Source organism: Bacillus sp. FSL K6-1560 (assembly GCF_038592935.1).
GTDB classification, from domain to species: domain Bacteria; phylum Bacillota; class Bacilli; order Bacillales; family Bacillaceae; genus Bacillus; species Bacillus subtilis.
This window is the reverse complement of the sequence record NZ_CP151946.1, coordinates 3,890,342-4,005,684: the sequence shown is the minus strand read 5'-3', so window position 1 is coordinate 4,005,684 and position 115,343 is coordinate 3,890,342. Positions and strand designations below refer to the sequence as shown.

116 protein-coding genes, 5 tRNA genes, 1 pseudogene and 1 other annotated feature (2 of these 123 running past the window's edge) are annotated in these 115,343 nt (G+C 44.3%); of the genes and pseudogenes, 86 read left to right on the top strand and 36 right to left on the bottom strand.

The window, feature by feature from the left end; genetic code table 11:
* The 5 genes from NYE22_RS21195 to NYE22_RS21175 all read right to left on the bottom strand — a co-directional run.
* A protein-coding gene (locus NYE22_RS21195; protein ID WP_342412125.1) for a PTS transporter subunit EIIC crosses the window boundary here: on the bottom strand, positions 1 to 933 show its 5' portion. It extends 435 nt beyond the left edge of the window; 933 of the gene's 1,368 nt are visible here — the first part of the coding sequence; it begins with the start codon at positions 931 to 933; its stop codon lies off the left edge, out of view.
* A gap of 25 nt (positions 934 to 958) precedes the next feature.
* Complete coding sequence (locus tag NYE22_RS21190; RefSeq protein WP_021481935.1) at positions 959 to 1,810, bottom strand: MurR/RpiR family transcriptional regulator; 852 nt, start codon at positions 1,808 to 1,810, stop codon at positions 959 to 961.
* A gap of 16 nt (positions 1,811 to 1,826) precedes the next feature.
* Entirely contained in the window at positions 1,827 to 2,741 is a 915-nt protein-coding gene (gene murQ, locus NYE22_RS21185; protein WP_017694928.1) for an N-acetylmuramic acid 6-phosphate etherase, read from the bottom strand.
* Between the two features lie 109 nt (positions 2,742 to 2,850).
* Positions 2,851 to 3,333: a GNAT family protein gene (locus NYE22_RS21180; RefSeq protein WP_014475628.1), complete on the bottom strand. Its 483-nt coding sequence runs from the start codon at positions 3,331 to 3,333 to the stop codon at positions 2,851 to 2,853.
* Between the two features lie 12 nt (positions 3,334 to 3,345).
* Positions 3,346 to 3,801, bottom strand: a complete 456-nt coding sequence (locus tag NYE22_RS21175) for a DUF523 domain-containing protein (protein WP_003234960.1) — start codon at positions 3,799 to 3,801, stop codon at positions 3,346 to 3,348.
* A 179-nt stretch (positions 3,802 to 3,980) separates the two neighbouring features.
* Here NYE22_RS21175 and NYE22_RS21170 point away from each other — a divergent pair.
* From NYE22_RS21170 to NYE22_RS21115, 12 genes are all read left to right on the top strand, one after another.
* Positions 3,981 to 4,055, top strand: a tRNA-Glu gene (locus tag NYE22_RS21170).
* Positions 4,056 to 4,058: 3 nt separating this feature from the next.
* Positions 4,059 to 4,134: transfer RNA gene (locus NYE22_RS21165), tRNA-Val, on the top strand.
* 4 nt (positions 4,135 to 4,138) lie between these two features.
* Positions 4,139 to 4,211, top strand: a tRNA-Thr gene (locus NYE22_RS21160).
* A gap of 22 nt (positions 4,212 to 4,233) precedes the next feature.
* A tRNA-Tyr gene (locus tag NYE22_RS21155) sits at positions 4,234 to 4,318 on the top strand.
* A 4-nt stretch (positions 4,319 to 4,322) separates the two neighbouring features.
* Positions 4,323 to 4,394, top strand: a tRNA-Gln gene (locus tag NYE22_RS21150).
* A 230-nt stretch (positions 4,395 to 4,624) separates the two neighbouring features.
* The gene (sigW, locus tag NYE22_RS21145; protein WP_014478649.1) at positions 4,625 to 5,188 is read left to right on the top strand and encodes an RNA polymerase sigma factor SigW; all 564 of its coding nucleotides are present in this window, start codon (positions 4,625 to 4,627) and stop codon (positions 5,186 to 5,188) included.
* 13 nt (positions 5,189 to 5,201) lie between these two features.
* Positions 5,202 to 5,828, top strand: coding sequence for an anti-sigma-W factor RsiW (gene rsiW, locus NYE22_RS21140; protein WP_038428286.1), 627 nt, complete (start codon positions 5,202 to 5,204; stop codon positions 5,826 to 5,828).
* 160 nt (positions 5,829 to 5,988) lie between these two features.
* Positions 5,989 to 6,810, top strand: coding sequence for a diadenylate cyclase CdaA (gene cdaA / locus NYE22_RS21135; protein ID WP_003223651.1), 822 nt, complete (start codon positions 5,989 to 5,991; stop codon positions 6,808 to 6,810).
* The gene (cdaR, locus tag NYE22_RS21130; RefSeq protein ID WP_015715137.1) at positions 6,803 to 8,254 is read left to right on the top strand and encodes a CdaA regulatory protein CdaR; all 1,452 of its coding nucleotides are present in this window, start codon (positions 6,803 to 6,805) and stop codon (positions 8,252 to 8,254) included. Before cdaA ends, cdaR begins: the two co-directional genes overlap by 8 nt.
* Before the next feature lie 18 nt (positions 8,255 to 8,272).
* On the top strand, positions 8,273 to 9,619 hold the full coding sequence (gene glmM / locus NYE22_RS21125; RefSeq protein WP_342412124.1) for a phosphoglucosamine mutase: 1,347 nt from the start codon (positions 8,273 to 8,275) through the stop codon (positions 9,617 to 9,619).
* A gap of 433 nt (positions 9,620 to 10,052) precedes the next feature.
* Positions 10,053 to 11,855: a glutamine--fructose-6-phosphate transaminase (isomerizing) gene (glmS, locus tag NYE22_RS21120; RefSeq protein WP_015252962.1), complete on the top strand. Its 1,803-nt coding sequence runs from the start codon at positions 10,053 to 10,055 to the stop codon at positions 11,853 to 11,855.
* Between the two features lie 46 nt (positions 11,856 to 11,901).
* Positions 11,902 to 12,042: a hypothetical protein gene (locus NYE22_RS21115; RefSeq protein WP_020861257.1), complete on the top strand. Its 141-nt coding sequence runs from the start codon at positions 11,902 to 11,904 to the stop codon at positions 12,040 to 12,042.
* Positions 12,043 to 12,322: 280 nt separating this feature from the next.
* Here the strand turns inward: NYE22_RS21115 and alkA are convergent, their stop codons facing one another.
* A complete protein-coding gene (alkA, locus tag NYE22_RS21110) occupies positions 12,323 to 13,234 on the bottom strand; it encodes a DNA-3-methyladenine glycosidase II (protein WP_003234926.1) in 912 nt (303 codons plus the stop codon).
* Between the two features lie 272 nt (positions 13,235 to 13,506).
* Between alkA and adaA the strand changes: the two genes are divergently transcribed.
* The 10 genes from adaA to NYE22_RS21060 all read left to right on the top strand — a co-directional run bounded on the left by adaA (position 13,507) and on the right by NYE22_RS21060 (position 23,345).
* The gene (adaA, locus tag NYE22_RS21105) at positions 13,507 to 14,145 is read left to right on the top strand and encodes a bifunctional transcriptional activator/DNA repair enzyme AdaA (RefSeq protein WP_342412123.1); all 639 of its coding nucleotides are present in this window, start codon (positions 13,507 to 13,509) and stop codon (positions 14,143 to 14,145) included.
* Entirely contained in the window at positions 14,129 to 14,671 is a 543-nt protein-coding gene (adaB, locus tag NYE22_RS21100) for a methylated-DNA--[protein]-cysteine S-methyltransferase (protein ID WP_032724778.1), read from the top strand. The genes adaA and adaB overlap by 17 nt, the downstream gene beginning before the upstream one ends.
* A gap of 518 nt (positions 14,672 to 15,189) precedes the next feature.
* Complete coding sequence (locus NYE22_RS21095; protein ID WP_342412122.1) at positions 15,190 to 16,707, top strand: NADH dehydrogenase subunit 5; 1,518 nt, start codon at positions 15,190 to 15,192, stop codon at positions 16,705 to 16,707.
* Positions 16,708 to 16,721: 14 nt separating this feature from the next.
* Positions 16,722 to 19,337 carry a YbcC family protein gene (locus NYE22_RS21090; protein WP_095315127.1) on the top strand — a complete coding sequence of 872 codons (2,616 nt, stop codon included), beginning with the start codon at positions 16,722 to 16,724 and terminating at the stop codon, positions 19,335 to 19,337.
* Between the two features lie 76 nt (positions 19,338 to 19,413).
* Positions 19,414 to 19,941 carry a carbonic anhydrase gene (locus tag NYE22_RS21085; RefSeq protein ID WP_342412121.1) on the top strand — a complete coding sequence of 176 codons (528 nt, stop codon included), beginning with the start codon at positions 19,414 to 19,416 and terminating at the stop codon, positions 19,939 to 19,941.
* Positions 19,942 to 20,000: 59 nt separating this feature from the next.
* On the top strand, positions 20,001 to 20,291 hold the full coding sequence (locus NYE22_RS21080; protein ID WP_014475635.1) for a DUF6407 family protein: 291 nt from the start codon (positions 20,001 to 20,003) through the stop codon (positions 20,289 to 20,291).
* Positions 20,292 to 20,348: 57 nt separating this feature from the next.
* Positions 20,349 to 20,723: a DUF2294 domain-containing protein gene (locus NYE22_RS21075; protein ID WP_003246482.1), complete on the top strand. Its 375-nt coding sequence runs from the start codon at positions 20,349 to 20,351 to the stop codon at positions 20,721 to 20,723.
* 470 nt (positions 20,724 to 21,193) lie between these two features.
* Positions 21,194 to 21,496 (top strand): metalloregulator ArsR/SmtB family transcription factor, encoded by a 303-nt coding sequence (locus NYE22_RS21070; RefSeq protein ID WP_003234907.1) that lies wholly within the window; start codon positions 21,194 to 21,196, stop codon positions 21,494 to 21,496.
* Positions 21,497 to 21,622: 126 nt separating this feature from the next.
* Entirely contained in the window at positions 21,623 to 22,795 is a 1,173-nt protein-coding gene (locus NYE22_RS21065) for an MFS transporter (protein WP_342412120.1), read from the top strand.
* Positions 22,796 to 23,003: 208 nt separating this feature from the next.
* Positions 23,004 to 23,345 carry a hypothetical protein gene (locus NYE22_RS21060; RefSeq protein WP_032724785.1) on the top strand — a complete coding sequence of 114 codons (342 nt, stop codon included), beginning with the start codon at positions 23,004 to 23,006 and terminating at the stop codon, positions 23,343 to 23,345.
* A 118-nt stretch (positions 23,346 to 23,463) separates the two neighbouring features.
* On the opposite strand, the pseudogene NYE22_RS21055 reads toward NYE22_RS21060, so the two are convergent.
* A pseudogene (locus NYE22_RS21055) lies at positions 23,464 to 23,624 on the bottom strand (MerR family DNA-binding transcriptional regulator); the annotation flags it as partial.
* Between the two features lie 121 nt (positions 23,625 to 23,745).
* On the opposite strand from NYE22_RS21055, the gene NYE22_RS21050 reads away from it, so the two are divergent.
* Genes NYE22_RS21050 through NYE22_RS21035 form a run of 4 tightly spaced genes read left to right on the top strand, consistent with a single transcriptional unit; the run spans position 23,746 to position 26,701 of the window.
* Positions 23,746 to 24,723: an alpha/beta hydrolase gene (locus NYE22_RS21050; RefSeq protein ID WP_342412119.1), complete on the top strand. Its 978-nt coding sequence runs from the start codon at positions 23,746 to 23,748 to the stop codon at positions 24,721 to 24,723.
* A gap of 1 nt (position 24,724) precedes the next feature.
* Complete coding sequence (gene ybdJ / locus NYE22_RS21045) at positions 24,725 to 25,396, top strand: two-component system response regulator YbdJ (RefSeq protein WP_048654976.1); 672 nt, start codon at positions 24,725 to 24,727, stop codon at positions 25,394 to 25,396.
* On the top strand, positions 25,393 to 26,379 hold the full coding sequence (ybdK, locus tag NYE22_RS21040) for a two-component system sensor histidine kinase YbdK (protein ID WP_049140322.1): 987 nt from the start codon (positions 25,393 to 25,395) through the stop codon (positions 26,377 to 26,379). The genes ybdJ and ybdK overlap by 4 nt, the downstream gene beginning before the upstream one ends.
* A 58-nt stretch (positions 26,380 to 26,437) precedes the next feature.
* Complete coding sequence (locus NYE22_RS21035) at positions 26,438 to 26,701, top strand: hypothetical protein (protein ID WP_089172439.1); 264 nt, start codon at positions 26,438 to 26,440, stop codon at positions 26,699 to 26,701.
* Here the strand turns inward: NYE22_RS21035 and NYE22_RS21030 are convergent.
* Complete coding sequence (locus tag NYE22_RS21030; RefSeq protein WP_160244334.1) at positions 26,686 to 27,456, bottom strand: protein kinase; 771 nt, start codon at positions 27,454 to 27,456, stop codon at positions 26,686 to 26,688. The genes NYE22_RS21035 and NYE22_RS21030 overlap by 16 nt on opposite strands.
* Positions 27,457 to 27,541: 85 nt before the next feature.
* Positions 27,542 to 28,399, bottom strand: coding sequence for a hypothetical protein (locus NYE22_RS21025; RefSeq protein WP_153257198.1), 858 nt, complete (start codon positions 28,397 to 28,399; stop codon positions 27,542 to 27,544).
* A gap of 131 nt (positions 28,400 to 28,530) precedes the next feature.
* On the opposite strand from NYE22_RS21025, the gene NYE22_RS21020 reads away from it, so the two are divergent.
* From NYE22_RS21020 to NYE22_RS21005, 4 genes are all read left to right on the top strand, one after another.
* The gene (locus NYE22_RS21020; RefSeq protein WP_342412118.1) at positions 28,531 to 29,715 is read left to right on the top strand and encodes a DUF4885 domain-containing protein; all 1,185 of its coding nucleotides are present in this window, start codon (positions 28,531 to 28,533) and stop codon (positions 29,713 to 29,715) included.
* 317 nt (positions 29,716 to 30,032) lie between these two features.
* Positions 30,033 to 31,421, top strand: a complete 1,389-nt coding sequence (locus tag NYE22_RS21015) for an amino acid permease (protein WP_015252942.1) — start codon at positions 30,033 to 30,035, stop codon at positions 31,419 to 31,421.
* A gap of 111 nt (positions 31,422 to 31,532) precedes the next feature.
* A complete protein-coding gene (csgA, locus tag NYE22_RS21010) occupies positions 31,533 to 31,781 on the top strand; it encodes a sigma-G-dependent sporulation-specific acid-soluble spore protein CsgA (protein ID WP_003234887.1) in 249 nt (82 codons plus the stop codon).
* A 16-nt stretch (positions 31,782 to 31,797) separates the two neighbouring features.
* Positions 31,798 to 31,989 carry a DUF5370 family protein gene (locus NYE22_RS21005; protein ID WP_003234886.1) on the top strand — a complete coding sequence of 64 codons (192 nt, stop codon included), beginning with the start codon at positions 31,798 to 31,800 and terminating at the stop codon, positions 31,987 to 31,989.
* A 26-nt stretch (positions 31,990 to 32,015) separates the two neighbouring features.
* Here NYE22_RS21005 and blaOXA read toward each other — a convergent pair whose 3' ends face one another.
* A complete protein-coding gene (gene blaOXA / locus NYE22_RS21000) occupies positions 32,016 to 32,819 on the bottom strand; it encodes a class D beta-lactamase (protein WP_342412117.1) in 804 nt (267 codons plus the stop codon).
* Positions 32,820 to 32,991: 172 nt separating this feature from the next.
* Between blaOXA and cypC the strand changes: the two genes are divergently transcribed.
* The gene (cypC, locus tag NYE22_RS20995; RefSeq protein ID WP_021481914.1) at positions 32,992 to 34,245 is read left to right on the top strand and encodes a fatty-acid peroxygenase; all 1,254 of its coding nucleotides are present in this window, start codon (positions 32,992 to 32,994) and stop codon (positions 34,243 to 34,245) included.
* A 40-nt stretch (positions 34,246 to 34,285) separates the two neighbouring features.
* Here cypC and NYE22_RS20990 read toward each other — a convergent pair whose 3' ends face one another.
* Positions 34,286 to 34,546, bottom strand: a complete 261-nt coding sequence (locus tag NYE22_RS20990; protein ID WP_003234883.1) for a hypothetical protein — start codon at positions 34,544 to 34,546, stop codon at positions 34,286 to 34,288.
* A gap of 267 nt (positions 34,547 to 34,813) precedes the next feature.
* Between NYE22_RS20990 and NYE22_RS20985 the strand changes: the two genes are divergently transcribed.
* Positions 34,814 to 36,433 (top strand): APC family permease, encoded by a 1,620-nt coding sequence (locus NYE22_RS20985; RefSeq protein WP_003246447.1) that lies wholly within the window; start codon positions 34,814 to 34,816, stop codon positions 36,431 to 36,433.
* 45 nt (positions 36,434 to 36,478) lie between these two features.
* Here NYE22_RS20985 and NYE22_RS20980 read toward each other — a convergent pair whose 3' ends face one another.
* On the bottom strand, positions 36,479 to 37,360 hold the full coding sequence (locus NYE22_RS20980; protein ID WP_085187831.1) for a glycerophosphodiester phosphodiesterase: 882 nt from the start codon (positions 37,358 to 37,360) through the stop codon (positions 36,479 to 36,481).
* 98 nt (positions 37,361 to 37,458) lie between these two features.
* On the bottom strand, positions 37,459 to 38,793 hold the full coding sequence (gene glpT / locus NYE22_RS20975; protein WP_003246460.1) for a glycerol-3-phosphate transporter: 1,335 nt from the start codon (positions 38,791 to 38,793) through the stop codon (positions 37,459 to 37,461).
* A 296-nt stretch (positions 38,794 to 39,089) separates the two neighbouring features.
* Between glpT and NYE22_RS20970 the strand changes: the two genes are divergently transcribed.
* The 3 genes from NYE22_RS20970 (at position 39,090) to NYE22_RS20960 (ending at position 41,594) form a co-directional block, all read left to right on the top strand.
* Positions 39,090 to 39,338 carry a YbeF family protein gene (locus tag NYE22_RS20970; RefSeq protein ID WP_015715167.1) on the top strand — a complete coding sequence of 83 codons (249 nt, stop codon included), beginning with the start codon at positions 39,090 to 39,092 and terminating at the stop codon, positions 39,336 to 39,338.
* Positions 39,339 to 39,429: 91 nt separating this feature from the next.
* The gene (locus NYE22_RS20965) at positions 39,430 to 40,347 is read left to right on the top strand and encodes a helix-turn-helix domain-containing GNAT family N-acetyltransferase (RefSeq protein WP_282627580.1); all 918 of its coding nucleotides are present in this window, start codon (positions 39,430 to 39,432) and stop codon (positions 40,345 to 40,347) included.
* Positions 40,344 to 41,594 carry an MFS transporter gene (locus NYE22_RS20960; protein WP_249851330.1) on the top strand — a complete coding sequence of 417 codons (1,251 nt, stop codon included), beginning with the start codon at positions 40,344 to 40,346 and terminating at the stop codon, positions 41,592 to 41,594. Before NYE22_RS20965 ends, NYE22_RS20960 begins: the two co-directional genes overlap by 4 nt.
* Before the next feature lie 259 nt (positions 41,595 to 41,853).
* On the opposite strand, the gene NYE22_RS20955 is transcribed toward NYE22_RS20960, so the two are convergent.
* The 4 genes from NYE22_RS20955 to NYE22_RS20940 all read right to left on the bottom strand — a co-directional run bounded on the left by NYE22_RS20955 (position 41,854) and on the right by NYE22_RS20940 (position 46,829).
* Positions 41,854 to 42,774 carry a DMT family transporter gene (locus tag NYE22_RS20955; RefSeq protein WP_124048568.1) on the bottom strand — a complete coding sequence of 307 codons (921 nt, stop codon included), beginning with the start codon at positions 42,772 to 42,774 and terminating at the stop codon, positions 41,854 to 41,856.
* Positions 42,771 to 43,598 carry an AraC family transcriptional regulator gene (locus NYE22_RS20950; protein ID WP_003246321.1) on the bottom strand — a complete coding sequence of 276 codons (828 nt, stop codon included), beginning with the start codon at positions 43,596 to 43,598 and terminating at the stop codon, positions 42,771 to 42,773. The genes NYE22_RS20955 and NYE22_RS20950 overlap by 4 nt, the downstream gene beginning before the upstream one ends.
* Before the next feature lie 150 nt (positions 43,599 to 43,748).
* On the bottom strand, positions 43,749 to 44,774 hold the full coding sequence (locus NYE22_RS20945) for an ADP-ribosylglycohydrolase family protein (RefSeq protein WP_342412116.1): 1,026 nt from the start codon (positions 44,772 to 44,774) through the stop codon (positions 43,749 to 43,751).
* A gap of 12 nt (positions 44,775 to 44,786) precedes the next feature.
* Complete coding sequence (locus NYE22_RS20940) at positions 44,787 to 46,829, bottom strand: T7SS effector LXG polymorphic toxin (RefSeq protein ID WP_021481904.1); 2,043 nt, start codon at positions 46,827 to 46,829, stop codon at positions 44,787 to 44,789.
* Between the two features lie 282 nt (positions 46,830 to 47,111).
* On the opposite strand from NYE22_RS20940, the gene purT reads away from it, so the two are divergent.
* From purT to NYE22_RS20890, 10 genes are all read left to right on the top strand, one after another.
* The gene (purT, locus tag NYE22_RS20935) at positions 47,112 to 48,356 is read left to right on the top strand and encodes a phosphoribosylglycinamide formyltransferase 2 (RefSeq protein WP_342412794.1); all 1,245 of its coding nucleotides are present in this window, start codon (positions 47,112 to 47,114) and stop codon (positions 48,354 to 48,356) included.
* A gap of 144 nt (positions 48,357 to 48,500) precedes the next feature.
* A complete protein-coding gene (mpr, locus tag NYE22_RS20930; protein ID WP_041850652.1) occupies positions 48,501 to 49,442 on the top strand; it encodes an extracellular metalloprotease Mpr in 942 nt (313 codons plus the stop codon).
* Positions 49,405 to 49,803, top strand: coding sequence for a YbfJ family protein (locus tag NYE22_RS20925; protein WP_015715171.1), 399 nt, complete (start codon positions 49,405 to 49,407; stop codon positions 49,801 to 49,803). Before mpr ends, NYE22_RS20925 begins: the two co-directional genes overlap by 38 nt.
* 170 nt (positions 49,804 to 49,973) lie before the next feature.
* Positions 49,974 to 50,864 (top strand): enantioselective carboxylesterase CesB, encoded by an 891-nt coding sequence (cesB, locus tag NYE22_RS20920; protein WP_342412115.1) that lies wholly within the window; start codon positions 49,974 to 49,976, stop codon positions 50,862 to 50,864.
* A gap of 195 nt (positions 50,865 to 51,059) precedes the next feature.
* Complete coding sequence (pssA, locus tag NYE22_RS20915; RefSeq protein WP_161619454.1) at positions 51,060 to 51,593, top strand: CDP-diacylglycerol--serine O-phosphatidyltransferase; 534 nt, start codon at positions 51,060 to 51,062, stop codon at positions 51,591 to 51,593.
* Positions 51,584 to 52,072 carry a DedA family protein gene (locus NYE22_RS20910; RefSeq protein ID WP_003234861.1) on the top strand — a complete coding sequence of 163 codons (489 nt, stop codon included), beginning with the start codon at positions 51,584 to 51,586 and terminating at the stop codon, positions 52,070 to 52,072. Before pssA ends, NYE22_RS20910 begins: the two co-directional genes overlap by 10 nt.
* Positions 52,065 to 52,856, top strand: coding sequence for a phosphatidylserine decarboxylase (locus NYE22_RS20905; RefSeq protein WP_003234858.1), 792 nt, complete (start codon positions 52,065 to 52,067; stop codon positions 52,854 to 52,856). Before NYE22_RS20910 ends, NYE22_RS20905 begins: the two co-directional genes overlap by 8 nt.
* A gap of 54 nt (positions 52,857 to 52,910) precedes the next feature.
* Positions 52,911 to 53,189, top strand: a complete 279-nt coding sequence (locus NYE22_RS20900) for a hypothetical protein (protein ID WP_021481898.1) — start codon at positions 52,911 to 52,913, stop codon at positions 53,187 to 53,189.
* Between the two features lie 104 nt (positions 53,190 to 53,293).
* Positions 53,294 to 54,634, top strand: coding sequence for an erythromycin esterase family protein (locus NYE22_RS20895; RefSeq protein WP_095252698.1), 1,341 nt, complete (start codon positions 53,294 to 53,296; stop codon positions 54,632 to 54,634).
* A gap of 248 nt (positions 54,635 to 54,882) precedes the next feature.
* Positions 54,883 to 55,851: a rhodanese-related sulfurtransferase gene (locus NYE22_RS20890; RefSeq protein WP_161986492.1), complete on the top strand. Its 969-nt coding sequence runs from the start codon at positions 54,883 to 54,885 to the stop codon at positions 55,849 to 55,851.
* 34 nt (positions 55,852 to 55,885) lie between these two features.
* Here NYE22_RS20890 and gltP read toward each other — a convergent pair whose 3' ends face one another.
* The 3 genes from gltP to nagB form a co-directional block, all read right to left on the bottom strand.
* Entirely contained in the window at positions 55,886 to 57,130 is a 1,245-nt protein-coding gene (gltP, locus tag NYE22_RS20885) for a glutamate-aspartate/proton symporter GltP (protein ID WP_014478694.1), read from the bottom strand.
* Positions 57,131 to 57,274: 144 nt separating this feature from the next.
* Positions 57,275 to 59,170, bottom strand: a complete 1,896-nt coding sequence (gene ptsG / locus NYE22_RS20880) for a glucose-specific PTS transporter subunit IIBC (protein WP_342412114.1) — start codon at positions 59,168 to 59,170, stop codon at positions 57,275 to 57,277.
* Between the two features lie 20 nt (positions 59,171 to 59,190).
* Positions 59,191 to 59,940: a glucosamine-6-phosphate deaminase gene (nagB, locus tag NYE22_RS20875; protein WP_153257208.1), complete on the bottom strand. Its 750-nt coding sequence runs from the start codon at positions 59,938 to 59,940 to the stop codon at positions 59,191 to 59,193.
* 218 nt (positions 59,941 to 60,158) lie between these two features.
* Here nagB and gamR point away from each other — a divergent pair, with 218 nt between their 5' ends.
* The 3 genes from gamR (at position 60,159) to NYE22_RS20860 (ending at position 62,455) form a co-directional block, all read left to right on the top strand.
* The gene (gene gamR / locus NYE22_RS20870) at positions 60,159 to 60,866 is read left to right on the top strand and encodes a transcriptional regulator GamR (RefSeq protein WP_003234841.1); all 708 of its coding nucleotides are present in this window, start codon (positions 60,159 to 60,161) and stop codon (positions 60,864 to 60,866) included.
* A 33-nt stretch (positions 60,867 to 60,899) separates the two neighbouring features.
* Complete coding sequence (locus NYE22_RS20865; protein ID WP_153257209.1) at positions 60,900 to 61,175, top strand: DUF1648 domain-containing protein; 276 nt, start codon at positions 60,900 to 60,902, stop codon at positions 61,173 to 61,175.
* Positions 61,176 to 61,384: 209 nt separating this feature from the next.
* On the top strand, positions 61,385 to 62,455 hold the full coding sequence (locus NYE22_RS20860) for a branched-chain amino acid aminotransferase (protein ID WP_153257210.1): 1,071 nt from the start codon (positions 61,385 to 61,387) through the stop codon (positions 62,453 to 62,455).
* 36 nt (positions 62,456 to 62,491) lie between these two features.
* Here NYE22_RS20860 and mmuP read toward each other — a convergent pair whose 3' ends face one another.
* The 4 genes from mmuP to NYE22_RS20840 form a co-directional block, all read right to left on the bottom strand.
* On the bottom strand, positions 62,492 to 63,904 hold the full coding sequence (gene mmuP / locus NYE22_RS20855) for an S-methylmethionine permease (protein WP_342412113.1): 1,413 nt from the start codon (positions 63,902 to 63,904) through the stop codon (positions 62,492 to 62,494).
* 119 nt (positions 63,905 to 64,023) lie between these two features.
* A complete protein-coding gene (gene mmuM / locus NYE22_RS20850; protein WP_021481888.1) occupies positions 64,024 to 64,971 on the bottom strand; it encodes a homocysteine S-methyltransferase in 948 nt (315 codons plus the stop codon).
* A 127-nt stretch (positions 64,972 to 65,098) separates the two neighbouring features.
* Entirely contained in the window at positions 65,099 to 66,535 is a 1,437-nt protein-coding gene (locus tag NYE22_RS20845; RefSeq protein WP_072173720.1) for an alanine/glycine:cation symporter family protein, read from the bottom strand.
* Between the two features lie 22 nt (positions 66,536 to 66,557).
* Positions 66,558 to 67,541 (bottom strand): glutaminase, encoded by a 984-nt coding sequence (locus tag NYE22_RS20840; protein ID WP_021481886.1) that lies wholly within the window; start codon positions 67,539 to 67,541, stop codon positions 66,558 to 66,560.
* 301 nt (positions 67,542 to 67,842) lie between these two features.
* On the opposite strand from NYE22_RS20840, the gene glnK reads away from it, so the two are divergent.
* From glnK to NYE22_RS20765, 15 genes are all read left to right on the top strand, one after another.
* On the top strand, positions 67,843 to 69,075 hold the full coding sequence (gene glnK, locus NYE22_RS20835) for a two-component system sensor histidine kinase GlnK (protein WP_124073485.1): 1,233 nt from the start codon (positions 67,843 to 67,845) through the stop codon (positions 69,073 to 69,075).
* A 10-nt stretch (positions 69,076 to 69,085) separates the two neighbouring features.
* Positions 69,086 to 70,030, top strand: a complete 945-nt coding sequence (gene glnL / locus NYE22_RS20830) for a glutamine utilization two-component system response regulator GlnL (RefSeq protein ID WP_003234824.1) — start codon at positions 69,086 to 69,088, stop codon at positions 70,028 to 70,030.
* A 227-nt stretch (positions 70,031 to 70,257) separates the two neighbouring features.
* A complete protein-coding gene (kdgD, locus tag NYE22_RS20825) occupies positions 70,258 to 71,184 on the top strand; it encodes a 5-dehydro-4-deoxyglucarate dehydratase (protein WP_003246372.1) in 927 nt (308 codons plus the stop codon).
* A gap of 29 nt (positions 71,185 to 71,213) precedes the next feature.
* Positions 71,214 to 72,680 (top strand): alpha-ketoglutaric semialdehyde dehydrogenase GucD, encoded by a 1,467-nt coding sequence (gene gucD, locus NYE22_RS20820; protein ID WP_080528874.1) that lies wholly within the window; start codon positions 71,214 to 71,216, stop codon positions 72,678 to 72,680.
* Between the two features lie 84 nt (positions 72,681 to 72,764).
* Positions 72,765 to 74,132, top strand: coding sequence for a glucarate transporter GudP (gene gudP, locus NYE22_RS20815; RefSeq protein ID WP_003234818.1), 1,368 nt, complete (start codon positions 72,765 to 72,767; stop codon positions 74,130 to 74,132).
* A gap of 36 nt (positions 74,133 to 74,168) precedes the next feature.
* Positions 74,169 to 75,536 (top strand): glucarate dehydratase, encoded by a 1,368-nt coding sequence (gene gudD, locus NYE22_RS20810; RefSeq protein ID WP_342412112.1) that lies wholly within the window; start codon positions 74,169 to 74,171, stop codon positions 75,534 to 75,536.
* Positions 75,537 to 75,605: 69 nt separating this feature from the next.
* A complete protein-coding gene (locus NYE22_RS20805; protein ID WP_003234813.1) occupies positions 75,606 to 76,307 on the top strand; it encodes a FadR/GntR family transcriptional regulator in 702 nt (233 codons plus the stop codon).
* Between the two features lie 90 nt (positions 76,308 to 76,397).
* Entirely contained in the window at positions 76,398 to 77,930 is a 1,533-nt protein-coding gene (gene garD / locus NYE22_RS20800; protein ID WP_342412111.1) for a galactarate dehydratase, read from the top strand.
* Positions 77,931 to 78,206: 276 nt separating this feature from the next.
* The gene (gene mphK / locus NYE22_RS20795; RefSeq protein WP_032724842.1) at positions 78,207 to 79,127 is read left to right on the top strand and encodes a macrolide 2'-phosphotransferase MphK; all 921 of its coding nucleotides are present in this window, start codon (positions 78,207 to 78,209) and stop codon (positions 79,125 to 79,127) included.
* Positions 79,128 to 79,183: 56 nt separating this feature from the next.
* Positions 79,184 to 79,431 (top strand) — a binding site (T-box leader).
* Positions 79,432 to 79,528: 97 nt separating this feature from the next.
* The gene (gene rtpA, locus NYE22_RS20790; protein WP_003234807.1) at positions 79,529 to 79,690 is read left to right on the top strand and encodes an anti-TRAP regulator; all 162 of its coding nucleotides are present in this window, start codon (positions 79,529 to 79,531) and stop codon (positions 79,688 to 79,690) included.
* A gap of 20 nt (positions 79,691 to 79,710) precedes the next feature.
* On the top strand, positions 79,711 to 80,649 hold the full coding sequence (locus NYE22_RS20785; protein WP_342412110.1) for a DMT family transporter: 939 nt from the start codon (positions 79,711 to 79,713) through the stop codon (positions 80,647 to 80,649).
* 96 nt (positions 80,650 to 80,745) lie between these two features.
* Positions 80,746 to 81,426 (top strand): two-component system response regulator YcbL, encoded by a 681-nt coding sequence (ycbL, locus tag NYE22_RS20780; protein ID WP_080010608.1) that lies wholly within the window; start codon positions 80,746 to 80,748, stop codon positions 81,424 to 81,426.
* Position 81,427: 1 nt separating this feature from the next.
* Positions 81,428 to 82,363, top strand: a complete 936-nt coding sequence (gene ycbM, locus NYE22_RS20775; RefSeq protein ID WP_169037989.1) for a two-component system sensor histidine kinase YcbM — start codon at positions 81,428 to 81,430, stop codon at positions 82,361 to 82,363.
* A gap of 91 nt (positions 82,364 to 82,454) precedes the next feature.
* A complete protein-coding gene (locus tag NYE22_RS20770; protein WP_101501830.1) occupies positions 82,455 to 83,378 on the top strand; it encodes an ABC transporter ATP-binding protein in 924 nt (307 codons plus the stop codon).
* A gap of 18 nt (positions 83,379 to 83,396) precedes the next feature.
* On the top strand, positions 83,397 to 84,083 hold the full coding sequence (locus NYE22_RS20765; RefSeq protein ID WP_342412109.1) for an ABC transporter permease: 687 nt from the start codon (positions 83,397 to 83,399) through the stop codon (positions 84,081 to 84,083).
* Here NYE22_RS20765 and NYE22_RS20760 read toward each other — a convergent pair.
* Positions 84,044 to 84,178 carry a hypothetical protein gene (locus tag NYE22_RS20760; protein WP_119122840.1) on the bottom strand — a complete coding sequence of 45 codons (135 nt, stop codon included), beginning with the start codon at positions 84,176 to 84,178 and terminating at the stop codon, positions 84,044 to 84,046. The genes NYE22_RS20765 and NYE22_RS20760 overlap by 40 nt on opposite strands.
* Positions 84,138 to 84,524 (bottom strand): YndM family protein, encoded by a 387-nt coding sequence (locus NYE22_RS20755; RefSeq protein ID WP_003246313.1) that lies wholly within the window; start codon positions 84,522 to 84,524, stop codon positions 84,138 to 84,140. The genes NYE22_RS20760 and NYE22_RS20755 overlap by 41 nt, the downstream gene beginning before the upstream one ends.
* A gap of 310 nt (positions 84,525 to 84,834) precedes the next feature.
* Here NYE22_RS20755 and cwlJ point away from each other — a divergent pair, with 310 nt between their 5' ends.
* The 6 genes from cwlJ (at position 84,835) to tatC (ending at position 89,140) form a co-directional block, all read left to right on the top strand.
* The gene (gene cwlJ / locus NYE22_RS20750; RefSeq protein WP_015715185.1) at positions 84,835 to 85,263 is read left to right on the top strand and encodes a cell wall hydrolase CwlJ; all 429 of its coding nucleotides are present in this window, start codon (positions 84,835 to 84,837) and stop codon (positions 85,261 to 85,263) included.
* Between the two features lie 105 nt (positions 85,264 to 85,368).
* The gene (locus NYE22_RS20745; protein WP_326243231.1) at positions 85,369 to 86,115 is read left to right on the top strand and encodes a VWA domain-containing protein; all 747 of its coding nucleotides are present in this window, start codon (positions 85,369 to 85,371) and stop codon (positions 86,113 to 86,115) included.
* A gap of 64 nt (positions 86,116 to 86,179) precedes the next feature.
* Positions 86,180 to 86,356, top strand: a complete 177-nt coding sequence (locus tag NYE22_RS20740; protein ID WP_169037988.1) for a hypothetical protein — start codon at positions 86,180 to 86,182, stop codon at positions 86,354 to 86,356.
* Positions 86,357 to 86,374: 18 nt separating this feature from the next.
* Positions 86,375 to 88,126 carry an alkaline phosphatase PhoD gene (phoD, locus tag NYE22_RS20735; RefSeq protein WP_169037987.1) on the top strand — a complete coding sequence of 584 codons (1,752 nt, stop codon included), beginning with the start codon at positions 86,375 to 86,377 and terminating at the stop codon, positions 88,124 to 88,126.
* 12 nt (positions 88,127 to 88,138) lie between these two features.
* A complete protein-coding gene (tatAD, locus tag NYE22_RS20730) occupies positions 88,139 to 88,351 on the top strand; it encodes a sec-independent protein translocase protein TatAD (RefSeq protein ID WP_003223835.1) in 213 nt (70 codons plus the stop codon).
* Positions 88,352 to 88,411: 60 nt separating this feature from the next.
* Entirely contained in the window at positions 88,412 to 89,140 is a 729-nt protein-coding gene (gene tatC / locus NYE22_RS20725) for a twin-arginine translocase subunit TatC (protein ID WP_014475692.1), read from the top strand.
* Here the strand turns inward: tatC and pcp are convergent.
* The gene (gene pcp / locus NYE22_RS20720) at positions 89,137 to 89,784 is read right to left on the bottom strand and encodes a pyroglutamyl-peptidase I (RefSeq protein WP_342412108.1); all 648 of its coding nucleotides are present in this window, start codon (positions 89,782 to 89,784) and stop codon (positions 89,137 to 89,139) included. The two genes, tatC and pcp, sit on opposite strands and share 4 nt — an antisense overlap.
* A 78-nt stretch (positions 89,785 to 89,862) precedes the next feature.
* Here pcp and NYE22_RS20715 point away from each other — a divergent pair, with 78 nt between their 5' ends.
* On the top strand, positions 89,863 to 90,975 hold the full coding sequence (locus tag NYE22_RS20715; RefSeq protein WP_342412107.1) for an aminotransferase class V-fold PLP-dependent enzyme: 1,113 nt from the start codon (positions 89,863 to 89,865) through the stop codon (positions 90,973 to 90,975).
* A gap of 41 nt (positions 90,976 to 91,016) precedes the next feature.
* On the opposite strand, the gene lmr(B) is transcribed toward NYE22_RS20715, so the two are convergent.
* Together lmr(B) and lmrA are read right to left on the bottom strand one after the other, a co-directional pair.
* A complete protein-coding gene (gene lmr(B), locus NYE22_RS20710) occupies positions 91,017 to 92,456 on the bottom strand; it encodes a lincomycin efflux MFS transporter Lmr(B) (RefSeq protein WP_003234772.1) in 1,440 nt (479 codons plus the stop codon).
* 39 nt (positions 92,457 to 92,495) lie between these two features.
* The gene (gene lmrA / locus NYE22_RS20705; protein ID WP_003246449.1) at positions 92,496 to 93,062 is read right to left on the bottom strand and encodes a transcriptional regulator LmrA; all 567 of its coding nucleotides are present in this window, start codon (positions 93,060 to 93,062) and stop codon (positions 92,496 to 92,498) included.
* A gap of 216 nt (positions 93,063 to 93,278) precedes the next feature.
* Between lmrA and ansZ the strand changes: the two genes are divergently transcribed.
* Positions 93,279 to 94,406, top strand: a complete 1,128-nt coding sequence (gene ansZ / locus NYE22_RS20700) for an asparaginase AnsZ (RefSeq protein ID WP_003234769.1) — start codon at positions 93,279 to 93,281, stop codon at positions 94,404 to 94,406.
* Between the two features lie 161 nt (positions 94,407 to 94,567).
* A complete protein-coding gene (lipA, locus tag NYE22_RS20695) occupies positions 94,568 to 95,206 on the top strand; it encodes a lipase LipA (RefSeq protein WP_003234767.1) in 639 nt (212 codons plus the stop codon).
* A 37-nt stretch (positions 95,207 to 95,243) separates the two neighbouring features.
* On the opposite strand, the gene NYE22_RS20690 is transcribed toward lipA, so the two are convergent.
* Positions 95,244 to 95,627 (bottom strand): RDD family protein, encoded by a 384-nt coding sequence (locus NYE22_RS20690; protein WP_151870469.1) that lies wholly within the window; start codon positions 95,625 to 95,627, stop codon positions 95,244 to 95,246.
* Positions 95,628 to 95,861: 234 nt separating this feature from the next.
* On the opposite strand from NYE22_RS20690, the gene NYE22_RS20685 reads away from it, so the two are divergent.
* Entirely contained in the window at positions 95,862 to 96,938 is a 1,077-nt protein-coding gene (locus NYE22_RS20685; RefSeq protein WP_342412106.1) for a helix-turn-helix domain-containing protein, read from the top strand.
* A 39-nt stretch (positions 96,939 to 96,977) separates the two neighbouring features.
* On the opposite strand, the gene natK is transcribed toward NYE22_RS20685, so the two are convergent.
* Both natK and natR read right to left on the bottom strand, forming a co-directional pair.
* Positions 96,978 to 97,934, bottom strand: a complete 957-nt coding sequence (natK, locus tag NYE22_RS20680) for a two-component system sensor histidine kinase NatK (RefSeq protein WP_342412105.1) — start codon at positions 97,932 to 97,934, stop codon at positions 96,978 to 96,980.
* Between the two features lie 12 nt (positions 97,935 to 97,946).
* Positions 97,947 to 98,648: a two-component system response regulator NatR gene (gene natR / locus NYE22_RS20675; RefSeq protein ID WP_003234759.1), complete on the bottom strand. Its 702-nt coding sequence runs from the start codon at positions 98,646 to 98,648 to the stop codon at positions 97,947 to 97,949.
* A gap of 143 nt (positions 98,649 to 98,791) precedes the next feature.
* Here natR and natA point away from each other — a divergent pair, with 143 nt between their 5' ends.
* The 3 genes from natA to NYE22_RS20660 all read left to right on the top strand — a co-directional run bounded on the left by natA (position 98,792) and on the right by NYE22_RS20660 (position 101,761).
* Positions 98,792 to 99,532 (top strand): sodium ABC transporter ATP-binding protein NatA, encoded by a 741-nt coding sequence (gene natA / locus NYE22_RS20670; RefSeq protein ID WP_015252894.1) that lies wholly within the window; start codon positions 98,792 to 98,794, stop codon positions 99,530 to 99,532.
* Complete coding sequence (gene natB, locus NYE22_RS20665; RefSeq protein WP_072173729.1) at positions 99,533 to 100,693, top strand: sodium ABC transporter permease NatB; 1,161 nt, start codon at positions 99,533 to 99,535, stop codon at positions 100,691 to 100,693.
* A gap of 135 nt (positions 100,694 to 100,828) precedes the next feature.
* A complete protein-coding gene (locus tag NYE22_RS20660; RefSeq protein WP_342412104.1) occupies positions 100,829 to 101,761 on the top strand; it encodes an aldo/keto reductase in 933 nt (310 codons plus the stop codon).
* Positions 101,762 to 101,800: 39 nt separating this feature from the next.
* Here NYE22_RS20660 and NYE22_RS20655 read toward each other — a convergent pair whose 3' ends face one another.
* The gene (locus NYE22_RS20655; RefSeq protein ID WP_128992373.1) at positions 101,801 to 102,865 is read right to left on the bottom strand and encodes a DUF4352 domain-containing protein; all 1,065 of its coding nucleotides are present in this window, start codon (positions 102,863 to 102,865) and stop codon (positions 101,801 to 101,803) included.
* 22 nt (positions 102,866 to 102,887) lie between these two features.
* The gene (locus NYE22_RS20650) at positions 102,888 to 103,019 is read right to left on the bottom strand and encodes a hypothetical protein (RefSeq protein ID WP_003246334.1); all 132 of its coding nucleotides are present in this window, start codon (positions 103,017 to 103,019) and stop codon (positions 102,888 to 102,890) included.
* A gap of 173 nt (positions 103,020 to 103,192) precedes the next feature.
* Between NYE22_RS20650 and NYE22_RS20645 the strand changes: the two genes are divergently transcribed.
* Both NYE22_RS20645 and NYE22_RS20640 read left to right on the top strand, forming a co-directional pair.
* Complete coding sequence (locus NYE22_RS20645; protein ID WP_213419518.1) at positions 103,193 to 104,614, top strand: YcdB/YcdC domain-containing protein; 1,422 nt, start codon at positions 103,193 to 103,195, stop codon at positions 104,612 to 104,614.
* 186 nt (positions 104,615 to 104,800) lie between these two features.
* Positions 104,801 to 106,162 carry a YcdB/YcdC domain-containing protein gene (locus NYE22_RS20640; protein WP_342412793.1) on the top strand — a complete coding sequence of 454 codons (1,362 nt, stop codon included), beginning with the start codon at positions 104,801 to 104,803 and terminating at the stop codon, positions 106,160 to 106,162.
* A 7-nt stretch (positions 106,163 to 106,169) separates the two neighbouring features.
* Here NYE22_RS20640 and cwlK read toward each other — a convergent pair whose 3' ends face one another.
* On the bottom strand, positions 106,170 to 106,673 hold the full coding sequence (gene cwlK / locus NYE22_RS20635; protein WP_021481861.1) for a peptidoglycan L-alanyl-D-glutamate endopeptidase CwlK: 504 nt from the start codon (positions 106,671 to 106,673) through the stop codon (positions 106,170 to 106,172).
* A 122-nt stretch (positions 106,674 to 106,795) separates the two neighbouring features.
* On the opposite strand from cwlK, the gene rapJ reads away from it, so the two are divergent.
* The 6 genes from rapJ to znuB all read left to right on the top strand — a co-directional run bounded on the left by rapJ (position 106,796) and on the right by znuB (position 113,208).
* The gene (rapJ, locus tag NYE22_RS20630; RefSeq protein WP_342412103.1) at positions 106,796 to 107,917 is read left to right on the top strand and encodes a response regulator aspartate phosphatase RapJ; all 1,122 of its coding nucleotides are present in this window, start codon (positions 106,796 to 106,798) and stop codon (positions 107,915 to 107,917) included.
* Between the two features lie 107 nt (positions 107,918 to 108,024).
* A complete protein-coding gene (locus tag NYE22_RS20625; RefSeq protein ID WP_003234739.1) occupies positions 108,025 to 108,801 on the top strand; it encodes an SDR family oxidoreductase in 777 nt (258 codons plus the stop codon).
* A gap of 24 nt (positions 108,802 to 108,825) precedes the next feature.
* A complete protein-coding gene (locus tag NYE22_RS20620; RefSeq protein WP_342412102.1) occupies positions 108,826 to 110,511 on the top strand; it encodes an alpha-glucosidase in 1,686 nt (561 codons plus the stop codon).
* Positions 110,512 to 110,698: 187 nt separating this feature from the next.
* The gene (locus tag NYE22_RS20615; protein ID WP_003234733.1) at positions 110,699 to 111,658 is read left to right on the top strand and encodes a metal ABC transporter substrate-binding protein; all 960 of its coding nucleotides are present in this window, start codon (positions 110,699 to 110,701) and stop codon (positions 111,656 to 111,658) included.
* Positions 111,659 to 111,712: 54 nt separating this feature from the next.
* Positions 111,713 to 112,408: a zinc ABC transporter ATP-binding protein ZnuC gene (znuC, locus tag NYE22_RS20610; protein WP_014475714.1), complete on the top strand. Its 696-nt coding sequence runs from the start codon at positions 111,713 to 111,715 to the stop codon at positions 112,406 to 112,408.
* Positions 112,366 to 113,208, top strand: a complete 843-nt coding sequence (znuB, locus tag NYE22_RS20605) for a zinc ABC transporter permease ZnuB (RefSeq protein WP_003246340.1) — start codon at positions 112,366 to 112,368, stop codon at positions 113,206 to 113,208. Before znuC ends, znuB begins: the two co-directional genes overlap by 43 nt.
* Before the next feature lie 37 nt (positions 113,209 to 113,245).
* On the opposite strand, the gene NYE22_RS20600 is transcribed toward znuB, so the two are convergent.
* Positions 113,246 to 114,241, bottom strand: a complete 996-nt coding sequence (locus NYE22_RS20600) for an LLM class flavin-dependent oxidoreductase (protein ID WP_342412101.1) — start codon at positions 114,239 to 114,241, stop codon at positions 113,246 to 113,248.
* 283 nt (positions 114,242 to 114,524) lie between these two features.
* Here NYE22_RS20600 and NYE22_RS20595 point away from each other — a divergent pair, with 283 nt between their 5' ends.
* Positions 114,525 to 115,124 (top strand): TerD family protein, encoded by a 600-nt coding sequence (locus NYE22_RS20595; protein ID WP_072175243.1) that lies wholly within the window; start codon positions 114,525 to 114,527, stop codon positions 115,122 to 115,124.
* Positions 115,125 to 115,145: 21 nt separating this feature from the next.
* Positions 115,146 to 115,343, top strand: the start of a protein-coding gene (locus NYE22_RS20590) for a TerD family protein (protein WP_003234723.1). It continues 384 nt past the right edge of the window; the window shows 198 of its 582 coding nt (coding positions 1-198); its start codon is at positions 115,146 to 115,148; the stop codon falls past the right edge of the window.

Here is a 115,343-nt window from a genome sequence, read left to right as displayed (position 1 = left end):
AGGCGTCAAGCCTTGATGCAGTCCGGTTACTACGAGAGGAAGGAAGGTTGCGCCCAGAATAAAGCCCGCAGCGATGCCGCCGATGTCCAGGATGGACAGAAGGCCGGATGTAATGGCATCAGAAATGAATCCGCCTAAAGGCATAAATACGACATACGTTACGATTCCGGTGATTAACAGTGAAACGGTGGGTGTGACAATGATATCGAGTGATTGAGGGATAAAACGGCGAATAAATTGTTCGGTGTAAGCAATGAATATGGCTGCGAAAAGGACGCCGATCAGACCTCCCCTGCCTGGGAGAAGCTCTTCTCCAAATAAACTGATTTTTGCGATCTCCGGATTGATAATCAAGATCCCGGCCAAAGCCCCAAGTGCGGGTGTCCCGCCAAATTCTTTCGAAGCGTTAATACCGACGAGAATGCCGAGATAAGTGAACAGCCCTGATCCGATGACTGTCAGGATAACCGCAATTTGTGAGTCTGCAGAGAGCCAGCCTGCTTGAATAATTGCTTTGGTAATCCCAGTAATTAAACCGGAAGCGACTAGAGCGGGAATAAGAGGGATAAAAATGCTGGCAATTTTACGTAAGAAAAGTTTAAAAGGAGTGGCGTTTTTTCGATTGATATCGGCTTTCTTTTTGGCCGCTGCTTCTTTGACATCGGCACCTTCTTCTGCTGACACGAGCTTTGAGAAAGCAGCTGTAACATGATTGACGACTCCTGTGCCGAGGATAATTTGTAACGTTTCAGCTTCAACGACCCCCAATACGCCGTCAAGCTTTCTTAAACCCTGAGCATCTGCTTTGCTTTCATCGTAAGGCGTAATGCGCAGGCGTGTCATGCAATGCGTATATGAAGAAATATTGGATTTTCCTCCGCATAGCTCAAGGATTTTCTGTGCGAGATGATGGTAGTTATTTTCTTTGCTCATTAAAACCCCTCCCCTTCAAGATGCCTTATTTTTTTCTCATAGATTGGATGGCTGCTCTCGTTTTATCGATATAACCGGTTGTCGTTTCATACTGCTCAGCCGCCATGCCTAAAAACAAAACATCAATTATAAAAAGCTGGGCGAGGCGGGAGGAAGTGGCCGCACTTCGAATCAAGGCTTCATTGGAATGGGCTGTATACAAAGGGACATCAGCCAGTGCGGAGACGGATGTCTGACTGAATTGTGTGATGCTGATCGTTGTAATGCCTTTTTCCTTAGCCATGGCGAACAGTTCAACGATTTCTTGTGTCTCTCCTGAAAACGAAATGGCGAATACGATGTCGTCTTTATCTGCATTTGCGATTAAAGATGCCACAAGATGAGTGTCTGTAAACGCAGTTGCTTGTTTATGAATGCGAAGCCACTTTTGCTGGGCGTCCTTGGCGACAATGCCGGAAGCCCCGAGGCCGATAAAATGCACAGTATGAGCTTTGAGAAGCAGAGAAACCGCTCGTTCAAGCTCTTTGTAGTCCATCAGGTCTGAAGTATCCTGAATGGCTTGAATGGCATTGCCGGCCGTTTTTTCGGAAATGGAGGGCAGCGGCTCGTGGGGAACAATATCCCGGTAGCCCTGAAACGTAGGCTTTGCCAGATCGCCTGCTACTCTCATTTTTAAATCTTGAAATCCTTTTAAACCGAGTGATTTGCAGAGCCTGATGACGGCAGCGTCACTTGAATTGGCTAAGGCGCTGATTTCGTTGACCGTGCTTTCGATTGCTTTGTGGGGATGGGCTAGGATATAATCTGCAAGTTTGCGCTCGGATGGAGGGAGCTTATGCTTCATTGATTGGATGATCGCTAAACCGCCTGTGGCCATTCTAGTTCTCTCCTTATCATGGATGGTAATGTTCGATTGCTTTGTCAATGAAACCGTTTGCTTCATCGAGTAATGTCTTTGCTTGTTTCTGATCTGTGCTTGTTTTGAGCATGACGATTGCTGTTTTAACGTGATGATCGGCTTGTTCCAGAGTGTATCTGGCTGTGTCGTATGAAGCGTTTGTAAGGCTTTGGATGATGCTGATGGCGCGTTCTTTTAGTTTTTTGTTGCTGACGTTGACGTCTACCATCAAGTTTTCGTAAACCTTGCCGATTTTGACCATTACAGCGGTAGATATCATGTTTAGAATCATTTTATGAGCGGTTGCGGCTTTCATACGTGTTGATCCTGTAATGGCCTCAGGTCCGACGACAACCTCAATGCTGTGATCCGCATCCTTGCTGATGGCGGAATTTTCATTGCAAGTAAGGGCGATGGTGTGTGCTCCGACTTTGCGGGCGTATCTTAGGGCGCCTGCGGCGTAGGGTGTGCGGCCGCTTGCTGCGATGGCAATGACGGTGTCATTTGAAGTGAGCTGTATGTTTCTTAAATCTTCAGCTCCTGCTTCTTCACTGTCTTCAATGCCCTCTGCTGCCTGTAAAAAGGCTTCGGGGCCTCCAGCCATGATTCCGATGACCTGATCTGGGCTTACGCTGTAGGTGGGAGGACATTCAACAGCATCCATGACGCCGAGTCTGCCGCTTGTGCCGGCGCCTGTATATATGAGCCGGCCTCCATTTTGAAACGATTCATATGCGCAGTCTACAGCTGTTTTGATGTCGGGGAGAACCTCCTGAACGGCTGCAGCGACTTTCATATCTTCGTTGTTGATCATTTTAAGGATGCCGAGAGTGTTTGCTTTGTGGATTTCAACTGTTTGGCTATTGCGTGATTCCGTTGTGAGACGGTGAAGGTTTAATGGTTCTGACATGAGGATGCCCCCTGTTTTAAAATGATATATCTCAATATTCAGTATATTCATTTCTGTTATGATATTTCAACTATGTTTTTAAATTTTTGAAATTTTATTTCACTTAAGACTATAAGAAATGATGAAGGATCAACTGTTCTCCAAGCGGCCCGATTCTTCGCCGTCCTTTATCAAGGAACCCGCTTTTCATATAAAGGTGTTTTGCGCGTATGTTCAGATGATTGACGGCCAAGATGATTTCGTCGCACCATGGAAAATATCCGCTCACAAAAGCGGGAAGCAAAAGCATGGCTTTTTTCGCATAGCCTTTTCCGTGATGCACAGCGTTTAAAGACAGGGAGCTGAGCAGTAAAGCAAATGGATTGTTAGAATAGGAAGCAAGCGTTTCTTTTGATGCATGTAAAATGAAAAAACCGACTGGAAGGTCGTCTTTTAAGATGACAACCGGGTATCGGTCCTGTATGCCCAGAGCCTGAGACAGCACCTCTTTCGGGAGGGAGGTAAAGCGTTTGTCATCGTTGGTGAGCGTGAATGATTGGAGCTCGGGCAAGTGTTCAGGCTTATAGAAGGATAAAGAAATGTCTTGAGTCATGGGGTGGCCTCCTTACAATATGTCGTTAAGCTCGTTTTCCGAAATGACGCGGTAGCCCGCTTGTTTTAACAGTGCGGCGGTTACTCCGCTGCCGGTGATTTTTTTGCCAGAGAATGTGCCGTTATAGATAAAACCGCTTCCGCAAGATGGACTGTTTTCTTTTAATATGACGGCAGAAGCGTTGATTTCTTTTGCGTAAGCCAATGTTTTCGCGGCGCCTTCCATATATAGTTCTGTGACGTCTTCTCCTGAAGCTGTCACGATTTTCGCTGTTCCATTGAGGACATCCTCGCCAGTGCCTCCTATGATTTCTGCGGGTTCGCGTGGGGTAGAGAAGCCGCCGAGAAGTTCAGGGCAAGCCATGACTGCTTTCTTTTCATCGACTAGTTTTCTGATTTTCTCCGACGCTGCGTGAGAGCCGTTATATCTGCATTCAATGCCTCCAAGGCAAGAACTGACTAGTATCATATTGGTTTCTCCTCTCTTGCTTTGCTTGTCTCTATCATAAAATAAATGGCTTTAGTTGGGAGGCTTTTTCAGTTAAAAAAGGAGTTAAAAAGTTTGAAAATAAAAAATTTAATTTTTCTCTTTACAAACAGGGGGTGACCTGTATATAATAACTTTTGTCAGCTCGACGAGAACACAACGGCCCGTTGGTCAAGCGGTTAAGACACCGCCCTTTCACGGCGGTAACACGGGTTCGAATCCCGTACGGGTCACCATTTGGAGGATTAGCTCAGCTGGGAGAGCATCTGCCTTACAAGCAGAGGGTCGGCGGTTCGAGCCCGTCATCCTCCACCATCTTGCCGGTGTAGCTCAATTGGTAGAGCAACTGACTTGTAATCAGTAGGTTGGGGGTTCAAGTCCTCTTGCCGGCACTGTTTTTTCAAAATTTTATGTGGAGGGGTAGCGAAGTGGCTAAACGCGGCGGACTGTAAATCCGCTCCCTCAGGGTTCGGCAGTTCGAATCTGCCCCCCTCCACCATTATTGGGCTATAGCCAAGCGGTAAGGCAACGGACTTTGACTCCGTCATGCGTTGGTTCGAATCCAGCTAGCCCAGTCACAGACACCTTTGATCAAAAGGTGTCTTTTTTCTTTTCGGAAAAATCATTCCAACTTCTAACTGTTCAGTCTGTATAATAATTTTAAAAATATGTTAAGGTAGTTTATTCACGAATTACCATCTACACCCTGCCAAAAATTTGATAAACTTATTTTATAAAAAAATTGAAACCTTTTGAAACGAAGCTCGTATACATACAGACCGGTGAAGGCAGAGGTTAGATAAATATGGAAATGATGATTAAAAAAAGAATTAAACAAGTCAAAAAAGGCGACCAGAATGCATTTGCGGACATCGTAGATATTTACAAAGATAAAATTTATCAGCTTTGCTACCGTATGCTTGGCAATGTGCATGAGGCGGAGGATATTGCACAGGAAGCTTTCATCAGAGCGTACGTTAATATCGACAGTTTTGATATTAACCGGAAATTTTCAACTTGGCTTTATCGAATCGCGACCAATTTGACCATTGACCGCATTCGCAAAAAGAAGCCGGATTATTACCTCGATGCAGAGGTGGCTGGTACGGAAGGCTTGACCATGTATTCTCAAATCGCCGCAGATGGTGTTTTGCCTGAAGATGCAGTTGTGTCGCTGGAGCTCTCAAACACGATACAGCAGAAAATTTTAAAGCTTCCTGACAAATACAGAACAGTCATCGTATTAAAGTATATTGACGAACTCTCATTAATTGAAATCGGGGAGATTCTAAATATTCCTGTGGGGACTGTGAAAACGCGGATTCACAGAGGCAGAGAGGCTCTTAGAAAACAATTAAGGGATCTTTAAGTGGGGTGATGAAATGAGCTGTCCTGAACAAATTGTGCAGCTTATGCATATGCATCTTGATGGAGATATCCTTCCAAAAGATGAACACGTATTAAATAAACATCTGGAGACATGCGAGAAATGCAGAAAGCATTTTTACGAGATGGAGAAATCCATAGCGCTCGTACGGAGCACATCGCATGTCGAAGCCCCCGCGGATTTTACCGCTAATGTCATGGCAAAATTGCCTAAGGAGAAGAAAAGAGCTTCTGTAAAAAGATGGTTCAGATCCCATCCCGTTATCGCAGCTGCTGCGGTATTCATCATTTTGATGGGCGGGGGTTTTTTTAACAGCTGGCATAATGACCACAATTTCAGCGTGTCCAAGCAGCCGAATCTTGTGGTTCATAACCATACTGTGACCGTGCCAGAAGGTGAGACGGTCAAAGGTGATGTCACTGTTAAAAACGGCAAGCTGATTATTAAAGGCAAAATAGACGGGGATGTAACCGTCGTAAACGGCGAAAAGTATATGGCCTCTGCTGGACAAGTCACCGGTCAGATTGAAGAAATCAATCAATTATTCGATTGGACATGGTACAAGATGAAGTCTGCGGGGAAAAGTGTACTCGATGCATTCAGTCCGAAGGGAGAAGAGTAAAGCGCGTTAGCCGCTTTGCTCTTTTTTTGCGGGCTGAGAGGGCTGGCACATTTCACTTGCTAAATCGAAATGTGGTATAATGGGCTCGCTATGTAAAGTACATATGCGTAACACGTAAAACACAAAATACGAAATGACTGAAATCTTGGAGGACGAGGAAATGGCTTTTGAGGATATCCCTTTTTTGCAGTACCTCGGCAATGCCGTTGATATTCTCCTTGTTTGGTATGTGATATATAAATTGATTATGGTGATACGCGGCACGAAAGCGGTTCAGCTGTTAAAAGGAATTGTAGTCATCGTGCTTGTTCGTATGGCCAGCCAATATTTGGGCCTCAGCACACTTCAATGGCTGATGGACCAAGCGATAACATGGGGATTTTTAGCAATTATTATTATTTTTCAGCCTGAGCTGAGAAGAGCGCTTGAACAGTTAGGCCGCGGCCGCTTTTTTTCGAGGAGCGGCACGCCTGTTGAAGAAGCGCAGCAGAAAACGATTGAGGCCATTACAAAAGCAATCAATTATATGGCGAAACGCCGTATAGGCGCCCTGCTGACCATTGAGCGGGATACTGGAATGGGGGATTATATTGAGACTGGCATACCACTAAATGCCAAAGTCAGCTCTGAGCTGCTGATCAATATTTTTATCCCAAACACCCCGCTTCATGACGGTGCGGTGATTATGAAAAATAATGAAATTGCCGCGGCCGCCTGTTATCTGCCGCTTTCTGAGAGCCCGTTTATTTCAAAAGAACTGGGCACGCGGCACAGAGCGGCTGTCGGTATCAGTGAAGTAACAGACAGTTTGACGATTATTGTGTCTGAAGAGACCGGCGGCGTCAGTGTGGCAAAGAACGGCGACCTTCACAGAGAGCTTACAGAAGAAGCGCTGAAAGAAATGCTTGAAGCCGAGTTTAAGAAAAACACCAGAGACACTTCTTCTAACCGCTGGTATTGGAGGGGCAAGAAAAATGGATAAATTCTTAAACAACCGCTGGGCTGTGAAAATCATTGCTCTGCTTTTCGCGCTCTTGCTTTATGTGGCGGTTAACAGCAACCAAGCACCGACTCCCAAAAAACCGGGTGAATCTTTCTTTCCGACATCAACAACTGATGAAGCAACTCTGACTGATATTCCGGTTAAAGCGTATTATGATGATGAAAATTACGTCGTGACGGGTGTTCCGCAAACGGTTAATGTCACGATAAAAGGCTCGACAAGCGCCGTGAAAAAGGCTCGGCAGACCAAAAACTTTGAAATATATGCTGATATGGAACATTTGAAAACCGGCACACATAAGGTTGAGCTTAAGGCCAAAAACGTGTCGGATGGGCTGACAATCTCAATTAATCCGTCTGTTACGACAGTGACCATTCAGGAACGGACGACCAAAAGTTTTCCCGTAGAAGTGGAGTACTACAACAAAAGCAAGATGAAAAAAGGCTATTCTCCGGAGCAGCCGATTGTCAGTCCGAAAAATGTGCAGATTACCGGATCGAAAAATGTCATCGATAATATTTCTCTTGTAAAAGCTTCAGTGAATTTGGAAAACGCAGATGAAACGATTGAAAAGGAAGCGAAAGTGACTGTCTATGATAAAGACGGAAACGCGCTTCCTGTCGACGTGGAGCCCTCGGTCATCAAGATTACGGTTCCGGTGACAAGCCCGAGTAAAAAAGTGCCCTTTAAAATTGAACGGACAGGAAGCCTTCCTGACGGTGTCAGCATAGCGAATATTGAATCCAGCCCCAGTGAGGTAACGGTTTACGGCTCACAGGATGTGTTGGATTCTCTTGAATTTATTGACGGCGTCAGCTTAGATTTAAGTAAAATTAACAAGGATTCCGATATCGAGGCAGATATTCCGCTTCCTGACGGTGTCAAAAAAATCTCACCGTCAAAGGTGACTTTGCATATAGAAGTCGATAGTGAAGCGGATCAGAAGTTCGAGAATGTCCCTATCAAGACTGTAGGGCTGAGCAGCTCACAAAACATTGAATTTCTTGATCCTGAATCACAAGCGATAGATGTAACGGCTAAAGGCTCTCCCACGAATATAAATAAACTGAAAAAATCAGATATTGAATTGTATGTGAATGTTTCAGATTTAGAGGACGGGGAGCATAGCGTGAAGCTTGAAGTGAACGGGCCACAGAATGTAACTTGGTCCTTGGGGCGGAAAAACGCCAAAATCAAGCTGACGTCTAAGAAAAGCAATACATCAACGAATGATAACAGCAGCAATACATCAGGGAACCAGGATCACACAGATAAACAAACAAATGATCAAAAGAACAATCAGCAAGAAGATACAAAGAACACTGATAAAAACAGCAACGATCAAAACCAAGACGAAAATAAAGATCAAAACCAAGATCAGGATGAGGATGAATCCACTGCGAATTCATCCTCATCGGAATAAAAAAGGAGCGATTATAAAATGGGCAAGTATTTTGGAACAGACGGTGTAAGAGGTGTCGCCAATAGTGAGCTTACACCTGAGCTGGCCTTTAAAGTCGGACGTTTCGGCGGTTATGTGCTGACAAAAGACAAACAACGTCCAAAAGTGCTGATAGGCCGCGATACACGCATCTCCGGCCATATGCTGGAGGGAGCCCTTGTCGCCGGACTTTTATCCATTGGCGCAGAAGTCATGCGCCTAGGTGTCATTTCTACACCAGGTGTATCTTATTTGACAAAAGCGATGGATGCAGAGGCGGGCGTCATGATTTCCGCTTCTCATAACCCAGTGCAGGATAACGGCATCAAATTCTTTGGGGGAGATGGATTTAAGCTTTCTGATGAACAGGAGGCTGAAATTGAGCGCCTGATGGACGAACCTGAGGATAAGCTGCCAAGACCTGTCGGAGCAGACCTTGGACTTGTAAACGATTATTTTGAAGGCGGACAAAAATATCTGCAATTCTTAAAACAGACAGCTGATGAAGATTTCACAGGCATTCATGTGGCATTGGACTGTGCCCATGGCGCAACGTCATCCTTGGCGACACACCTGTTTGCTGATTTAGATGCAGATGTTTCTACAATGGGGACTTCCCCGAACGGATTAAACATTAATGACGGCGTCGGTTCGACTCATCCCGAAGCGCTCAGCGCGTTTGTCAAAGAGAAAAACGCGGATCTCGGTCTTGCGTTCGACGGTGACGGCGACCGCCTGATTGCTGTCGATGAAAAAGGAAATATTGTAGACGGCGACCAAATCATGTACATATGCTCAAAACATCTGAAATCAGAGGGCCGTTTAAAGGATGATACAGTGGTTTCAACCGTGATGAGCAACCTCGGCTTCTATAAGGCGCTCGAAAAAGAAGGCATCAAAAGCGTACAGACAGCTGTCGGCGACCGCTACGTAGTAGAAGCAATGAAAAAAGACGGCTATAACGTCGGCGGAGAGCAGTCAGGACATCTTATTTTCCTTGATTACAACACGACAGGGGACGGATTATTGTCTGCTATTATGCTGATGAACACTTTGAAAGCAACAGGCAAGCCGCTGTCAGAGCTTGCAGTTGAAATGCAGAAGTTCCCGCAACTGTTAGTCAATGTGAGAGTGACTGATAAATATAAAGTTGAAGAAAATGAAAAAGTAAAAGCAATTATTTCTGAAGTTGAAAAAGAAATGAACGGCGACGGCCGGATTTTGGTGCGCCCTTCAGGAACTGAACCGCTCGTCCGTGTCATGGCTGAAGCGAAGACGAAAGAGCTGTGCGATGAGTATGTCAATCGCATTGTTGAAGTCGTCCGGTCAGAAATGGGATTAGAGTAACGAAGTCTATTATCAGAGAGTGAACAAGACAAGCGAGGTTTACATAAGATAATTGTGAGACATACGGCAAAGTTGTTTAAAAAACAATTGACCGTTTATGCCACATGTTGTAAAATCAAGCTTGTCTTGTTCTTATTTTCTCAATAGGAACAGAAGACGGGATTATTGCTTTACCTATAATTATAGCGCCCGAACTAAGCGCCCGGAAAAAGGCTTAGTTGACGAGGATGGAGGTTATCGAATTTTCGGCGGATGCCTCCCGGCTGAGTATGCAGATCACAGCCGTAAGGATTTCTTCAAACCAAGGGGGTGACTCCTTGAACAAAGAGAAATCACATGATCTTCCAAAAAACATGTAGGAGGGGACGATTGAAAGTCCCCTTGAAATTTGACTTTCTTCGTCTCCTTTTACAATCTTAGGAGGAAGAAAAATATGTGTGGAATCGTAGGTTATATCGGTCAGCTTGATGCGAAGGAAATTTTGTTAAAAGGGTTAGAAAAGCTTGAGTATCGCGGCTATGACTCTGCTGGTATTGCTGTTGCCAACGAACAGGGAATCCATGTGTTCAAAGAAAAAGGACGCATTGCAGATCTTCGTGAAGTTGTGGATGCCAATGTAGAAGCGAAAGCCGGAATTGGGCATACTCGCTGGGCTACACACGGCGAACCAAGCTATCTGAACGCTCACCCGCATCAAAGCGCACTGGGCCGCTTTACACTTGTTCACAACGGCGTGATCGAGAACTATGTTCAGCTGAAGCAAGAGTATTTGCAAGATGTAGAGCTCAAAAGTGACACCGATACAGAAGTAGTCGTTCAAGTAATCGAGCAATTCGTCAATGGAGGACTTGAGACAGAAGAAGCGTTCCGCAAAACACTTACACTGTTAAAAGGCTCTTATGCAATTGCTTTATTCGATAACGACAACAGAGAAACGATTTTTGTAGCGAAAAACAAAAGCCCTCTATTAGTAGGTCTTGGAGATACATTCAACGTCGTAGCATCTGATGCGATGGCGATGCTTCAAGTAACCAACGAATACGTAGAGCTGATGGATAAAGAAATGGTTATCGTCACTGATGACCAAGTTGTCATCAAAAACCTTGATGGTGACGTGATTACACGTGCGTCTTATATTGCTGAGCTTGATGCCAGTGATATCGAAAAAGGCACGTACCCTCACTACATGTTGAAAGAAACGGATGAGCAGCCTGTTGTTATGCGCAAAATCATCCAAACGTATCAAGATGAAAACGGCAAGCTGTCTGTGCCTGGCGATATCGCTGCCGCTGTAGCGGAAGCGGACCGCATCTATATCATTGGCTGCGGAACAAGCTACCATGCAGGACTTGTCGGTAAACAATATATTGAAATGTGGGCAAACGTCCCGGTTGAAGTGCATGTAGCGAGTGAATTCTCCTACAACATGCCGCTTCTGTCTAAGAAACCGCTCTTCATTTTCCTTTCTCAAAGCGGAGAAACAGCAGACAGCCGCGCGGTACTCGTTCAAGTCAAAGCGCTCGGACACAAAGCCCTGACAATCACAAACGTACCTGGATCAACGCTTTCTCGTGAAGCTGACTATACATTGCTGCTTCATGCAGGCCCTGAGATCGCTGTTGCGTCAACGAAAGCATACACTGCACAAATCGCAGTTCTTGCGGTTCTTGCTTCTGTGGCTGCTGACAAAAACGGCATCGATATCGGATTTGACCTCGTCAAAGAACTCGGTATCGCTGCAAACGCAATGGAAGCTCTATGCGACCAGAAAGACGAAATGGAAATGATCGCCCGTGAATACCTGACTGTATCCAGAAACGCTTTCTTCATCGGACGCGGCCTTGACTACTTCGTATGTGTCGAAGGCGCACTGAAGCTGAAAGAGATTTCTTACATCCAGGCAGAAGGTTTTGCCGGCGGTGAGCTAAAGCACGGAACGATTGCCTTGATCGAACAAGGAACACCAGTATTCGCACTGGCAACTCAAGAGCATGTAAACCTAAGCATCCGCGGAAACGTCAAAGAAGTTGCCGCTCGCGGAGCAAACACATGCATCATCTCACTGAAAGGCCTAGACGATGCGGATGACAGATTCGTATTGCCGGAAGTAAACCCAGCGCTTGCTCCGTTGGTATCTGTTGTTCCATTGCAGCTGATCGCTTACTATGCTGCACTGCATCGCGGCTGTGATGTGGATAAACCTCGTAACCTTGCGAAGAGTGTTACTGTGGAGTAATAAATGTTTAACCCCTTTGGATAAGATTATCTAAAGGGGTGTTTTTATGTCCAAAAGCGAAAGAACGTCTACAGTGGAAAAATGGATTAAAGAAGTTGATGGTACAGGACCCGACTATCGATCGACCATGGCTATAGATTTAAGATGTTTCCTCATTAGATCGGTCAATCAGGTTAAAAGGCATTAAAACTTGGAGAGAAACTGCTTTTGCCTAACTGAGTTTTCTAATGTTAATACAGATATAAGAGAGCAGTTCCTCATTAAGATACGCTTTTGATAGCAGTTGGAATTTAGCATGCTAGAAATCCGAAAACCGGAGAGCCTATTGGAATGATAACGTGTTTTTTTATTGACAATTAATAAAGGGCAAAGAATTCTAGAAGTCGCACTTACAATGTACTTGTGGGATTAGGTTTTAAAGTTCATTCTTTTTTTATTGAGTACATTCCGGTTAAAGTTGAAATGATTCAGTAAAGGACACGCCATAAATAAAAGGTAGCGTATGATTGCCATTCTTTCCATGGAACCGATATTTCTAAGATTTCATCTTTCGTAGGCTTTCGGTTCATATTACGTAATATTTTTATCGAATGAATAAGACCCACATCATCGATTGGAAAAGCTGTCGGGAACCTAAGGCAGCGCATTAGAACATAATTGGCTGTCCAAGGACCGATTCCTCGTATTTTAATTAAGTTTTTTTCAGCATCTTTAAAGTTCATTTTCATTAATTTTTCCCTCGATAATTCTCCACTTGCCATTAATCTGGCTATTCCAATGATATATTCACTTTTTTTTACCGTCATTTTAATATCTGCCAGGTCGGTAGGGGTTAACCGTGCAATTCGCTCGTACGGTGGGAACACCCAATACTTTTTACCATTCCATTCAATAGAATCGCCAAATGCTTCTACAAATTGCTTCTTTAAGGAGTACGCGAAGGCTAAGTTAATTTGTTGCCCTAAAACTCCCCAACATAAAGCTTCAAATAAATCGGGAATGCCGATCACTCGCAACCCATAAAATTTTCGGGCAGGCATTTTAAGTAATGGATCTGCTTTTGCCATTTCATAAAATGGAGTTAAATCGTTATCAAGATCAAACCATTCATGAATATATTTTACAATCTCTTCCCGTTTCCACTGCTCAACAGGTCTAGAATCGTTTAGGAATTGAACAATCATTTGTTTATTATTGATTACGCTTACCTGCACTAAGGACCGAATTTCCCCAATGGCTATAACTTTTGTAATGATATTGTTCTCTATTTCATACATGCATTCATTTTTTTCCCTGGTTAGGTAGCCAAGGTTAGCATTCATGTCGAAAATTTCAGGTAATGTAATGACAATAACATCATTGACTTCATGCCATGTCACTTTTTCTTTCTCCTTATCTTAAATAATTATAAGAAAACTCACGCTGGTTGAAATTAGTTTATCACATAATCATCTTTACTCATTTTGTTATCTTGCTATTACATTCTAACCACCTTATTTTTTTCTATTTATGAGGTTATAGTGTAGTTATCAAGATTGCTAAACGGGAGTAGATAAAAATGGCCCAAGATATAAAAAACGCGTGTCGAAAATTTAAATTGGGATTCAATTCAAACTGAATTAGATGAGCATTGTAAGGAGAGGTGAGATAAATGCCGGATAGTATCAATAACGGACATAAAGAGAGCCATGAGCATAGAATTTCGAATGATGCAGAAATGATAACAGATGAAAAGTGGCAAGCAATTATAAATAATGATGCAGCGTACAATAATCAATTTTTCTACGCTGTAAAATCGACAGGGATATTCTGTAAACCATCCTGTAAATCTCGTGTTCCGAAAAAAGAGAATGTATGTATTTTTCCAAACGCAGAACAAGCTCTCCGCGCAAATTTTCGCCCTTGTAAACGTTGCAAGCCCACTAATGAAAAAATGCCTGATCGCGAGTGGGTTGATTTAATTACTGAATATATTGATAAAAATTTCTCAGAAAAATTAACGCTAGAATCGTTAGCAGATATTTGTCATGGGAGTCCGTATCATCTGCATCGAACATTTAAAAAAATTAAAGGCATTACACTGGTTGAGTATATACAACAAGTTAGAGTACACGCGGCTAAAAAGTATTTGATTCAGACAAATAAAGCGATTGGAGATATCGCTACATGTGTGGGTATGGCTAACGCGCCTTATTTTATTACTTTATTTAAAAAGAAAACTGGACAGACACCAGCACAATTTCGTCAAATGAGTAAAATGGAGGAAACGTACAATGGAAACAAAGAATAAAGCAACCCTTTATTGGTCTTTATTAATGTTCAAGGATTGGAATTTTTATATTGCTTCAACTTTAAAGGGGCTTGTGTTTGTAGGCTCACAGAACAAACCAATCGAGGAATTGTTCGAATGGGCTAAGAAACGCTTTCCAGGAAGTCTTCTTGTTGAAGATGATGATAAGCTTGAACCCTATGCCGTTGAAATCACTCAATATCTAGAAGGAAAGCGGAAAAACTTTACTGTTCCAGTTGAGTACGCCGGTACGCAATTTCAGATAGCCGTCTGGAATGCACTTTGTGAAATTCCTTATGGACAGACGAAATCCTATTCCGACATTGCAAATGATATAAATAAACCAGCAGCTGTTCGTGCTGTAGGTGCGGCTATTGGGGCTAATCCGGTATTAATTACTGTACCGTGCCATCGTGTAATAGGAAAGAATGGCTCATTAACTGGCTATCGGGGCGGATTTGAAATGAAGACACTGCTCCTCGATCTGGAAAAGCGAGCTTCATCTGAAATGGATGTTCCTCATTGAAAGTGAATCATCTATAATGGGTTGGATTATTTTAGAGGAAAGTAAAGACCAGTTTACTGATAAACTTGACAACTTTTAAAATTTATCATATCTTATACGTAACTTAATAATCGATGCCGATGTTTATTTTTCCTTTTAAAATATGTAGGCCTTTAGCATTCTTTTCATATTTCATTTTAAATATTGATAGGATGAAAAAGCATCCTAACTAAAAAGGAAGAGAAACATAAGTCGATTTATTTGATAATCAGGACTATATTAAAGGAAATTAAACATAGCATAAAGTAAAGACCAATAATAAGGTAGCTCTTCAAAAAACTTCGCTGAAGTTAGTTGAAGTGAAGCCGACAATTTTCAGGATTCAATGATCTAACATAATCATTGAAATTTTGAAGTTGTCGGCTTTTTTGTTGGAAAAAAATAGAGATAAATAAAAATTGAAATAAATAATAGACAAATATGATCTGATTGAAAGGTCTTTTGACCAATAATGAGTTTTAAAAAAGGGAGAATTTAGAATGTTAGTTTCGCTGAGTTTGTCATCATTATTAACATTATTTTTTATTATGCTTATGGCTTCTGGGATTAGTGGACTATTGTTTTTACATCCGCGAGTACCCTTGAGTTTTGTTCGCATTCATATTGGGATCTTGGCTTTACCACTTTTGGTTTCCTTACTGATTCTTGCCAATAGTGGTGTGAGTGGAAATGTTGGCCCTTGGCACTTAGATTCCTTAGCTTGTTTAATGACTTTCTTTGTTCTTGCAATTGGATTCATCATTCAGCGTTTTTCTGTACGTTACTTAATGGGGGATCGATCTTATCGAAAATATTTTACGCTTTTTACTTTCACAACAGGAGCTGCTTCAATGACATGGTTAAGTGGTGATCTCCGCTTGATGGTTCTATTTTGGGGTGCGACTCTTGTTGGATTAACCTTACTTATTAGGTTAAACAGTGCTTGGCAAGTGGCTAGTGAAGCAGCCAAAATTTCTGGACGGTTATTTTTGTTAAGTTGGTTTTCTTTGTTTTTTGCGATGATGTGGCTTTTTCATGCCACAGGTCAATGGCAGTTATCATTGGTTGTAACAAATGAAAGTATAGCTGGGCTGGGAGAATGGGAGAGAACAGGGATTCAGCTATTGATTGTACTGGCTGTGATCATTCCTGCAGGTCAATGGCCATTCCAAAGATGGTTGGTTGAGTCTATTGTTGCTCCAACCCCTGTTTCTGCAATTATGCATGCAGGTTTAGTAAATGCAGGAGGAATAATACTAACTCGATTTTCACCTCTATTTCATGGTGGTATCGCTTCGATTATCTTACTTCTGCTTGCTAGCATTTCTGTATTGATTGGAACTGGAATTAGTTTAGTCCAGGTTGATTATAAACGTCAGTTAGTAGGCTCCACGATTGGACAAATGGGGTTTATGCTCATTCAGTGTGCATTAGGCGCCTATATAGCAGCCATTATTCATCTTATTTTACATGGTTTATTCAAAGCTACGTTGTTTCTACAAGCTGGTTCAGCAGTAGGGCGTCATGAAGTATCGGCTCGCACTAATGAAAGAGCATCCTATTTATGGGTCATGGCTGGTCGGATTTTATCCTTAGTAATAGGCGTTGCTTTTTGGCTCGCTGCTCCTGGAGAGGGATATCAATTCATTAGTGCGCTGATCCTAGGGTGGTCATTGTCCGTTTCTTGGAATCAGCTTGTCGCTTTTGGAGAGGGCCGAATTGGCCGAATTGCCGGCTTAACTGTTTTAGGAGGAGCAGCCCTCGTATATTTTATCATTCATAACCTTTTCTATAAGTGGCTGCATACAACCATTTTTCAAAGTGTTCAACCTCCAATGTCAGCTATCATGATTGTCGTATGTCTCTTATTATTTGGCAGTGCTTTAGGTACATGGGTTGCTCGTTATCGTTCTTCCGTTTTTTTCACGGTGCTCTATCTTTGGTTAGTTCGATTAGGTGAAGCAAAACCAAAGTCAGTAGAGAGTCACCCAGACTACCTTAAACAATATATTTCATAAGGAGCTAATCTGAGATGGGCATTACATCCGTATTAACGAAAGATAATGTAAAAAAGATAGATACAGATATTGATGTTCAAGAAAGGGATCTTAACGTTTTCATTACATCTGCCAGCCGAGTGATTGCGCCACTTTGGCCTATTTCTACATTTGCTGCACGTAATCCGTGGATGGGACTTGAAAACCAACCTTTTGATCAGGTTGCAAGTTGGTTGAAAAACACTCGCGATGTTGATATATACCCTAGTGCGTCTATGATCCGTTCAGCAAAGAATAAAGGTGAGATTGATGAAGATTTTGTGGAAATGGGGCTGCAGCGTTGGCTTGATTCACATTCTTATCACATCCCACGGGACGTGGCAGAGCGATTTTGTCATGCTGCATTAAAGTTAGATCCCCTGCCTTCCGACCTTTTATCATCACATGAGCTGGAGAAATTAGTAGGTGAATGTAGTGGATTGGATCATATCGAGAATGTGTTTATGCAACCACTAAGTTCGTATATAGAGAATCAAGATGGTGAAAGGCTAGTCAATATACTAGATCATCATGTCATTAAGTGGAGTAAATTATATCTTGATGACTCTCAAGCAGGCTGGACAATGCCTAATCGTGAGGAAGGTTTCTATCGTGCTTGGCAGCATCTTATTCAATATGATCCAGCACTTAGCAAAAAGCAGCGAGAAAGGGTAAAGGGTTGGCCGAAAGAGGCACATTTGGCTTTACAGAAAGCTTTATTCGCACTAGAAATCCCAGAGTCAGAAATCCAGACTTATCTTGAAGGTCATTTACTTTCATTACCTGGATGGGCAGGGATGATGCTTTGGCGCTCCCAACAATCGAGCCACGAACATGCACTCCTAACAGAATATTTAGCGGTTCGAATATCCATGGAGTGGGCTCTTATAAAGCCATACTTACCTTTGACTAATGAACGATCTAAGAAAACAATTTCAATTGCTCCCCTTATAGCAGCTTGGATTCATTGGGGTGGGCTTACATTAGAAGAATGGTCACAGATGACGGCCATTGAACAAAACGAATATCTATCATTTGCCTACAGCTTTGATGAGAAACTTCGCAAGAAACTTTGGTTAGAAGCTTGGGAACAAACGTACACTGATCGATTAAGCCAGAAGATTATCTCGAAACAACGTGAAACCGGCCGTAAAAAATCTGCATTAGCTCAATTAGCATTCTGCATCGATGTACGATCAGAACCTTTTCGTCGTCAACTAGAAAAAGAAGGCCCGTTTGAAACGATTGGTATTGCTGGTTTCTTCGGGGTGCCGATTGCAACTTGTGAACTTGGCAGTAAACACAGTCATGCTTCCTTGCCGATCATACAAAAACCGCAAAATAAAATAAAAGAGTTCGCAGATGAGGATGTATTCAAAAAATACAATCAACGGAAGCAAGCAATTCATTCTTTAAGCCATACCTTTAAAACGATGAAGCAGAATGCGCTTTCGAGCTTACTACTGCCTGAGCTAAGCGGACCTTGGCTTACTCTGCAAATGGCAGCCCGTAGCTTTGTGCCAAGAAAGGCGGGTCGTTTCATTCGTAATCTCCGTGAGGCTTGGTTGCGCAAACCTGATACAAAACTCTCGCTTCATCATGATGCTACAGAGGCAGAAATACCTGTGGGTTTTACTGATGAAGAAAAAGTGAACTATGCTCGCCAAGCATTAAAAATGATGGGGTTAACAGAGAACATCGCACCATTGGTCGTGATTTGCGGGCATGGCAGTCAAAGTACTAATAATCCTTATTCTGCAGCCCTTGATTGTGGTGCCTGCGGTGGAGCGGCCGGTGGATTCAATGCAAGAGTTTTAGCTGCTTTATGTAATCTATCAGAGGTACGAGAAGTTCTTTTAACTGAAGGAATTAAAATCCCTGAGGATACGGTTTTTGCGGCAGCTGAACATAATACAACGGTGGATGAATTACATTGGCTTTATGTACCAGAGCTTTCCGAAGCTGCACAAGAAGCATTTGAACAAATTGAAGCCGTTATGCCGAAAGTGAGACATCATGTAAACGCAGAACGTCTAGCCCAATTACCGAATTTCCAATCGAAGCTAAAAAATCCGAAGGCTGAGGCAAACCGATTTGCGGAAGATTGGAGTGAGATACGTCCGGAATGGGGACTGGCTCGTAATGCCGCCTTTATTATCGGTAAACGTGAACTAACTCAGGATTGTGATTTGGAAGGCAGAGCCTTTCTCCATAATTATGATTGGAAGCAGGATGAAAGCGGTGAACTCCTAGCAAATATTATTGCAGGACCTGGAACTGTAGCCCAATGGATTAATTTACAATATTACGCATCAACGGTAGCACCTCATTATTATGGCAGCGGAAATAAAGCAACTCAAACCGTTACTGCAGGTCTCGGCGTTATGCAGGGGAATGCAAGCGACTTGTTAGCCGGACTGCCTTGGCAATCCGTCATGGAATCAGATCACGAGGCCTATCATTCTCCTCTTCGTTTATTGATACTCATCCAAGCACCTAGAGAATATGTAGAACGGTTATTAAATCATGACTCAGCATTTCTGCAAAAAGTTCAAAATGGATGGGTCCGACTGGCTAATATTGATCCAGAAGGATGTTGGGAAAGCTGGTAATGATGAATCTAAGCATTTATCAAATGGATTTGTTATTCAAAATAAAAATAATAAACATAAGGAAGAGGTGTGCTGTATGAATGTAAACCAAAATAAAAAAGTATTATTTTTGACGGATATTGAAAACGGTTTGGAGCCTATTTTACAAGAAGCGACTAACACTTCTGCAGAGAATATGTTGACTATACAAAGCTATGGTGCCAGTATTTCACATCCTTATGGAGAAATCATGAGGTCTATTATTTTTGCGATTTACCAGGAAGATGTTGAGGAGATTTTTGTAGTAGGACCAAAAGATAAGAAGACTTCCGCAGGTAATGGACTAACTCAACTTGAAACAATGAAAGATAAAATACAAACATTGGATTATCTCTTTCAAAATTGCAAGCCTGAATTTTTAGGTGGTACGGTCGATGAATGGCTAAATGAAAATAGCAGTGACACCATTGAAAAAAGTGTTGATATGATTCGACGTCATCCCCTAGTGCCGTCATATGTTAAAGTTAAAGGTTTATTCGTTCATCATAATGATGGAAAACCCTCAATTATGGAGGGTCCTGATGCTAAAACAGGTCAAGCCATACCTGATCATTGCTTGTCATGATGAAATGCAGGTTCAACTTCTAAACACCATATATGGAGAAAGCAGTTTAAGGAGATTGTATGAGCGCTAATTTAACTGATTTTGTCACGAAAACAATCGAGGAAATGAACTCGTTTGATCGTGAAAATATGGAATGTATGAAAAAACTAATTAGAAAAGCAATTGATTTTTATCATCTAAAATCTTATGAAGAAGTTGAGGAAACCCATTCAGGAAACGTTCGATTTTTGCATGTCCACTCTATGATGGAAGAAAATATGTTATCCAAAATGATAGTGGTCACAAGAAACGGTAAAACTGATTTGGATATTGAAGGTGTATATGAAGGATATGTTGTAAGAGAATATTAATGAGATGAAATCACAAATAGAATATGCCAATTTTTTTGCTCAGGAGATGTATTAGATATGAAAAAGTCGAAGGGTTCTATTGAATCAGAGATCAGTAAGTCCATTACTCAATGGGAGAAGGATTATCTTGGGCGGGGGTCTGTATCTGTTAAGACTGATATACTGCGGGACATGATCATCGTCAATTTAAAAGGGATTTTAACACCAGCTGAATATGTAGTTTGTGGATCAAAAGAGGGTATGTTATCTATCAAACAAACTCGTTCGGAGTTAGTCGAATCAGGTATAGAAGGCCTTAAGGATATTATCTTAAAAATAACCGGAGAAAAAGTGAAAAGTTTTCATACTGATTTAAGCTCCCGGACAGGTGAACGAGTGATGGTGTTTAAATTATGTAATGATCTAGAGAAAAATTTGGAAAAGATCTTATAATCTAAAGAAAATAAATGTTTTGACGGTATGGAATTTGTTGTGAATTGAACATAATGAACTGCCGATTCTTTTGTTTTACAATTATGGCATCATTGATAACTTTTATTCATATCCTAAGCGGACATAAAGAGATGTCAATTCATAGTATACTGTCTTGTTATTCCTGTCGAAAGATCTAACATCCGCTGTTGTTATGAGCGGATGTTTTTTTACATCTATTTTAAATACATGAATTTGATGCTGGTGATTAGTCACTTGAACAATATTTGAAAAAATCCTTGTCACCTGCCGGGTTCCCCCAAGTGTTTAGTGACACGATTATGAGACCAATTTCGTAAAGCTTGATGATAAATTTAAGCGGTGAACAAAATTGATATGCTGTCTTCAGTTTCATTTCACGGAATTAGCTTTAATTAAATATATCCAAAAAACGGATTGACATATCGAAATATAACGATATAATAATCGATATGGAACCAATTGAAGTATTCAAAGCCTTATCAAATGAATCAAGGCTGCAAATTTTGCAATGGCTGAAGGAACCGGATCGTCATTTTGCACCCCATGAAGGGATTGATATGAACACAATCGGGGTATGTGTTAGTCAAATCACAGACAAATTAAAAATGACGCAATCGACAGCTTCTCAATATCTTACCATCCTTTTAAGAGCCGGCTTGATTAAGGCGGAGCGTATTGGAAAGTACACATATTACAAAAGAGATGAAGAAGCCATTGGGAAACTTGCTGACTTTCTTAAAACAGAGATATAAAAATAAACATCAAAAGATGTTTATTTTTACACCATACATATCGACATATTACGATGTGTTTATTTTTTATAATAACATATCGATAATTCGTGATATGTTTATTAATAATTAAGGAGTGAATGTTTTATGTCTAACACTTGGAAAATTTATATTTTAGCCATTGTCAGCTTTTTAGTTGGAACCTCAGAGTACATCATTTCCGGAATTTTGGATCAAATTGCTCATACTCTCGGGATCACTTTAGCTGCCGCGGGCCAGCTTATTACCATTTTCTCACTTGTATATGCTCTTTCTACACCCGTACTTATGGCGTTGACAGCAAGTATGGATAGACGCAAATTGATGATGTATGCCCTAGGTTTGTTTGTGTTCGGTAATGTCCTGGCTTTTGTACTGCCTGGTTATGGATGGTTTATTGCAGCGCGGATCATTATGGCGATGGGAGCAGGTGTGGTGGTTGTCACCGCATTAACGATTGCCGCTAAGATTGCATCGGAAGGGAAGCAGGGAAGTGCCATCGCTACGGTCGTGATGGGATTTACCGCTTCTTTAATCATTGGTGTTCCGCTTGGAAGAATGATAGCAGTAGCATTAGGCTGGAAGTCTGTATTTGGAGCCATTACTTTGTTGGGATTGATCGCAATGGTCGTTATTTTCTTTACTCTTCCGCATACTGAAGGGGATAAGCCTGTGCCTTTGCTTCAACAGCTTGCTCTTTTCAAAAAACGGAAAGTGGCTATGGGATTATCAATCACTTTCTTCTGGCTCGGGGGATATTCTGTTGCTTACACTTATTTGTCACCGTATCTCTTGAACATCTCAGGTATAAATGGCAAGCTGCTCAGCGGTGTTTTGCTTATATTTGGAATTGCCAGTTTGGTTGGATCGAAGTTTGGGGGATATAGCACCGATAAATGGGGAGTGCCCTTTACACTCGTTGGCGGGATGACGTTGCATATCGTCACACTGATTCTGCTGTCACTTGTTACTCATTCCTATATCGGAGTGTTGGTGATTCTCATATTATGGTCGTTTGCCGCATGGTCCACCGGTCCGACACAGCAATTTCACCTGGCTACCATAGAACCGGAAATGTCAGGTGTTTTGCTTAGCATGAATCAGTCAATGATGCAATTCGCCATGGCGGTCGGCGCAGGAATAGGAGGGGTTTTTGTGGAAAACGTATCATTGGCCTCGATTACCTGGGTTGGTGCGTTAGGGGTTATGATTGCCATTATTGCATCATTGCTGATTTTCAATTCGCAACCGAAACAAGCGCTAAAAGATATCAATCAATAATTTCGAAAGATCTAACATCCGCTCGTTATACAAGCGGGTGTTTTTTTAAAAAGCTCAAGTAGAAGGCACACTGAAGCTGAAAGGGATTTTTGCCGACGGAGAGCTGAAGCACAGCAAGTTATAATATACTAGGAAGGGAAATAACGGTATGGCGGAAGGGTTCTAGCGCTTCTCGCCTGTAAGATCATTACTTTGAGGATGTGTCATCGTGAATCAAAAGACGTACATTGAAATGAGCAGGACATCGCAGTACATCAACAAAATGAGAGAGTATTCAGTGCTAATTGATGGGGCTGAGATGGGAACTATCAAAGATGGAGGAAGGCTGCGAATTGATTTACCGCCTGGTGAGCATGTTATTCAAGTGAAGATTGCTTGGTGTACAAGCCCAACTTTGAGGTTTACTTTAGCGGAAGGAGAAGTGTTGAAGTTTAGATGCGGAAGTCCGCTTCGAGGTTGGAAGTTGCTTTTGGCACTTTTTTCTGTTTTGGCCCGTCCTGAAAATTATCTGTTTATCGAGCAGGAAGAAGAGAAAAAAGCTTTGTGGTGACTTTGTTGTGTGAATAAATAGGAATAAATAGATTAAATACCCCTGAATTATGTTTTGTGAAAGATTGATATAAGCGGTAGCCTTCTCAATGTCGTTCTCCTTGGAGAAGGCTGCGTATAAGAAATTCTCGGACTTTGCGGATAGACCTTCCGATATCCATTTCAGGATTAATGTCTTCTGGGTGGAGAGTCCGATTTCATCATAGTATCGCAGTGTTTTTGTTGATACTTTGCATATCTTTGAAAATTCACCGATCGATAGCCGAGTGATCACCTCCATGCTCCAAATGTACACCTTTCCGTAAGGGCAAAGTTAAATGTGAAAATAAAACTGTTCCAAAGTTAATCAGAAATTTATTTTCATATTGTATCCTTTCAGTATCAAGTGAAAGGAGCATCATATGAAAACATTATGGAAAGTCCTAAAAATTGTTTTTGTCAGCTTGGCTGCATTGGTTTTGCTTGTATCCGTCTCGGTATTTATTTATCACCATTTCCAGCTAAATAAGGAGGCGGCACTGCTGAAAGGTAAAGACACAGTAGTCGATGTTGACGGGAAAAAGATGAATGTGTATCAAGAGGGAAGTGGGAAGGATACGTTTGTGTTTATGTCCGGTTCGGGGATTGCAGCGCCTGCTTATGAAATGAAGGGGTTGTACAGCAAGTTTTCAAAAGAAAATAAGATTGCTGTTGTAGATCGGGCAGGTTATGGATACAGTGAAGTGTCTTACGATGACAGAGATATTGATACAGTATTGGAACAGACGAGGAAAGCGCTTATTAAAAGCGGAAATAAGCCTCCTTATATTTTAATGCCTCATTCGATATCCGGGATTGAAGCGATGTATTGGGCACAGAAATATCCTAAGGAAATCAAGGCCATTATTGCGATGGATATTGGATTGCCCCAGCAGTACATCACGTATAAATTGAGCGGAGTTGACAGATTGAAAGTGAGAGGGTTCCACCTGTTAACCTCGATTGGTTTTCATCGGTTTATGCCTTCCGCTGTATATAATCCTGAGGTGATTCGGCAGTCGTTTTTAACTGATGAAGAAAAAGAAATCTATAAAGCCATTAACTTTAAGCAATTTTTTAATGCAGATATGGAGCATGAGCTTTTACAGTCTTACCAAAACGGCAGCAAATCTGTGAATCTGCCGGCGCCAAAGGAAACTCCCGTCTTGATTTTAGATGCGGTCTCTGACCAAAATAGACATTCAAAGTATGCTATACAAAACCGAAAAGACTATGAAGCGTTTGCGGCTCAATTCAATACTGCCGATATAAAGGAACTGAGGGGAACACACAGTATTTATTTATATCAGCCTGATCAAATATATAAACTGTCCATGGAGTTTATGAGAAAGGTTCGCTAGGATGAAGGGTTATCATATTTTAATCGTTGAAGACGATGTGATGATTGGTGATTTGCTGCAAAAGATTTTGCAGCGTGAGGGATATCGTGTGATATGGAAAACAGATGGAGCGGATGTGCTTTCGGTGATTCAGAAGGTGGATTTGGTCATTATGGATGTGATGCTGCCGGGTGAAGACGGGTATCAAATGTCTGCAAAAATCAAAAAGCTGGGGCTGGGCATTCCGGTTATTTTTCTCTCGGCCCGTAATGATATGGACAGCAAGCTTCAAGGTTTGCAGATCGGCGAGGATTATATGGTAAAGCCCTTTGATCCGAGAGAGCTGCTATTAAGAATGCGGAATATGCTTGAGCATCATTATGGCACCTTTACGCAAATCAAACATTTGTATATTGATGCGGTAACGAAAAAAGTGTTCAATGAAAGCCTGCATGATGAGGTATTGTTTACTGCGATTGAGCGGAAAATTTTCTTTTATTTATATGAAAATAGAGATAGTATCCTGACAAAAGAACATTTCTTTGAATATCTATGGCAGCTCGAAGATAGAAACCCGAATATTGTCAATGTGCATATTAAAAAAATCAGAGCTAAAATCAATGATCAAGCGGGTGAGATGATTGAAAATATATATGGAGAAGGGTATCGGCTGAATACCGTTGTGAAGAAATGAAGCTCAAGACAAAATATCAGTTGTTATTGTTTACGGCCGTCATTAGTGTTCCGATGCTATTGCTGGCGGTCAGTGTTTTGATGTCTGTGATTTATGACAGCATGTTTAAAACGATGAATCATGGTATGCCCTTTCACAGGTCGTTTGCGTACCCGGCAATGATCGTTGTATTTTTGATATCGCTCTTATTATTAGCTTTTTTATTTTCAAAGTCGATTCATTCTCTGTTGCATAAAATCAATCTATTAAATCAAACCATTCGGCATTTGGCGAGTGATCAAAGGGTGCCCGATAAAATTGAAGTGAAGCGTGCGGATGAAATCGGGGAACTGATCAAGTCGGTCAATTTGTTAATTGAACGGACGACATATCGTGAACTGGAGCTGAGACAGCAGGAGGAAATCAAAAAGGAGCTTTTGCAAAAACTGCGGCATGACATTAATACACCTTTAACGGCTCTCAGACTGCAGTTATTTTATTTGGAAGACCAATGTCATGGTCAGGCTGTATTCGAATCATTGTATCAGCAAATCGAATATATCTCGGAATTAACCAATGAATTCAATCTATATTCCGCTGAGACGCTGGAAAGCTCTTATATTGTAAATGAAGAAGTGCATCTAAACGAGCTATTAGAAACAGCGGTGAAAAAGTGGGATTATTTATACAGTATGAGTGGGATTGAGCTGCACTATAAGCCGGCAGATCAAGATGTGATATGGATGAGCAACGCGTTATGGATGCAAAGGCTGTTTGATAATATTTTTCAAAATACGTTAAAGCATTCAAAAGCTGAAAAGATGGAAGTCACGATTGAACATGGCGATGTTTTTATTCGTGATGACGGTATTGGATTTGATCGGAATGAGAGCAGTGAGGGACTTGGGTTAAAAATTATTGAGGATACATGCAGGCTGCTTGCGATTACTTATGAGCTGCATACAAATGATAACGGAACGGGGTTCTTGTTTTCAAAAGAGTGACCCTGCTGATGTTTTTCTTTCTCCTATAAAATTTATATAATAGGGAGAAAGAAATGGGGTGAACAGCATATGTTTAAAAAAATCATCAAAACGATTAAGTACCTCTCAAGCAGTTCTAGTGACCGATATCGCAGACACCGGCATTACAGCAGCAGCCGGCGCAGACATTATCGCAGCTACAGCAGCAGCTCGGGCAAAAGAAGACACTACGACCGTTATGGCGGCAGTCATCGTTACAAACGCCGGAGCTACAGCAGCAGTTAATCCAAAAAAAGTTCTTGTTCCGCTTTTGGGACAAGGGTTTTTTTATGTGACCGATTGAATGGCCCGGTTTAGATCCTCGCGAATGGAAGCGGTGTGCTGATACTCTTCCTCAATGCCCAATAATCTTTTCAGCAGCAGGGTTACTTCCTTTGTCAGTGTTAATTCCTCCAGCCAAGTGCCGTTTTTCTTCTTTTTTCCTTTATATTGAGAGTACAGCAGGAATAACAGCGTTTCTCCGAGATCGAAGAAGTCATCCTGTTTTCGTACCTTTATTTCCTCCATTTCTTCAGGAGTCAATTGTTTGGCAAGGCCGAAATCGATGAGGCAGAGCCTGCCGTCATTGATGATGATATTAGGCGTTCTGATGTCGCTGTGGAAGATAAGGCGATCATGTAGGTATTCTATAATCTCAAGCAGGTGCGAAATCAGTTGTAACGCCATAAGCTCTGTGAACGGCTGTTTTCGAAAAAATAATAATTCTTCTATATTTTCTCCCTCAATGAACTGCATGACATAATAAGCCTGTCCGTCTATGATGAACTCATCTATGAAGCCCGGAATTTGCGGGTGGTGAATGCTTTTGAGCAGTTTTATTTCCTGCTGGAACCGGACTTTTTCTTTTTCCTTTTTCGCTTTTGTCGGCCGAAGCTGTTTTAAGACATAAGGTGTTTGAGTTAGGATATCGGTGCACAAATAAACCAAACCGTAGCCTCCCATACCGAGGCACTCTTCGATTTTGTATTGATGATTTAAGATAACGCCGTTCTTTAGAGGGCGGTCAAATAGCAGTTTTTTTAGAAGTTTTAATGCCATGTCTGCACTTCCCTTGGTTGTACTGACTATAGTTTACCTTCTAGACTGAGAATAAAAAAGAGCCGGATAATCGGCTCGGTATAAGTTAAAACTGCTTTGTCACGTCGTATTCATAGTCTATTTTTGCTTTTACGTTGCTCATCGTCGATCTGGCTGTCGCTAATGTATTATATTTAAAACTCCATACCTTTGCCACACTGAGTTGATCTGACAAAGAGATATCATAAGACCCTGAAGTCGAGCTGTTTACAAGAGCACGGCGCCATTCGTTGTTTTCGCTCGTCATGATCAGGTGGCGTGTATTTCCCTGGCTTGGTGTTTGAGTGGCGGTTGTCTGAACTCTGGTTACAATGGCATCACGCGGTATCCCAGATTGGTTTGTTAAATCAACCTTGATCACGCTGGAGTCAGAACCTGAGGGGTTAAGGCTTGTATTTCCTTTATTTTCAGCAACGCCGCTGAATTGGAACGTTCCGCTGCCTGATTTGATTCGGTCTTCAATTGAAAGTGTAAAATACATGTTTCCGGTATAGGTGCCTCGTGACACTTTCACATAAAAGGTATCTGTCGTGTTTTGGGCGTCTGCATTTGCATAAATAAAAGAAGAAAACGTATTAGGGTTAATGACTTCTGTCCCTTGAGAAACAGGTATTCTATTCTTATCATAAATTTCAATTTTCATCCCTGTATACGCGCTTTGGTATGTACTCCTCACGTATACTTTTTCTCCCTTATTAGCCGTAAAAGTGAAATAGGCTTCATCTTGACCAGCTTCCAGTATTGTTGTATCGATATTTTTATATTTCCAATAACCGATCGGCATTGCGGTATCAAATGAATTGTTTTCTGTGATAGCAGTGACTCCGACAGCTGATGCCGAATACGTAAAGGTGAATAAGACAGACAGCATAACAGCGAATGGAATAAGCCATTTTTTCACCACGCAAACAACCTCCTTTTATTTCCATCATACATAATAACGATTTAGGTGTAAATAAATGTTTTTTGAGGTTAATATATACATTATCTTTGCCGATAAAAAAGAATAAGAGAGAATACTCGGGAGGGAATTCAATGCGTCTGAATCGGCAATTTATCCGCACTCAGCTGATGGCACAGAACATATTGAGCAAGAATGCGCCTGCCAAACGGGAGAATGCGACTGAAAATCCAGCGGCAGTTCTGGAAAAGGCATACAGCAGGCTTAAGTCACAATCTTCAACTGGGGGAATCAATCAGTTCAATTATTCTAAAACCAGCGTGTCGGGAAACAGCGGGACGTTCAGCAAAGTGTATCAATCAGCGAATGATCGAACAGTGACAGACACAGGGGAAGAAACAGTGATTCAATGCCAAAACCCCTATGAATCTGAGAGTGATATCAGAATCAAAATACTAGATGAAAAATACAGCAGGATGAATGCGATTAACAAATCAAAGCCTGATCCCTTAGGCTATATTAATGATAAGTACCAAAATTCAAAGTCTCCTTATTTCAGAAGTGATCTGTCAGCTGCAGAAAGACAGGCCGCATACGATAATGAAACAGAATGGCTATTCAAAGGCAAGGCCCAAAACTATAACCTCCAGGATGCTGCGTTTCGGAATGTCACATTTCATGGGGAAGTGGAAGCTGAGAATGAAAAGGTGTATCAGCGGGGACAGGTTAACCAGCAGCTGCAAGTGCTGTTGAATCGAAACCATATTCATATTCCAGAGGGGACAGAGCTGACGTTTACAATCACACCGATTGACTATCAGGTGCGGGTAAGCGGGTCAGACGATCAGGCACTGATTAAGCAGATTGAGCAAGTAATGCAATCTGGGGACAACAGCAAAGAGCTATTTTTGCACATCATGAAAAGCCAAAGCAGTGATTCAACACAATTTTCCGAAGAGGCCTATCAAAAGTATCAGGCTGCTCGTGAGATGTATGAAGTTACAGGCTACCATTTGAAGGATTTAGAAGTGATTGATGGGCGGTATGTCACGCCTGATGGACGTGACTTATTAGACGTCTATAAAGAAGAACTTGAAAAAGATCCAGTGCAGAAACAAACGGCTTCTTATGCTATATCTTACTATCGTTCAGAGCTCAGTAAAATCGCGGAAGCCGGGTATAATGCCATTCCGGATTTCATCCTATCAATTGATTACAGCAATGGATCTCTGAGAGATGTGGGACAAAGCAAGAGCTATGGGACCGGAGATACCGGGTGGCTTGAAGCATTAAAGCGTCAAACGGGTGTGAATTATTAGGTAAGCTGTTCATGTAGAACAGCTTATTTTTTATGAGAATCTAAGGGGTGTATTAATTTAAATATTCAAATAATTTTATTTTTTTTATATAAAAGATTTTAAAAGAAGTGAACGATTCAAAACTCTGAACAAAGGTGTTTACCTGAAAAAAACAATTGTATTTTCCAGAGAAATTTATTATGATGAAATAAGTAATTTAGGAGATTATATAACAATTTTAAGTTTGAATTTTCTGATTGTTATCACTGATTCATGTGAAGGCAAGCAGGTCTGCTGTTTTCTCATTTATGAGTATTTTGTTAGGAGGAGGAAGAGGAGTGGCAAATAAAGAATTAAAGAGGGGCCTGGGCGCGCGCCATATTCAGATGATCGCCTTGGGCGGTACAATCGGTGTTGGCTTGTTTATGGGTTCTGCCAGCACGATTTCATGGACTGGCCCATCTGTCCTTCTGGCTTATGCAATATGCGGAATTTTTATCTTTTTTATTATGCGTGCGATGGGTGAAATGCTGTATGTCGAGCCGAGCACAGGCTCTTTTGCGACGTTCGGCCATCAATATATTCATCCGATGGCAGGTTATATAACAGCATGGAGCAACTGGTTCCAGTGGATTATCGTAGGCATGTCAGAAATTATCGCTGTCGGTTCTTATATGAAGTATTGGTTCCCGGATTTGCCTGCTTGGATACCTGGTATCGTGGCAATGGTGATTCTTGGTGCGGCGAATTTAATTTCTGTTAAGTCGTTTGGGGAATTTGAGTTTTGGTTTGCGATGATTAAAATCGTGACGATTATCTTGATGATTATTGCGGGAATCGGAATTATTTTCTTCGGTTTTGGCAATGGCGGAGATGCGATCGGTTTGTCGAACCTGTGGTCTCACGGGGGCTTCTTTGCAGGAGGTTTCTCAGGTTTCTTCTTTGCACTGTCTCTTGTCATTGCGGCCTATCAAGGAGTTGAGCTGATCGGGATTACAGCGGGTGAAGCAAAGGATCCGCAAAACACGCTAAGAAATGCGATTCAAAGTATTATCTGGCGTATTTTGATTTTCTACATTGGCGCTATTTTTGTGATCGTGACGGTGTATCCTTGGGATGAGCTCAACTCACTCGGAAGTCCGTTTGTGTCTACGTTCTCGAAAATCGGGATTACGGCAGCGGCTGGCATTATTAACTTTGTCGTGATTACTGCGGCAATGTCCGGCTGTAACAGCGGTATTTTCAGCGCGGGCCGCATGCTGTATACACTGGGTGTCAATGGACAAGCACCGAAATTCTTTAAGAAGATTTCACGCAATGGTGTGCCGCTGTATGGCACAATTGCGGTGCTGATCGGTTTGGCTGTCGGTGTTGTACTGAACTATATCGCGCCGCCGAAGATCTTTGTCTATGTATACAGCGCAAGCGTGCTCCCAGGGATGATTCCTTGGTTTATCATTTTGATCAGCCATATCGGATTCAGAAAAGCGAAGGGTGCTGCATTAGATAAACATCCATTCAAAATGCCGTTTGCTCCTTTTACTAACTATTTGACGATTGCTTTCTTGCTGATGGTTCTGGTTGGCATGTGGTTTAACGATGATACTCGTATCTCTCTGATTGTAGGCGTAATTTTCTTAGCGCTTGTGGTCATTAGTTATTATGTGTTTGGGATTGGCAAACGCACGCAGGCCAATTTGACAAAAAGCGAACAAGCAGCTGAATAACGATAAAAAAGAGACATTCACGGATGTCTCTTTTTTTATTTTTCGCGTATGGATTTTTCCTATTTTAGCAAGCTATAGGGTAAAGATAGCAGAAGGAAAGGTGTTCATGAAATGGATGTTACACTCGGTTATTTGCGCGAATCACTTTCGAATCATCTAGAAAATGAAGTCTGCCAGCGTATTTGCAAGAAGATGCTGGCGAAGCGTTATGCAAATGAAGAGGAATTTGTAAAAGACTTAGATGATAATGAAATGTCTTTTTTGAACCATGTATTAGAAAAAGAAATTAAGTATGCCCAGAATGAACAGGATCAAAAACGGGCCAAGGAATTAAACGAGGTGTATGAATTACTGCTTTGAGAAAGGCGGGTAAGAAATGGGAGCAATTGAACGAAGCGGATATACATTTCAGCCGGAGTTTAGCGTTGTCCGTCAAAACGGAGCCATCCATGTGTACCATCAAGGAGAGTTTGTGGAAGAAATCGAATTTGAATTTAACGGGGAATATCCCGATCATGATTTGATTGAAGAGCTTGTGAATCATTATTGTTTTGAGCATGAGATTTAGAGCCCTGCCGTGCAGGGCTCTTTTATTTAGGATGTGATCAGGCCATACTTTTTCAGGATATTCACGGTGATGTTTTTGGCTTTTGTGCCGGAATCATCGACATTGGTGACAAAGACATAAGAGCCATGCTCTGTTTTGATGAATCCGACAAACCATCCTAATCCCATATCAGTCAGGCGAGTTCCGGTTTTCCCGTAGAGCGTGAAATGATCGCCTTCCTCTTGAATCATCATGCGCTTGACGATTTTCATCACCGGCTTGTCAAATGGAAGCTCCTCTTTAGCCAGTTTCTCCAAAAAAGTTTCTTGTTCCAGCGGAGATATTGTGAGCGAGCTTTGCAGCCAAAACTGGTCGATTCCCCCGCTGATATCCTCGTTGCCGTAAGATAGTGTATGAAGCCATGATTTCATCCTTTCCTCGCCGATATCTCTCGCTAATGCCTGATAATACCAGATTGCGGATTCGCGCATGGCCGAGCCAAGCGTATGGTCGCGGTTCCATGATTCGAATTCACGCTTGACCCCGTCCCATCGTTTAACATCGTATTCATCTCTTACAGCTTTGACCTGCAAACCGATTAAAGCGTTCACGACTTTAAAGGTGGATTGCGGAGTTTGTCTTTGATTTGCCCGTTTTCTGTTATAGACAAATGTCTGCTCCTTTTGTAAATCGTGAAGAATGAAGGTTCCATCCGTATCCTTGAATTCATCATCGACATTCATTCTGCTGACATTCAAGTGTTTTTCATGAGCAGATGACGCTGCGTGGACGGAGAAGCCGCCGATTCCTGCAATACTCAGCACAAGCACAACATATATCCATTTTTTCATTTTGTTCTCCCCTTTGTTTTGATTAACTACCTTTTCTCTCTTTCGTTTGTTCTTCCTTTAAAAAATAATCAAAAAGCGCTTAAATTTGGTTTTGTAAACAAATACTGTTACTGGGTTTATAGTCGGAAGATAACGTGAAAATAGAGGGTAAAAAGGAAGGCAGGGTAAGCGGATGAATGAGCAGATTCCACATGACAAAAGTCTCGATAACAGTCTGACACTGCTGAAGGAAGGGTATTTATTTATTAAAAACAGAACAGAGCGCTACAATTCAGATCTGTTTCAGGCCCGTTTGTTGGGAAAAAACTTTATTTGCATGACTGGCGCTGAGGCGGCGAAGGTGTTTTATGATACGGATCGATTCCAGCGGCAGAACGCTTTGCCTAAGAGGGTGCAGAAATCGCTGTTTGGTGTTAATGCGATTCAGGGAATGGATGGCAGCGCGCATATCCATCGGAAGATGCTTTTTCTGTCATTGATGACACCGCCGCATCAAAAACGTTTGGCTGAGTTGATGACAGAGGAGTGGAAAGCAGCAGTCACAAGATGGGAGAAGGCAGATGAGGTTGTGTTATTTGAAGAAGCAAAAGAAATCCTGTGCCGGGTAGCGTGCTATTGGGCAGGTGTTCCGTTGAAGGAAACGGAAGTCAAAGAGAGAGCGGATGACTTCATTGACATGGTCGACGCGTTCGGTGCTGTGGGACCGCGGCATTGGAAGGGAAGAAGAGCAAGGCCGCGTGCGGAAGAGTGGATTGAAGTCATGATTGAAGATGCTCGTGCCGGCTTGCTGAAAACGACTCCCGGAACAGCGCTGCATGAAATGGCTTTTCACACACAAGAAGATGGAAGCCAGCTGGATTCCCGCATGGCAGCCATTGAGCTGATTAATGTACTCCGGCCTATTGTCGCAATTTCTTACTTTCTTGTGTTTTCAGCTTTGGCGCTTCATGAGCATCCGAAGTACAAGGAATGGCTGCGGTCTGGAAACAGCCGGGAAAGAGAAATGTTTGTGCAGGAGGTCCGCAGATATTATCCGTTCGGCCCGTTTTTAGGGGCGCTTGTCAAAAAAGATTTTGTATGGAATAACTGTGAGTTTAAGAAGGGCACATCGGTGCTGCTTGATGTATATGGAACGAACCACGACCCTCGTCTATGGGATCATCCCGATGAATTCCGGCCGGAACGATTTGCGGAGCGGGAAGAAAATCCGTTTGATATGATTCCTCAAGGCGGGGGACACGCCGAAAAAGGCCACCGCTGTCCAGGGGAAGGCATTACAATTGAAGTCATGAAAGCGAGCCTGGATTTCCTCGTCCATCAGATTGAATACGATGTTCCGGAACAATCACTGCATTACAGTCTCGCCAGAATGCCGTCATTGCCTGAAAGCGGCTTCGTAATGAGCGGAATCAGACGAAAAAGTTAAATTAAAAAGCTCTCTTCCTTTATCGAAGAGAGCTTTTTGATTACTTCTTTTTTTCATCGTAGTATTGGACGGGATACATGGAGCCTTCTGATACCATTTTGTTGTCCTCGATATCTTGCGGGTCCGGGTGGCCGGCTTTATCAACTGGGAACGTTTCCATGTCTGGCTGTTTTGTTATTTTCATCTTCATGCTGTGAATGAATTCTCTTGCCTTTTGGCGATTTGACGGGTCCTTTAATAGATAAGAAGTGATGCCGACAGTTGAAACAGCGAGACCTGAAAGTAACAGCTTTTGTTTCATGGTGATACTCCTTTCTATTTTGAGAATAGTGTTTCCTGTATCATTCCCGTTTTGGAAATAGCTAAACCTATTGTGTTTTTATCATTGTAATTCACAGTAAATTCCATTTAAGAAGAAATTAGTGACTTCATTCCTGTATTGGAAGGTAATATACATTGACTTATTATAGTTTCAGTCAAAATTCGATAAATATTGACAAAGTAAAGTAATCAGAATAATAATATAATTAGCAAGAGAATGTCATCATACATGAAAGGTGTTTACGATATGAATCAATTGCATCGAAGAATGGGAACGTTTTCCCTCATGATGGTCGGGCTCGGGTCGATGATCGGTTCAGGCTGGCTGTTCGGGGCTTGGCGTGCGGCTCAAATAGCAGGACCAGCTGCTATTATTTCATGGGTTATTGGAATGGTCGTCATTTTATTTATTGCTCTTTCTTATAGTGAACTAGGTTCTATGTTCCCTGAAGCGGGGGGAATGGTAAAATATACGCAATATTCACACGGTTCGTTTATCGGTTTTATTGCGGGCTGGGCCAACTGGATTGCGATTGTGTCCGTCATTCCGGTTGAAGCGGTGGCCTCCGTTCAATATATGAGTTCTTGGCCTTGGGAATGGGCGAAATGGACAAGCGGTTTGGTGAAGAATGGAACGCTGACTGGGGAAGGACTAGCATTTGCCTCTGTATTGCTTCTCATTTATTTTCTGCTGAACTACTGGACAGTCAATCTATTTTCGAAAGCGAATTCATTAATTACGATTTTTAAAATTATTATTCCGGGTCTTACGATTGGAGCTTTGCTGTTTGTCGGATTCCACGGAGAAAACTTTACTGGCGGTCAAAGCATTGCGCCGAATGGCTGGGCAAGTGTGCTGACGGCGGTTGCCACTTCCGGTATCGTTTTTGCGTTTAACGGTTTCCAAAGCCCGATTAATATGGCGGGTGAAGCAAAAAATCCGGGGAAATCAATTCCGATTGCGGTTGTTGGCTCTCTTTTCGTTGCGACAGTGATTTATGTCCTGCTGCAGATCGCCTTCATCGGAGCGGTGAATCCTTCTGATATTGCTCACGGCTGGAGCCATCTGAATTTTAATTCTCCTTTTGCTGATCTGGCGATTGCGCTGAATATTAACTGGCTTGTTATTGTGTTATATGCAGATGCATTTGTATCACCGTCTGGAACGGGGATTACGTATACGGCGACAACGTCCCGAATGATTTACGGAATGGAAAAAAACAAATACATGCCGAGTATATTCGGGAAGCTTCATCCGATTTACGGCGTTCCGCGACAAGCAATGTTCTTTAACTTGATTGTGTCGTTCATCTTTTTGTTCCTGTTCAGAGGGTGGGGCGTATTAGCGGAAATTATTTCCGTTGCTACGTTAATTTCTTATATCACCGGGCCGATCACAGTCATGACATTGAGACGGACGGGGAAAGACCTGTACAGGCCTCTTCGTTTAAAAGGCTTGAACGTGATTGCCCCGCTTGGATTTATCTTTGCGTCACTGGTGCTGTATTGGGCGCGCTGGCCGTTAACAGGACAGGTTCTGTTTATTATCCTGATCGGTCTTCCGATTTATTTCTATTATCAGGCGAAGGCGAAATGGAAAGGGTTTGGCCGAAACTTCAAAGCCGGCGTCTGGATGGTGTTTTATCTGCTGGCCATGATGGTCATTTCTTATTTGGGCAGTGATAAATTCGGCGGCCTGAATGTCATTCATTATGGCTGGGATATGGTTCTGATTGCGATGGTATCACTTGTATTCTATGTGTGGGCGCTGAAGAGCGGCTACCAGACAGAATACTTAAAGGATGCGAAAGAGATAAATTCTCAGCTGCTTAATGGACAGTCAGAAGCTGCTGCCGGAAAAGAATAAAATATGAAGAAAACCTTGCGATAGTTGTCGCAAGGTTTTTTGCTTTTAATAACCCTTTTTTACTTTGTGGAAAAGATCAGGATAGTTGGTGAACACTCCTGTTACGCCCCAATCAAGCAGGCGATGCATATCAGCTTCATTATTGACTGTGTAAGGATGAAGCAAGAGGCCGTGGCTGCGGATCATACGAACGTTTTCTTGATTTAAAGCTTTATAATCCGGGCCCGCACCGACAGCGTATGTTTTGATTTCTTCCAGGGCAGCATCTGTCATTGACGCCATTTGTTTGGCTTCCAACAATTGAACGGTCGGCAGGTTTGGCTGTAATTGATGGACTTTTATCAGGCTTTCTTTGCTGAACGATTGAATGATCACCTGGCCTGGCTTAGAATGTTTCCCCAGTAATTTATGTTTCTGCAAAGAAGCGATTAGTTTTTCTTCCATACCTGGGTAGGTGTCAGGCGATTTTGTTTCAATGTAGTAGTTCGCGTGCTTTCCGAAACGGTCTAATACCTCTTCTAATGTAGGAACTTTAAGGCCGACGTACTGCGGCTTTGCTTTTTCCGGATAGGCTTCATTAAACCAAGAACCAGCGTCAAGCTTCTTAATGTCTGCGAGCGTATGGTCTTTCACCCAGCCCGTTCCGTTTGTGGTACGGTCCAGTTTTTCGTCATGCATGACAATCAATTTCCCGTCTTTTGTCATTTGCAGATCCAATTCAATATAATCAGCTTTCATTTTCTGAGCGGTTTCGTAAGACAGAATCGTGTGCTCAGGCACATATCCAGAAGCCCCTCTGTGCGCGACGGTCAGGATACGGTCAGGTGACAGCAGGTTTCCTTTTGACGCTGCCGACACTGGCGTTACCATAAATGAGAGTAAGCCCAGCGACAGAACAAACAAGGCCAGTATTCTATTTTTTCTCATGATTTCTCCTCCTTATAGATAAGCACTACCTGTCTTTCATATTAAAAAACGGATGTAAACGGCGTGTTGGAAAATGATTAATCTTTTATGTGTCTTTCTTAAACATGCTCTGCCCGTTTTCCTGTATTCCACGTCAAAGCCAAGAAGACGATGGCAAGAATGCAGGAAGAGATCAGCATGATAAAGCCGCCGTTCCAATTAAAGCGGTCAACGACAAAGCCCATAATGGCGTTTGCGAAAGCGGATCCGCCGATGTATCCGAAAAATCCGGTCAAACCGGCTGCAGTTCCGGCTGCTTTTTTCGGTGCTAGATCAATCGCTTGCAGGCCGATCAGCATAACAGGTCCGTAGATTAAGAAGCCAATGCTGATCAAGGCGATATTGTCTACGAGCGGATTGCCGGCCGGATTCAGCCAGTACACCAATACGGCAATGAAAACACCCGCCATAAACAAAACGCCTGCCGGTGCCCGGCGGCTTTTGAAGAATCGGTCACTGATCCAGCCGCACAAGATCGTTCCCGGTATGCCTGCGTATTCGTAAAGAAAATACGACCAGCGCGAGTCTTCAGGAGAAAAGCCTTTGGCTTCTGTTAAGTAAGTAGGCGCCCAGTCAACCACGCCGTATCGCACGAAATAAACAAATACATTGGCAAAAGCGATGTACCAAAGAAATTTGTTGTTCAGCACATATTGAAAAAGAATTTCTTTTGTTGTTAATTCTTTTTCCTGATTTTTAAAAGCGTGTTTTGGATAGTCATTCCGATACTCTTCAATTGGCGGGAGTCCGCAGGATTGAGGTGTATCACGAACCAATAAAACAATTAAAAATGAAATGATAATGGCGATGATGGCAGGGAAGAAAAACACGCTTTTCCAAGTGACGAACATCGCGATCCCAAGAGTGACAAGCGGAGCAAGAATACCGCCGCCTATGTTATGGGCGACATTCCAGATCGACATTTTTGTGCCGCGTTCACTTATGGAGAACCAATGGGCCATCGTCCTGCCGCATGGCGGCCAGCCCATTCCTTGAAACCATCCGTTGATAAACATAAAAATAAACATGATGGTGACGCTCGAAGTCACCCAAGGCATTGAAACGAATAGAATATTAACGATTGCTGATAAAAATAGGCCTGTCGCCAGAAAATATCTCGGATTACAGCGGTCAGACACCATTCCCATGATGAATTTGCTGAAGCCGTACGCAATGGACACAGCGGCCAGCACCAAACCCAGTTCTGTTTTCGAAAATCCCTGTTCCTGCAGATAAGGAATGGCAAAGGCAAAGTTTTTCCGCAGCAGGTAGTAGCCTGCGTAGCCAATGAAAATACCAATGAATACTTGCAGTCTGAGCCGTTTGTATGCCGCATCCATCTTTGAATCATCCAGTCTCTCAATATGAGGAGCCGGTTTAAATATATTAAGCATTAATAATTATCCCCCTTTGCTGTTTGTGCTGGATGTGTGGCGTGCCTCCTTTCCCGAAAAACAAAAAGAGCCAGAAAACACCCCTTGTCAAAAGGGGTTGGATTCCTGGCTCTCCTCATCTCCATCCAAGCTATTAACTTATCATGATAGCGCTTTCTTAAATTATCATAGTCCGGAGCGAATGTAAACGGGTAATTTTCAAATTGGGCCTTAGGGAAGTGAATATTATCCTTTTACTAAATGCAGTTATGTTTTTTTACTAGTAACATAAAAATCTGGAGGGAGGCTGTTTAAAGGTGGATGAATTAGATATCGCATTCTTTATTTTACCGTTAGGAATTATGCTGCTATCGATTGTCGGGACCTGTATTTGTAAAAACCCGTATCTGATGCCAATGCTTAGTTTGGTGATTTCTCTTGTGCTCACCTTTACCATTTTTAATGAATCATTTTTGGGATGGGCTGTTGTCTATAGCTTGGTTTCTCTGGCTTTATCCTATATCACATTGATTGTGGTAAGGAAAAGGAAGGAATCAGGAAATTAAAAAGACCTCACTTTCTAACATATCGTTGACTAAAGCAACTATATATGATTATAATTGCCTTAGTCAACAATATTAGAAAGTGGGGATTGATTTGAAAACAAGAGAATCATCTGTCGGGTTAAAATTCAGAAAGTTCAATCGATTTTATACAAACGTCCTTGGTTTCCTTAATGAGCACATTTACGACAGCCCGTTTTCCTTAACAGAAACACGGATTTTATTTGAGATTTATAATACGCCTAATTGTACGGCAAAAGCTCTTCAGGATAAACTGGGGCTTGACCGGGGATATATCAGCAGGATTGTGAAGCAGTTTGAAAAAGAAGATTTGATCTATAAACAGAGGAGCAAAGATGACGCTCGCCACCATTATATTTTTGTCACAGAAACAGGAAAAACGATTTATAAAAAGCTGGAGGAGAAAGCCAATGAACAAGTGGAACTGATGCTGAAGGAAATCAACCAAAAGGAGCAGCAGAAGCTTGCCGAGGCGATGGCAGAGATTGAAGCGATCCTTTCACAGTCGCTTTCTGCCAGAACATCAGAGATATCGATTAGAGATTATTTTCTTTCGGAGGATCTTCAACTCCTTATTGAGAAACAAAGACAATTTTACGCGGAGGCTCACGGTTGGGATGACACGTTTTTAGCTTATCTTCAGGAGACATTTGACGCTGACATCGAAAAAATATGGATTGCGGAAAGCGGCGGGAAATTTGCTGGCTCTGTCGGGTTGGTCAAGCATGATGAAAAGACAGTCCAGCTCAGATGGTTTCTGGTTGATGCGGATTTTCGGGGCAGGGGGCTCGGCACGCAATTGCTGGAGCATCTGGTTGCATACTGCCAAGACATGAAGTTTGACCGCATTTTCCTTTGGACGGTGAGCAACATGGCTGAGGCTCGTCCGCTCTATAAAAAATTTGGATTCAGGATAAGTGAAGTAAAACAAGAAGCGCCATTATGGGGACAGCAGCTGACAGAAGAACGGTGGGATTTGGAACTGTCATGAAAAGACTGCATTATGCGTGGATCATCGTCTCCGTCACCTTTTTGATCTTATTGGCGGTTCAGGGGGTGCGGCTGTCATTTGGTGCGTTTGTGGAGCCGTGGGAACGGCAGTTTTCAATGGATAGAAGCACCATCTCGCTGATTTCGACGATGAGTTTTATTGTTTATGGCATATCACAGCCTGTGATTGGGCGGCTTGTGGACAAATGGGGTGCCCGGGCTGTTTTGGCATGGAGTGCGTTACTGACAGGAGTCAGCATTTTCTTAACATACCTAGTGACTTCGCCTTGGCAGCTGTTTCTGCTTTATGGGCTGGGTGTCTCGCTTGGAGTGGGCGGAGCATCGAATGTGGCGGCAAGTGTATTGGTCGTCAATTGGTTCAGCAAAAAGCGGGGACTAGCCTTTGGGATCATGGAAGCAGGCTTTGGCGCGGGGCAAATGCTTCTCGTTCCCGGCTCACTCATGTTGATCCATTGGTTTAGCTGGAAGCTGACGGTTGTGGTGTTGGGACTGCTGTTAATCTTGATTGTCTTTCCGGCTGCGCTGCTGATGCTGCGGAACAATCCTTCAGAAAAGAATACAGAGCCGATAGGCGGACTGGCTGCATCAGAAAAAGAAACAGCACCCAAAACAACAGCTCTTTCAGTGGCCAGGATGTTTCGTATGAGGCAATTCTGGTTCTTGATTTTTCCGTTTTTGATCTGTGGATTTACGACCGTGGGGCTGATGGATACCCATTTGATTCCGTTTTCTCATGATCACGGCTTTTCAACGACAGTCACGAGTGCTGCTGTCAGTCTGCTGGCAGGCTTTAATATTGCTGGCATCTTGCTGTCCGGAATTGTAGCGGACCGGTGGAGCAGCCGGAAAATCCTGTGCTTTTTATATGCGGTGCGGGCGCTGTCGATCGTGATTCTTATTTACAGCCACGAGCCCTACTTGCTTTTAGCCTTTGCGATTCTGTTTGGATTAGTGGACTTTGCAACGGTAGCACCGACTCAAATGCTCGCCACCCAGTACTTTCAAAACTACTCGATCGGCCTCATGATTGGCTGGCTGTCACTCGCCCATCAGATCGGATCGGCACTAGGTGCGTATGTGCCCGGCGTCATCTATACGGTAACGGGTGAGTATACACTGGCTTTTTATTTGTCGATTGGAATGCTCGTGCTTGCCAGCGTAATGAATGTGATGCTGAGGGAGCCAGCTGCGGTCACGCGTGACAGTGCGGCTGTGGTAGACAAGTGATGAGGACAAAGGGAAAGCATCTCTGATTTCGAGATTATTCAGAGATGCTTTTTTTGTATTTTTGTTCTAATACGAAGTCGATCATACCGACTATGCGGGCGTTTTCGGATTTTTGTTTGAAGCGTTCTGAACGATTATATTAGCGTAAAACCTCAAACATCTATTGGGAAGTTGAGATTATTTAACATATTTTCACAATAGTTGATTTGTAACGCAGCATGAGATGTCTGTCGTCTACCCATAAACTGTAATTTAGACATTAAGCATCCATTTTACATTCGTTCTCCAACAGCTTCGCTTTCGGTTTCATCTCCGAGATGTAGAGGCCTAAAAGCGTAAGGGCGCCTCCTAGAAGAGCGATCCATGTCATGTTTTCATGCAGGATCAGGACGGAAGCGGCGATTGTGATAACCGGGACCATGTATATATACGCACTGGATTTGACGGCTCCGAGCACGCCGACTGAGTAATTCCAAGTGGCGAAGCACAGGGCCGAAGCGCCAATCCCTAAGAAAAGCATGTTGAGTATATTTGAAGCAGATGAAAATCGGCTTAGGTCAAAATGGAAGTCGAACAAAAATAAAGCAGGAACCATAAATAATAGGCCATACAAAAATACTCTCTGTGTCAGCTCGATGATGTGGTATTCGTAGGCGCTTAATTTTTTCATGAATATCGAGTATCCGCCAAACACGAGAGCAGCCCCGGCTGCCATGATGTCTCCGAGCGGATTTAGACGAAGTACCACATTGCCGTTAAACGTAATCAATAAAAGCCCGATCAGTGCCGAGACAAATCCAATCAAAAAAGTCAGACGCAGTTTTTCGCCTTCGAGCAGAAAATGGGCCAAAACCGCAGTGATCATCGGTATAATGGACACGATCATGCCGACATTGGATGCGTATGTATAGGTGAGAGCTATATTTTCTAATAGAAAGTATAAGGTTACGCCAAATAAACCAGCCCCGGCAAACAACAGCTCCTGCCGCCAATTTCTGAACGGAATCATGTTGGGACGGACGAGGATAAGAGCGATAAAGCCCATCAAAAACCGATAAAATAATATTTCCATTGGAGAGAAGTCAGCCAGCAGAACTTTTGTCGAAATAAAGGTCGTCCCCCAAATCAGAATGGTCACAATGGCTGCGATATGCCCCGAAGTTTCTCTTTGTATGTTCATCTGTGAAGCTCCTTTTCAAAAATCTTCATGTATTGCTTCGGCGTCAGCCCCACCTGCCGTTTAAAAAACTTCGTCATATGACTCTGATCGCTGAATCCTGTCTGAAATGCCGCATCAATCGGTCTTACTCCTTGTTCAAGGAGTTTTTTGGCTTGATTAATCCTGATTGTTTCCATGTAGCTATTAGGGGTAATGCCTTTTTGTTTTGTAAATGAACGCAATAAATGATACTTGCTCCAGCCTGTTAATTCACTCAAATCATTGAGTGTGACATTTTCGGCATAATGCTCTTCTAAAAATTCACAAACCATTTTGACTTCGTCTGATGGTTCTGGAACGCTGCTAAGGAACGTGACATCTGAATAATGGCGGATCAGCTCCTCTAATAGATGAAGAAACAGTTCCTCCTTACGCAAAGCTTGTTTTTCCTCGGATATCAAAATATGCAATTCCTGCAGGCTGGCTGTCAGCTCATGGCGGAATAACACATGCTGGGAGAAATAAGGGAGATGCCCGGAGCCAGTAATCTCTTTCACCGCCTTCTCCATGATATCCGGCATGACATTGATACACCGATAATCAAGCGTCCGGCCGTCAATCTGTTCACAGCTATGCGTGTCACGAGGGTTAAAGAGGAGAAGATCACCTGGATTGATGATATATTCTTGATCCTGACAGGCCAGATACCGTTGCCCTTTTTCAATAAATCCAATCACATAATAATCGTGAAAGTGGTTCGGGAACTTTTGCATAATTCCCTTGAAACGGTAGGCTTCTATATGAAGGTGTGGGTCAAGCTGCAGTGTGCGGGTTTCATTTTGCATGGGATGCCTCCTGTCGGTGTGGTGTCTTGGATTAAGTGTAGCATGATTTTGGGAGATTTCTTGTATGATGTTGCTGTTTAGGAATAGAGAAAGCAGACCGTTATTGGTCTGCTTTCGTTACCTTGTATGATTAAGTATTTTAACGTAAATCTAAATATCCCCATATTGCTCGATAATCGCTTTATCTGCACAATACTGATAAAATTCTTCTATTAATTTATCAACATCTTGCTTACGAGCTATTTTTTCTAACCAAACTCCTGGGATCCCATCTAGCTTATAATACATTCCTGCTATCGATCCTGTTATTGATGCTACAGTATCAGTATCTTCTCCTAAGTTCACTGCTGTTAGTACAGCCTCGGTAAATGAAGATGTAGTGCCGAAACACCAAATTGCCGCTTCTAAAGTATGAACGACATACCCGTCTGATCGAATTTCTTCTCTTGGTGTATTCAAAAAGCTTTTTTCAAAAATTCTTTTATAATGTGTTAACTCTTTATGGTATATATGTTCTTTTTTGAAATTCTCGTCGAAAAGCTCTTTCACTTCTCTTAAAGATGTATCAATTGAATTGTTATAATATAGCCTTAGTAATAGTTCAACATAAATAATGGAACCAACTATAGCACGCGGATGGGCATGGGTTATTTCAGTGTATTTCTTGATCATCTCTGCTTTTTTCACAAAATCGAATTCCTTATGCAAAATAAACACTAATGGTGAAATTCTCATTAATGCTCCATTTCCGTTATCAAATTCTGACTGACCGCCGCATTTTTCTGGCAGAACTCCTTTCCTAAATCGGGTAATTGCTTCAACGGTCGTCCTGCCAATGTCAAACATTTCACCATACGGCGTCCAGTAACCTTCATCTTGATACAGTTTAAATTTCTGCATTAAATCATTTATGTTCCCTTTTTCAATCATATTCTCCATCAGGCACAAGGTCAGAGATGTATCGTCAGACCAGGTTCCAGGAGGTTGATTATAGGTGCCGTATCCTACCATATCCTGCACATGAAAATCTCCTCTTTTTTTGAATTCAACAGGGACTCCTAACATATCTCCTATAATGCCACCGTATATTGTTGGAAGAACTTTGTTTTTTATATTAAGTTTAAGAAAGCTCTTATTGTCATCTTCCCATCTATCTATCATTCTTCTGCCTCGCATTTTTTCACCCACTTAAATTAAGTCTAAAATAATATGTAACTTATTGTTGCTATCAACATGTGCGCTTTTAATAACCATCTCTTGCCCAAAATTTAAAAGTAACTCAGCTTCATTAGGAAAGTGGCTTATCTTTCCGAGATAGGCTGCATTGGTTCCTGCTGGAACATTTATTTCCCATGAGACTTCCATGTGATCAAAGGATGATTCCTTAACAATTGCTGTACTAACAAAACCATTGTCTCTGAAAATCTTTCCAATTAATGATTCAGCATTAATGTCTCCATATTTGTTAATTTCAATTAATGACTCTAAAGGTCTTAGGTCTGTTCCTCTATAAACTTGTAAATTGTGTGGAACTCGCGCTTTATCCAACCCATTCTTTATATTATAGATTGTATCTAAATCAATGCCATCTAAAGAATCACTAATTCCTCTTAGATAATCATTTATTTTTTTATAATCATCACCAGTATATTGCTTAATTGCTTCTTGTTCACTTGGGGTTAATGATTTAATCCAATCGTCATAATACTTGCTCCCCCATTGGTGTGCTTCCTCTACGGTTTTAATATCACGTGTAATTTTAGAATTTTCATTTGGTCCTACGCCACCTGATTTGCTATGGTCGCTGCTATTAATCTGGACAAAGTTTTCAAGTTTCTTATCAAAACCCTTCTCTAGTTTCGGAATAGGGCTTTCAATGTTCCCAACTCCTTGTATTGCAGATTCTAGTTGATTGTTACTTGGCAATTTGAAATAAGGTTTTGCTTTTTCAGTAATGTTCTTTGCTATAGATTTATGATCGTTCACAAAAGCCTTTGTTTCCTTTGTCACGAATTTCCCTGCTTTTGTTGCAGATGCCACTTTTCCGAGTCCCTTGGCGCCAAAAAGGGAAGCAACTGCGTAGGTGATGTAGTGGGAGCGGCTATAGACATCACCATGAACCATATTGTCGTTCCAAGATTTTTTAAATGAATCGACCATGTATTCAAAAGTTTCGGGAGCGCTATAAATGATATTTTGGAGTTCCTGTCCGGCTTTGACTTGTTCTTCGATGCCCATCTTGCCCTGTGCTCTATACGACCATATAGCAAGATCGTAAGCACCGACTGCGAGGTCGCATGCACCGGTAACGATATCCTTTCCGGCATCCCAAAGCCCGACAATTACACCTTTTCCTCCTTCGACAAGCATTTTTCCTGTTTGCTGCTGTGCTTTCATTTGAACGATGCTTGAATAATATTGTAATTGCTCAGCGCTCAGGTTGTCAGTGCCAATCTTTTCTGCAACTTTCAGGTATTCATCAGGATCAGTAGTTTTGTCGAGTTTTTTCTTGAGATACTCGATTTCTTCCTGTTTTTTTGCTTTGATGAACTGCTGAGCTTGTTTGTGTATATCCGCTTTGTTTTGATAAACATCTGTTTCGTGAAAGGCTTTTGCATTAAAACTTATTGGGTTGGTACTTCCGCCTTTGCTGGTGGCACCGGTCAGCGCTTCGAAAAATGCCCGAACCTCATGTTCTACAACTTCGGAGGCCTCGTAATCACTGTTCAGTTTCTCATCAAGGTTATGCAGATGTGTAATCGTTTTTTTTCGTTTTTTATCTGCTTTATCCAGTTTATCGGTGACTGTGGAATTGTCAAAGAGGGAAAGCGGTAAAATGTCATCAATAGAATTCAGAATTGATTTAATTTCTTTTTGCTGTGCCTCTATAATACCGTCTGCTTTGACTAGACCATTATACAGTTCGTTATCGAGATAAGATTCCTCGATATATGCATCGTCATCAAATGTTGCTGCTTCAATAGCGGATGGAATATTTTTGAAAAAAGCGATTCTCATGTCAATGAGGTCCAGCCACAGATCCGCCCCTGTCGCTTGTTCCTTATAGAAGGCTTTAATTGCGTTAGCTCCTTTGCCTGTCATGGCATCATCCAAGTTTGCCATCTTTTTGAACTGTTTTTTCAATGTAGCCATGTGCTCTCTCAATGTTTGGTAGGCTTTAAGGCGCGTTTCGGCAGTTTCTAAAATCGTACTTACTTCAAGAATCTTCATTTAATACATGTCCTTTCGCCTGAATTTTCCTGTAAATATGGTACCATGGTGAATTTAGGAAAGGAGCGCAAACTGAGAAATCAAGGAAAAACAGTACTTTTTTACTGATTCTAATTATTCATTTTACTCGCAGATATAAAATCTACTGGAATCAGCTGTCGTACCCATTCTTGGTGGCTTCCAGATCACAGTTTTTATATTGAAGATTTCAGGTGGTACTGTACGGTATGTGCGGAGTTCGCCAGCCATTTTTTTGTGGAAAGCCTTCTAATCATGCAACTCGTGATGAATTCTTATTTTATCTTTTTTAATAAAAATTTATTTTTCAAATATTTCAGTTATAATGGTTTGGAACAGATAGGAGGGGCAAAGATGTATCAATCAAAGAAGGTTTTATTGTTAGGTTCAGGTGAATTAGGTAAAGAGGTAGTGATTGAAGCCCAGCGTCTTGGGGTACAGACGGTGGCAGTTGACAGTTACGAGCATGCTCCGGCGATGCAGGTCGCGCATAACAGTTATGTCGTTGATATGCTGGACCCAGAGCAGATCAGAACCATTATTGAGAAAGAAAAGCCGGATTTGATTGTGCCTGAGGTTGAGGCGATCGCGACGGATGAATTGCTGAAGCTTGAAGAGGAAGGATTTCACGTCATCCCGAATGCCCGTGCGGCCAAGCTGACGATGGATCGGGAAGGCATCAGACGGCTTGCGGCGGAAACGCTTGGACTTGCGACGGCTGGCTATGAATTTGCGAATACATATGATGAATTTATACAAGCGGCAGCACAGATCGGTTTTCCTTGTGTCGTTAAACCATTGATGAGTTCTTCTGGAAAAGGCCAAAGCATCTGCCGCTCTGAAGCGGATTTAGAGAGCTGCTGGGAGACGGCGATGGAAGGCGGACGGGTGAAAAACGGCCGCGTGATCGTTGAGGAGTTTATCCCATTCGAATCAGAAATCACACTCTTAACCGTACGTGCGGTTAACGGTACGGCATTTTGCGAGCCGATCGGTCATGTGCAAAAGGACGGGGATTATATCGAATCATGGCAGCCGCATGATATGACAGAGCAGCAAATAGAAGAAGCGAAGCATATTGCGAAAACGATCACGGATGAGCTTGGCGGATACGGCCTGTTTGGTGTTGAGCTGTTCCTTGCGAAAGATAGGGTATATTTCAGTGAGGTATCTCCCCGTCCGCATGATACTGGTCTTGTCACGCTGGTGACGCAAAATTTGTCAGAATTTGCGCTGCATGTCCGGGCGATTCTCGGCTTTCCGATTACAGAAATCACACAGCTTTCTCCTGGCGCCAGCAGGCCCCTCAAAGCGCCGGAAGAATTAGCGGATTACACTGTTGAAGGATTGGAAAACGCACTGGCAGTCCCAAAGACTCAAATGCGCGTCTTTGGAAAGCCGATAACGAAAGCCGGACGTCGTATGGCAGTTGCGCTCTCTGCTGCTGATTCAGTTGAAACGGCAAGAGAGAATGCAAAGAAAGCGTTGGAACAGCTAACGATAAAATAGAGTTTGAGCAGGTCTTGTCATGGTACAAGGCCTGTTTTTTTTCTTTCTCCGTAAAAGTTTTATCATAAGAATCAGAAACCTGATTATAATGTAAAAGTCTTCCATCAATGCGGGTGGTTGACACTAAAGGAGGGAGATGACAAAATGAAATTAGTTCCAAGATTCAGAAAACAATGGTTCGCTTACTTAACGGTTTTGTGTTTGGCTTTGGCAGCAGCGGTTTCTTTTGGCGTACCGGCAAAAGCGGCAGAGAACCCGCAAACTTCTGTATCGAATACCGGTCAAGAAGCTGATGCTACGAAAAACCAAACGTCAAAAGCAGAACAGGTTTCCGCCCCTTATGAGGGAACCGGAAAAACAAGTAAATCGTTATACGGCGGCCAAACGGAACTGGAGAAAAACATTCAAACCTTACAGCCTTCGAGCATTATCGGAACTGATGAACGCACCAGAATCTCCAGTACGACATCTTTTCCATATAGAGCAACTGTTCAACTGTCAATCAAGTATCCCAACACTTCAAGCACTTATGGATGTACCGGATTTTTAGTCAATCCAAATACAGTCGTCACAGCTGGACATTGTGTGTACAGCCAGGATCATGGATGGGCTTCGACGATAACCGCCGCGCCGGGCCGCAATGGTTCGTCATATCCGTACGGTACTTATTCAGGCACGATGTTTTACTCCGTTAAAGGATGGACGGAAAGCAAAGACACCAATTATGATTACGGAGCTATTAAATTAAACGGTTCTCCTGGAAACACGGTTGGCTGGTACGGCTACCGGACTACAAACAGCAGCAGTCCCGTGGGCCTTTCCTCGTCAGTGACAGGATTCCCGTGTGACAAAACCTTTGGCACGATGTGGTCTGATACAAAGCCGATTCGCTCCGCTGAAACGTATAAGCTGACCTATACAACCGATACGTACGGCTGCCAAAGCGGCTCGCCTGTTTATCGAAACTACAGTGATACAGGGCAGACAGCTATTGCCATTCACACGAACGGAGGATCGTCATATAACTTGGGAACAAGGGTGACGAACGATGTATTCAACAATATTCAATATTGGGCAAATCAATAAATACAGCAAACTAGCCATATTCATGTCTATTTTGTTTTTATGCGGGTGCAGTTCGCAGACGCATTCTTCTCCAAAAGAAACGACTATTCCTGTCACTCTTCATGTGGAGGATGCTAAGGGGCTGCCGGTCGAAGGGGTTCAAGTGACGATTGTCAAAGCGCCCTCTTCAGATGAGGAGCCGAGTACAGAGATTGGCGAGATACTCGGTAAAACAGACAAAAACGGAGATATCAAATGGGATACCGGCAGAAAAGGCGATTACTCAGTCGCGTTGACGAAGGGTGAAACATCAGTAACCCATCACATCTCGTTAACAGAGGATAAAAAAGATCATGCCATTCCATTAGTCTTCAAAGAATAGCAGTTTCCTTGATTTTAAGGGAACTGCCTTTTTTATTTATTGCAGGAAACCAAACTATATACTGGAAATTTATTATGTGAGATAATAAGAAATAGGTATTTTTTCTTACGAGACAAAAGGGGCGTTATCCTTTATTTTATATTAATCAAACCCGGAGGAAAAAGAAGAAGATGATACAAGATTCAATGCAGTTTGCCGCGGTTGAAAGTGGTCTGCGCTTTTACCAGGCATATGATCAAAGCCTTTCTTTGTGGCCGATTGAGTCGGAAGCATTCTATGTTTCTACTCGTTTTGGAAAAACACATATCATTGCAAGTGGGCCAAAGGACGCACCTTCGCTCATTTTGCTTCACGGAGGCCTTTTCAGCTCTGCGATGTGGTATCCGAATATCGCAGCGTGGAGCAGTCAATTTCGTACATATGCGGTCGATATAATAGGAGACAAAAATAAAAGTATACCATCAGCAGCCATGGAAACGAGAGCTGATTTTGCAGAATGGATGAAAGATGTCTTTGATTCTCTTGGACTAGAGACGGCACACCTGGCCGGCCTTTCGCTTGGCGGGTCCCATATCGTGAATTTCTTACTCCGCGCGCCTGAAAGAGTAGAGCGGGCGGTTGTTATGAGTCCCGCTGAAGCGTTTATTTCATTTCATCCGGATGTCTATAAATACGCTGCAGAGCTTACAGGGGCAAGAGGAGCTGAATCATATATCAAGTGGATCACAGGCGACAGTTATGATCTGCATCCTTTACTGCAAAGACAAATTGTGGCGGGCGTGGAATGGAAGGATGAACAAAGGAGCCTGAAGCCGACAGAAAACGGCTTTCCGTACGTGTTCACAGACCGGGAATTGAAATCGATACAAGTCCCGGTACTGCTGATGTTCGGTGAGCACGAGGTCATGTACCATCAGCAAATGGCCTTTGAGCGGGCTTCGGTATTGGTGCCGGGAATTCAGGCTGAAATCGTAAAGAACGCCGGACATCTGTTATCTCTGGAGCAGCCAGAGTACGTCAATCAACGCGTCTTGTCCTTTTTATGCGGGGGGATAAAATAGTAAGGAACATGAAAAGATTGGCATTCATTTTTCAAAAGGTAACAAATGTTGTATAATAATAGAATTTGAATGCTGCTTTTTTTGGGAGCATTCTATGTTATCATGCTTATTGGAGAAAAATTTTTCCTGTAACGCTATTCGATCACTATCGTCAAATAATATAGATGGTTTTACAATTGGAGGTTTGGTTACACTGTGAATTACATCCCCTGTATGATTACGATAGGAAACTTCATTTGCGGATTGCTGGCGATTCATTCCTTGCTATATCACAACATTCATTCAGCAGTGCTTTTTATTTTTACAGGCATGTTCCTTGATTTCTTTGACGGGATGGCTGCTCGTAAGCTGAATGCCGTTTCTGATATGGGGAGAGAACTGGATTCGTTTGCCGATCTGGTTACGTTTGGGGTGGCTCCTGCTATGCTTGCTTACAGTGTCGCGTTGTATACCCTGCCATTTATCGGGATCTTATGCGCATTGATGTACAGCATTTGCGGAATGCTTCGCCTCTCTAAATTTAACATTGAACAAAGCAAGCTCCCGACGTTTATCGGTATGCCGATTCCGTTTGCGGGCATGTGTCTCGTTATTCTAAGCTTCACCTATAACCCGATCCTTCTGGCAATCGGCACTTGCGGACTTTCATATTTAATGGTGAGTAAAATAAAATTCCCTCATTTTAAAAAACATGCGGCAGAAAACCTGGAGTCCGGGAGATGGAATTAGTTCAGCAGCTCATAGCGGATTACGGTTATCTCGCTATTTTTTTGATGCTGGTATTAGGAATTGTAGGATTGCCGATTCCAGATGAAGTGATGATGACCGTTGTTGGCTATTTCACGCATACCGATGTATTGAATTATGAGCTTTCGATATTGATTAGTTTTGTCGGGGCTTTGTTAGGTATGCTGATCAGCTACATGATTGGCAGAAAAGCCGGACGCCCGTTTATCGACAAGTACGGCAAGTGGGTCGGCTTAAAAGAAAAAAGAATGATGAAAGTGGAAAAATGGATGAAGAAATACGGTCCATATTCTCTTATTTTAGGTTATTTTATTCCCGGCGTCAGACATGTGACGTGCTACTTTTCGGGGATCGGCAAAATGGATCTGAAAACGTATGTTGCGTTTGCGGCAATCGGCGCCTTTTTATGGTGCTTTGTTTTTATTACAATCGGAAGGGTTATAGGGATTATTCATGTTTAATACGGCTGTAAAGATTCTGTATCGATCATTGATAGAGCTGACGAATCATCGTCTGTCATCCTATCTGATTAAAGGATTTTGCGAGTCAAAAATCAGCAAACCGGTCATTCCGCTTTTCTCAAAACATTTTCGGCTGAATTGGGATGATGTGGATGGTACGGCTGCTGATTACGGATCGCTGTCCGAATTGTTCATTCGACAAATAAATCTGGAGCGGCGTCCTGTGTCAAAAGAGGCGCATGCGGTGGTCAGCCCTGTTGACGGTGTGGTTCAGACGGTAGGAATCATCAACCCGAATCAAACCTTTACGGTGAAGGGAAAAGATTACTCATTCGCTGAACTCACCGGCTGTAAAAGCGCAGACCATCAATACAACGGCGGATACTTCGTCGTGCTGTATCTAAGCCCGAGGCATTATCACCGTTTCCATTCTCCGATCAGCTGCAGGTATCAAAAGCTGGCCGAGCTCGGAAATCGCTCATACCCGGTAAATCAACTAGGCTTAAAATACGGGAAAGATGTGCTGTCGAAAAATTATCGGTTTGTGTACGAGCTGAATAGCGGCAGCCGAAATGTCCTGATGATTCCTGTCGGCGCGATGAATATTAATTCTATCGTGCAGACGAGCACCCGTGCTGAATTGGAGATCGGCGAAGAGCTGGGATACTTTTCATTCGGGTCAACCGTCATTTTGATTTTTGAAAAAGACGCGTTCCAGCCGTCCGCCCATTTAGCAGAAGGCCAAGAAGTTCAAGTCGGAGAACTGATAGGTTATGAAGAGTAAAAAGAGGAGCTTGCATAAACGCAGCGCCTCTTTTTTTGAAGAAAGGTGAGACTTATGGAGAAACAAATCATCAGCTGGATTACAGATTATCAGAACACCGGAGATGAAGCCGTCCTGCGGCAAGTGCGAGAAGTGTGCTGGCCGATCGTTGAAGCGGTTTTGCAAGAGAAGGCAATAGATGATGAACAAGCGAACAATTTGCGCGAAAAAGGAATCGAGCGGTTTCCATTCATCATCAGCAAATACCAAGCGGATGTGCAGCTTCCGGTTGAGACATTTTTACGAAATACGTATCGGTTTTACTTTCATCAGGTGATGAGAGAATCCAGCTAAAGCTTCTTTCAACAGAGAAGCTTTTTTTGTTGGCAGGAAAAGGAAACTTTTTCTATATCTATCTCGTAATGACTAGAGAACCTAGCAGAAAAGGAGAGATAGAATTGAAACGAATGATAGTGAGAATGACCCTGCCGCTGCTGATCGTTTGTCTGGCGTTTTCTTCTTTTTCAGCCTCTGCCCGTGCTGCTTCTGAAGAAAAATATTGGGGTTCATGGATTGAACGACATGCACAGCCGCTGGATGCTTCCAATGCTTCAAACAAAGACCTTCGCTTTCTGAAGAAGGTGCTGAAGGGAAAACGAATCGTTCAGTTAGGAGAAACCACACACGGCGCTGGTGAAATCAACGCCACAAAGGTCAGAATGATCAAATATCTCCACGAAGAGCTGGGATACGATGTATTGGCCTTTGAGTCCGGTTTTGCTGATACAAATGCATCCTACCTTAATATGGACCAATTAACCCCTAAAAGCACGATGAAAAACTCCATTTACGCTGTATGGCACACAGAAGATGTCGTTGAATTGTTTGATTACATGAAAGAGCAAAAAGAGAAAGGCGATCCGCTGATCCTTACCGGTTTTGATATTCAAAGCATGAAGAATTCATTCAAGGATGCTGCGACTCAATGGGTAAAAGCGGTGGACCCTGAGAAAGCAGAGTTGCTCTCCCAATCAGAAAATGATTTTTCAACATTAGTGACAGACAGCAATACGTTTGATGAATTTTCGCAAAAGAAGGAAGAGCTTGTGAAAAACTATCAGAAGCTGATCAATTTCACTAAAACACATGCTTCAGAGCTAAAAGAAAACCTTCCAAAAGAGCCGAAAGCTTATGAGATGTTTATGCATTCTCTTCAACTGAGAATTGACGTAATGGAAACGTATATGCTGGAAGAAATGAAAGAAAAACTAGAGGAGTATCCGGAGAATATTGAGGATTTTTCATTCTTTATGAGAGACCGCATGATGGCTGAACAATTTCAGTGGGTAGCTGACACCCTTTATCCGAAAAAGAAAATCATTGTCTGGGGCCACAATTATCATCTACGCAAACAGAATACGAAGATGATAAAGGACTGGGTACAGCTAAACGGCCCTAACATGGGTGATTATTTGCCGGAGCAGCTGAAAAAACAAACATATACGATTGGCATTTATGCTTACTCAGGTGCGAGTCTTGATAGCTCCGATAATAAGACTGTTAAGCCGGTTACAAGCCCGCCGCCGTCTGAGAGCCTTGAAGCTTTGCTGAAAGCGGCGGACCGACCGGCTGTTTTTGTTGATTTTCTCCATACAAAAAACAAGAAAGGCACTTCGTGGATGTATACCCCCCGCACAGCACTCTATTGGGGATTCACAGAAGAGCAGATGATCCTTAAGGAACAATATGACGGTGTCATTTGGCTGGAGCATATCACGCCATCTGTCATTATCAAGTGAGCGGTGTCCCCTGTGCTATAACAGGCGGAGTGCACCTTTTGTTTGATAGTTTTCAGATAACTACATTGATTAGTAAATGAATGGAAAATACTTGTCTACTGTGAGAAACCCTTGTGCCGCTTAGGTTTGTAAGAACTTGGATATTTTTATCAGTCTGGGCGGATCTGTTCATCTTTGCGGCATTTTCCTGTATGATATAGTAAGAGTGTGCATAGCAACTAACTATAATTGAACAGGGTGTTTAAAACATGGAAAAACAATACAGAGTATTACTTTACTATAAATATGTTCCGATTGAAGATCCAGAGGCGTTTAGAGAGCAGCATCTGGCTTTTTGTAAGGAGCTTGGTTTGTTAGGCCGTATCCTTGTTTCTTCTGAAGGAATTAACGGTACGGTATCAGGTACGGTTGAACAGACTGAAAAATATATGGAAACAATGAAAGCTGATCCTCGTTTTGCGGACATGGTATTTAAAATTGATGAAGCAGAAGGCCATGCCTTCAAAAAAATCTTCGTCCGCCATAAAAAAGAGCTTGTAACGCTTCGTCTTGAAGATGATGTCGATCCGAACGAAACAACAGGTCAGCATTTGAAGCCTGCAGAATTTTATGAGAAGATGCAGGATCCAAACACAATTGTCATCGACGCGCGTAACGATTACGAGTATGACCTTGGCCATTTCAGAGGTGCGGTCCGTCCTGACATCGAAGCCTTCCGCGAATTACCTGAATGGATTGAAGAACACAAAGATATGCTTGAAGGCAAAAAGATTTTAACGTACTGTACAGGCGGCGTGCGCTGTGAAAAGTTCTCAGGATGGCTGGTGAAGCAAGGCTTTGAAGATGTAGCACAACTTGACGGCGGAATCGTGACATACGGAAAAGATCCTGAGGTGCAAGGCAAGCTTTGGGACGGCCAGTGCTACGTATTTGATGAAAGAATCAGCGTGCCTGTCAACCGTGTCGAGCATGTGATTGTCGGCAAGGACTACTTTACAGGAGAACCGTGTGAGCGTTATGTGAACTGCGCAAATCCATCTTGCAATAAAAAAATGATATGCACACCGGAAAATGAGTATAAATATATGCGCAGCTGCAGCCACGAATGCCGCACGAACCCAAGAAACCTGTATGTGAAAGAGCATAATATGACAGAAGAAGAAGTAAACGCAAGACTGGCAGCGATTGAAACAAAAGATCACGCTGCTGCTGAATAAAAAAAGAACACCTCGGATTGAGGTGTTCTTTTTTCTATATGCTTTCAGTTTGGCTGTTTGCGGAAACCCATTCTTTTTGGCGGAAGGCCTTTTCCCATTTTGATACCACGATACAGGCGATCGCATGTCCCGGTACGTTCACACCTGTTCTCGCCATGTCCATGACGCGGTCAACACCCGCGATAATGGCAACGCCTTCAGCCGGCAGACCTACAGCATTGGCAGTCGCCAGAAGAACTACAAGCGATCCTGAGGGTACAGCTGCAATGCCTTTACTGGTCATCACAAGCACAAGCATCATGAGCAGCTGCTGGGACAATGTCATGTCTACTTGAAAGGCCTGTGCGAGAAAGATACAAGAAACCGATAAATATAAGCTGGAGCCGTCACAGTTCAATGACAAGCCGGAGGGAACGACAAATGATACCACTCGTTTGGGACAGCCGTATTTCTCCATTCTATCCATCAGCTGAGGGAGAATGGTTTCAGTGCTGGTGGTGGAAAATGCAATTAAAAACAGATCCCATATCATTTTCAATACTTCGAAATACTTAATCTGAAAGATGAGACCGACAAGCGGAAAGAGGACAAAGAGGATCAGGAACAGGCCAAGGAATACGGTGCCAACCAGCTTAAACATAGGGAGGAGGAGTTCAATGCCATATTGGCCCACAGAAGCTGCCATCAGGGCTAACACGCCGATAGGAGCAGTGACCATGACGATTTGTGTGAGCTTGAACATAATCTGAGCTGTAGATTCAAAAAACTTCATTACTGGTTCAGAAGCTTTGCCGATACCAGCTGCGGCGACACCAAATAAAATGGCGAAGAAAATAACGGCAAGCAAATCATTTCTGGCCATGACATCAATAATGTTTGTAGGGATAATATCCAGGACCATTTGCTTGAAATCAACAACTTTGTCTGTGTAGCCGGAAAGTTCATGAATATCTTTTTTTGCCAAATGGGAGAGGTCAAGCCCGACACCTGGTTTTAAGACATTCGCTAATAAAAGTCCAAGCCCTAATACCAACGTTGTAATCACTTCGAACCAAATGATCGTCTTGATGCCGAGACTGCCCATTTTTTTCATGCTTCCGCTTCCTGCGGCTCCAATGACAATGGTAGAAAACACAATCGGCACAACAATCATTTTAATCAGGCGGATAAATCCATCTCCGACAGGCCTCAGTGCCATCCCGAAATCAGGAAAAAAGTGGCCGATCACCGCGCCGACAGCCAAAGCGATTAAAATTTGAAACGCGATTAATTTTTTCAAATGAATCCCCCTTTAGAACGATAGAATGTAGGCATATTCATATCATTCGTGATTCAAATGCAAACACCTTTTTTCAAGTTATTTTATTTTGATAGCGCTTTCATTATGTTGGCGAAAAAGTCCCCCGCAGCAGGGAGGACTTTTTTACTTCATTTGAATGTACTTTAGATCTTCTTCAGAGGTATTTGTGAAAATAACCGGTGTTATGGCTGAATCGGCATGCTGCTTGATGTAATTGAGATCAAAGGTGAGAAGCAGTTCGCCTTGTTTGACGGCTTGTCCGCTTGTGACATGTGCTTCAAAGCCTTCCCCATTCAGTTTGACGGTATCGATGCCGACATGAATCAGGATTTCAGTGCCGCCGGCGCTCATAAAGCCGATGGCGTGTTTTGTCGGAAAAATCGAGACGATCTCGCCGTCCGCAGGGGCAACGACTTTTCCTTCTGATGGTATAATCGCAAATCCCTCGCCCATCATTTTTTCTGAAAAGACTTGATCAGGCACATCCCCTAAAGAGACTGTTTCTCCTTTAATCGGATAAATAAAGGTCTCATCGGAATCGGGCTTCAGCGGTTTGTCAGTTACCGTGTCCAGCGCGGCGGCGGTGGCAGGGACGCCTCCGGCCATGATTGTTTTGATGTCGTCTTTTAAGGCATCGGACTTGGTTCCGAATATTGCCTGGAAGTTGTTGTTGACCTCCAGCACACCTACTGCACCAAGCCGTTTTAATTCATCCTTGCTGACTTGGCTTGGCTGATGAACGGTCACACGAAGCCTTGTGATACATGCATCCAGGTTAGCGATATTTTGCTGTCCGCCCAAGGCCTGCAGCACGTGAAAGGCAAGCTGGTCTTTTGCAACTGGAGCTTTCTCCTCATTCTGACCGTCTTCATCTGTCTCACGGCCGGGCGTTTTCAAATTCCATTTCAGAATCGCAAATCGGAACAAATAATAATAAATGAAAGCAAACACGATCCCGACAGGAATGACAACCCAGCCGTTTGTAGACAGTCCGTAGTTCAAGACGTAGTCAATTCCGCCGCCTGAGAACGTATAGCCGTGGCGGACATGGAATAAATCACAAACGACAAAGATGACGCCGGCAAGAATAGAGTTAATCAAATAGAGCACGGGCGCAACGAACAAGAAAGAAAACTCAACCGGCTCTGTAATTCCGGTCAGCATAGATGTGAGTGCCGCAGAAATCATCACGCCGGAGATCATTTTTTTCTTTTCCGGACGCGCGGTATGGATAATGGCAAGAGCAACGGCCGGCAGACAGAAAATCATGTAAGGGAAATCCCCCATCATAAAGCGCCCGGCTGTCGGGTCTCCCGCGAAAAACCTTGTCAGGTCGCCGGTTACGGTGTTGCCTGTTGATGGGTCTGTGTATTCTCCCATCATAAAATAGAAAGGCGTATAAAAAATATGATGCAGGCCAAAAGGAATCAGCAAACGATAGATCGTTGCATAAAAGAACAGTCCGACTGTTGAATCGGCAATTAAACTGCTGGCTGCGTTAATTCCGTTTTGGATCAGCGGCCAAACGAATGAGAAAATGACGCCGATCACCAATGAACTGACGGAAGTAATAATCGGGACAAAGCGTTTTCCAGAGAAAAATCCAAGGACCGGATGCAGCTCGATTGATGAAAACCGCTTATATAAATAGGCGGCGAGAAGCCCGATAATGATTCCTCCGAAAACCCCCATATCAATCAGGTGCTCGGCTCCTTCATACGGAGGCTGAAGGCCGAGTAATTTTCCCATATTGTCGAGGGTGACGGTTAAAATTAAGTATCCGATGACAGCGGCAAGTCCGGCTACACCTTCTCCGCCGGCTAATCCGATCGCGACCCCCACGGCGAAAATCAGCGGGAGATTATCGAATACAACGCCGCCCGCATCCTTTATAATAGGAATGTTCAGTAAATCCTTGTCTCCGAAACGGAGCAAAAGACCTGCTGCCGGCAGGACGGCAACCGGAGTCATCAACGCGCGGCCAAGCTGCTGCAGAATTTGAAATGCCTTTTTAAACATGACAGTCTCCTTTTATTGTGTTATGAGAATGATGCACTCTTTAATTTTTGAGCTGCTTTATAATCGGCGATAACGGTTACATGATTGTGTTTTTGAAGAATGGAGGCTGGTACTTCTGTCGTGACAGGACCTTCAGCCATCTTTTGAATAGCGTCTGCTTTTTCCTCGCCGCTTGCTAAAAGCACAATATGTTTGCTGAATTCCATGATGGTTTTAATGCCCATTGAAATCGCGAGTCTCGGCACCAGCACCGGATCACCGCCGAAGAATCTGGCATTTGCCTGTATCGTGCTTTCCGAGAGCTTCACAACACGTGTCCGGTCTTCAAAATCAGATCCCGGTTCATTAAAACCGATATGGCCATTGGCGCCGATGCCGAGAATTTGGACATCAATGCCTCCCGCTTGGCGGATGAGATCCTCGTATACTTTGCATTCCGCCTCAAGCTGCGGGTTGTCTCCTTGCGGGATATGAATATGATCAGGCTGCATATTGATATGCTGAAATAGATGCTCATGCATAAAGTGGTTATAACTTTGCGGATGAGATGGAGAGAGACCAGCGTATTCATCCAAATTAAATGTAGTAACCTTTGAAAAATCAATTTTGCCTGCCTGATAGTCTGAAATCAACTGCTTATACAAGCCGACCGGTGTGCTCCCTGTTGCCAGACCGAGAACGGCATCTCTCTTAGCTTGTATTTGTTCTTTAATAATGGCAGCGCTTAACTTACAGAGTTCTTCGTAGTGCTCGGCGATCAGAATCTTCATGTGACACCCCCTCAAAGAGATAGACAAGCACCATATTTGTTATGACCAATTTATAATACTTGTCATTACGAATTTAGCACCACCATTATTAAACTGTCAATATTAATTTCTGAAAATTTGTTATAAAAGAAGGATACAAATCTTTCATATTGGGATGGCAAATGGTATTATGGTCTCAATGAAAAAGAACGGATTGCATACAGAATGGGGAGAATGAAATGACAGCTTTATATTCTGTTATCAAGTTTAAGATCATTGAGTTAATTAAATCGGGCAAATATCAGGCGAATGATCAGCTGCCGACGGAGAGTGAGTTTTGCGAACAATATGATGTCAGCAGAACAACTGTGAGACTGGCTCTGCAGCAGCTAGAGCTTGAGGGATATATTAAAAGAATTCAAGGAAAAGGGACATTTGTATCGGCGGCAAAAATACAAACGCCGATTCCGCATAAGATTACGAGCTTTGCAGAACAAATGAGAGGCCTTCGTTCTGAATCAAAAGTGCTTGAGCTTGTGGTGATTCCTGCCGATCACTCCATTGCCGAGCTTTTGAAAATGAAAGAGAATGAACCTGTCAACAAGCTTGTCAGAGTCAGATACGCCGAGGGGGAACCTTTGCAGTATCATACCTCATATATTCCCTGGAAGGCGGCACCGGGGCTGGCGCAGGAGGAATGCACCGGCTCGCTGTTTGAATTGTTAAGGACAAAATACAATATTGAAATCAGCAGGGGCACGGAATCGATCGAACCGATTTTAACGGATGAAACGATCAGCGGCCACTTATTAACCAATGTCGGAGCGCCTGCGTTTTTATCAGAATCCCTTACCTATGATAAAAATGAAGAAGTGGTGGAATATGCGCAAATTATTACCCGGGGAGACCGAACGAAATTCACCGTAGAACAGTCATATCATTCATAAAGCAATGTGTTTTAAGAAGGGAATGGTGGTTCTATGTTTTTATTGACGAATGGAAAAGTGCTGTGGGGAGCAGTGATTGCTGCATTCATCCTTTCAATTGTATTTTACCCTTCTCTGCCGACGCAGATGCCGATTCATTATGATGTTGCGAACAGTCCGAATCTGACGGTTAACAAGCTGGCGGGGACTGTGATGCTGCCTATTTTGATGGTGGTGTTTGCATGGGCGCGGAAGATCAATTGGCAATTAGTGTTCGCAGTGTATATTTTGCTGATTTGCCACATTGTCGTCCTTTGTTTAGCGGTCTAAATCAAACAGCCAGAATAAAACTGGCTGTTTTTCTTTAATTTTAGCTTCATCTGACAATGAATGTGGTGTATAATAGCTGATGATCCTAAAGAATATTCTGAAATTTATAGGTGTGAAGCGGCGTATTATTAAAGGAAAGGCTGTATACTTTTTGCAGCTTTAAAAAGACTGAATATTTAAACAATTATGTGAAAGGTGTGCTGATTAGATTGAATAAGCTTATTGAACGAGAAAAAACTGTATATTATAAGGAAAAGCCCGACCCGTCTTCCTTGGGGTTTGGACAATATTTTACAGATTATATGTTTGTGATGGACTACGAAGAGGGGATTGGATGGCATCATCCGAGAATTGCGCCGTACGCACCGCTTACGCTTGATCCGTCTTCATCTGTTTTTCATTACGGCCAGGCTGTTTTTGAAGGGTTAAAAGCATACAGAACAGAGGATGGCAGGGTGCTCCTGTTCCGTCCGGATCAAAATATCAAACGGCTGAACAGATCGTGTGAGCGCATGAGCATGCCCCCTTTAGACGAAGAGCTGGTGCTTGAGGCATTGACGCAATTAGTTGAACTTGAGAAAGATTGGGTTCCAAAGAAAAAAGGAACGTCACTGTATATTCGTCCTTTTGTCATTGCCACAGAACCGAGTCTCGGTGTGAAGGCATCCAGGAGCTATACATTTATGATCGTGCTTTCGCCTGTCGGCTCCTATTATGGCGACGATCAGCTGAAGCCGGTTAGAATCTATGTCGAAGATGAGTATGTGCGGGCGGTCAACGGAGGAGTCGGGTTTGCAAAAACGGCTGGAAACTATGCCGCCAGTCTTCAGGCACAGCGGAAAGCGAATGAGCTGGGCTATGACCAGGTGTTGTGGCTGGACGCCATTGAAAAGAAATATGTGGAAGAAGTAGGGAGCATGAACATCTTTTTCGTCATAAACGGGGAAGCTGTCACACCTGCTTTAAGCGGAAGCATTTTAAGCGGGGTTACACGTGCGTCTGCGATTGAACTGATTCGAAGCTGGGGCATTCCGGTTCGTGAAGAGAGAATATCGATTGATGAGGTGTATGCGGCCTCTGCACGCGGAGAATTGACAGAGGTCTTCGGCACAGGCACGGCAGCCGTCGTTACGCCTGTCGGTGAACTCAATATTCATGGAAAAACGGTGATTGTAGGCGACGGGCAAATCGGGGACCTCTCGAAAAAGCTGTATGAAACGATAACAGATATTCAGCTTGGCAAGGTGAAGGGCCCGTTTAACTGGTCAGTGGAAGTGTGAAAACTGAAAAAGAACCTGCCCGGAGGCAGGTTCTTTTTATTTTGAATGAGTCATATCAGCAGCCGGCTGGCTTTTGTGGTTTTTTACATAATATATTGCATAGCAAATGGCCATAAATGGAACGCCGCAATAGAGTGCGATTCTTTGATTCGGATCAAAGGCAATGCCAACAACGGAAGCCAGGCATAACAGGAGCGTGGCAATCGGCACGAACGGATACAAAGGGGTTCTGTATTTCAAATCAGTAACCTTGTTTCCCGCTTCGATATAACGTTTTCTGAACATGAATTGAGAAGCAGCGATACCCATCCACACGACAACGACGGCAAAACCGGAAATCGACACGAGCACAACGTATACAGTGTCTGGCGCAAAAACGCTGGACAGCAACGACAGAATGCCGCCGATCATGCTGAACACCAGCGCGTTAAAAGGGGTTCCTTTTGACGTCAGCTTTGCAAATGTCGGATGAAGCGTTTTTTCTTTTGATAAAGACCACAGCATCCGGGAAGAAGCGTAGAGTCCGGAATTAGCCGCTGACAGGATCGCTGTCAGGATAACAAAGTTCATGATATCGGCTGCGTATGGTACACCGACTCTGTCAAAGACAGCGACAAACGGGCTTTTGATGACACCTGCATCTTGAATCGGAATCAGCCCTGACAGCACAAAAATTGTTCCGACAAAGAAGAGTGAGAGACGCCAGACCGTTGTTTTAATCGCTTTTGGTATCGTCTTGTCAGGATCAACGCTTTCACCGGCTGCGATTCCGATTAGTTCCGTTCCCGAAAAGGCAAAATTGACGGACAGCATCGTCATCAAAATCGGGACAAATCCATTTGGAAAAAGCCCGCCTTCCGCGGTGAAGTTGGACAGCATCGGAGCGGCTTCTCCGCCTTTGATCGGAATGATGCCGAACATGGCAGAGGCGCCTAAAAGAATAAATAATACAATGGCTAATACTTTGATGCTGGAAAACCAAAATTCTGATTCAGCGAAAAACTTGACCGAAAATGCGTTAAGCAAGAAAATGAACAGCGCAAAGACGGCACTCCACATCCAAACCGATGTATGGGGGAACCAGCGCTGCATTAACAGGCCGGCTGCTGTGAATTCTGATCCCAATGCCACGGTCCATGTCAGCCAATACAGCCAAGCGACCGTAAATCCGGTGCCCGGCCCTATGTATTTGGCTGCATAGGTGTGAAAGGCGCCGGTCACAGGCATGGCGACTGACAGTTCACCGAGGCATAGCATGACAAGGTAGACGATGCCGGCCCCGACTAAGTAGGCAAGTATCGTTCCGGCCGGGCCTGCTTGCTGAATGGTATAAGCAGAGCTTAAAAACAGCCCGGTTCCGATGACACCTCCCAAGGAAAGCATAAAGAGGTGCCGGCTTTTCATACTTCTCTGAAAGTTTGTCTCATTCTTGTTGTGGGCAGAGTTCATCTTTTTCCAACTTTCTATCGGCGATTTATTTCCTCCTAATAAAAAATCTCATGTCAGAAAGTGACACGAGACTCCGGCGAACCGGCTTTAAGTTAGAATATACAAACTATTCCGATAAGTCAAGTTGTTTTTAAAGAGCGGGCCCAAGCCGCAATTTCTTGAATATTTTCGGGTTTTGTCCGGCAGCAGCCGCCAATCAGCCTCGCTCCTTTTTCATGCCAGGTGCGGGCGCTCGCCCCGTAAGATTCTGCGCATGCTGCGCCGTTCCACGTTTTTGTTTCCGGATCATATTGCTCACCTGAATTCGGGTAGACAATGATCGGTTTTGACGTGTTCTTTTTTAACTCCTCTATCAAGGAAGGGATATGCTGAAGCGGCGTGCAGTTGATGCCGAGTGCTGCAATTTGGCGGTGTTCATCAAGCCATGATGCGCAGTCAGCTGCAGGTGTTCCGTCACTGATATGCAGGCCGTCTTTAGCACTGAAGCTGATCCATGCATACGTTTCAGGAAATTCCTTCAACAGCCGAACAATCGCTTTGGCTTCAGTCAGACACGGAATCGTTTCGCATGCCAAAACATCAGCTCCGGCTTCAATCAGCGCCTTCATCCGGGGGCGATGAAATTCAATCAGTTCATCTTCTGATATTGCGTAGTTGCCGCGATACTCAGACCCGTCTGCAAGATAAGCGCCATAAGGGCCTATAGAAGCCGCAATGATCGGTTTTGGCCGATTCAAACGGTTCTCTTCAAGCGACCAAAATTCATCGCGTGCTTCAGCTGCTATGCTGACGGACAACTCGATGAGCCGGCGTGCTTCCGCTTCGCTCAGCCCGCGTGCGGCAAAGCCTTCAAATGTAGACTGATAGCTGGCAGTGATTGCACAATCGGCGCCTGCCGCGAAATAATCAGTATGTACTTGTTTAATCAGATTTGGCTCTTCCATCAGGATTTTTGCCGACCACAGACTGTCATTCAAATTACAGCCCTTGCGTTCAAGCTCGGTCGCCATGGCGCCGTCTAGCACAATAAGCGGGTATGTATCTAGTATGTGTTGGATAGGATTCATAGAATGTACCGATGCCTTCTTTCAGATTTTTTTGAAAAAGATATGAAAATCGTAATGGAGGCTTACGTGTTTGTCAATAAACGCAAAAAGAGAAAGGTGTTCAGCCCATATGTCTGAACACCTTTTCTTATGATATTTGTTTGTTGTGCGTGTCAGTCTTTGTGTCTGAAACCGGCCAGCACTCAATGCCATTGTGGTTTTTGAGCACATTTTTATAAAAGACCGGATCTTTGCCTGCTTTTTTCTGGCGTGTATAGTCTTTCAGCGCCGTAAAAACAACTTTTGATAGTAAGAAAATCGCGATTAAATTCACGACGACCATCAAACCCATGAACAAATCAGCAAGATCCCAGACGAGCTGGACTTTGGCAACACAGCCAAACACGATCATTGCCAGCACGCCGATACGGTAGACAAAAATCAGTTTTTTGCTTTTGTTCAAAAAGCCGATATTGGTTTCGCCATAATAATAGTTTCCGATTAAAGCACAGAATCCGAATAACAAAATCAGAATGGCGAGAAAGCCTGATGCCCATGATCCGACATGGGAGCTGAGAGAGGCTTGTGTCAAGGCGATTCCGCTCAGACCCGGAGTATGATAGGCATCCGAAAACAGGATGATAAAGGCGGTGCTTGTACAAATGACCAGTGTATCTGTCAGTACACCAAAAGCTTGGATCAGCCCCTGTTTGACGGGATGGCTTGTTGTGGCGGTGGCAGCGGCATTCGGTGCGCTTCCCATTCCCGCTTCGTTTGAAAAGATTCCCCGTCTGACGCCTTGCATGAGTGCCGCGCCCAAAGCCCCGCCGGCGGCCTGGTCAAAACCAAACGCATTTTTCACGATTAGCGCAAGCACACCTGGCAGCTGCGTAATGTTGGTGAAAATAACGAAAAACGCAACTCCGATATACAGGACAGCCAATACGACGACAATGGATTCAGCCAGCTTTGCAATGCGCTTGACTCCGCCAAAAATAATCGTGCCGAATACAGCAATTAAAATGAGTCCCAATGTCAGGCGGTTTGTGCCAAACGCGTTTTCAAAGGCAAGGCTGACTGTATTGGATTGAACCGAGTTGAAGACGATACCGAACGATAAGGTGATTAACACAGCGAACAGCGCGCCCATCCACCTTTTGTTCAGCCCTTTTTCCATGTAATACGCCGGCCCGCCGCGGAAGCCGTTTACATCTTTTACTTTATAAATCTGAGCCAGTGTGCTTTCCACAAAGCTGGATGCTGATCCGATAATAGCGATAATCCACATCCAGAAGATTGCACCGGGCCCGCCGAGTGCAATGGCGATGGCAATACCCGTAATATTTCCCGTTCCGACACGGGCCGCCATGCTGATGCAAAAGGCTTGAAACGGAGAAATGCTGTTTTTTGACCGGGAAGCAGCACCTTCTCTTAATACCCTGACCATTTCTTTCAGCATGCGAACCTGTAAAAACTTAAGCCTGAACGTAAAATAGATTCCCAGAGAAAGGAGCAAAACAATTAATAGCTTTGACCACAAAAGATCATTTGCAATACCGACGATATGTTCCAGGATTTGCTGCATACAATCACCTCTTTTTTCATGTTTAAAAAATGCTGAGCTCCCACTCCTGCGCCATATGCTTCAGCAGCATACCGCCAGTGAGGCTGTTGCCGTATTCATCAATGGCAGGCCCGTAAATGCCGATGCCGCATCCGGATTGAAAAGGCTGTTCTCTTCTAGCACTTGGAGGAACCAGCGCCATGATGCCACCGGAGACGCCGCTTTTGGCCGGCACGCCGACAAACGCCGCATATTTGCCTGAAGCGTTGTACATGCCGCACGTCAGCATTAATGCCTTGGCCAATTTTGCCACATCTTTTGGAATCACCTGCTCGCGTCGAATCGGATGATACCCGTCATGAGCAAGGATCAGGCCGATCAACGCAATGTCTTCTGTGGTGCTCTCCATAGCGCATTGCTTCAAGTACACCTCAAGTGTTTCTTCTACGTCAGCTTCTAAAAAGTTTGTTTCTTTTAAATAGTAGGCCAGCGCTCTGTTGCGGTGGGCGGTTTCCCATTCAGAACGGAATACTTCCTCATGAATTCTCGGCCGTTTTCCTATCAAAGTTTCCATCACCGAGTAAAGAAACTCGAGCTTTTCGTATGCCGATTCTCCGGGAAGGATCGAAGCGATGGTGAGGGCACCCGCGTTGATCATGGGATTGAAGGGCTTTCCCGGCTTGTTGATTTCGAGCCGAATAATTGAATTAAAGGCGTCACCTGTCGGCTCGACATCTACGCGGTCAAGCACATAGGGAATGCCGCGGCTCATGCAGGCGGCAATAAAGCTAATCACTTTTGAAATGCTTTGCAGGGTAAAAGAGACGTTCCAGTCGCCGGCGTGTATCATCGTTCCATCAGGCTCCAATACACAGATGCCGAGCTGTGAATCATTGACTTTTCCTAAAGCGGGGATATAGTTTGCGCTTTGTCCATTGGCGGCAAAAGGGCGATAGTATTCAACCCAATCATGAAGCTGTAACGCCGTGTTTATGTCTTTCTGGTGCTCTTTTATCAATTCTTTCATCGAATTCCTCCTCACTGATTTTTTTCTTAAAGGACTGAGGTGTATCAAAACGAAGGCTAAAGGGGCGTTAAACGCTTTCATAATAGCGGAAGGTATAATTACTGTATAATGGAGACTACAGAATCATACAAAATACGACAAAAACATTTTGAAAATAAGCAGTAAGATTTATAAAAACCTCATGTTCTGGGTCAAAAGCAATTTGCAGGTTTTCTCCCGATTCCCCAAAATTAAAAGCGAGGATGTGATCAACATAAAACTGGAACGGTTTATTGAAAAAGACGGATATATATTGGCCCTCATGCTGATTACGGTGCCGCTGGCCGGTGAACTGAAATTTTATCCCCTCAATGAAGAATTCCGGGTCAGCTTTGGGGCACCGGTTTTTTTCTTCTTTTTATCATTGTTGCGGCATGTGCCCGCTGTGCTGCCGGGTTTTCTGACTGGAGCGGCTGTTTTCATCTTTCGCGTCTTTCTGGAATTATGGGGCGGAGGACACAATGGGCTGACTCCGATTCTGTATGATCAAGCGTCTGGCTTTTTCTTTTATATGACTTACGCCTGTCTGTTTTCCATATTAAAGGCCAATCGTTTCCGTGAACGGCCGATTATGCTCGGTTTCATTGGGTTTATGATTGAAGTTGTGTCAGATTGTGTCGAGCTAACTGTGCAATTTCTCATTTTTCATACGGTTGTCACGCCTGAGAAAATCACTGACATTGCGGTGATTGCGATTTCTCACACATTTATTGTGATGAGCTTTTATAGTGTGCTGAAGCTGTATGAAACACAATCGAGAGAAAAACAGACAAGGCAGCAGCACGAGCACATGCTGATGATCGTTTCCAATTTATATGAAGAAACGGTGCACCTAAAAAAGACATTGAAAACGACAGAGAAAGTGACAAACGATTCGTATCAGCTCTATCGGGAAATGAAGGGCAAGGATGTTCAGCTGAGCGGCAGAATCCTGAGACTGGCCGGAGAGATTCATGAAGTGAAAAAGGACAACCAGCGGATATTCGCAGGGCTTTCAAAACTGATTTCGAATGAGAGTTTGAGAGATTATATGAAGGCTTCTGATTTGCTGCAGCTCGTGATTCGAATGAATGAAAAGTACGCTGAAGCACTAGGGAAGCAGATTGATTTTTACTGCTCGATCGAGGGAGAGCATGACGAATATCACGTATTTATCGTGCTTTCGATCATTAATAATCTAACAGCAAATGCGGTAGAGGCTATGGATGAAGAGGGAATGGTCAGCCTGAGGCTCCGTAAGCCAAATGAGAGTATGGTAGAATTCCAGGTGGAAGACAATGGCCCCGGGATTTCCGAGAAAATCGGAGACATTGTGTTTGACCCGGGCTTTACTTCAAAATATGACGAATTTGGCACGCCTTCTACGGGTATCGGACTTTCCTACGTAAAGGAAATCGTGACTGAGCTAGAAGGGGATATCACGTTTGATAATCAGCAGCGGGGAGTGGTGTTTGACATCAGGCTGCCTGTCCGGCATTTGATTCAGAAAGGGTGAACCGAAAGCTATGCGTTTTTTTATTGCAGATGATGACCGTGCGGTGCGGTCAATTTTAAGGCAGATCATTGAGGACGAAGATCTCGGGGAAGCTGCTGGTGAAGCTGACGACGGAAGCCAAGTGGAAGGGCATATGCTGCAATTTAAGCAGATTGATATTTTATTAATCGATCTGTTAATGCCCGGAAGAGACGGCATTGAGACGATTCGTCAGATCCAGAATACGTACTCCGGCAAAATCGTAATGATCTCTCAAGTGGAGGCGAAGGAAATGGTCGGGGAAGCGTACTCGCTCGGCATCGAATATTTTATCCATAAGCCGATTAACCGCATTGAAATTGTCACGGTTCTCCAAAAGGTGAAGGAGCGGATCGAGCTTGAACACTCGATTGGAGCCATTCAGCATTCTCTAAGCCGGCTTGTCAATCGGACTGAACGGAAAGCGCGTCCCCAGCAGAAGAGTGACAGCGGTTTAAAAGAGGCAGGAACATTCCTGTTGTCCGAGCTGGGCATGATGGGAGAAGGCGGCGCACATGATCTCATGGCGGTCCTGCAGTATTTAGCAGAACACGAGCAATCCGAGCCGCACGAAAAACAAAGCCCTTCGCTAAAACAAATATTCACCCAAGTAGCGGTACGGAAGCTGGGGACAGGGGCCTCACAGACGGAAGTCAATCGCGAAATGAAAGCCTCGGAGCAGCGTATCCGCAGAGCGATTATTCATTCGCTGCACCATTTTGCTTCATTGGGCACAACTGATTTTTCGAATCCAAAATTTGAAACCTATGCATCGAAATTCTTTGATTTTCCGGTTGTCAGCCAGAAAATGAAAGAACTCCAATCCAAGGATGCAAAACCCCTTGCACCTGCTAGAATAAATATGAAAAAATTCATCCACGTGTTTTTTTTGGAAGCAAAGCTTTTGCATGAGACGATGAAACAAAGAAGGATATAAACCAAACAGCCGGCTGACCAGGCTGTTTTTTTGCTGCGCAGAATCCCGGCCGGACAGTGATTTACCGCTTTTTTATAAAATATCAGAAAATAAAGATATTGACTTATTGTTTATTTGTCTTACAATTAAACAAAAGGATATATGGGGAAGGAGCGGATGTGAAAGAAAAATTAATAAAAGCGCTTACAGATAGAGGCTGTATACACAAATAACAGGAGGTTATGTTGATGAGCCGTATCAGAAAAGCACCCGCTGGAATTTTAGGTTTTCCGGTTGCTCCTTTTAACACACAAGGAAAACTGGAGGAAGAAGCTCTTTTTCAAAACATTGAGTTTTTGCTGAATGAGGGCTTGGAAGCGATTTTTATCGCTTGCGGGTCTGGTGAATTCCAATCTCTCAGCCAGAAGGAATATGAGCAAATGGTGGAAGTCGCAGTCTCGGCAGCCGGAGGAAAGGTGCCGGTCTACACGGGGGTGGGCGGCAACCTCAGCACAGCGCTTGATTGGGCGCAGCTGTCGGAGAAAAAAGGCGCCGACGGCTACTTGATCCTGCCTCCGTATTTGGTGCATGGCGAACAGGAGGGGCTGTACCAGTATGCGAAAACGATTATTGAAAGCACTGACTTGAACGCGATTCTTTATCAGCGCGATAACGCCGTTCTCTCTGTTGAACAGATCAAACGTCTGACCGAATGTGAACAGCTTGTCGGTGTCAAAGACGGGGTAGGAAATATGGATTTGAATATCAACCTCGTCTATACGATCGGCGACCGCTTGGGATGGCTCAACGGAATGCCGATGGCTGAAGTGACGATGCCGGCTTATCTGCCGATCGGGTTCCACTCTTACTCTTCAGCGATTTCAAATTATATCCCGCATATTTCGCGAATGTTCTATGATGCATTGAAAAACGGAAATGACGAGCTTGTGAAGGAACTCTATCGGCATGTGATTCTGCCGATCAACGACATTCGCAAACAACGAAAAGGCTACGCCGTATCCTTGATTAAAGCCGGTATGGAAATCATGGGTTTGAATGTAAGGAATACAGCCAGACCGCCTGTCGGCCCGGTTGAAAAAGATCATTATCAGCAATTGGAAGCAATTTTGAAGCAGGCGGCTGACCGTTTTCCGAAAAAAGCCGCGACGGTTTGACCAGAAAAAACACGAAAGGGGCAATGGGCATGTCTGTGATCACGGAACAAAACACGTACCTCAACTTTATTAACGGAGAGTGGGTTAAGTCTCAATCAGGCGATATGGTCAAGGTCGAAAACCCTGCCGATGTGAATGATATTGTCGGATATGTACAGAATTCAACGGCTGAAGATGTGGAACGTGCCGTCGCCGCCGCCAATGAAGCCAAAACGGCTTGGAGAAAGCTGACGGGTGCCGAGCGCGGCCAATACTTATACAAAACAGCGGATATCATGGAGCAGCGCTTGGAGGAAATCGCCGCCTGTGCAACGCGTGAAATGGGTAAAACATTGCCGGAAGCGAAGGGAGAAACAGCCCGGGGGATTGCCATTCTGCGCTATTATGCCGGAGAGGGCATGCGAAAAACGGGTGACGTCATTCCGTCTACTGACAAAGACGCGCTCATGTTTACCACCCGTGTTCCGCTCGGTGTGGTCGGCGTGATTTCTCCGTGGAACTTCCCAGTGGCGATTCCGATTTGGAAAATGGCGCCGGCATTGGTATACGGCAATACCGTTGTCATCAAACCGGCGACAGAAACAGCTGTGACATGCGCAAAGATCATTGCCTGCTTTGAGGAAGCGGGGCTCCCGGCAGGGGTCATCAATTTGGTGACAGGCCCGGGTTCTGTTGTCGGGCAGGGGCTTGCTGAGCATGACGGTGTAAACGCCGTTACGTTTACCGGTTCAAATCAAGTCGGAAAAATCATCGGGCAAGCCGCTTTAGCGAGGGGAGCTAAGTACCAGCTTGAGATGGGCGGCAAAAACCCTGTTATCGTAGCTGATGACGCTGACCTTGAAGCTGCGGCTGAAGCTGTCATAACGGGGGCCTTCCGTTCAACCGGCCAGAAATGCACCGCGACAAGCCGTGTCATTGTACAAAGCGGAATTTATGAGCGCTTTAAAGAAAAACTGCTCCAGCGCACAAAAGATATTACAATCGGAGACAGCTTAAAAGAGGATGTCTGGATGGGACCGATAGCCAGCAAGAATCAGTTAGATAACTGCCTGTCATACATTGAGAAAGGCAAACAGGAGGGGGCTTCCCTTTTAATAGGAGGAGAAAAGCTGGAGAACGGAAAGTATCAAAACGGCTATTATGTTCAGCCTGCCATCTTTGACAATGTGACATCTGAGATGACAATTGCCCAGGAGGAAATCTTCGGTCCGGTGATCGCCTTGATCAAGGTGGACTCGATGGAGGAGGCGCTGAACATTGCCAATGATGTGAAGTTCGGTTTAAGTGCATCCATCTTCACGGAAAACATCGGCCGAATGCTTTCTTTCATTGATGAAATCGATGCCGGACTGGTTCGGATCAATGCAGAAAGCGCAGGTGTTGAGCTGCAGGCGCCTTTTGGCGGCATGAAGCAGTCGAGCTCCCACTCCCGAGAACAGGGTGAGGCAGCGAAGGACTTTTTCACAGCGATCAAAACCGTTTTTGTGAAGCCGTAATGGTGCTGGAAAGAGGCATGCGTCTCTTTCCCAGCTTTATCACAGCCAGCATATGATTCTCTACTTTGAAAAGGAGAAGATACTATGAAAAAAGACTTTGCGAGTGTTACACCGGCGGGCAAAAAAACGTCCGTGCGCTGGTTCATCGTGTTTATGCTGTTTCTTGTGACCTCTATTAACTACGCGGATCGAGCGACGCTTTCCATCACCGGAGATTCCGTCCAGCATGATTTGGGATTGGACTCGGTCGCCATGGGATATGTCTTTTCTGCCTTTGGCTGGGCCTATGTCATCGGACAGCTTCCGGGCGGCTGGCTGCTGGACCGTTTTGGTTCAAAGACTATCATTGCGTTAAGCATCTTTTTTTGGTCGTTTTTTACGCTGCTGCAAGGGGCGATTGGCTTTTTCTCCGCCGGCACAGCGATTATCCTGCTGTTTGCACTGCGTTTTCTGGTTGGTTTATCAGAAGCGCCTTCATTTCCCGGAAACGGCAGAGTTGTTGCCTCATGGTTTCCAAGCTCCGAGCGCGGGACAGCTTCAGCCTTTTTTAATTCAGCACAATACTTCGCAATCGTCATTTTTTCTCCTTTAATGGGCTGGCTTACCCACTCTTTCGGCTGGCATTCCGTTTTCGTTGTCATGGGTATTGCAGGCATTCTTCTGGCTGTCATCTGGCTAAAAACGGTGTATGAACCGAAAAAACATCCGAAGGTTAATGAAGCTGAGCTTGCGTACATCGAACAGGGCGGCGGGCTGATTTCCATGGATGACAGTAAAAGCAAACAAGAAACAGAATCGAAATGGCCGTATATCAAACAGCTGTTAACGAACCGCATGCTGATTGGTGTGTACATCGCGCAATACTGTATTACGACTCTCACCTATTTCTTTCTCACATGGTTTCCGGTATATTTGGTTCAGGCACGCGGCATGTCTATTCTTGAAGCTGGGTTTGTCGCTTCCCTGCCGGCGCTGTGCGGATTTGCCGGCGGCGTCCTTGGGGGCATTGTGTCAGACATCTTGCTCAAAAAAGGCCGTTCACTGACCTTTGCAAGAAAAGTGCCAATCATTGCCGGCATGCTGCTGTCTTGCAGTATGATTGTCTGCAACTATACAGATTCAGCGTGGCTTGTCGTTGTTATTATGTCGCTCGCGTTTTTCGGAAAAGGCTTCGGCGCATTGGGCTGGGCTGTCGTGTCGGACACGTCTCCGAAAGAATGTGCAGGATTAAGCGGCGGTTTGTTCAACACTTTCGGCAATATTGCCTCGATTACAACACCGATTATTATCGGATACATTGTTAATGCCACTGGATCTTTTAATGGCGCGCTTGTGTTTGTCGGCGCTAACGCGATTGCGGCGATCCTCAGCTATTTGCTGCTGGTCGGGCCGATCAAACGGGTCGTGTTAAAGAAACAAGAGCAAGACCCCGATCAATCGTTGCCTGTCTAATATTTATGAAAGCGCTTTATAAAGGGAGGAAAATGCATGAGTTCACCGATACAAGAGCAGGTTCAAAAAGAGAAAAGATCGAATATTCCCTCAATTACTGAGATGAAGGTGATTCCTGTTGCGGGACATGACAGCATGCTGCTGAATCTAAGCGGAGCACACAGCCCGTTTTTTACCCGGAATATCGTAATCTTAACGGACAGCAGCGGAAATCAGGGAGTCGGCGAGGTGCCTGGCGGAGAGCATATTCGCCGCACACTGGAGCTGTCAGAGCCGCTTGTTGTCGGAAAATCTATCGGTGCGTACCAAGCGATATTGCAAACGGTCAGAAAGCAGTTTGGCGATCAGGACAGGGGAGGGCGAGGAAACCAGACGTTTGATTTGCGCACCACTGTGCACGCCGTCACCGCACTGGAAGCGGCTTTGTTAGATTTGCTTGGAAAGTTTCTTCAGGAACCGGTCGCGGCTTTGCTGGGCGAAGGGAAGCAGCGTGATGAAGTAGAAATGCTCGGTTACCTCTTTTATATCGGCGACCGAAAGCGGACGACCTTGCCGTATCAAAGCGATGAGCAGTCAGATTGTGCGTGGTTCCGTCTGCGCCATGAGGAAGCGCTGACGCCGGAGGCCATTGTGCGTCTTGCCGAATCCGCACAGGAGCGCTATGGCTTTCAGGATTTCAAGTTGAAAGGCGGGGTGCTGCGGGGAGAAGAGGAAATCGAAGCTGTTACCGCATTATCGAAACGTTTTCCAGAGGCAAGGATCACTCTTGATCCGAACGGGGCATGGTCATTAGAGGAAGCTATTGCATTATGCAAAGGAAAGCAAGATGTGCTCGCGTATGCGGAAGATCCGTGCGGGGATGAGAATGGCTACTCCGCTCGTGAAGTAATGGCTGAATTCCGCCGCGCGACAGGGCTTCCGACTGCGACAAATATGATTGCGACTGACTGGCGGGAAATGGGTCACGCGATTCAGCTCCATGCGGTCGATATACCGCTGGCTGATCCGCATTTTTGGACGATGCAAGGGTCGGTGCGGGTTGCGCAAATGTGCCATGATTGGGGTTTGACATGGGGCTCGCACTCCAACAACCACTTTGATATTTCCCTTGCGATGTTTACCCATGTGGCAGCAGCGGCTCCGGGGCGGATCACGGCGATTGATACCCATTGGATCTGGCAGGACGGGCAGCGATTAACGAAACAGCCTTTTGAGATTTCTTCTGGCTGTGTCAAGGTGCCGGATAAGCCTGGACTAGGCGTCGATATTGATATGGAACAAGTGGAAAAAGCGCATGAGATCTATCGGAAAATGAATTTAGGCGCACGGAATGACGCGATCCCAATGCAGTTCCTGATCCGCAACTGGGAATTTGACCGGAAGCGCCCGTGTCTTGTGCGATAAGTTTGATTGTAAATATTGTCATATCCGCTATTTTGTCTTACAATTGAACAACTGAAGGGAGAGTTGTTCGTGTACGAAGGTTTAGAGGATTTGAAAGTCGATACAGTCAATCGGAAAACATTAGCCAAGCAGGTCATCGAACGGATTGTCCATTTATTATCGAGCGGACAGTTGAGGGCCGGAGACAAATTGCCGACAGAAATGGAACTGATGGACATTTTGCATGTCAGCAGGCCTGTGCTTCGGGAAGCACTCAGTTCACTTGAAACGCTGGGCGTCATTACGAGAAAAACACGAGGGGGCACATATTTCAACGATAAAATCGGCATGCAGCCGTTTTCCGTCATGCTTGCCTTGGCCACTGATAATCTTCCGGCTATCATTGAAGCGCGGATGGCGCTAGAACTCGGACTCGTGACAATTGCCGCGGAAAAAATCAATGAGGAAGAGCTTCAGCGTTTGCAGAAGACGATCGACGATATTGCCAACAGCACTGACAATCTTTATGGTGAAGCGGATAAAGAGTTCCATCGAATTATTGCGTTAAGCGCCAATAACCCCGTCGTTGAAGGGATGATTCAGTCCCTGCTGATCACCCATGCGAAAATTGACAGCCAAATTCCGTACAGGGAGAGAGATGTAACGGTCGAATATCACAAAAAAATCTACGACGCCCTTGCCAAAAGAGATCCGTACAAAGCACATTACCACATGTATGAGCATCTGAAATTTGTCCGTGACAAAATTCTAAAAGGAATGGATGAAAAATAATGGTGAGCAACCGCAGTTGAAACGTAAGAGCTGCGGTTTTTTTAAACCAATTTAGAAAACGCTTACTAAAATATGAGGAGTGATTTTCATATGGCGATGAACCTCAGGAAGAACCAAGCCCCCCTTTACATCAAAGTGCATGAAATAGATAACACCGCGATTATTGTAAATGATGGAGGACTGCCAAAGGGCACTGTTTTCTCATGCGGGCTCGTACTTGAAGAGGATGTTCCTCAAGGCCATAAGGTGGCCCTCACCGATCTCAATCAAGGGGACGAGATCGTGCGTTACGGAGAGGTGATCGGATTTGCTGATGAGACGATCAAACGCGGGAGCTGGATACGGGAAGCCCTCGTGAGAATGCCCGCTCCTCCGGCGTTAGACGATCTTCCTCTCGCAAACAGGGTGCCGCAGCCGCGGCCGTCTCTTGAAGGCTATACGTTTGAAGGATATCGAAATGCGGATGGCAGTGCGGGGACAAAAAATATTCTCGGCATCACGACAAGTGTTCAATGTGTTGTTGGCGTTTTGGATTATGCAGTCAAACGAATAAAAGAAGAGCTGCTGCCGAAATACCCAAATGTCGATGACGTTGTGCCGCTGCATCATCAATACGGATGCGGCGTGGCGATCAATGCGCCCGACGCTGTCATTCCGATCCGCACGATTCAAAATCTTGCGAGGCATCCGAACTTCGGCGGTGAAGTAATGGTAATCGGATTGGGATGTGAAAAGCTCCTCCCGGAAAGAATTGCCTCCGAAAATGATGATGACATTCTATCGCTCCAGGATCACCGAGGTTTTGCGGCGATGATCCAATCCATTTTGGAAATGGCGGAGGAACGGTTAATCAGGCTGAACAGCAGAACCCGGGTGTCATGCCCTGTTTCGGATCTGGTTATCGGCCTGCAATGCGGCGGCAGTGATGCGTTTTCCGGCGTGACGGCGAACCCTGCCGTGGGGTATGCGGCTGATTTATTGGTTCGCGCAGGTGCAACGGTTTTGTTTTCTGAAGTGACAGAGGTGCGGGATGCCATTCATTTATTAACGCCGCGGGCTGTCAGTGAAGAGGTCGGACAATCACTGATCAAAGAGATGAAGTGGTATGACAGCTATCTTCGGCGGGGAGACGCAGACCGTAGCGCAAACCCGTCACCAGGCAATAAAAAAGGCGGATTATCCAATGTGGTGGAAAAAGCGTTAGGCTCGGTAGCGAAATCAGGCACAAGCCCCATCTCCGGCGTGCTCGGCCCTGGTGAAAGAGCAAAGCAAAAAGGCCTGCTGTTCGCGGCGACACCGGCAAGCGATTTTGTGTGCGGCACCCTGCAGCTGGCTGCGGGCATGAATTTGCAGGTGTTTACGACAGGGAGAGGAACACCATATGGCCTGGCTGCTGCGCCGGTGCTGAAAGTATCGACTCGGCATTCCTTATCAGAGCATTGGGCTGATTTAATCGATATCAATGCCGGCCGAATCGCGACAGGAGAGGCCAGTATCGAAGACGTAGGCTGGGAAATCTTCAGGACGATTTTGGATGTGGCAAGCGGCCGCAAACAAACGTGGGCAGACCGTTGGGGTCTTCATAATGATTTGTGCTTGTTTAATCCTGCTCCAGTGACTTGATTCATGTTTTTATAGCGGGGATATGGAATATGCTGTAAAATGAAAATCAGCGTATAGGAAACGGAGGGGTTACAGCATGGCATTCATTAGATTCCGAGTGACACGAATTCAATAGTGAACAACTCTCGGCTGAAAGCGGGAGAATCGGGATGAATCCGCCTATGTATGAGCCCTTAAAAGGTTATCAAAAAAGAGGGTGGCGTGCCTGCCCTTTTTTGTGCCTTCAAGCATCCCTTCTCTCTACTGCAGGCCGGAGCATGAGAAAGGGGAAATGGGATGACAAACCTTAACAAAAAACAGCTTATCACTGAGATTGTCGGGCTTGCACGCAGCCAAGGTTTGACGGTTCATTCTGAGAACGCGCAATTGAATGAAACCGGAATGGACTTTCAAGTTGTATTTGCCAAGGACGACACAGGTATGCCATGGGTGCTGCGAAAACCGCGGCGAAGTGATGTTGTGGAAAGAGCATCTGCAGAAGGCATAACGCTTGCCTTTCTCCGCGCGAATCTGACTGCTGATGTGCCGGATTGGAGAATTCATACACCGGAATTGATCGCTTACCCAATGTTAAAAGGAACGCCGGCTGCTGGAATTGACTTGGAACAAAAGCAATATGTATGGAATATGGATCATCAGCCGCCGTCAGACGACTTTGTCCGCACACTTGCCGACATACTGGCTGAATTACATGGCACGGATCAAATATCTGCTGGGCAATCCGGAATAGAAGTGATAAGGCCAGAAGATTTCAGGCAAATGACAGCAGACTCTATGGTTGATGTGAAGAATAAGCTTGGCGTATCTACGACGCTTTGGGAAAGATGGCAAAAGTGGATAAATGATGATGCATACTGGCCGGGTTTCTCTTCTTTGATACACGGCGATCTCCACCCGCCGCATATCCTTATCGATCAAAATGGACGTGTCACAGGACTTCTGGATTGGACAGAAGCGAAGGTTGCTGACCCAGCTAAGGATTTTGTTCTTTATCAAACCATTTTCGGAGAAAAAGAAACTGCCCGTTTGCTTGAATACTATGATCAAGCAGGCGGCCGGAAATGGGCAAAAATGCAGGAACACATCTCAGAGATGCAAGCGGCATACCCGTTGGAAATAGCTAAATTCGCTCTGCAAACACAGCAGGAGGAGCACGTCAATATGGCGCTGGAAGCACTCGGTGTAACATCGGATTAAGAATTGACTTCGTTTCATGAACCGAGTATTATAAACTCTACAAATAATAGAACGGATCAACAATCGTGAGGAAGAGCAAGTACGCATCAGAATGGAGGTTCAGAGAGTCGGTGGCAGGTGTGAACCGATCCTTCCCTGATGCCGAATGGGCTTCTGAATTGCTTTGCTGAACGGATAGTAGGCGATGCCGGGTTTCTCTCCCCGTTACCAAGAGAGGAGTATCGAAACATAGGTTTTCTGTACTTAGAGTGAACGGCTGTATAGCTGTTAATAAAGGTGGTACCGCGAGACCCTCGTCCTTTGCATAGGACGGGGGTTTTTTGTGTTTCTTAAAGGAGGTGACGGCCAATGGACGATGGCTGGTGGTGGCATAGCAGATGAGTTAGAAAGGAGGATATCAAATGGTCATTGCAACTGATGATCTTGAGGTCGCATGTCCTAAATGTGAAAGAGCGGGAGAAATCGAAGGAACACCTTGCCCGGCCTGCAGCGGAAAAGGTGTTATTCTGACTGCTCAAGGATATACGCTTCTGGATTTTATCCAAAAGCATTTGAATAAGTAAAGGAGAAAAGCTGAGCTGAGATGAGAGCAGAAGAGCAGAGTAAGATTCGTGAGGCCGCAGCAGGTACAATTTTTTTGCTGATCGGAACAGTTTGTTTTGCGTCTAAATCGATTTGGATAAAATGGGCATACCAAATGGGTGCTGAGCCAGATGCCGTGCTGCTATACAGGCAGCTGCTGGCTGTTCCGCTGTTTTGGCTGATTTTTTTAATATACCGTCCTCCAATGCCAGACGGTAAGAAAAAAGGAGACCTATGGAAGGCTTGTGGCGCGGGAGTGTTTTGTTTTTTTCTGTCTCCCTTGCTTGATTTTATCGGGCTGAACCATGTATCCGCAATGGTTGAACGTATATTGCTGATGAGCTATCCGTTGTTTGTGTTTGGATTCGCCGCGTGTCGTGACCGGAAAATGTCCTCAATTCAGGACCTTTTCGCAGTTCTGGCGGTCATGTTTGGGCTTTTCTTGGCGCTGGGCGGCTGGAATGCTGAGCTTTTCCAGGCGAATATGATTGGAGCTGTATTCATTTTGTTATCTTCGGCCGTCTATGCTGGTTATCTTGTCCTTTCCGGGCATCTCGTCCATCAAATCGGGGGGATCCGTCTCAATGCATACGGGATGACAGCTGCTGGAGCTGCCATGATGCTTTACACAGGGATAAAATCGGCGGCTGGCATGAATACGTCAATGGCAGCATATCCGCTTTCTATGTATGGTTTGTTCGCGGTAATTGCAGTCGTTACCACAGTGATTCCATTTGTGCTAATGCTTGAGGGCATAAAACGAATCGGGGCACAGCGAGCCGCCGCCATTTCAATGGCAGGGCCTATCCTGACGATTTTCTATGGAGCTTTATTTCTCGGTGAACGGCTTCGGCTTATTCAAGTCATTGGATACACTGCTGTATTCTTTGTCATTACGGGCATGGAATACAGGAAGCTGAAAACAGGAAAAAAAGAATAATTTATATAAAACACACACGTTTTTCAATTACAATAAGTGTAATTACGTGTGTGTTTTTTGATTTTGTAAAGGTTAGGTGAGAAGATGCAGCGCATATTGCTTGTAGAAGACGACCACTCAATCAGTGAAATGGTGGATCATTATTTAACAAAAGAAGGCTTTGGAATTGTGCATGCTTTCGACGGAGAAGAGGGCATCCGGCTGTTTCAGCAGGATTCATACGATTTGGTCCTCCTTGATATCATGCTCCCGAAGCTGAACGGAATGGATTTTCTGAAAATCATCCGGGAAAAAAGCAATATACCGGTCTTAATGATTTCGGCAAAAGACGGAGATGTAGACAAGGCATTGGGACTGGGTTTTGGGGCGGATGATTATATCGCCAAACCGTTTTCTATGATTGAGCTGACAGCCAGAGTAAAAGCCGCGATACGGCGGGCAACGCAATATTCGGCAGAGGAGCCGGCTGTGAATAAGGTGATCCGGATTCACCAGCTTGCGATAGATATAGACAATGTTTCCGTTTTGAAAAACGGAGAACCGCTCCAGCTGACGTCAACAGAATGGCAGCTGCTGTGCTTATTCGCATCAAATCCTAAAAAAGTGTTTACGAAAGAACAAATCTACCGTTCCGTTTGGAATGAAGAGTACTTTGATGATCAGAACATCATTAACGTACATATGCGGCGGCTCAGAGAAAAGATTGAGGATGACCCCTCCTCCCCTCAATATATTAAAACGCTATGGGGCATCGGTTATAAATTAGGAGAGTTTTAGAATGACAGTGCTATGGGTGGCCGCTGTCATCGCTCTGGCGTGTCTGAATGTGATTCAATTCATAATGAAAAAGAAGCGGGACGGGAATCTGGCTTACACGGCTGACCAGCTTAGCTACATGCTCAGCCGGGATTCGGCAGGGCAAATTTTGCTTCCTACAGACGATCATGCGCTCAAAGGCTTGCTTGTTAACATCAATCTTATCGTTGAGAATCGTCAGCAGATCAGCGCCCAATTTGCCAAAACAGAGCAATCCATGAAGCGGATGCTGACCAATATGTCGCACGACCTGAAAACGCCGTTAACGGTCATTCTCGGTTATATCGAAGCCATTCAAAGTGACCCGAACATGCCGGACGAAGAGCGGGAAAGATTGCTGGGGAAGCTCCGCCAGAAAACGAATGAACTCATTCAGATGATCAACTCCTTTTTTGATTTAGCGAAATTAGAATCTGAAGATAAAGAGATCCCGATCACCAAAGTACATATGAACGACATATGCAAACGAAATATCCTGCACTATTATGACGCTGTTCAGTCAAAAGGCTTTCAAGCAGCCATCGATATCCCCGATACGCCGGTGTATGCGCAGGCGAATGAAGAGGCTCTGGACAGAATCCTGCAAAACCTATTGTCCAATGCGATTCAATATGGCGCGGCTGGCAAGTTAATCGGGCTGACGCTGTCTTATGATGAGAGGAACATCGCCATCACCGTATGGGATCGCGGAATAGGGATTAGTGAAACCGATCAGCAGCGGGTGTTTGAGAGGCTGTACACACTTGAAGAATCCAGAAATAAAGCATTTCAAGGAAGCGGTCTCGGTTTAACCATCACGAAACGGCTTACAGAAAAAATGGGAGGCACCATATCCGTCCAAAGCAAGCCGTACGAAAGGACTGCATTTACGATTACATTGAAACGCATGACATATTAATCGTAAGAATTTCTTAAGGTTTGAGAAATAAAAATGACAGGGCTCGCCGCTACAATAGAAAATAGGTAAAGAGAGGGAAGGAGAAACAAAGTTGACTTATATCGTACAAACAAACGGGCTGACCAAAACGTATCAGGGCAAAGAGGTCGTATCCAATGTCAGCATGCATATTAAAAAAGGTGAAATCTACGGCTTTCTCGGCCCGAACGGCGCGGGGAAAACAACCATTATGAAAATGCTGACGAGCCTTGTCAAACCGACAAGCGGTGAAATCATCATTCTTGGGAACAAGTTCACCCACACGTCATATGAGGTGCTGGGGAACATCGGCAGCATGATTGAATATCCGATTTTTTATGAAAACCTGACAGCTGAAGAAAATTTAGATCTGCATTGTGAATATATGGGATACCACAATAAAAAAGCCATACAAGAAGTGCTGGATATGGTGAATTTAAAACAAATCGACAAAAAACCCGTCAAAACCTTTTCCCTCGGAATGAAGCAGCGCCTTGGAATTGCGCGTGCCATCCTCACGAAGCCGGACCTGCTCATTTTGGATGAGCCGGTGAATGGTCTTGACCCTATCGGCATTAAAAAGATCAGGCAATTGTTTCAAGTGCTGAGCAAAGAGTACGGGATGACACTGCTGATCTCAAGCCACTTACTGAGTGAAATCGAACAAATTGCGGACACGATCGGCGTCATTCGGGACGGCAGACTGCTTGAAGAGGTATCAATGGAGGATGTCAGGGGCCAGAACACTGAATACATCGAGCTTGTTACATCGAATCAGACAAAGGCCTGCTTTGTTCTTGAGAAAGAGCTGCAATTAACCAACTTTAAAATTTTAAATGAGAAAACAATCCGAATTTACGAGGCTGAAGCCTCTCAGGCTGCCATATCCAAAGCATTGATTTTAAATGATGTAGACATTGAATCAATGAACAAAAAGTATACGTCGCTGGAGGATTATTTTATCAAATTGATCAACGGCAATAGCATCAGTGCGTAAAGGAGGAGAGACACGTTGATGAATTTGATCAGAATCGAATTAAGAAAAATGAAAATGGGCTGGTATATCAGAGGTGCCCTTATTGCCAACGTGATCATTATGGGTTTTATGTGGCTGATCAGTTATTCCGAAAAAGCCGATGGCGGGGTTTCGTTCCAAAGTACGGATGAAGCATTCCTCATCATCGGTACCTTCGTCAGAGCGGTATTTATCGTATTTGGCGCTGTGCTGATCGTAAAATTGGTGATTTCGGAATATAAAAACAAAACCATTCTTGTGATGTTCACGTACCCGATCAGCCGTAAAAAGCTGCTCACCGCTAAGCTCATGATCGCGGGCGGACTGACGTTTATCACGATTTTACTTTCAAATATACTCATAGCCGCCGGTTTCTTTTGGCTGAACTCGATCTACCATTTCATACCGGGAGAGCTTACTTCCGAGATCATTTCTCAACAGGCGGTCAAAATGGCGGTTTTCGCTTTTGGCGCCGCTGGAACCAGTTTAGTTCCCATCTTTTTTGGGATGCGTAGACACTCGGTTCCGGCGACCATCATTTCATCTGTAGTAATTGTGATGCTCATCAACTCAACAAGTCCGGGCTTCTCGATTTCATCTGTTGTGTATATCCCGTTATCGTTAGCGGCATTCGGATTGTTCTTTTCCTACATGGCGATCAGGAATGCGGACAAGCAGGATGCGTAAACAAAGGCGCCCAATATGTATAAAAGGCCGATGCTGTCAGCACCGGCCTTTCCATTATGAGTCTGTTCTTGTTTCAAGATAATGCTTCTTGCCAATCTCTTTGCTCATCATATAGAAATGGAAGCAATATTCACCGATTGCCATGACGATCGCGCCGAATAAAGCCGCCAATGCAACTTCACCGCCAGTCATCCCCATAGAAAGCGGCATGCCCATCAGCCAGATCACGAGAAAGGCCAAACCAAAATCAGCCAAAGTTGCAATCATATTATTCCATTTCGGCAATACATAAAGATCGCCCAGCAAATAAGAAATAACCCCTAACACAATCGTCATTAGCAGCGTATCACCAAACGTGAACCCAAAGCCCAGACCAAGCACCAGATACAACACAATAATCGTCATAATACCTTTAATAGCGAGCGCTTTCACATGTGTCATTACAATTCCTCCTTTTGTCATTTGATTTGTTATGTATAATTCCTCAAATGTAAAAAGTTAAACCTTATTTTTTTTCGGAGGCGGGTGCAAATCTGCTGGGGAGGGGTCAATGATGTGAATCCAGGAATTGAGGCTGCGGCGCTTCGACAGCGGAAATGTGAAGCTTGTACTGCACCGGACGCTGCTTTGATGCCCAACAGCCCATTATGTTTGCTGTTTTTAGAATAAATTTAAAAACTTCTCCTGTCCCTCCGTCATCACTTCTGAAGTAATGAAATATGATGAAAAGAGATCAAGGGGAGGTGACGTGATGGCGGTCGTGAGAGCAACGAGTGCGGATGTCGATTTGATGGCAAGGCTGCTCAGAGCGGAAGCGGAAGGTGAAGGCAAGCAGGGGATGCTGCTTGTCGGCAACGTTGGAATTAATCGGCTGCGGGCGAATTGCTCAGATTTTAAAGGCCTCCGCACCATCAGGCAGATGATTTATCAGCCACACGCGTTTGAGGCTGTGACTCATGGATATTTTTATCAAAGAGCGCGGGATAGCGAGCGTGCCCTTGCACGCCGGTCAATTAATGGTGAAAGGCGCTGGCCTGCAAAATTTAGTTTATGGTATTTCAGGCCGGAGGGGGACTGTCCAGCCCAGTGGTATAACCAGCCGTTTGTGGCCAGATTTAAGTCACACTGCTTTTATCAGCCGACGGCGGAGACGTGTGAAAATGTATATAACACATTTTAGAGACAGGACACCGTTCAAGTTGAACGGTGTTTTTCTTTGAAAAGATGCAATGGAAAATATTCCTGTGAGATAATCGAAGAAAAAAGAGCTGACGGAGATGACAGAATGGCAACAATTGACCTGCAAAAGAAAAGTGTAAAGATCGTACTGGAGAAAAAGCAGTTAACGAAGGTGACGGCTCGTGTCGGACTGGTTCTTGATATTACGGGATCGATGAGACCGCTCTACAAAAACGGGACGGTTCAAAATGTGGTGGAGCGGATTTTGGCAGTGGCTGATCAGTTTGATGATAACGGTTTGCTGGATGTATGGGTGTATGATAATGAATTTTCCCGATTAAAGCCAGTTTCAGAAAAGGATTTTTCGGGCTATGTCGATCGTGAAATTTTAAATAATGACCGCTTGCATAAATTCGGCAGAAATGATGAGCCGCCAGTCATGAAGGACGTGCTGCGCAAATATGTTGCGGAGGAACCGAGCTCGTATCCTGCTTTTATTGTTTTTATCAATGACGGGGGCTGTAAAAAGTCAATCAAACCGATAATTGAAGCTTCTTCTGATAAACCGGTGTTCTGGCAGTTTGTCGGCATCGGAAACGGAAACTTTGATTTTCTCAATAAACTGGATACGTTAGAAGGGCGTGTCATTGATAACACGAATTTCCTGCATATCGAAGAGATTGACCGCATTTCTGATGATGAGCTTTATGATGCTCTGCTTGCTGAATTTCCATTTTGGCTGAAAGAAGCGAAGGAAAAAGGGATTGTAAGAGAACAAGAGCCTCCTGCTGAAAAGCCGAAAAAGAAGGGCTTTTTCAGCAGATTGTTTTCGAAATCACTGATAAGGCACTGAGCCATTCTGCGAAATGGCTCGGTGTTTTTGTTTTTTTAAGATCATGTGAAGAAAAATAGTCCGAATGGGCGGCTTGCAAACGACAGGATATGCAAAAAACGCGTCATTCAGCCAGCTTTCGGCATGTTTCAGCGGCAGGCTTGTGAGGGAAGACCTGTTTTTGATGTTCAGCGCTTACAATCGGTTCACATTTCTTCACAGTCGTTTAACAATGATTTCCTATAATGGAGACGATCAATGAGGAGAGAGGGGATCTTGAATGGCATACGACAGTCGTTTTGATGAATGGGTACAGAAACTGAAAGAGGAAAGCTTTCAAAACAATACGTTTGACCGCCGTAAATTTATTCAAGGAGCGGGGAAGATTGCAGGACTTTCTCTTGGATTAACGATTGCCCAGTCGGTTGGGGCCTTTGAAGTAAATGCTGCGCCTAAATTCTCAAGCTATCCGTTTACATTAGGGGTAGCGTCAGGTGATCCGCTTTCTGACAGTGTCGTGCTCTGGACGCGCCTGGCACCAGATCCGCTGAACGGCGGAGGAATGCCGAAGCAAGCCGTGCCTGTCAAATGGGAGGTCGCAAAGGATGAGCATTTCCGCAAAATCGTAAGAAAAGGCACTGAAATGGCTAAACCGAGTCTTGCCCATTCTATTCATGTGGAAGCAGACGGGCTTGAGCCGAACAAAGTGTACTATTACCGTTTCAAAACCGGACATGAACTAAGCCCTGTCGGAAAAACAAAAACACTGCCTGCCCCTGGCGCCAATGTGCCGCAAATGACCTTTGCATTTGCTTCCTGTCAGCAATATGAGCACGGATATTATACGGCCTACAAGCATATGGCGAAGGAAAAGCTTGATCTTGTCTTCCATCTCGGTGATTACATATATGAATACGGCCCAAATGAATATGTATCAAAAACAGGCAATGTCCGCACGCACAACAGCGCGGAAATCATTACGCTGCAAGACTATCGGAACCGTCACGCTCAATACCGTTCTGACGCCAATCTTAAAGCTGCACATGCGGCATTCCCTTGGGTTGTAACTTGGGATGACCATGAAGTTGAAAACAACTATGCCAATAAAATACCTGAAAAAGGACAGTCGGTTGAAGCATTCGTGCTCCGCCGCGCGGCAGCATACCAGGCATACTATGAACATATGCCGCTCCGCATTTCCTCTTTGCCGAATGGCCCAGATATGCAGCTGTACCGGCACTTTACGTACGGAAACCTGGCGTCCTTCAATGTGCTTGATACCCGCCAGTACAGGGACGACCAAGCCAATAACGACGGCAATAAGCCGCCTTCTGATGAATCGCGCAATCCGAATCGGACCCTGCTTGGAAAAGAACAGGAGCAGTGGCTCTTCAACAATTTGGGCAGTTCGACAGCCCACTGGAATGTGCTGGCGCAGCAGATTTTCTTTGCCAAGTGGAATTTCGGGACAAGCGCAAGCCCGATCTACAGCATGGATTCGTGGGACGGCTACCCGGCTCAGCGCGAACGGGTTATCAATTTCATTAAAAGCAAAAATCTGAATAATGTTGTCGTACTGACAGGTGATGTACACGCAAGCTGGGCATCGAACTTGCATGTCGATTTCGAGAAGACAAGTTCAAAAATATTCGGAGCCGAATTTGTCGGAACCTCGATCACTTCCGGAGGGAACGGCGCCGATAAGCGAGCGGATACGGACCAAATTTTAAAAGAAAATCCGCACATCAAGTTCTTTAACGACTATCGCGGATATGTCCGCTGTACAGTGACGCCTCACCAGTGGAAAGCCGATTATCGGGTGATGCCGTTTGTGACCGAGCCGGGCGCATCCATTTCCACGAGGGCTTCATTCGTTTACCAGAAAGACCAAACTGGGTTGAGAAAGGTATCATCCACAACAATCCAAGGCGGGGTGAAGCAATCCGATGAGGTCGAAGAGGATCGTTTCTTTGCGCACAACAAAGCCCACGAAAAACAAATGATTAAGAAGCGGGCAAAAATCACGAATTAAGGAGTGGAAATTATGTTTTCAAACATTGGAATACCGGGCTTGATTCTTATCTTTGTCATCGCCCTCATTATTTTTGGCCCTTCCAAGCTGCCGGAAATCGGGCGTGCTGCCGGACGGACACTGCTGGAATTTAAAAGCGCCACAAAATCACTTGTGTCTGGTGATGAAAAAGAAGAGAAATCAGCTGAGCTGACAGCGGTAAAGCAGGACAAAAACGCGGGCTGAATGCTGAAGAGGCAGACACCGGGTCTGCCTCTTTTTTTATGAAAGGGAGGGCTTTTTTGAATGGATAAAAAAGAAACCCATCTGATCGGGCATTTAGAAGAGCTTCGCCGCCGGATTATCGTCACCCTTGCGGCATTTTTTCTATTTCTCATCACGGCTTTTTTGTTCGTACAGGACATTTATGACTGGCTGATCAGGGATTTGGATGGAAAGCTGGCTGTGCTTGGGCCGAGTGAAATCCTCTGGGTGTATATGATGCTTTCCGGCATTTGTGCCATTGCGGCTTCTATCCCTGTTGCCGCGTACCAGCTGTGGCGTTTCGTTGCACCGGCGCTGACGAAAACGGAGCGCAAGGTGACGCTCATGTACATACCAGGTTTATTTGCGTTGTTTTTGGCGGGCATCTCCTTCGGATACTTTGTCTTGTTTCCGATCGTGCTCAGCTTTTTGACTCATTTATCCTCCGGCCACTTTGAAACGATGTTTACGGCTGACCGCTACTTTAGGTTTATGGTGAATTTGAGCCTGCCGTTCGGCTTCTTGTTTGAGATGCCCTTGGTAGTGATGTTTTTAACAAGGCTGGGTATCTTAAATCCTTACAGACTGGCCAAAGCGAGAAAGCTGTCCTATTTTCTGCTGATTGTCGTATCTATATTAATTACGCCGCCTGATTTTATTTCTGATTTTCTCGTGATGATCCCGCTTCTTGTCCTGTTTGAAGTGAGTGTCACCCTATCGGCGTTTGTCTATAAAAAGAGGCTGAGGGAAGAAACAGCGGCGGCCGCTTAGTGCAGCTTACCGCCCGGTGACTTCACATCCTCATCATATTGTGCGGCCGTAACAGCGGCGATTCTCAATGCCCGGACAATCATGTCCAGGCTGAGGCTCGGCGCTGTTTTGTCGATTGTTTGCTCCGGAATGTAAGGAATATGAATAAAACCGCCGCGAATGTGCGGGGATGTCCGGCTAATGTGATCCATTAACCCGTAGAACAAATAGTTGCATACAAAGGTCCCCGCTGTGTAGGAAACCGCAGCTGGAATGCCGTGTTCCTTCATCTTAGCAGTCATTCGTTTCACGGGAAGCCCTGTCCAGTAAGCGGCGGGCCCATCTGGAGAAATTTCTTCATCAATCGGCTGATGTCCTTCGTTATCGGGGATTCGCGCATCTGCAAGGTTGATCGCCACTCGTTCCGGTGTAATCTGCATCCGTCCTCCTGCTTGGCCGACACAAATTACGATATCCGGTTGATGTTTTTGAATGGCTTGGCGCAGAGTGTCCAGAGCGGATCTAAAGACAGTAGGAATTTGTTCCGCTGTAATGATTGCCTCTTCCGTCTCGAAGCCATTAAGCCGTTTCGCCGCTTCCCATGATGGATTGACGGTTTCTTTGTCAAAAGGGTCAAAGCCAGTGATCAGCACTTTTTTTCTCATTCTCCCATCTCCTTTTTCTTTTATTCTATTGTTTATTTATGGGTTTTTCATCAAAATAATGTAAAGGAGTGAATCATAATGGAGCATTTGCCGCAGCAGTATCGTCATTTATTCCCAACCTTGCAGACGCATACGATGCTTGCCAGCTGTTCTCAGAGCGCATTGGCAGAGCCTGTATCAAGGGCGATCCAGGAATATCATGATAGCCTGTTGTATATGGGGACGAACTGGAAAGAAGCGATCGAAAAAACAGAGTTTGCGAGAAACGAGTTTGCAAAGCTGATCGGGGCTGAACCGGATGAAGTGGCGATTGTACCGTCAGTTTCTGATGCACTGGTTTCTGTAGCATCGTCCTTAACTGCATTTGGAAAGAAGCACGTTGTATATACAGATATGGATTTTCCGGCGGTGCCTCATGTTTGGCAGGCACACTCCGATTATACCGTATCCGTCATTCCATCAATAGACGGCGTGCTGCCGCTTGAACAATATGAAACGCATATTTCGGATGAAACAGTACTGACGTGTGTTCCTCACGTTCATTATCGTGACGGCTATGTTCAGGATATAAAAGCGATTGCTGAGATTTCTCAGAGAAAGGGCTCTTTATTGTTTGTAGATGCTTATCAATCAGCCGGGCATATTCCCATTGATGTGAAGGAATGGGGCGTAGATATGCTGGCAGCAGGCACCCGGAAGTATTTGCTCGGCATACCGGGTGTGGCGTTTCTTTATGTGAGAAAGGAACTGGCTGACGCACTGAAGCCGAAAGCATCAGCTTGGTTCGGCAGAGAGAGCGGATTTGATGGGGCTTATGCAAAAGACGCGCGCCGTTTTCAAACGGGCACCCCAGCTTTTATCAGCGTATACGCAGCTGCAGCGGCTTTATCGCTGCTGAATCATATTGGGGTTTCTCATATCAGGGATCATGTGAAAACGATCTGTGCCGATGCAGTTCAATATGCCGCTGAAAAAGGCCTGCAGCTGGCGGCGGCACAAGGTGGGGATCAGCCGGGCATGGTTGCGATCCGGGATGAGCGGGCATCGGAAACGGCGGCGTTGCTGAAAAAGAAAAAAGTGATTTGCGCGCCGCGGGAAAATGTTATCCGTCTCGCTCCCCATTTTTATAATACGAAGGAGGAAATGCGTCACGCGATTGATGAAATCGCGGCGAAAACGATCCACAAGTAAACATAAAAAAGCCCCTGAACATTAGTCAGGGGCTTTTCATATTAATGATCTACCTTCACGCGCTTCATAAAGAAAGCGCCAATTAAACCGATAATGGCAACAATCATTGCAAACACAAATGCGTGCTGTACACCCGCTGTCAAAGCTTGCGGGATGACTGCCGGATCGGCAGGGTTTTTAACTGTACTCATATAATCATGCTGGCCTGCAGCCATAATGCTGACCGCAACCGCTGTTCCGATAGCGCCGGCCATTTGCTGCAGCGTGTTCATAATGGCGGTGCCGTCTGGATAAAATTCACGCGGCAGTTGGTTTAAACCGTTTGTCTGTGCAGGCATCATGATCATAGAAATCCCGATCATCAAGCAGGTGTGCAGGATGATAATCAGCACAGCTGTTGAAGTGGTCGTTACATTTGAGAAGAACCATAGTACAACTGTGACAATCACAAATCCCGGAATGACAAGCCATTTCGGCCCGTATTTATCGAACAAGCGGCCTGTAACAGGGGACATAAATCCATTTAAAATACCGCCCGGCAAGAGAACAAGACCAGATGCAAATGCAGTCAGGACTAAGCCGCCTTGCAGATACATCGGCAGAAGCAGCATAGATGACAGAATGACCATCATACAAATGAACACCATGATCACACCCAAAATAAACATCGGGTATTTGAACGCACGGAGGTTCATCATCGGCTGCTTCATTGTCAGCTGGCGGATTGAAAATAGGATAAGGCCGACAACGCCGACAATCAGTGACACGATAACAGTCGGGCTGGACCATCCCCCGGAGCCTTCACCCGCGTTGCTGAATCCGAACACAATGCCGCCGAAGCCAATCGTCGACAGGATGATAGACAATACATCGATTTTCGGCTTTGTCGTTTCAGATACATTCTGCATATATGCGATACCGAACACAAGCGCCAGCACAAGGAATGGAAGAGAGATCCAGAAAATCCAGTGCCAGTTGAGGTGCTCCAGAACCAATCCTGAGAAAGTTGGGCCGATGGCGGGCGCGAACATAATGACAAGACCGATCGTTCCCATTGCGGCGCCCCGTTTATGAGGCGGGAAAATCACCAAGATTGTGTTAAACATTAGGGGCAGTAAAAGACCGGTTCCAAGTGCCTGAACGATCCTTGCTGCTAATAAAAACGAGAAGCTCGGCGCAAGTGCTGCGATCAAGGTTCCTATAATTGAAAAGATTAGTGACACGGTAAAAAGCTGTCTTGTTGTGAACCACTGCAACAGCAGTCCTGAAACAGGAACAAGGATACCGAGTACAAGCAGGTAGCCCGTCGTTAACCATTGGACGGTTGCCGCTGTAATGTTCAATTCCTTCATAAGGTCGGTTAACGCAATATTCAGTGCTGTTTCACTGAACATGCCGATAAAACCGGCCAACAGCAAGGAAATCATAATCGGCATCACTTTGTATTGCTGAGATGCTTTAGCTGTTGTTTCCAAAATCATTTCCCCTCTCTATCAACTGCATGTAGGATGTCGTTTTTTTTATCTCTTCAGCAGGTCAGGAATGCAGCTGGAGATATGAAGGAGCGGCGTACTGTTTTTTGCCGTCAAAGATAAAAGAATACCGCCTTCAATCATCGCGTTAACCACAGTGCTGGCTTCTTTTGCACGGCTCTCGCTGCAGCCAGTCTGCCGCAGTTTTTCCTCATATACAGAGGCCCATTCTTTGTAGGCTTCATGACAGGCTTCGCGCAACGGTTCGCTTTTCAATGACGTCTCAGCCGCTAGCAAGCCCACAGGCAAGCCTTCAATGTCTTCCGTACATGAAAACTGGCAGGAGAGCTCCTTCAAAAAGGCTTGAATGCCTTCCGCTGGATCGGTGCAGGCTTCCATGCAGTCCGCGATTTTCTGACGGATATACTCCTTCATCTCATTCACGGCTTCGATCGCAAGCTGTTCTTTACCCCCGGGAAAGTGGTAGTAAAGAGAGCCTTTAGGCGCGCCGCTTTCCTTTATAATCTGGTTCAGCCCCGTGCCGTAATACCCTTGCAGCTGAAAAAGCCGGGTAGCTGCCGAAAGGATTTTCTCACGGGAATCTCCATAACTCATAACATTCCCACCTTACTGAATTGCAATCAAAAATATAGTGACTGGTCTATTATCTTGATTCAATCATCAATTGTCAAGAAAAATTCATTGTATGAAAAGACAAAAAAAGAAGGATATGACAACAAAAAATACTGAGAGAAAAGCTGACTGATCTTTTGACTGAATAGATAAAATGTTCAATGATTAATCATCATATGGATGTAAGGAGAGAAATAGATGAAAAAACAACGAATGCTCGTACTTTTTACCGCACTATTGTTTGTTTTTACCGGATGTTCACATTCTCCTGAAACAAAAGAATCCCCGAAAGAAAAAACGCAGACACAAAAAGTCTCTTCGGCTTCTGCCTCTGAAAAAAAAGGTCTGCCAAACATTAGAATTTTAGCGACAGGAGGCACGATAGCTGGTGCCGATCAATCGAAAACCTCAACGACTGAATATAAAGCAGGTGTTGTCGGCGTTGAATCACTGATCGAGGCAGTTCCAGAAATGAAAGACATTGCAAACGTCAGCGGCGAGCAGATTGTTAACGTCGGCAGCACAAATATTGATAATAAAATATTGCTGAAGCTGGCGAAACGCATCAACCACTTGCTCGCTTCAGATGATGTAGACGGAATCGTCGTGACTCATGGAACAGATACATTGGAGGAAACCGCTTATTTTTTGAATCTTACCGTGAAAAGTGATAAACCGGTTGTTATTGTCGGTTCGATGAGACCTTCCACAGCCATCAGCGCTGATGGGCCTTCTAACCTGTACAATGCAGTGAAAGTGGCAGGTGCCCCTGAGGCAAAAGGGAAAGGGACGCTTGTTGTTCTTAACGACCGGATTGCCTCAGCCCGATATGTCACCAAAACAAACACAACCACAACAGATACATTTAAATCAGAAGAAATGGGCTTCGTCGGAACAATTGCAGATGATATCTATTTTAATAATGAGATTACCCGTAAGCATACGAAGGACACGGATTTCTCGGTTTCTAATCTTGATGAGCTGCCGCAGGTTGACATTATCTATGGATACCAAAATGACGGAAGCTACCTGTTTGACGCTGCTGTAAAAGCCGGAGCAAAGGGGATTGTATTTGCCGGTTCTGGGAACGGGTCTTTATCTGATGCAGCCGAAAAAGGGGCGGACAGCGCAGTCAAAAAAGGCGTTACAGTGGTGCGCTCTACCCGCACGGGAAATGGTGTCGTCACACCAAACCAAGACTATGCGGAAAAGGACCTGCTGGCATCGAACTCTTTAAACCCCCAAAAAGCACGGATGTTGCTGATGCTTGCGCTTACCAAAACAAATGATCCTCAAAAAATCCAAGCTTATTTCAATGAGTATTGAAGAAAAGAAGGCGAATAAGCCTTCTTTTTTTGGCTTTTTAGGACCAATAATGACCTCTGAATCTTAAAATTTCTTTAAAAATAAGCCAAAATTACCCTTTACTTAATTAATTTGGTAACGTAATATAATTGGAGAATTTGTTACAAAAAAAGGAGGATATTATGAAATTTGTAAAAAGAAGGATTATTGCACTTGTAACAATTTTGATGCTGTCTGTTACATCGCTGTTTGCGTTGCAGCCGTCAGTAAAAGCCGCTGAACACAATCCAGTCGTTATGGTTCACGGCATTGGAGGGGCATCATTCAATTTTGCGGGAATTAAGAGCTATCTCGTATCTCAGGGCTGGTCGCGGGACAAGCTGTATGCAGTTGATTTTTGGGACAAGACAGGCACAAATTATAACAATGGCCCGGTATTGTCACGATTTGTGCAAAAGGTTTTAGATGAAACGGGTGCGAAAAAAGTGGATATTGTCGCTCACAGTATGGGGGGCGCGAACACACTTTACTACATAAAAAATCTGGACGGCGGAAATAAAGTTGAAAACGTCGTGACGCTTGGCGGCGCCAACCGTTTGACGACAGGTAAGGCGCTTCCGGGAACAGATCCAAATCAAAAGATTTTATACACATCCATTTACAGCAGTGCCGATATGATTGTCATGAATTATTTATCAAGATTAGACGGTGCTAGAAACGTTCAAATCCATGGCGTTGGACACATCGGCCTTCTGTACAGCAGCCAAGTCAACAGCCTGATTAAAGAAGGGCTGAACGGCGGGGGCCAGAATACGAATTAATGAAAAACAAAACCTTGAAGAATGCTATTCTTCAAGGTTATTCTGCTTTCAGCACAATGGTTTTCGCCGCCATATCATGAACGGTTTGTTTTTTCTTCGTAAATGCGGCAGTCAAATAGATCAGGCGGGAGAATACATGCACCCACGCTATGATGTAACGGACAATCGCCTGTAGGAAAGAAATTTTCTCGTGTGTTTCGTCCCTCACGATTTGCAGCCCGATGATTTTTTTGCCCAGTGTGCCCTTCCAATTTGTCAGCGGCATCAGCAAAGGATACACAATCAGCATCAATATGGCGACAATAATGACACCGGCGGACTCATCGCCAAACGTAAATCCGGCTGCCAAAATCACTGCTGCGGCAATGATTACATCAAGTACAAGAGCGCAGGCGCGCAGCATGAAACCAGCTAGTTCCAATAGAAACACTCCTTAAAATGTTAAATAAATACCTAATGATTGTAAAAAAGAAGGGCCTAAAGTGGGAATAGGTGATAAGCCTTAAATCACAAAAGTTGGTGAAAATGTCATAGGTAAATTGGCATAATCAGCCAGCTTATCACATTACCAAATTCTTTTTTAGCCCGAAACCAAGCCCTCAGAAGTTATTTTTGTTAAAATAGAAAAGTTACAACAGAATTCGGAGGGTTTATTGTGGGAAAAGTGAAACGAAATGCCCCTTGCCCATGCGGCAGCGGCAAGAAATATAAAAAATGCTGCGGAAGTAAAGTTGTCGACTTCCCGGCGGAACTAGCGGCAAAAGAAGCGAAACAAATTCAGGAAGACTTAGTGGAGTATGCCTTCACAGTACATAGAGAAAGCATTTCAGGCTTTATCAACCAGCATGATTTTCTTTCTGCTATGGACAGACAGACGAAAGACATCAGCGTATTTAACTTAGGAATCTGGGGAATCTTCTTCCACCCGCTTGCTGGTGAGAAGACAATCTTCGAAGAGTACCTTCAGAAAAAAGGCGATTCGATCACTCGTCATAAAACGCGTGAGATCGTAGAATCATGGCAGAGCATGACGCCTGCTTTATTGCTGCTGAAGGACCTGAAGGAAGGCATCATCCACTTTGAAGATGTTATTACGGCAAAACAATTCGAAGTGGAAATGGACGCCAGCAATCAAGACCTTCCTCCAGTGGGAAGCCTGATTCTTGGATACCCAATCCACGAAGCGGAAAAAGCAGAATTCTTCATGCAGTTCACGATCTTCCCGGTGAAGAGAACAGAAGCGCTGATCAGCAAGGTGAAGAAATATGCGGATGCCGCTGTGAAGGAAGGCAAAACGCCGGAGGACTTCATGAAGCAGGAATTCAACAACGTTCTGTTCGCGTTGTTAGCTGAGAAAGATGAAGAGCCACAAGCAGAGAAAGCGGAAGTAAGCACTGTTGAGTGGGCAAACGACTTGGAGAAAGAAACCGCTGCGGCTATTGAAGAAGGCATGAGCGGGGAAGAGTATCCGACTGAATTGATCCCAGCTGTTATTGACATCTGGAAAACATTCTGCGAGAAAAAATCACCTGTCATCAGAAAGCCGGAAGCTTTTGCGGCGGCAGTTGAATATTATGTAAACGCGATTTCTCTCAACGGCGCGTCCGTTTCTCAAGCTAAACTGGCGAAAAAATACGGAGTTAGTGCATCAACGATTTCCAGCCGTTACAAAGAAATTGAAAGCACGCTGCAAGATGAAGCAGATCGTTTTGCACAAGCGTTATCCTCATAATGAAAAAAACCTTGAAAAGCCGGGCTTTTCAAGGTTTTTTTATTTCTGAAACGGAATTTTGATTTCTAACCGGAAGATGGGGTGGCGGTAGGTAAAATCCAGCCTGCCAAAAGCGCTCTTCACCAGTTTTTGAATGATATATGTGCCCATGCCTTCATGAGCGCCGTTTTTCGTTGAGCGGCCAAACGATTGATAGATTGTATCGAGCACTTTTGGGTCCATCCCGGGAGTGCTGTTTTCACAAGTCAGTACATAAAGTCCGCTGCGCAGTGAAGTCTCCAGTTTAATCTCTGCTTTTTCTCGGGCCTCCGCCGCGCTGTCGAGCGCATTTTCTAATATGTTGCCGACCAAGCTGACCTGATCAGCAGGCGAAAACGGAAGGGAAGAAAGCGGTGTATGAATATGCAGCGAAACACTCACATTCGAGGCGCGGGCTTTTTCTAAAAAATCATAAAGCACCCCTGCAACGTACGCGTTCTCTCCCTTCAAAAATCGGTCATATTGACTGTATTGATCCGCCCAGTTTTGAATATATGCTTGTGTATCTGCCTTGGGCTGAGCTGATTTGATTGCAGTGATATGTTTCATTGTGTCATGATTCCGGCTTCTCACATCAATCAGCATTTGATTGGCGTGCTGTTCAGCTTGAGTCAGCTTATCAATTTGATCAGAAAGCCTTGCCTGCAAAGCAGACTGTCCGATACGGAGCCCTTCACACCCTGCAAATATTACGATTACACATAATGCCTGCATGATGTCTGTGCCGATCAGCACCACTCCCGCCGACATCACTTGAATCACGGCAATCCATGCACAAAGCCCTGAGGAACAGAGTTTCCACACCCGATTCGTATTCCAAATGTACAATCCTGCAGCAGCTGCGCCTAAAACAGCGGTGAGCCAAGAGGCGGCTGTGCTGTGTGAAAAAGCAGCAGCTCCCTGATAACATATGAAACTAAATAAAACCAGATAAAGACATTGAAAAAGGGTAATCACGTTCTGAACTCCTCAAAAGTAGTAGTTTTGAAAATAATCAAGCTGCTGCTTGGTGATCATCGCTTTTTTAGACGTTCCCTCAAAGGAAACTGTGAATGAATGCTTGGTATAAGCGGAAAAATGCTTTATGTAATGAATGTTGATAATAAAGGAACGATGCGAACGGAGAAAATCCTTTTCGGGCAGGTCGCCTTTAATATCATTTAATGTTTGATACGTTTGCACCTCTTCGGCGGTTGTCACAATCGTCGTCGAACGTCCCGTCCGTTCTGCGAAAATAATATCCTTCTTTTGCAGGACGTGCATTTCAGACTTTTGCTTTATCAATATACGCCCATTCAAACTCGTTTCCGTTTTCTTTTTCAAGTACCGGTCGAAGGAAGCGGCCAGACGGTCGGCATAGTACGGCTTCATAATATAATCATGGACGTTCAGGTCAAAGGCGTGAACCGCATAACCGCCGTGGCCGGTAACAAAAATCACATCCACATCAAGTGAATGGGATTTGATCAAATCAGCAAGCTCGTAGCCAGACATATGGGGCATCTCGATATCGGCAAGCAGCAGATCAATGTCTCCGTTCTTTACCCGCCTGTAGGCTTCCTTCGCTGAATCGGTGGAAAAGACAATTTCGACGTCCTGCATTCTGGACACGATCGCTTCCAGCTTCTCTAAATCTACTCGATAATCATCTACAAGTCCGACTTTTACCATTATCATTCCCCTAGTTACATAGAATCATCTTTATTCTATCCCATTTCGCGACATAAAAAGAACTCTTCGCGACAACTTTATCCAACTAATCCAGCTTTTCGTATATAGTCATTACTAGAAATAAAGATAAGGGAGATTGTGACATGATTACACTGACCGATTGCAGCCGCAGGTTTCAGGATAAGAAAAAAGTAGTCAAAGCGGTGCGAGATGTAAGCTTAACAATTGAAAAAGGAGAAGTCGTCGGCATTCTCGGAGAAAACGGTGCCGGCAAAACAACGATGCTGAGAATGATTGCTTCCTTGCTTGAACCATCACAGGGTGTAATCACAGTAGACGGCTTTGACACGGTCAAGCAGCCGGCTGAAGTCAAAAAAAGAATCGGTGTCTTATTCGGAGGAGAAACCGGGCTTTACGACAGGATGACCGCTAAAGAAAATCTCCAATACTTCGGCAGGCTGTATGGGCTGAACCGCCACGAGATCAAAGCAAGAATAGAAGATTTATCGAAAAGGTTCGGCATGCGCGATTATATGAACCGGAGAGTGGGCGGGTTTTCGAAAGGCATGAGGCAGAAAGTCGCCATTGCCAGAGCGCTGATTCACGATCCGGACATCATTTTATTTGATGAGCCGACAACTGGGCTTGATATTACGTCAAGCAACATCTTCCGCGAATTTATACAGCAGCTGAAAAGAGAACAAAAAACGATTCTTTTCTCCAGCCACATTATGGAGGAAGTGCAGGCGCTCTGTGACAGTGTCATCATGATTCACAGCGGAGAGGTGATTTACCGAGGGGCGCTTGAATCACTATACGAGAGCGAGCGCAGTGAGGATTTGAATTACATCTTTATGTCTAAGCTTGTCAGGGGGATTTCTTAAATGCTGAGCCATATTTATAAAAAAGAAATGATCGACGCTTTGCGCGACAGAAAAACGATTTTACTCACAATCTTAGTGCCGATGATTATGATGCTTGGACTTGTCTTCTTTTATGAAAGCATGCTGTCCGACAAAGGGGAGCAGTACACGCTGGCTGTCGGCCATTCGCTTCCGCCCGCACTGGAAAGCAAGCTTAATGAGATTGACGAAATCAGCGTAAAAACATTTGCAAAGCCTGAAGAGGCAGTTGATGAAGGAAAAGCAGATGCCTATCTGAACGTCCCGAAAGAGTTCGACTCATATGTCAACAGCATGACACCTTTTAAGATTGATGTTTACGGTAATTCAATCGATCAAGGGTCGTCAAATGCCATGCAGCTTGTGCAGTCTGCCTTAGATCAGTACAAAAATGAAATTGTGCAGCAACGTTTAACAAATAAGCATATTGATCAATCGGTGATCCAGCCGTTTACGATTCAGCAAAAGGAAGCGGATGAGGAGAAAGGGACTTCCGCTATTATGCTTTCCGCCATTCTGCCCATGCTGATTCTGACTTCCATTGTTTCCGGCGCAATGCCGATCGCTCTTGATATCATGGCCGGTGAAAAGGACCGGAAGTCAATCGAGGCGCTGCTATTAACGCCAGTCAGCAGAAACAAAGTGCTGGTCGGCAAGTGGCTTGCGGTTTCCACTTTTGCCGTGGCTTCAGGTGTATTGGCTTTGGTGTTTTTGATTTTGTCCACCGTGTTATTTACCGAAAATTTAAAAACGGCCTTCCAGCTGGGAGATCATATGTGGAGTGTAATCGGCGCTTCAGCCTTAATCATTGTGCTCTCTGCATTGCTGATATCTGCGATGGAGCTTTTCATCAGCATCATGTCCAGCTCGGTAAAAGAAGCGCAAAGTTATATGTCTCTCGTCGTCTTTCTGCCTGTGTTCCCGATGTTTTTCATCTTCAGCAAGGCACCGAACCAATTTGACTTATCATACTTTCTCATCCCGTTTCTGAACCTGCATGCGTTATTTAAACAGCTTTTATTCGGGATGGTTGACCCGGCTGCCATTTTGTCTACGTCAGGAACCATCGCCGTGCTCATCGCCATCTTCTTTTTACTAGCCAGAGCCTGCTTCCTGAAAGACAAATGGGTTCTTCCAAAATAAACTTGCGAAAGGAGAAATACACTTTCTCCTTTTTGTATATCCTGAAAAAAGAAGGAAAATAGAAAAAGGATATCTAATACAAAAAGTGACCCTGCACTATTTTTCATCAAAATTGGTTTCAAAGGAGAAGGAACAATGGATCAAACACGTACATTCGGCAAAACGAAGCTGAAGGTGAAGCGGATCGGATTCGGCGCGAATGCGGTCGGCGGGCATAATCTATTTCCAAATCTAAATGATGAAACTGGGAAGGATTTAGTGCGCACGGCATTGGATGGCGGCGTCAATTTTATCGATACCGCCTTTATATATGGATTGGGGCGGTCTGAAGAATTAATCGGCGAAGTCGTACAGGAACGCGGCGTGCGGAATGAGCTCATCATCGCCACCAAAGGAGCTCATAAAGAAGTGAACGGCAGCATTGAATTAGACAATAGCCGGGAGTTTCTTCGCAGCGAGGTGGAGAAGAGCCTGAAGCGGCTGAAAACAGATTACATTGATTTGTATTATGTTCACTTTCCGGATGGAAAAACACCTCTCGCTGAAGTGGCGGGCACTTTGAAAGAGCTGAAGGATGAGGGGAAAATCAAAGCGATCGGCGCTTCGAACCTCGATTATCAGCAATTGCAGGATTTTAATGCTGACGGCTATTTGGAGGTCTTCCAGGCCGAATATTCTCTCATACAGCGTGATGCCGAGAAAGAGCTTCTTCCATACTGTGAAAAACAAGGCATCTCCTTTATTCCTTACTTTCCGCTTGCGTCCGGACTGCTGACAGGAAAATTCACGCAAGACACAGTCTTTGATGATTTCAGAAAGGATAAACCTCAATTTCAGGGTGAAACGTTTATCCACAATCTCAAAAAAGTAGATAAGCTGAAAGCAGTAGCGGAGGAAAAACAAGCGGATACGGCACATGTCGCCTTGGCGTGGCTGTTAACGAGACCGGCGATTGATGCCATTATTCCAGGAGCTAAACGACCGGAGCAATTACAGGATAACCTGAAAACCTTGAACATTGAACTGACCGAAGATGAAGTGAATTTCATCAGCGACATTTTCAAATAAAAAAGGAAATAGCCTCCGAGGCTATTTCCTTTTGGTGTTTTATTCTTTGATGAATGCTTCGACTAATTCTGCTGCTCTGTAATCATCCATATCAAGCTGCCATTGGTCGATGTCATTTTTCTTCATTTTTACTTCAACTGTTTTTTCAGATGAAGCAGGTCCAAGCTTTTTAAATTCCTCAGGGTAGACTTGAAGCGCGTATTTCACTGCCTCTTCATAGCTGGCACTAGAGTTTTTACTGTAGTAGTCTTTCACTTTGTCTTCGATACGGTCTGAAAGAGAAGATGCATCTACAGGTTTAACTGTGGCTTCAACAATTGCTTCGTCTTTAGAGATTGAAGTCGTTTTTGCTTGAATGGAAGAGTTTTTGCTTAATCCCTCTTTAATGCCGTTCACGATATTATCAAGCGCTTTGCTGTCCGCATATGTGCTGGAAAGGCCGGAAGCTGAGAGATAACCGTCTTTGGCTGATTCATTAAAATCATTTACAATTTCATTTTTGTTAGCGCCGGTGATTTTTTCGAAATCGGCGTTATCTTTGCCGAAAAGAAGGACATCAACATAAGCTGATAACGCTTTTGCAGAATCTTGGAGCTTATCTGCCGTCGCCAGAATTTTTTTGTCTTTTCCGTCAATTTTAAAAGTAACTGATTTTGGCTTTTTATCACCGTAAGATTCCGGCGTATAGTTGAGCTCGTATTGCTTGCCTTTATCTACAACGAAGAAAAGATTTCCTTCAACGGATTTGTCAGCGTTAATCGTGCTGCCTTGAAGCTTTTCGCTATAGTCTTCAGGGTCTGTGTCAGACATTTTGGTATCACCTTGATACAATGTGAAATCCATACTGTCTACATTCAGCGGGTCTTTTCCTGTGTTTTTCACCGCGACATTGACTTTTAACACAAGCTGGTCATCTGAAGGGGACTTATCATATTTAGACGGAAGCGTGTAAGAGACATCCTTGATTTTGACTTGAGCTATATCTGAGCTTTTTTCTGTTTCTGATTCTTTCTTCTCCGCGCTTGTTTTGCTGCCGGAACAAGCAGCTGTAAACATCATCAGCAGAAGAATTAGGAAAACAGCGTACGTTTTTTTCTGAAACATTCATTTTTCCTCCTCAAATGGTTTAGGAAAGGGGAGTCTTTTGTCTTTGAGAAATGGATCTTTTTGAATGGATTAGCATCATATAACCAAAAAAATCAGTTCTTTTCTCACGGTTTTCACCGGATTTTCTGGAAACTCCGCCCTCCTTTGTCATGAATGGACCTATAAAAAGTTACAACGGAATTAATTTTAAGATTATTAGCTTTTATATTGAATAGGTTCATCATCCTATTTTTGGTGAAAAATGTTCTGGTAAAACTGGTAAACTCAGAAAACTGTGTATTTTAGACTATTACTTTTTGATTAGTTGGAGGGAACTTAAGAAGGATGAAAGGGGCTGCCTTTGTGAAGAAAGAGGGACTGAAACAAAAAGCACTGGAAATCGGCCGGGTGCCGACACACTTAAAACTGGAAATTGAAGATTATGGCGGTGATGACAAAAGAGTCTGTTTTTGTTGGACAGATCCTCAGGATGAGAATATCGGCATTATCGTGGAACTTGGACCGGACGGGGAGCTGGAATCCCTTTCCCGTGATATTGAGCCTGAAAGCGGAGAAAGGCTGTCTGAGGAGAAACTAGAGGATATCATACGCCAATTTGTCGAGACTCATCATCCGGGGGCACTCTCTGCCTTTGTTCGTGAAGAAAATGACCGTGCATACGGCGATAAAGTGAGATTTTCATATGTTCAAATGGAGGCTGGGCTTCCTCTCCCCATGAGCGGATTTATGGCTGATGTTTCCTTATCAGGTGAGATCGTTTACTTCCGCTATTACGGCGAAGCAGGCAGCATCATCAAGCCAAAGAGGGTCGCGGATGTTGAAGAGGCACTTGCCTTTATCAAAAAGGACGTGGAGTTCGACCTTTTGTTTGAGGTTCTCCATCGTTCTGTTTACAAAAATGGAGATGATCAGCCACATTTGGTGTATGAGCCTGAATGTAGGGCGATTACCGTACCTGCGGATTTGGTTCAAGAAGAACAAGGAGGAGTTGATGATGACGATGATTACAGGGAGCCGGAGAGCTTTCCTCTCCCTTTATTCGAGGGCATCCGCGAAAAGGCCGATCCTGACAGCATGATTGGTATTGAAAATGGGTTTGTCAAAGAGCGGGAAGCGGATTTGGGAGATGGGAGAATCGGAATCGTTTGGCGGAATCCGGATGACCCTGTGTATCAGCCGGCGGATAAAAGCATGGACAGCTGGTTTAAGGGACGGACTCATCAAGTGCTGAAAACCATCTATAACAAAGAAACCGGAAAACTCGAAGGCGTCATGTCATTTATGGAGGAAAAAGGGCCGCTGACAGTAACTGAGGCAGAGTGCGAAAAAATCGCGCTTCGCTTTCTGTTTGCTTTATTTCCGAATGCCGATCAATATTTTAGGATCAGATACGATGAAAAGGATGAAGAAGAAAACGCAGTCGCTGTTTTTACATTTGAAGCGCATTGTCACGGAGTTCCGATCCGATTTGGGCAGATCAAAATTTGTGTCAGCCGCCAGACAGGGTATATCACCGTTTATATGGGACCGGATATTGACCCAAATGAGCTGGCAACCATTGATCCTGTGCCGGCCATTTCAGTTGAACAAGCCAAGGCTATCTTTTGGCAGCATTTTAAAGTTGAGCTTGGCTGGGAAAGAGAGTACGGGGATGATGAAGAACACAGCTACCGGCTCGTCTATAAGCCGGTGTATCCGCGTTTTATCGATGCACATACAGGAGAGCCTGTCTTCAGCATATGGTGAAACAGCCAAAAGTCACGCAATTGCCTCAGATATAGAAGAGAGTATGTGATGAAAGTAACAGAAAGAATCTCGAAAAACAATGACAATAATAGAAAAGGACCTTTCTTCACTTTAAAAGAAGAAAGGTCTTTTTATATAATAAACAGGATTCTCTTTGTCGTAGACTCTTTGAAAGGGATGACTTCATTGGTTAATAAACAGCTGAAAAAGAAGGCGCAGGAGATCGGAAATGTACCGACGCATTATGAGCTTGAGATAGAAGATTACGACCAAAAGCAAAAGAAGAACGGGCAGGCATATTTTATCTGGAAGGACCCTAAAGATCCGGAAAAGCACATTACAGTTGAACTTAGAAATGACGGCGCTTTGCTCACCTTTTCAACAACTGTCCGCTCCGAGACAGACAAACAACTTCCAGATGCCGAGCTGAAGCTGACGGCTCTTCAGTTTGCCGCTGCCAATCATCCCGGCACATTTATGAATTTTTATTTTCAAGGCAAGGAAGAACGGGGGCAGCACATCCGGTTTGTCTATACCAAAATGGAGCTGGGGCTTCAGATTCCCAATTCAGGTTTTTTAATTGATATGACACGCAACGGTCAGATTGTCCACTTTCTATATTACGGGGAAGGGTATAAAGCCGAAGTTCCGACGGAATTTGTAGCAAAAGAGAAGGTTGTGTCCCATTACTTAAACACAATGTCTTTTGAGCTGATGTACGATGTCATTGATGGCGAACAGGAACCAAGGCTTGTTTATGAACCGATTCTCCCGGGATACAGCTATCCCGCAGATGTAGACGAAATTGTGCCCGACCAGCATATCGCAGATGAAAGAATAGAAAACACGGCGCCACTGCCGCCGCTTCAGAACAAGGAAGAAGTTGATATATTTGCCTTGCTGGGTTTTACCTCTGATATGCAGAAAGTCAGTGAAAGAGACTTTGGGGAACAAATTGGAAGCACGTGGCGCAGGGGCGCTGCGCCGGAGCGTAAGGATTTAAGCATAGGAAGCTATTTTGAAACGAGAAATAAAAACACAATCAAAATGAAGACGGATAAAAGAACCGGAAAATTAAAAGCAGCGCTTTCTTTTATGGAGCGGCAGAACAACCGCCAATGCTCCACGGAAGAATGCCAAGAGATAGCGCTTCAATTTTTGTATGCCCTCTATCCGAGAGCGGCTGAGTTTTTCAGGGTGAATCCCGTCCGAATTGATGAAAGAGGGAGAGTCCGCAACCATTTTTCTGTCTGGTATAAAGGAGTGCCGCTGCGGTTCGGCGCTGCCCGCATCATTGTCAATCCGGAAACTGGGTTGATTGACGCTTTTATGGCGCCTGATATTGAACCTGAACAATTGGAAGCGATAAATCACAGGCCGGATGTTTCCGCTGAAGAAGCGAGAGAAGCATTTTTAGCCGCTTTTGATGTGAAGCTGGAATGGCAGCCTGACTTTACTGCAGGCAGTGACCAGCACTGCAAACTTGTCTATAAGCCGGTTTACCCTTCCTATATTGATGCGCACATAAGGAAAAAGAAAAGGCTGTGAGGGGTGTCTAGTTAGGAATCATCTCCAAGTGGGGGTAGTCCTTGAATCGTTTCCAATCCCCGCCCCATTCGAAACCGAGTGTCTTAGCGATCTCGACAACCTCCAGCCAATCTGATTTTTCGTTTTGATTGCCGTCATATTCCATATCCCATATGATGCTTCCATCCTTTTTTTGAAGGGCGAAATCAATCGCTAAACCATAGTTATGATACGATTCCCCTCCTCTTGCATAGGTGACAATATTCCCTTTTTTTGTACGTCCCTGTTTATATAATTCATCTTGTTCCTTAAAGGACCTGAATCCTTCAGTAATGACGACGTTAATGCCTTTATTCGCTGCAGCGGCTTTGAGTGCATCGGCATTCTGCTTCACAATCGGATGAAGATCCGAGGGGACAGGCATGTCCTGCAAGGCGTTTTGAGAATGCCATTCATGCCGAATATAACTAAAACAAAGATCTAGAAGAAATAGAATACATAAGATAACAAATGTTTTTGCGGGTAACTTCATATCGGTCTCACTTTCTCAAGATGTGCTGAATGTTAACGCTTTTAAGTGATTGACTCTCTCTAAAAGCGAACAGCTATGATAAAATATAACATAAATAGTAGCAGGAGGAAGGAGGCAGACCGATGAGAGCAAAGATTCCATCAGAAGAAGTAGCAGTAAAGCTGAATGAATGGTACAAGCTCATTCGCGCATTTGAAGCAGATCAAGCAGAAGCGTTAAAGCAGGAGATTGAATACGATTTAGAAGATATGGAAGAGAACCAGGACTTGCTTTTATATTTTTCTTTGATGGAATTCCGGCATCGAATCATGCTTGATAAGCTGATGCCGGTGAAAGACAGCGACACCAAGCCTCCGTTCTCTGATATGCTGAACGAAATTGAAAGCAATCAGCAAAAACTCACGGGCTTATTGGAATATTACTTTTATTATTTCAGAGGAATGTACGAATTCAAGCAGAAAAATTTCATATTAGCGATTGACCATTATAAACATGCCGAGGAAAAGCTCGAGTATGTCGAGGATGAGATCGAAAAAGCTGAGTTTCTTTTTAAAGTCGCAGAAGTGTATTATCACATTAAACAAACGTATTTTTCCATGAATTATGCGAGCCAGGCGCTTGATATCTATACGAAATATGAACTGTACGGTCGCCGCCGGGTTCAGTGTGAATTTATCATCGCCGGAAATTTGACCGATGTGTATCATCATGAAAAAGCACTGACCCACTTGTGCAGCGCTTTAGATCATGCCAGGCAGCTTGAAGAAGCGTACATGATCGCCGCTGCCTATTATAATGTCGGACACTGTAAGTACAGTCTGGGTGATTACAAAGAAGCGGAGGGCTATTTCAAAACAGCCGCCGCCATTTTTGAGGAGCACAACTTTCAGCAAGCTGTTCAAGCTGTATTTTCACTGACCCATATCTACTGTAAAGAGGGAAAATACGACAAAGCAGTAGAGGCGTATGACCGCGGGATAAAGAGCGCGGCTGAATGGGAGGATGACATGTACTTGACGAAATTCCGCCTCATTCATGAGCTGTATCTTAGAAACGGTGACCTGAACGTGCTTACAGAATGCTTTGACCTGCTGGAATCCAGGCAGCTTCTTGCAGACGCCGAAGATCTGCTGCATGATACAGCGGAACGTTTCAATCAGCTGGAACATTACGAGTCCGCCGCTTTCTTTTACCGCAGGCTGATGAATATTAAAAAGAAGCTTGCCGAGCAGCGTTTTCAATAGGAAATGGCAGAGAACTACAGATTCTCTGCTTTTTTTGTGCTGTTTTCAACTCGGAAAAACAGGGTATTTTCCACTGCATAGTGAGAAATCAGAGGAGGATATCAAGTATGTACAAAGATTTAACCGGAAAAACAGCGATTGTGACAGGGTCTTCAAAAGGAATCGGGAAAGCCATTGCGGAACGGTTCGGACAGGAGAAAATGAATGTTGTTGTAAACTACCACAGCGACCCGTCTGGAGCCGATGAAACCCTGGAAATCATTAAGCAGAACGGAGGGAAAGCCGTCGCAGTTGAGGCGGACGTGTCAAAAGAAGAGGGGATTCAGGCGCTCTTGGACACAGCTTTAGAGCATTTCGGCACGCTCGATGTGATGGTAAACAACTCTGGTTTTAACGGCGTTGAGGCGATGCCGCATGAGATGAGTCTTGAAGATTGGCAGAGAGTGATTGATGTCAATGTTACCGGAACCTTTCTGGGAGCGAAAGCAGCACTTAACCACATGATGAAAAACAATATCAAGGGCAATGTGCTGAATATCTCAAGTGTTCATCAGCAGATTCCGCGCCCTGTAAACGTTCAGTATTCCACATCCAAAGGCGGCATCAAGATGATGACGGAAACGCTGGCGCTCAATTATGCGGATAAGGGAATCCGCGTCAATGCGATAGCGCCCGGCACCATTGCCACAGAATCAAATGTTGATACGAAAAAGGAAGAGAGCAGGCAAAAACAATTGAAAAAAATCCCGATGAAAGCCTTCGGAAAGCCTGAAGAAGTGGCGGCAGCAGCAGCTTGGCTCGTATCTGAGGAAGCAAGCTATGTGACCGGCGCAACACTTTTCGTCGACGGCGGAATGACACTTTATCCGTCTCAGCTTGAATAGAACACAAAACAGGGGGATTGCGGGATGAAAACGGACTGGTGGAAGGATGCAGTGGTGTACCAAATTTACCCGAGAAGCTTTCAGGACAGCAATGGAGACGGAATTGGGGACTTGAGGGGGATTATTTCCCGTCTTGACTACATAAAGGAACTCGGGGCAGATGTGATTTGGATTTGCCCGATCTATCCTTCTCCGAATGTTGATTACGGCTATGATGTGACAAACCATAAGGCGATTATGGATTCTTACGGAACAATGGACGATTTTCACGAGCTGCTGGACCAGGTGCATCAGCGGGGATTAAAGCTGGTGATGGACTTTGTGTTAAATCACACCTCGGTCGAGCATCCGTGGTTTAAAGAAGCGGAGCTGGACAAAAACAGCAAATACCGCAGCTATTATTATTGGCGTCCCGGCACAAAGAACGGCCCGCCGACAGACTGGCTGTCAGACTATGGCTGCCCGGTCTGGCAATACGAGGAGCACACCGGAGAATACTATCTCCATATGAATGCCGTCAAACAAGCTGATTTAAACTGGGAAAATCCCGAAGTTCGCCAGGCGGTGTATGACATGATGAAATTTTGGCTCGATAAAGGGGTCGACGGTTTGCGAATTGATCAGCTCCATCTCATTTCTAAGAAAGAATATCTTCCTTCATATGAGGACTATATCAATCAGCAGGCAGAGCCGAAGCCCTTTCAGCCAAATGGCGAACGAATCCATGACTATTTAAAAGAAATGACAGATGAAGTGTTTTCCCAATATGATGTCATGTCTGTCGGAGAGGTCGGCAGTGTCACACCGGAAGAAGGCCTGAAATATACGGGAACAGATAAGCATGAGCTGAATATGATTTTTCACTTTCAGCATATGGAGCTTGATCAGCAGCCCGGAAAAGAACATTGGGATTTGAAGCCCCTTGAGCTTTCTGATTTAAAATCGGTTTTGACAAAATGGCAAAAGAAGCTTGAGCATCAAGGCTGGAATACATTGTTTTGGTGCAACCATGACCAGCCCCGGATTGTGTCCAGATTCGGAGACGATGGGGAATACCGCAAAGCATCAGCGAAAATGCTGGCAGCCGTACTTTATTTTATGAAGGGCACGCCGTATATTTATCAGGGAGAAGAAATCGGGATGACAAACGCGCCGTTCACCCGGATTGAAGACTACAAAGATATCCAAACGATCAATATGTATCATAAACGGGTGTTTAAAAAAGGCTATGATCCAAATGATGTGATGAGATCGATCTTAGCCAAAAGCCGGGATCACGCCCGGACCCCGATGCAGTGGAACAGCGGCAAAAATGCCGGATTTACTGACGGCACGCCTTGGCTGAAGGTCAATCCGAACTTCACCGCAATCAATGTGGAGGAAGCGCAGGGAGATCCTGATTCTGTCTTAATCTATTACAAAAAGCTGATCAGCCTGAGAAAGCAGTACGCTGACCTCATGAAAGGGAGCTTTGATCTTTTGCTTCCGGATGATCCGCAGTTGTTTGTATACATGAGAGAAAACAGTAAACAGCAGCTTTTGTCGGTCAATAATTTTTCAAAAGAGCAGGCTGTTTTTCAGTGGCCCAAGAACTGCGGCAAAGCTCAGGTCTCTCTGCTTCTCAGCAATTATAACAACGATGATCTTGCTGACGAAATGGTGTTCCGGCCTTATGAGAGCAGGGTCTATCTTCTGGACAAAACAAACTAATGATTGAAGTAGCCCGGCATTCTTAGCCGGGTTTTTTTAGTACATATATTCGCTCTGCAGGCGGGAAGAATAAATGAAAATGAAATTTATTCTTGCAAAACGTAATGACTTCGGTTTATTATGATATAGGATTACAAAATCGTTATCATTTTGATTTAAAGTTACTGAAAAAGAGGGGATATACGATATGTTTAAAAAATGGAGCGGTTTGTTTGTGATTGCAGCGTGCTTTTTATTGGTTGCAGCATGCGGCAACTCATCAACAAAAGGGTCGGCGGATTCAAAGGGTGATAAACTGCACGTTGTCACAACGTTCTATCCGATGTATGAATTCACAAAACAAATTGTAAAAGACAAAGGCGATGTGGATCTGTTAATCCCATCTTCCGTTGAACCGCATGATTGGGAACCGACGCCGAAAGACATTGCTAACATTCAGGATGCTGATTTGTTCGTTTATAATAGTGAATACATGGAGACATGGGTTCCGTCAGCTGAAAAAAGCATGGGCCAAGGCCATGCCGTTTTCGTTAATGCAAGCAAAGGTATTGATTTAATGGAAGGCTCTGAAGAAGAACACGAAGAGCATGATCATGGGGAGCATGAGCACAGTCATGCAATGGATCCTCACGTATGGCTCAGCCCTGTTCTGGCACAGAAGGAAGTTAAAAATATTACGGCGCAAATCGTGAAGCAGGACCCGGATAACAAAGAATACTATGAGAAAAATAGTAAAGAATATATTGCAAAACTGCAGGATCTTGATAAACTATATCGTACAACCGCAAAAAAAGCGGAGAAAAAAGAATTTATCACGCAGCATACAGCTTTTGGCTATCTGGCAAAAGAATACGGCTTGAAGCAGGTTCCGATTGCAGGGCTGTCACCTGACCAAGAACCGAGTGCAGCCAGCTTGGCAAAGCTGAAAACATATGCCAAAGAACATAATGTAAAAGTCATTTACTTTGAAGAAATTGCATCCTCAAAGGTCGCAGATACGCTCGCCAGTGAAATCGGCGCGAAGACAGAAGTGCTGAATACACTGGAAGGCTTGAGCAAAGAAGAACAGGATAAAGGTTTAGGGTATATCGACATTATGAAACAAAACCTCGATGCCCTGAAAGATTCACTATTGGTTAAATCATAAGATAGTGTGCGCCGGAGGGTGCACACTATTTCTTTGTGAGAAAGGAAGATTAACATGAATCTCGTCTCATTGAAAGATATCGTTTTCGGCTATTCCCATACGCCTGTTTTAGATAAAGTATCACTTGATATTGAAAGCGGTGAGTTCGTCGGCATCACTGGACCAAACGGCGCCTCTAAATCGACGCTCATAAAGGTAATGCTCGGCATGCTGAAACCGTGGGAAGGCACAGTGACGATCAGTAAAAGGAATACAGAAGGGAAACGCCTGACCATAGGGTACGTCCCGCAGCAAATTTCTTCATTTAATGCCGGCTTTCCGAGCACGGTGCTGGAGCTTGTTCAGTCAGGCCGCTATACAAAAGGGAAATGGTTTAAACGTTTAAATGAAGAAGATCATCTTGAAGTAGAAAAAGCACTGAAAATGGTGGAAATGTGGGAGCTCCGCCATCGTAAAATCGGTGATTTATCAGGCGGACAGAAACAGAAAATCTGTATCGCCAGAATGCTCGCCAGCAACCCGGATCTGCTGATGCTGGACGAACCGACGACAGCTGTTGATTACGACAGCAGAAAAGGATTTTACGAATTTATGCATCACCTTGTGAAAAATCACAACCGCACAGTTGTGATGGTTACTCACGAACAAAACGAAGTACAGCAATTTTTAGATAAAGTGATTCGATTAGAGAGAGGAGAAAAAGGCGGATGGAAATGTTTGACTTGGAATTCATGCGACGAGCTTTTCTAGCAGGCGGCATGATTGCCGTCATGGCTCCGATACTAGGAGTGTATCTCGTTCTCAGAAGACAGGCCTTAATGGCTGACACACTTTCACATATCTCATTGTCAGGTGTTGCCATCGGCTTTTTTCTCAGCACCAATATAACCGCAGCAAGCATAGTCGTCGTGACCATCGGCGCGATCGGAATTGAATACATGCGGCGGGCGTATCGGACTTATTCAGAAGTGTCCATTGCCATCTTAATGGCAGCTGGTTTGTCCTTCGCGATGTTTTTAATCAGCCTTTCCAAAGGCACAGCCAATATGAGCATCGATCAATATCTATTTGGATCGCTTGTGACAGTAAACCAGCAGCAGGTCTATATTATCAGTATTATCACACTGCTGATCCTGCTTTATTTTATCGTACTGAGAAGGCCGCTCTACCTGCTGACGTTTGATGAAGCAACAGCCAAAACATCGGGAATCAATACAAACGTTCTCTCGTTGTCATTCAGTATTGTCACAGGCCTTGCGATTTCAGTCATTATTCCGATCATCGGGGTCCTTCTTGTATCGGCCCTGCTCGTATTGCCGGCAGCCTTCGCCATCAGAATTGCAAAAGGCTTTAACATGGTTTTCATTACAGCCATACTCATTTCATTATTCAGCGTATTTACGGGACTGACATCATCCTATCAGCTCGGGACGCCGCCAGGTCCGTCTATTACCCTGCTATTGATCGTTTTGCTATTAATCGGATTTGCAGTTCAGGGAGTTTGGACGTTTATCAAAAAAGAAGCTCAGCGCAAAAAAAGAAGCCGATAACATGAAAAGCAGTTTTCCCTAGGGAAAACTGCTTTTTTTATAGAAACAATCCGGCAAGGCGCTCATAAGATTCTTTTTTCGCCTCAAAATCAAACACATTGCACAGAACCATGATTTCATTTGTTTCGTAGCGGCCTGTGAGGTCTAACAGCTGTTGTTTGACAGTGGTTGGAGAACCGATCACCATCCGCTTTCTGTTTTCTTCTATGAGTTTTTTATCGGACGCTGTGTAGGGATAGGCTTTTGCCTCCTCGATGCTTGGCACGCGGCTGTCCAAGCCTTTTCCGACGCGAATAAGCCACAAATCCTGGCTTAATGCGAGTTCTTCTGCCTCTTCATCTGTTTTTGCGCAAATGACAAAAATCGTAAACAGTGCGGATGGATTCGAAAAATGGGCTGAGGGCCGAAAGCTTTCCCGGTAGATGCGGAATGCATTTTCTCCTCGCTCGGGATTAATGAAATGCCCAAATACATATCCAATCCCCTGGTGCGCCGCGCGTCTTGCGCTGTTTTCACCAAGACCGAGCACCCATAGCTCGGGTGCCGTACCAATAAGGGGCGCCGCTTTGATTCCGGCATACGGATGGTCGGGAGGAAGGGAATCTGTTAGAAAATAAGAGACATCCTGCAGCTGTCTGTTAAATTCGGTCAAGCTTTTTTTCACCCCGTCCGTTAATGCAAGCCTGGTTTTTGTCGTGCCGCCGGGGGAACGACCGACGCCGAGGTCAATCCGGTTTGGATACAGGGCCTCAAGCTGGCGAAAGGTTTCAGCCACTTTAAATGGGCTGTATTGGGGCAGAAGCACGCCGCCTGATCCGACACGAATGGTGTTTGTCTGTGCTGCGATGCGGGCGATCATGATTTCAGGCGCTGTGCTTGCCAGTCCTTTCGTGCTGTGATGCTCGGCAAACCAATAACGCTTATAGCCCCACTCTTCGCTTAATTGGGCAAGCTCAACCGAATGCTGAAGAGTTGTCATAGGGCTCTCTCCTTTAGAAACAGGTGCCTGATCAAGTATGCTTAAATGAATCAAAAGGCCGCTTCCTTTCTGTCTGTTTTTAGATGGTGACACCAGAATAGGCAAAATGACTTGCCCGCGTCAAATGGTTTGTTTAAGAAGCGCACTTTATAGCATTTGCAAATCATATATCAAATATGGAAGTTTTTTTTCGAGGTTTTTCGTCAATTATTCTTAACTTTTACGAAACTTTGATATAATAACAAACGTATATATTAGTAATTTACGGCTTATTTTCCTTGTGAGCGTAAAAATAAATGTGACTATCTTCACATTTCGATGAGTAGGAGTGAATCGTGTGGCAATTTCTTTAGAAAAAGGTCAACGAATTGATTTAACAAAAGGAAAAGCCGGTCTGTCAAAATTGATGGTCGGTCTCGGCTGGGACCCAGTGTCCTCAGGCGGAGGATTCTTCAGCAAACTGCTTGGCGGAGGCGGTCCGAATATCGACTGTGACGCTTCAGTGCTGATGCTGGAAAACGGAAAATTTACCGATAAGAAAAACCTGATTTATTTCGGCAACCTGAAAAGCCGCTGCAGCGGTGTACAGCATACAGGCGACAACCTGACGGGTGACGGTGCGGGCGATGACGAGCAAATTATGATAGATTTAGATAAAGTGCCTGGAAACATCGATAAGCTTGTATTTGTAGTGAACATTTACGATTGTGTCAGAAGAAAACAAGATTTCGGCATGATTCAAAATGCGTTTATCCGCGTAGTTGATCAATCTAATCACGAGGAAATGCTCAAGTACAATTTGAGAGACAATTACGCCGGCAGAACAAGCCTGATTACAGCAGAAATCTACCGCAGCGGCAGTGAGTGGAAGTTTGCGGCGATCGGTGAAGGCACAAACGATACGAGATTAGAAGATATTATCAGCCGATACGTATAAAAGAAAAGGAGTGGATGAAACATGACAATTTCATTGGCAAAAGGACAAAAAGTAGATTTAACAAAAACAAATCCGGGTCTTTCAAAGGTTGTTGTCGGTTTAGGCTGGGATACGAACAAGTATGACGGCGGACACGACTTTGATCTTGACTCAAGTGTGTTTCTGTTAGACGCCGCAGGCAAATGCGCGTCACCAAACGACTTTATTTTCTACAACCAG

Bases quoted from the DNA above. Each gene is read 5' to 3' on its own strand.
- NYE22_RS21190 (WP_021481935.1), bottom strand. From the start codon at position 1,810: ATGGCCACAGGCGGTTTAGCGATCATCCAATCAATGAAGCATAAGCTC.
- murQ (WP_017694928.1), bottom strand. From the start codon at position 2,741: ATGTCAGAACCATTAAACCTTCACCGTCTCACAACGGAATCACGCAAT.
- NYE22_RS21180 (WP_014475628.1), bottom strand. From the start codon at position 3,333: ATGACTCAAGACATTTCTTTATCCTTCTATAAGCCTGAACACTTGCCC.
- NYE22_RS21175 (WP_003234960.1), bottom strand. From the start codon at position 3,801: ATGATACTAGTCAGTTCTTGCCTTGGAGGCATTGAATGCAGATATAAC.
- sigW (WP_014478649.1), top strand. From the start codon at position 4,625: ATGGAAATGATGATTAAAAAAAGAATTAAACAAGTCAAAAAAGGCGAC.
- rsiW (WP_038428286.1), top strand. From the start codon at position 5,202: ATGAGCTGTCCTGAACAAATTGTGCAGCTTATGCATATGCATCTTGAT.
- cdaA (WP_003223651.1), top strand. From the start codon at position 5,989: ATGGCTTTTGAGGATATCCCTTTTTTGCAGTACCTCGGCAATGCCGTT.
- cdaR (WP_015715137.1), top strand. From the start codon at position 6,803: ATGGATAAATTCTTAAACAACCGCTGGGCTGTGAAAATCATTGCTCTG.
- glmM (WP_342412124.1), top strand. From the start codon at position 8,273: ATGGGCAAGTATTTTGGAACAGACGGTGTAAGAGGTGTCGCCAATAGT.
- glmS (WP_015252962.1), top strand. From the start codon at position 10,053: ATGTGTGGAATCGTAGGTTATATCGGTCAGCTTGATGCGAAGGAAATT.
- NYE22_RS21115 (WP_020861257.1), top strand. From the start codon at position 11,902: ATGTCCAAAAGCGAAAGAACGTCTACAGTGGAAAAATGGATTAAAGAA.
- adaA (WP_342412123.1), top strand. From the start codon at position 13,507: ATGCCGGATAGTATCAATAACGGACATAAAGAGAGCCATGAGCATAGA.
- adaB (WP_032724778.1), top strand. From the start codon at position 14,129: ATGGAAACAAAGAATAAAGCAACCCTTTATTGGTCTTTATTAATGTTC.
- NYE22_RS21095 (WP_342412122.1), top strand. From the start codon at position 15,190: ATGTTAGTTTCGCTGAGTTTGTCATCATTATTAACATTATTTTTTATT.
- NYE22_RS21090 (WP_095315127.1), top strand. From the start codon at position 16,722: ATGGGCATTACATCCGTATTAACGAAAGATAATGTAAAAAAGATAGAT.
- NYE22_RS21085 (WP_342412121.1), top strand. From the start codon at position 19,414: ATGAATGTAAACCAAAATAAAAAAGTATTATTTTTGACGGATATTGAA.
- NYE22_RS21080 (WP_014475635.1), top strand. From the start codon at position 20,001: ATGAGCGCTAATTTAACTGATTTTGTCACGAAAACAATCGAGGAAATG.
- NYE22_RS21075 (WP_003246482.1), top strand. From the start codon at position 20,349: ATGAAAAAGTCGAAGGGTTCTATTGAATCAGAGATCAGTAAGTCCATT.
- NYE22_RS21070 (WP_003234907.1), top strand. From the start codon at position 21,194: ATGGAACCAATTGAAGTATTCAAAGCCTTATCAAATGAATCAAGGCTG.
- NYE22_RS21065 (WP_342412120.1), top strand. From the start codon at position 21,623: ATGTCTAACACTTGGAAAATTTATATTTTAGCCATTGTCAGCTTTTTA.
- NYE22_RS21050 (WP_342412119.1), top strand. From the start codon at position 23,746: ATGAAAACATTATGGAAAGTCCTAAAAATTGTTTTTGTCAGCTTGGCT.
- ybdJ (WP_048654976.1), top strand. From the start codon at position 24,725: ATGAAGGGTTATCATATTTTAATCGTTGAAGACGATGTGATGATTGGT.
- ybdK (WP_049140322.1), top strand. From the start codon at position 25,393: ATGAAGCTCAAGACAAAATATCAGTTGTTATTGTTTACGGCCGTCATT.
- NYE22_RS21030 (WP_160244334.1), bottom strand. From the start codon at position 27,456: ATGGCATTAAAACTTCTAAAAAAACTGCTATTTGACCGCCCTCTAAAG.
- NYE22_RS21020 (WP_342412118.1), top strand. From the start codon at position 28,531: ATGCGTCTGAATCGGCAATTTATCCGCACTCAGCTGATGGCACAGAAC.
- csgA (WP_003234887.1), top strand. From the start codon at position 31,533: ATGGATGTTACACTCGGTTATTTGCGCGAATCACTTTCGAATCATCTA.
- NYE22_RS21005 (WP_003234886.1), top strand. From the start codon at position 31,798: ATGGGAGCAATTGAACGAAGCGGATATACATTTCAGCCGGAGTTTAGC.
- blaOXA (WP_342412117.1), bottom strand. From the start codon at position 32,819: ATGAAAAAATGGATATATGTTGTGCTTGTGCTGAGTATTGCAGGAATC.
- cypC (WP_021481914.1), top strand. From the start codon at position 32,992: ATGAATGAGCAGATTCCACATGACAAAAGTCTCGATAACAGTCTGACA.
- NYE22_RS20990 (WP_003234883.1), bottom strand. From the start codon at position 34,546: ATGAAACAAAAGCTGTTACTTTCAGGTCTCGCTGTTTCAACTGTCGGC.
- NYE22_RS20985 (WP_003246447.1), top strand. From the start codon at position 34,814: ATGAATCAATTGCATCGAAGAATGGGAACGTTTTCCCTCATGATGGTC.
- NYE22_RS20980 (WP_085187831.1), bottom strand. From the start codon at position 37,360: ATGAGAAAAAATAGAATACTGGCCTTGTTTGTTCTGTCGCTGGGCTTA.
- glpT (WP_003246460.1), bottom strand. From the start codon at position 38,793: ATGCTTAATATATTTAAACCGGCTCCTCATATTGAGAGACTGGATGAT.
- NYE22_RS20960 (WP_249851330.1), top strand. From the start codon at position 40,344: ATGAAAAGACTGCATTATGCGTGGATCATCGTCTCCGTCACCTTTTTG.
- NYE22_RS20955 (WP_124048568.1), bottom strand. From the start codon at position 42,774: ATGAACATACAAAGAGAAACTTCGGGGCATATCGCAGCCATTGTGACC.
- NYE22_RS20950 (WP_003246321.1), bottom strand. From the start codon at position 43,598: ATGCAAAATGAAACCCGCACACTGCAGCTTGACCCACACCTTCATATA.
- NYE22_RS20945 (WP_342412116.1), bottom strand. From the start codon at position 44,774: ATGCGAGGCAGAAGAATGATAGATAGATGGGAAGATGACAATAAGAGC.
- NYE22_RS20940 (WP_021481904.1), bottom strand. From the start codon at position 46,829: ATGAAGATTCTTGAAGTAAGTACGATTTTAGAAACTGCCGAAACGCGC.
- mpr (WP_041850652.1), top strand. From the start codon at position 48,501: ATGAAATTAGTTCCAAGATTCAGAAAACAATGGTTCGCTTACTTAACG.
- NYE22_RS20925 (WP_015715171.1), top strand. From the start codon at position 49,405: ATGTATTCAACAATATTCAATATTGGGCAAATCAATAAATACAGCAAA.
- cesB (WP_342412115.1), top strand. From the start codon at position 49,974: ATGATACAAGATTCAATGCAGTTTGCCGCGGTTGAAAGTGGTCTGCGC.
- NYE22_RS20910 (WP_003234861.1), top strand. From the start codon at position 51,584: ATGGAATTAGTTCAGCAGCTCATAGCGGATTACGGTTATCTCGCTATT.
- NYE22_RS20905 (WP_003234858.1), top strand. From the start codon at position 52,065: ATGTTTAATACGGCTGTAAAGATTCTGTATCGATCATTGATAGAGCTG.
- NYE22_RS20900 (WP_021481898.1), top strand. From the start codon at position 52,911: ATGGAGAAACAAATCATCAGCTGGATTACAGATTATCAGAACACCGGA.
- NYE22_RS20890 (WP_161986492.1), top strand. From the start codon at position 54,883: ATGGAAAAACAATACAGAGTATTACTTTACTATAAATATGTTCCGATT.
- ptsG (WP_342412114.1), bottom strand. From the start codon at position 59,170: ATGTTTAAAAAGGCATTTCAAATTCTGCAGCAGCTTGGCCGCGCGTTG.
- nagB (WP_153257208.1), bottom strand. From the start codon at position 59,940: ATGAAGATTCTGATCGCCGAGCACTACGAAGAACTCTGTAAGTTAAGC.
- gamR (WP_003234841.1), top strand. From the start codon at position 60,159: ATGACAGCTTTATATTCTGTTATCAAGTTTAAGATCATTGAGTTAATT.
- NYE22_RS20865 (WP_153257209.1), top strand. From the start codon at position 60,900: ATGTTTTTATTGACGAATGGAAAAGTGCTGTGGGGAGCAGTGATTGCT.
- mmuP (WP_342412113.1), bottom strand. From the start codon at position 63,904: ATGAACTCTGCCCACAACAAGAATGAGACAAACTTTCAGAGAAGTATG.
- mmuM (WP_021481888.1), bottom strand. From the start codon at position 64,971: ATGAATCCTATCCAACACATACTAGATACATACCCGCTTATTGTGCTA.
- NYE22_RS20845 (WP_072173720.1), bottom strand. From the start codon at position 66,535: ATGCAGCAAATCCTGGAACATATCGTCGGTATTGCAAATGATCTTTTG.
- NYE22_RS20840 (WP_021481886.1), bottom strand. From the start codon at position 67,541: ATGAAAGAATTGATAAAAGAGCACCAGAAAGACATAAACACGGCGTTA.
- glnK (WP_124073485.1), top strand. From the start codon at position 67,843: ATGCTGATTACGGTGCCGCTGGCCGGTGAACTGAAATTTTATCCCCTC.
- glnL (WP_003234824.1), top strand. From the start codon at position 69,086: ATGCGTTTTTTTATTGCAGATGATGACCGTGCGGTGCGGTCAATTTTA.
- kdgD (WP_003246372.1), top strand. From the start codon at position 70,258: ATGAGCCGTATCAGAAAAGCACCCGCTGGAATTTTAGGTTTTCCGGTT.
- gucD (WP_080528874.1), top strand. From the start codon at position 71,214: ATGTCTGTGATCACGGAACAAAACACGTACCTCAACTTTATTAACGGA.
- gudP (WP_003234818.1), top strand. From the start codon at position 72,765: ATGAAAAAAGACTTTGCGAGTGTTACACCGGCGGGCAAAAAAACGTCC.
- gudD (WP_342412112.1), top strand. From the start codon at position 74,169: ATGAGTTCACCGATACAAGAGCAGGTTCAAAAAGAGAAAAGATCGAAT.
- garD (WP_342412111.1), top strand. From the start codon at position 76,398: ATGGCGATGAACCTCAGGAAGAACCAAGCCCCCCTTTACATCAAAGTG.
- mphK (WP_032724842.1), top strand. From the start codon at position 78,207: ATGACAAACCTTAACAAAAAACAGCTTATCACTGAGATTGTCGGGCTT.
- rtpA (WP_003234807.1), top strand. From the start codon at position 79,529: ATGGTCATTGCAACTGATGATCTTGAGGTCGCATGTCCTAAATGTGAA.
- NYE22_RS20785 (WP_342412110.1), top strand. From the start codon at position 79,711: ATGAGAGCAGAAGAGCAGAGTAAGATTCGTGAGGCCGCAGCAGGTACA.
- ycbM (WP_169037989.1), top strand. From the start codon at position 81,428: ATGACAGTGCTATGGGTGGCCGCTGTCATCGCTCTGGCGTGTCTGAAT.
- NYE22_RS20765 (WP_342412109.1), top strand. From the start codon at position 83,397: ATGAATTTGATCAGAATCGAATTAAGAAAAATGAAAATGGGCTGGTAT.
- NYE22_RS20755 (WP_003246313.1), bottom strand. From the start codon at position 84,524: ATGACACATGTGAAAGCGCTCGCTATTAAAGGTATTATGACGATTATT.
- cwlJ (WP_015715185.1), top strand. From the start codon at position 84,835: ATGGCGGTCGTGAGAGCAACGAGTGCGGATGTCGATTTGATGGCAAGG.
- NYE22_RS20745 (WP_326243231.1), top strand. From the start codon at position 85,369: ATGGCAACAATTGACCTGCAAAAGAAAAGTGTAAAGATCGTACTGGAG.
- NYE22_RS20740 (WP_169037988.1), top strand. From the start codon at position 86,180: ATGGGCGGCTTGCAAACGACAGGATATGCAAAAAACGCGTCATTCAGC.
- phoD (WP_169037987.1), top strand. From the start codon at position 86,375: ATGGCATACGACAGTCGTTTTGATGAATGGGTACAGAAACTGAAAGAG.
- tatAD (WP_003223835.1), top strand. From the start codon at position 88,139: ATGTTTTCAAACATTGGAATACCGGGCTTGATTCTTATCTTTGTCATC.
- tatC (WP_014475692.1), top strand. From the start codon at position 88,412: ATGGATAAAAAAGAAACCCATCTGATCGGGCATTTAGAAGAGCTTCGC.
- pcp (WP_342412108.1), bottom strand. From the start codon at position 89,784: ATGAGAAAAAAAGTGCTGATCACTGGCTTTGACCCTTTTGACAAAGAA.
- NYE22_RS20715 (WP_342412107.1), top strand. From the start codon at position 89,863: ATGGAGCATTTGCCGCAGCAGTATCGTCATTTATTCCCAACCTTGCAG.
- lmrA (WP_003246449.1), bottom strand. From the start codon at position 93,062: ATGAGTTATGGAGATTCCCGTGAGAAAATCCTTTCGGCAGCTACCCGG.
- ansZ (WP_003234769.1), top strand. From the start codon at position 93,279: ATGAAAAAACAACGAATGCTCGTACTTTTTACCGCACTATTGTTTGTT.
- lipA (WP_003234767.1), top strand. From the start codon at position 94,568: ATGAAATTTGTAAAAAGAAGGATTATTGCACTTGTAACAATTTTGATG.
- natR (WP_003234759.1), bottom strand. From the start codon at position 98,648: ATGGTAAAAGTCGGACTTGTAGATGATTATCGAGTAGATTTAGAGAAG.
- natA (WP_015252894.1), top strand. From the start codon at position 98,792: ATGATTACACTGACCGATTGCAGCCGCAGGTTTCAGGATAAGAAAAAA.
- natB (WP_072173729.1), top strand. From the start codon at position 99,533: ATGCTGAGCCATATTTATAAAAAAGAAATGATCGACGCTTTGCGCGAC.
- NYE22_RS20660 (WP_342412104.1), top strand. From the start codon at position 100,829: ATGGATCAAACACGTACATTCGGCAAAACGAAGCTGAAGGTGAAGCGG.
- NYE22_RS20655 (WP_128992373.1), bottom strand. From the start codon at position 102,865: ATGTTTCAGAAAAAAACGTACGCTGTTTTCCTAATTCTTCTGCTGATG.
- NYE22_RS20650 (WP_003246334.1), bottom strand. From the start codon at position 103,019: ATGACAAAGGAGGGCGGAGTTTCCAGAAAATCCGGTGAAAACCGTGAG.
- NYE22_RS20645 (WP_213419518.1), top strand. From the start codon at position 103,193: ATGAAAGGGGCTGCCTTTGTGAAGAAAGAGGGACTGAAACAAAAAGCA.
- cwlK (WP_021481861.1), bottom strand. From the start codon at position 106,673: ATGAAGTTACCCGCAAAAACATTTGTTATCTTATGTATTCTATTTCTT.
- rapJ (WP_342412103.1), top strand. From the start codon at position 106,796: ATGAGAGCAAAGATTCCATCAGAAGAAGTAGCAGTAAAGCTGAATGAA.
- NYE22_RS20625 (WP_003234739.1), top strand. From the start codon at position 108,025: ATGTACAAAGATTTAACCGGAAAAACAGCGATTGTGACAGGGTCTTCA.
- NYE22_RS20620 (WP_342412102.1), top strand. From the start codon at position 108,826: ATGAAAACGGACTGGTGGAAGGATGCAGTGGTGTACCAAATTTACCCG.
- NYE22_RS20615 (WP_003234733.1), top strand. From the start codon at position 110,699: ATGTTTAAAAAATGGAGCGGTTTGTTTGTGATTGCAGCGTGCTTTTTA.
- znuC (WP_014475714.1), top strand. From the start codon at position 111,713: ATGAATCTCGTCTCATTGAAAGATATCGTTTTCGGCTATTCCCATACG.
- znuB (WP_003246340.1), top strand. From the start codon at position 112,366: ATGGAAATGTTTGACTTGGAATTCATGCGACGAGCTTTTCTAGCAGGC.